At 70.6% G+C, this 113,524-nt stretch carries 104 protein-coding genes, 1 tRNA gene, 6 pseudogenes and 1 riboswitch (2 of these 112 cut by a window edge); of the genes and pseudogenes, 53 read left to right on the forward strand and 58 right to left on the reverse strand.

The window, feature by feature from the left end:
* Window positions 1-196 (forward strand): annotated as a pseudogene (locus P3T39_RS08305) (APC family permease); its annotated part reaches 519 nt to the left of the window's first position; the annotation flags it as partial.
* A gap of 258 nt (window positions 197-454) precedes the next feature.
* On the opposite strand, the gene P3T39_RS08310 reads toward P3T39_RS08305, so the two are convergent.
* On the reverse strand, window positions 455-1,087 hold the full coding sequence (locus tag P3T39_RS08310) for a TetR/AcrR family transcriptional regulator (RefSeq protein ID WP_280696712.1): 633 nt from the start codon (window positions 1,085-1,087) through the stop codon (window positions 455-457).
* A 148-nt stretch (window positions 1,088-1,235) separates the two neighbouring features.
* Here P3T39_RS08310 and P3T39_RS08315 point away from each other — a divergent pair, with 148 nt between their 5' ends.
* Complete coding sequence (locus P3T39_RS08315) at window positions 1,236-1,583, forward strand: hypothetical protein (RefSeq protein ID WP_280696713.1); 348 nt, start codon at window positions 1,236-1,238, stop codon at window positions 1,581-1,583.
* A 121-nt stretch (window positions 1,584-1,704) separates the two neighbouring features.
* Here the strand turns inward: P3T39_RS08315 and P3T39_RS08320 are convergent, their stop codons facing one another.
* From P3T39_RS08320 to P3T39_RS08330, 3 genes are all read right to left on the reverse strand, one after another.
* On the reverse strand, window positions 1,705-1,860 hold the full coding sequence (locus P3T39_RS08320; RefSeq protein WP_280696714.1) for a DUF6131 family protein: 156 nt from the start codon (window positions 1,858-1,860) through the stop codon (window positions 1,705-1,707).
* 258 nt (window positions 1,861-2,118) lie between these two features.
* Window positions 2,119-2,283, reverse strand: a complete 165-nt coding sequence (locus P3T39_RS08325; protein WP_280696715.1) for a hypothetical protein — start codon at window positions 2,281-2,283, stop codon at window positions 2,119-2,121.
* A gap of 2 nt (window positions 2,284-2,285) precedes the next feature.
* On the reverse strand, window positions 2,286-2,537 hold the full coding sequence (locus tag P3T39_RS08330) for a hypothetical protein (RefSeq protein ID WP_280696716.1): 252 nt from the start codon (window positions 2,535-2,537) through the stop codon (window positions 2,286-2,288).
* Between the two features lie 118 nt (window positions 2,538-2,655).
* Between P3T39_RS08330 and P3T39_RS08335 the strand changes: the two genes are divergently transcribed.
* On the forward strand, window positions 2,656-2,802 hold the full coding sequence (locus tag P3T39_RS08335) for a hypothetical protein (protein WP_280696717.1): 147 nt from the start codon (window positions 2,656-2,658) through the stop codon (window positions 2,800-2,802).
* Window positions 2,803-2,863: 61 nt separating this feature from the next.
* Here the strand turns inward: P3T39_RS08335 and P3T39_RS08340 are convergent, their stop codons facing one another.
* The gene (locus P3T39_RS08340; RefSeq protein ID WP_280696718.1) at window positions 2,864-3,292 is read right to left on the reverse strand and encodes a CBS domain-containing protein; all 429 of its coding nucleotides are present in this window, start codon (window positions 3,290-3,292) and stop codon (window positions 2,864-2,866) included.
* 81 nt (window positions 3,293-3,373) lie between these two features.
* Window positions 3,374-4,399, reverse strand: coding sequence for a slipin family protein (locus tag P3T39_RS08345; RefSeq protein WP_280696719.1), 1,026 nt, complete (start codon window positions 4,397-4,399; stop codon window positions 3,374-3,376).
* A 98-nt stretch (window positions 4,400-4,497) separates the two neighbouring features.
* Here P3T39_RS08345 and P3T39_RS08350 point away from each other — a divergent pair, with 98 nt between their 5' ends.
* Window positions 4,498-5,292 carry a uracil-DNA glycosylase gene (locus P3T39_RS08350; RefSeq protein ID WP_280696720.1) on the forward strand — a complete coding sequence of 265 codons (795 nt, stop codon included), beginning with the start codon at window positions 4,498-4,500 and terminating at the stop codon, window positions 5,290-5,292.
* Here P3T39_RS08350 and P3T39_RS08355 read toward each other — a convergent pair.
* The 3 genes from P3T39_RS08355 to P3T39_RS08365 form a co-directional block, all read right to left on the reverse strand.
* Window positions 5,285-6,124: a CHAD domain-containing protein gene (locus P3T39_RS08355; RefSeq protein WP_280696721.1), complete on the reverse strand. Its 840-nt coding sequence runs from the start codon at window positions 6,122-6,124 to the stop codon at window positions 5,285-5,287. The two genes, P3T39_RS08350 and P3T39_RS08355, sit on opposite strands and share 8 nt — an antisense overlap.
* A gap of 137 nt (window positions 6,125-6,261) precedes the next feature.
* A complete protein-coding gene (locus tag P3T39_RS08360) occupies window positions 6,262-6,648 on the reverse strand; it encodes a hypothetical protein (protein WP_280696722.1) in 387 nt (128 codons plus the stop codon).
* Entirely contained in the window at window positions 6,645-6,806 is a 162-nt protein-coding gene (locus P3T39_RS08365) for a hypothetical protein (protein ID WP_280696723.1), read from the reverse strand. The genes P3T39_RS08360 and P3T39_RS08365 overlap by 4 nt, the downstream gene beginning before the upstream one ends.
* Before the next feature lie 61 nt (window positions 6,807-6,867).
* Here P3T39_RS08365 and P3T39_RS08370 point away from each other — a divergent pair, with 61 nt between their 5' ends.
* From P3T39_RS08370 to P3T39_RS08385, 4 genes are all read left to right on the forward strand, one after another.
* Window positions 6,868-7,059, forward strand: coding sequence for a hypothetical protein (locus tag P3T39_RS08370; RefSeq protein WP_280696724.1), 192 nt, complete (start codon window positions 6,868-6,870; stop codon window positions 7,057-7,059).
* A 581-nt stretch (window positions 7,060-7,640) separates the two neighbouring features.
* Window positions 7,641-8,276, forward strand: a complete 636-nt coding sequence (locus P3T39_RS08375) for a hypothetical protein (RefSeq protein ID WP_280696725.1) — start codon at window positions 7,641-7,643, stop codon at window positions 8,274-8,276.
* Between the two features lie 153 nt (window positions 8,277-8,429).
* Window positions 8,430-9,251, forward strand: a complete 822-nt coding sequence (locus P3T39_RS08380; RefSeq protein ID WP_280696726.1) for a thioredoxin domain-containing protein — start codon at window positions 8,430-8,432, stop codon at window positions 9,249-9,251.
* A 4-nt stretch (window positions 9,252-9,255) separates the two neighbouring features.
* On the forward strand, window positions 9,256-9,825 hold the full coding sequence (locus P3T39_RS08385; protein ID WP_280696727.1) for a vitamin K epoxide reductase family protein: 570 nt from the start codon (window positions 9,256-9,258) through the stop codon (window positions 9,823-9,825).
* Window positions 9,826-9,911: 86 nt separating this feature from the next.
* On the opposite strand, the gene P3T39_RS08390 is transcribed toward P3T39_RS08385, so the two are convergent.
* Together P3T39_RS08390 and P3T39_RS08395 are read right to left on the reverse strand one after the other, a co-directional pair.
* Entirely contained in the window at window positions 9,912-10,397 is a 486-nt protein-coding gene (locus P3T39_RS08390; protein ID WP_280696728.1) for a GNAT family N-acetyltransferase, read from the reverse strand.
* A gap of 60 nt (window positions 10,398-10,457) precedes the next feature.
* Window positions 10,458-10,880, reverse strand: coding sequence for an ankyrin repeat domain-containing protein (locus tag P3T39_RS08395; protein WP_280696729.1), 423 nt, complete (start codon window positions 10,878-10,880; stop codon window positions 10,458-10,460).
* A gap of 310 nt (window positions 10,881-11,190) precedes the next feature.
* On the opposite strand from P3T39_RS08395, the gene P3T39_RS08400 reads away from it, so the two are divergent.
* The 3 genes from P3T39_RS08400 to P3T39_RS08410 all read left to right on the forward strand — a co-directional run bounded on the left by P3T39_RS08400 (window position 11,191) and on the right by P3T39_RS08410 (window position 13,703).
* Window positions 11,191-11,385, forward strand: coding sequence for a hypothetical protein (locus P3T39_RS08400; RefSeq protein WP_280696730.1), 195 nt, complete (start codon window positions 11,191-11,193; stop codon window positions 11,383-11,385).
* A gap of 94 nt (window positions 11,386-11,479) precedes the next feature.
* The gene (locus P3T39_RS08405) at window positions 11,480-13,081 is read left to right on the forward strand and encodes a hypothetical protein (protein ID WP_280696731.1); all 1,602 of its coding nucleotides are present in this window, start codon (window positions 11,480-11,482) and stop codon (window positions 13,079-13,081) included.
* A 247-nt stretch (window positions 13,082-13,328) separates the two neighbouring features.
* Window positions 13,329-13,703, forward strand: a complete 375-nt coding sequence (locus P3T39_RS08410; protein ID WP_045300891.1) for an RNA polymerase-binding protein RbpA — start codon at window positions 13,329-13,331, stop codon at window positions 13,701-13,703.
* 119 nt (window positions 13,704-13,822) lie between these two features.
* On the opposite strand, the gene fxsA is transcribed toward P3T39_RS08410, so the two are convergent.
* The 4 genes from fxsA to P3T39_RS08430 form a co-directional block, all read right to left on the reverse strand.
* Complete coding sequence (gene fxsA, locus P3T39_RS08415) at window positions 13,823-14,407, reverse strand: FxsA family membrane protein (protein ID WP_280696732.1); 585 nt, start codon at window positions 14,405-14,407, stop codon at window positions 13,823-13,825.
* 38 nt (window positions 14,408-14,445) lie between these two features.
* Window positions 14,446-16,056, reverse strand: coding sequence for an apolipoprotein N-acyltransferase (gene lnt / locus P3T39_RS08420; protein ID WP_280696849.1), 1,611 nt, complete (start codon window positions 16,054-16,056; stop codon window positions 14,446-14,448).
* 311 nt (window positions 16,057-16,367) lie between these two features.
* Complete coding sequence (locus P3T39_RS08425) at window positions 16,368-17,984, reverse strand: amidohydrolase (protein ID WP_280696733.1); 1,617 nt, start codon at window positions 17,982-17,984, stop codon at window positions 16,368-16,370.
* A gap of 30 nt (window positions 17,985-18,014) precedes the next feature.
* Window positions 18,015-18,455: an Lrp/AsnC family transcriptional regulator gene (locus P3T39_RS08430; RefSeq protein WP_280696734.1), complete on the reverse strand. Its 441-nt coding sequence runs from the start codon at window positions 18,453-18,455 to the stop codon at window positions 18,015-18,017.
* A 328-nt stretch (window positions 18,456-18,783) separates the two neighbouring features.
* Between P3T39_RS08430 and P3T39_RS08435 the strand changes: the two genes are divergently transcribed.
* The gene (locus P3T39_RS08435; protein ID WP_280696735.1) at window positions 18,784-19,236 is read left to right on the forward strand and encodes a hypothetical protein; all 453 of its coding nucleotides are present in this window, start codon (window positions 18,784-18,786) and stop codon (window positions 19,234-19,236) included.
* Window positions 19,237-19,395: 159 nt separating this feature from the next.
* Here the strand turns inward: P3T39_RS08435 and P3T39_RS08440 are convergent, their stop codons facing one another.
* Entirely contained in the window at window positions 19,396-20,559 is a 1,164-nt protein-coding gene (locus P3T39_RS08440; RefSeq protein WP_280696736.1) for an acyl-CoA dehydrogenase family protein, read from the reverse strand.
* Between the two features lie 341 nt (window positions 20,560-20,900).
* On the opposite strand from P3T39_RS08440, the gene P3T39_RS08445 reads away from it, so the two are divergent.
* Both P3T39_RS08445 and P3T39_RS08450 read left to right on the forward strand, forming a co-directional pair.
* A complete protein-coding gene (locus tag P3T39_RS08445) occupies window positions 20,901-21,479 on the forward strand; it encodes a hypothetical protein (RefSeq protein WP_280696850.1) in 579 nt (192 codons plus the stop codon).
* 423 nt (window positions 21,480-21,902) lie between these two features.
* A complete protein-coding gene (locus tag P3T39_RS08450) occupies window positions 21,903-23,921 on the forward strand; it encodes an AAA family ATPase (protein WP_280696851.1) in 2,019 nt (672 codons plus the stop codon).
* A gap of 75 nt (window positions 23,922-23,996) precedes the next feature.
* Here the strand turns inward: P3T39_RS08450 and P3T39_RS08455 are convergent.
* From P3T39_RS08455 to P3T39_RS08505, 11 genes and pseudogenes are all read right to left on the reverse strand, one after another.
* Window positions 23,997-24,329, reverse strand: a pseudogene (locus tag P3T39_RS08455) (alpha/beta hydrolase); the annotation flags it as partial.
* A gap of 60 nt (window positions 24,330-24,389) precedes the next feature.
* A complete protein-coding gene (locus P3T39_RS08460; RefSeq protein ID WP_280696737.1) occupies window positions 24,390-25,433 on the reverse strand; it encodes a hemolysin family protein in 1,044 nt (347 codons plus the stop codon).
* Window positions 25,430-26,761, reverse strand: coding sequence for a hemolysin family protein (locus P3T39_RS08465; RefSeq protein WP_280696738.1), 1,332 nt, complete (start codon window positions 26,759-26,761; stop codon window positions 25,430-25,432). Before P3T39_RS08465 ends, P3T39_RS08460 begins: the two co-directional genes overlap by 4 nt.
* Window positions 26,762-26,960: 199 nt before the next feature.
* On the reverse strand, window positions 26,961-27,437 hold the full coding sequence (locus tag P3T39_RS08470) for a PH domain-containing protein (protein WP_280696739.1): 477 nt from the start codon (window positions 27,435-27,437) through the stop codon (window positions 26,961-26,963).
* Between the two features lie 71 nt (window positions 27,438-27,508).
* Window positions 27,509-28,357 (reverse strand): ATP phosphoribosyltransferase, encoded by an 849-nt coding sequence (gene hisG / locus P3T39_RS08475; protein ID WP_280696740.1) that lies wholly within the window; start codon window positions 28,355-28,357, stop codon window positions 27,509-27,511.
* Between the two features lie 78 nt (window positions 28,358-28,435).
* Window positions 28,436-28,708: a phosphoribosyl-ATP diphosphatase gene (locus P3T39_RS08480; RefSeq protein ID WP_280696741.1), complete on the reverse strand. Its 273-nt coding sequence runs from the start codon at window positions 28,706-28,708 to the stop codon at window positions 28,436-28,438.
* Between the two features lie 157 nt (window positions 28,709-28,865).
* Window positions 28,866-29,339, reverse strand: a complete 474-nt coding sequence (ribH, locus tag P3T39_RS08485; protein WP_280696742.1) for a 6,7-dimethyl-8-ribityllumazine synthase — start codon at window positions 29,337-29,339, stop codon at window positions 28,866-28,868.
* A gap of 96 nt (window positions 29,340-29,435) precedes the next feature.
* Complete coding sequence (locus tag P3T39_RS08490; RefSeq protein ID WP_280696743.1) at window positions 29,436-30,731, reverse strand: bifunctional 3,4-dihydroxy-2-butanone-4-phosphate synthase/GTP cyclohydrolase II; 1,296 nt, start codon at window positions 30,729-30,731, stop codon at window positions 29,436-29,438.
* Complete coding sequence (locus tag P3T39_RS08495; RefSeq protein ID WP_280696852.1) at window positions 30,728-31,315, reverse strand: nicotinamide mononucleotide transporter family protein; 588 nt, start codon at window positions 31,313-31,315, stop codon at window positions 30,728-30,730. Before P3T39_RS08495 ends, P3T39_RS08490 begins: the two co-directional genes overlap by 4 nt.
* Window positions 31,316-31,371: 56 nt before the next feature.
* Window positions 31,372-32,082, reverse strand: a complete 711-nt coding sequence (locus P3T39_RS08500; RefSeq protein WP_280696744.1) for a riboflavin synthase — start codon at window positions 32,080-32,082, stop codon at window positions 31,372-31,374.
* A 181-nt stretch (window positions 32,083-32,263) separates the two neighbouring features.
* A riboswitch (FMN riboswitch) is annotated at window positions 32,264-32,391 on the reverse strand.
* Window positions 32,392-32,652: 261 nt separating this feature from the next.
* Window positions 32,653-32,892 carry a hypothetical protein gene (locus P3T39_RS08505; protein ID WP_280696745.1) on the reverse strand — a complete coding sequence of 80 codons (240 nt, stop codon included), beginning with the start codon at window positions 32,890-32,892 and terminating at the stop codon, window positions 32,653-32,655.
* Window positions 32,893-33,053: 161 nt separating this feature from the next.
* Between P3T39_RS08505 and P3T39_RS08510 the strand changes: the two genes are divergently transcribed.
* From P3T39_RS08510 to P3T39_RS08545, 8 genes are all read left to right on the forward strand, one after another.
* Window positions 33,054-33,302: an SCO4226 family nickel-binding protein gene (locus P3T39_RS08510; RefSeq protein ID WP_280696746.1), complete on the forward strand. Its 249-nt coding sequence runs from the start codon at window positions 33,054-33,056 to the stop codon at window positions 33,300-33,302.
* A gap of 111 nt (window positions 33,303-33,413) precedes the next feature.
* Window positions 33,414-34,037, forward strand: coding sequence for an MSMEG_1061 family FMN-dependent PPOX-type flavoprotein (locus tag P3T39_RS08515; protein ID WP_280696853.1), 624 nt, complete (start codon window positions 33,414-33,416; stop codon window positions 34,035-34,037).
* 696 nt (window positions 34,038-34,733) lie between these two features.
* Window positions 34,734-35,039 carry an urease subunit gamma gene (locus tag P3T39_RS08520; RefSeq protein WP_280696747.1) on the forward strand — a complete coding sequence of 102 codons (306 nt, stop codon included), beginning with the start codon at window positions 34,734-34,736 and terminating at the stop codon, window positions 35,037-35,039.
* Between the two features lie 59 nt (window positions 35,040-35,098).
* Window positions 35,099-35,500 (forward strand): urease subunit beta, encoded by a 402-nt coding sequence (locus P3T39_RS08525; RefSeq protein ID WP_280696748.1) that lies wholly within the window; start codon window positions 35,099-35,101, stop codon window positions 35,498-35,500.
* Window positions 35,500-37,224: an urease subunit alpha gene (gene ureC, locus P3T39_RS08530; protein ID WP_280696749.1), complete on the forward strand. Its 1,725-nt coding sequence runs from the start codon at window positions 35,500-35,502 to the stop codon at window positions 37,222-37,224. Before P3T39_RS08525 ends, ureC begins: the two co-directional genes overlap by 1 nt.
* A gap of 71 nt (window positions 37,225-37,295) precedes the next feature.
* Complete coding sequence (locus P3T39_RS08535; protein ID WP_280696854.1) at window positions 37,296-37,982, forward strand: urease accessory UreF family protein; 687 nt, start codon at window positions 37,296-37,298, stop codon at window positions 37,980-37,982.
* Window positions 37,983-38,026: 44 nt separating this feature from the next.
* A complete protein-coding gene (ureG, locus tag P3T39_RS08540) occupies window positions 38,027-38,782 on the forward strand; it encodes an urease accessory protein UreG (protein WP_280696750.1) in 756 nt (251 codons plus the stop codon).
* Between the two features lie 59 nt (window positions 38,783-38,841).
* Complete coding sequence (locus tag P3T39_RS08545) at window positions 38,842-39,735, forward strand: urease accessory protein UreD (RefSeq protein ID WP_280696855.1); 894 nt, start codon at window positions 38,842-38,844, stop codon at window positions 39,733-39,735.
* Between the two features lie 24 nt (window positions 39,736-39,759).
* On the opposite strand, the gene P3T39_RS08550 is transcribed toward P3T39_RS08545, so the two are convergent.
* The 4 genes from P3T39_RS08550 to P3T39_RS08565 all read right to left on the reverse strand — a co-directional run bounded on the left by P3T39_RS08550 (window position 39,760) and on the right by P3T39_RS08565 (window position 43,336).
* Complete coding sequence (locus P3T39_RS08550; RefSeq protein ID WP_280696751.1) at window positions 39,760-41,136, reverse strand: serine hydrolase domain-containing protein; 1,377 nt, start codon at window positions 41,134-41,136, stop codon at window positions 39,760-39,762.
* Between the two features lie 826 nt (window positions 41,137-41,962).
* Window positions 41,963-42,184, reverse strand: a complete 222-nt coding sequence (locus P3T39_RS08555; protein WP_280696752.1) for a DUF397 domain-containing protein — start codon at window positions 42,182-42,184, stop codon at window positions 41,963-41,965.
* A 140-nt stretch (window positions 42,185-42,324) separates the two neighbouring features.
* The gene (locus P3T39_RS08560; RefSeq protein ID WP_280696753.1) at window positions 42,325-42,546 is read right to left on the reverse strand and encodes a DUF397 domain-containing protein; all 222 of its coding nucleotides are present in this window, start codon (window positions 42,544-42,546) and stop codon (window positions 42,325-42,327) included.
* The gene (locus P3T39_RS08565) at window positions 42,530-43,336 is read right to left on the reverse strand and encodes a helix-turn-helix transcriptional regulator (protein ID WP_280696754.1); all 807 of its coding nucleotides are present in this window, start codon (window positions 43,334-43,336) and stop codon (window positions 42,530-42,532) included. Before P3T39_RS08565 ends, P3T39_RS08560 begins: the two co-directional genes overlap by 17 nt.
* Window positions 43,337-43,478: 142 nt before the next feature.
* Between P3T39_RS08565 and P3T39_RS08570 the strand changes: the two genes are divergently transcribed.
* Together P3T39_RS08570 and P3T39_RS08575 are read left to right on the forward strand one after the other, a co-directional pair.
* A complete protein-coding gene (locus P3T39_RS08570; protein WP_280696755.1) occupies window positions 43,479-43,805 on the forward strand; it encodes a hypothetical protein in 327 nt (108 codons plus the stop codon).
* A gap of 621 nt (window positions 43,806-44,426) precedes the next feature.
* On the forward strand, window positions 44,427-44,786 hold the full coding sequence (locus P3T39_RS08575) for a hypothetical protein (RefSeq protein WP_280696756.1): 360 nt from the start codon (window positions 44,427-44,429) through the stop codon (window positions 44,784-44,786).
* A 29-nt stretch (window positions 44,787-44,815) separates the two neighbouring features.
* Here the strand turns inward: P3T39_RS08575 and P3T39_RS08580 are convergent, their stop codons facing one another.
* Both P3T39_RS08580 and hemC read right to left on the reverse strand, forming a co-directional pair.
* Entirely contained in the window at window positions 44,816-46,204 is a 1,389-nt protein-coding gene (locus tag P3T39_RS08580) for a solute carrier family 23 protein (RefSeq protein WP_280696757.1), read from the reverse strand.
* Window positions 46,205-46,390: 186 nt separating this feature from the next.
* A complete protein-coding gene (hemC, locus tag P3T39_RS08585) occupies window positions 46,391-47,314 on the reverse strand; it encodes a hydroxymethylbilane synthase (protein ID WP_280696758.1) in 924 nt (307 codons plus the stop codon).
* An 859-nt stretch (window positions 47,315-48,173) separates the two neighbouring features.
* Between hemC and P3T39_RS08590 the strand changes: the two genes are divergently transcribed.
* Window positions 48,174-50,543, forward strand: coding sequence for an ATP-binding domain-containing protein (locus P3T39_RS08590; RefSeq protein WP_280696759.1), 2,370 nt, complete (start codon window positions 48,174-48,176; stop codon window positions 50,541-50,543).
* Between the two features lie 106 nt (window positions 50,544-50,649).
* On the opposite strand, the gene P3T39_RS08595 is transcribed toward P3T39_RS08590, so the two are convergent.
* The 3 genes and pseudogenes from P3T39_RS08595 to P3T39_RS08605 all read right to left on the reverse strand — a co-directional run.
* Window positions 50,650-52,302 carry an FAD-dependent monooxygenase gene (locus tag P3T39_RS08595; protein WP_280696760.1) on the reverse strand — a complete coding sequence of 551 codons (1,653 nt, stop codon included), beginning with the start codon at window positions 52,300-52,302 and terminating at the stop codon, window positions 50,650-50,652.
* A complete protein-coding gene (locus P3T39_RS08600; protein WP_280696761.1) occupies window positions 52,295-52,879 on the reverse strand; it encodes a PadR family transcriptional regulator in 585 nt (194 codons plus the stop codon). Before P3T39_RS08600 ends, P3T39_RS08595 begins: the two co-directional genes overlap by 8 nt.
* A 365-nt stretch (window positions 52,880-53,244) precedes the next feature.
* Window positions 53,245-53,349 (reverse strand): annotated as a pseudogene (locus P3T39_RS08605) (lipase); the annotation flags it as partial.
* A gap of 276 nt (window positions 53,350-53,625) precedes the next feature.
* On the opposite strand from P3T39_RS08605, the gene P3T39_RS08610 reads away from it, so the two are divergent.
* Window positions 53,626-54,315 (forward strand): DUF5995 family protein, encoded by a 690-nt coding sequence (locus tag P3T39_RS08610; protein WP_280696762.1) that lies wholly within the window; start codon window positions 53,626-53,628, stop codon window positions 54,313-54,315.
* A gap of 100 nt (window positions 54,316-54,415) precedes the next feature.
* Here P3T39_RS08610 and P3T39_RS08615 read toward each other — a convergent pair whose 3' ends face one another.
* Complete coding sequence (locus P3T39_RS08615) at window positions 54,416-55,855, reverse strand: GuaB1 family IMP dehydrogenase-related protein (RefSeq protein WP_280696763.1); 1,440 nt, start codon at window positions 55,853-55,855, stop codon at window positions 54,416-54,418.
* Between the two features lie 350 nt (window positions 55,856-56,205).
* Between P3T39_RS08615 and P3T39_RS08620 the strand changes: the two are divergent.
* Window positions 56,206-56,721 (forward strand): annotated as a pseudogene (locus tag P3T39_RS08620) (tyrosine-type recombinase/integrase); the annotation flags it as partial.
* A 161-nt stretch (window positions 56,722-56,882) separates the two neighbouring features.
* On the opposite strand, the gene P3T39_RS08625 reads toward P3T39_RS08620, so the two are convergent.
* Entirely contained in the window at window positions 56,883-57,533 is a 651-nt protein-coding gene (locus P3T39_RS08625; RefSeq protein ID WP_280696764.1) for a transposase, read from the reverse strand.
* Window positions 57,534-57,793: 260 nt separating this feature from the next.
* Here P3T39_RS08625 and P3T39_RS08630 point away from each other — a divergent pair, with 260 nt between their 5' ends.
* The gene (locus P3T39_RS08630; protein WP_280696765.1) at window positions 57,794-59,056 is read left to right on the forward strand and encodes an IS110 family transposase; all 1,263 of its coding nucleotides are present in this window, start codon (window positions 57,794-57,796) and stop codon (window positions 59,054-59,056) included.
* Window positions 59,057-59,376: 320 nt separating this feature from the next.
* Here P3T39_RS08630 and P3T39_RS08635 read toward each other — a convergent pair whose 3' ends face one another.
* From P3T39_RS08635 to P3T39_RS08645, 3 genes are all read right to left on the reverse strand, one after another.
* Window positions 59,377-59,766 carry a hypothetical protein gene (locus P3T39_RS08635; RefSeq protein ID WP_280696766.1) on the reverse strand — a complete coding sequence of 130 codons (390 nt, stop codon included), beginning with the start codon at window positions 59,764-59,766 and terminating at the stop codon, window positions 59,377-59,379.
* A gap of 61 nt (window positions 59,767-59,827) precedes the next feature.
* Entirely contained in the window at window positions 59,828-66,661 is a 6,834-nt protein-coding gene (locus tag P3T39_RS08640; protein WP_280696767.1) for an RHS repeat-associated core domain-containing protein, read from the reverse strand.
* Between the two features lie 310 nt (window positions 66,662-66,971).
* Window positions 66,972-71,144 carry a LamG domain-containing protein gene (locus P3T39_RS08645; RefSeq protein ID WP_280696768.1) on the reverse strand — a complete coding sequence of 1,391 codons (4,173 nt, stop codon included), beginning with the start codon at window positions 71,142-71,144 and terminating at the stop codon, window positions 66,972-66,974.
* Window positions 71,145-72,034: 890 nt separating this feature from the next.
* On the opposite strand from P3T39_RS08645, the gene P3T39_RS08650 reads away from it, so the two are divergent.
* Window positions 72,035-72,271 (forward strand): DDE-type integrase/transposase/recombinase, encoded by a 237-nt coding sequence (locus tag P3T39_RS08650; RefSeq protein ID WP_280696856.1) that lies wholly within the window; start codon window positions 72,035-72,037, stop codon window positions 72,269-72,271.
* Window positions 72,272-72,285: 14 nt separating this feature from the next.
* Here the strand turns inward: P3T39_RS08650 and P3T39_RS08655 are convergent.
* From P3T39_RS08655 to P3T39_RS08675, 5 genes and pseudogenes are all read right to left on the reverse strand, one after another.
* Window positions 72,286-72,681: pseudogene (locus P3T39_RS08655) on the reverse strand (IS30 family transposase); the annotation flags it as partial.
* Between the two features lie 42 nt (window positions 72,682-72,723).
* Window positions 72,724-73,353, reverse strand: a complete 630-nt coding sequence (locus tag P3T39_RS08660; RefSeq protein WP_280696769.1) for a hypothetical protein — start codon at window positions 73,351-73,353, stop codon at window positions 72,724-72,726.
* Between the two features lie 116 nt (window positions 73,354-73,469).
* A complete protein-coding gene (locus tag P3T39_RS08665; protein ID WP_280696770.1) occupies window positions 73,470-75,536 on the reverse strand; it encodes an RICIN domain-containing protein in 2,067 nt (688 codons plus the stop codon).
* Window positions 75,537-75,727: 191 nt separating this feature from the next.
* Window positions 75,728-76,603, reverse strand: a complete 876-nt coding sequence (locus P3T39_RS08670; protein ID WP_348534318.1) for a phosphatidylinositol-specific phospholipase C — start codon at window positions 76,601-76,603, stop codon at window positions 75,728-75,730.
* Between the two features lie 141 nt (window positions 76,604-76,744).
* A complete protein-coding gene (locus tag P3T39_RS08675) occupies window positions 76,745-77,506 on the reverse strand; it encodes a class I SAM-dependent methyltransferase (protein ID WP_280696772.1) in 762 nt (253 codons plus the stop codon).
* 364 nt (window positions 77,507-77,870) lie between these two features.
* On the opposite strand from P3T39_RS08675, the gene P3T39_RS08680 reads away from it, so the two are divergent.
* Window positions 77,871-79,316, forward strand: coding sequence for an SDR family oxidoreductase (locus tag P3T39_RS08680; RefSeq protein ID WP_280696857.1), 1,446 nt, complete (start codon window positions 77,871-77,873; stop codon window positions 79,314-79,316).
* A gap of 63 nt (window positions 79,317-79,379) precedes the next feature.
* The gene (locus tag P3T39_RS08685) at window positions 79,380-79,856 is read left to right on the forward strand and encodes an NUDIX domain-containing protein (protein WP_280696773.1); all 477 of its coding nucleotides are present in this window, start codon (window positions 79,380-79,382) and stop codon (window positions 79,854-79,856) included.
* Window positions 79,857-79,885: 29 nt separating this feature from the next.
* Here P3T39_RS08685 and P3T39_RS08690 read toward each other — a convergent pair whose 3' ends face one another.
* Window positions 79,886-80,038 carry a hypothetical protein gene (locus P3T39_RS08690; protein WP_280696774.1) on the reverse strand — a complete coding sequence of 51 codons (153 nt, stop codon included), beginning with the start codon at window positions 80,036-80,038 and terminating at the stop codon, window positions 79,886-79,888.
* A gap of 687 nt (window positions 80,039-80,725) precedes the next feature.
* Between P3T39_RS08690 and P3T39_RS08695 the strand changes: the two genes are divergently transcribed.
* The 4 genes from P3T39_RS08695 (at window position 80,726) to P3T39_RS08710 (ending at window position 85,946) form a co-directional block, all read left to right on the forward strand.
* Window positions 80,726-82,003: a helix-turn-helix transcriptional regulator gene (locus P3T39_RS08695; RefSeq protein WP_280696775.1), complete on the forward strand. Its 1,278-nt coding sequence runs from the start codon at window positions 80,726-80,728 to the stop codon at window positions 82,001-82,003.
* 184 nt (window positions 82,004-82,187) lie between these two features.
* Complete coding sequence (locus P3T39_RS08700; RefSeq protein ID WP_280696776.1) at window positions 82,188-83,171, forward strand: CHAP domain-containing protein; 984 nt, start codon at window positions 82,188-82,190, stop codon at window positions 83,169-83,171.
* Window positions 83,172-83,460: 289 nt separating this feature from the next.
* Window positions 83,461-85,323: an AfsR/SARP family transcriptional regulator gene (locus P3T39_RS08705; RefSeq protein WP_280696777.1), complete on the forward strand. Its 1,863-nt coding sequence runs from the start codon at window positions 83,461-83,463 to the stop codon at window positions 85,321-85,323.
* An 80-nt stretch (window positions 85,324-85,403) separates the two neighbouring features.
* Window positions 85,404-85,946 (forward strand): hypothetical protein, encoded by a 543-nt coding sequence (locus P3T39_RS08710; protein ID WP_280696778.1) that lies wholly within the window; start codon window positions 85,404-85,406, stop codon window positions 85,944-85,946.
* 81 nt (window positions 85,947-86,027) lie between these two features.
* On the opposite strand, the gene P3T39_RS08715 is transcribed toward P3T39_RS08710, so the two are convergent.
* From P3T39_RS08715 to P3T39_RS08725, 3 genes are all read right to left on the reverse strand, one after another.
* Window positions 86,028-86,594, reverse strand: coding sequence for an isochorismatase family cysteine hydrolase (locus P3T39_RS08715; RefSeq protein ID WP_280696779.1), 567 nt, complete (start codon window positions 86,592-86,594; stop codon window positions 86,028-86,030).
* A gap of 124 nt (window positions 86,595-86,718) precedes the next feature.
* Window positions 86,719-87,924, reverse strand: a complete 1,206-nt coding sequence (locus P3T39_RS08720) for a GDSL-type esterase/lipase family protein (RefSeq protein ID WP_280696780.1) — start codon at window positions 87,922-87,924, stop codon at window positions 86,719-86,721.
* Window positions 87,925-88,030: 106 nt separating this feature from the next.
* Window positions 88,031-88,600, reverse strand: coding sequence for a TetR/AcrR family transcriptional regulator (locus P3T39_RS08725; RefSeq protein WP_280696781.1), 570 nt, complete (start codon window positions 88,598-88,600; stop codon window positions 88,031-88,033).
* Window positions 88,601-88,671: 71 nt separating this feature from the next.
* Here P3T39_RS08725 and P3T39_RS08730 point away from each other — a divergent pair, with 71 nt between their 5' ends.
* A complete protein-coding gene (locus tag P3T39_RS08730; protein WP_280696782.1) occupies window positions 88,672-89,163 on the forward strand; it encodes an FBP domain-containing protein in 492 nt (163 codons plus the stop codon).
* A 495-nt stretch (window positions 89,164-89,658) separates the two neighbouring features.
* Here the strand turns inward: P3T39_RS08730 and P3T39_RS08735 are convergent, their stop codons facing one another.
* A complete protein-coding gene (locus tag P3T39_RS08735; RefSeq protein WP_280696783.1) occupies window positions 89,659-90,255 on the reverse strand; it encodes a YbhB/YbcL family Raf kinase inhibitor-like protein in 597 nt (198 codons plus the stop codon).
* Window positions 90,256-90,592: 337 nt separating this feature from the next.
* Between P3T39_RS08735 and P3T39_RS08740 the strand changes: the two genes are divergently transcribed.
* The 4 genes from P3T39_RS08740 (at window position 90,593) to P3T39_RS08750 (ending at window position 93,447) form a co-directional block, all read left to right on the forward strand.
* Window positions 90,593-91,594, forward strand: a complete 1,002-nt coding sequence (locus P3T39_RS08740) for a site-specific integrase (protein WP_348534321.1) — start codon at window positions 90,593-90,595, stop codon at window positions 91,592-91,594.
* On the forward strand, window positions 91,591-91,776 hold the full coding sequence (locus P3T39_RS37525) for a tyrosine-type recombinase/integrase (RefSeq protein ID WP_348534320.1): 186 nt from the start codon (window positions 91,591-91,593) through the stop codon (window positions 91,774-91,776). Before P3T39_RS08740 ends, P3T39_RS37525 begins: the two co-directional genes overlap by 4 nt.
* 4 nt (window positions 91,777-91,780) lie before the next feature.
* Entirely contained in the window at window positions 91,781-92,113 is a 333-nt protein-coding gene (locus P3T39_RS08745) for a helix-turn-helix transcriptional regulator (protein WP_280696784.1), read from the forward strand.
* A gap of 371 nt (window positions 92,114-92,484) precedes the next feature.
* The gene (locus P3T39_RS08750; RefSeq protein WP_280696785.1) at window positions 92,485-93,447 is read left to right on the forward strand and encodes a hypothetical protein; all 963 of its coding nucleotides are present in this window, start codon (window positions 92,485-92,487) and stop codon (window positions 93,445-93,447) included.
* A gap of 29 nt (window positions 93,448-93,476) precedes the next feature.
* Here P3T39_RS08750 and P3T39_RS08755 read toward each other — a convergent pair.
* Together P3T39_RS08755 and P3T39_RS08760 are read right to left on the reverse strand one after the other, a co-directional pair.
* Window positions 93,477-93,692, reverse strand: a pseudogene (locus P3T39_RS08755) (uracil-DNA glycosylase); the annotation flags it as partial.
* Window positions 93,693-93,899: 207 nt separating this feature from the next.
* Entirely contained in the window at window positions 93,900-95,591 is a 1,692-nt protein-coding gene (locus P3T39_RS08760) for a helix-turn-helix domain-containing protein (RefSeq protein ID WP_280696786.1), read from the reverse strand.
* Window positions 95,592-95,863: 272 nt separating this feature from the next.
* On the opposite strand from P3T39_RS08760, the gene dnaK reads away from it, so the two are divergent.
* From dnaK to P3T39_RS08820, 12 genes are all read left to right on the forward strand, one after another.
* Window positions 95,864-97,768 carry a molecular chaperone DnaK gene (gene dnaK, locus P3T39_RS08765; RefSeq protein ID WP_280696787.1) on the forward strand — a complete coding sequence of 635 codons (1,905 nt, stop codon included), beginning with the start codon at window positions 95,864-95,866 and terminating at the stop codon, window positions 97,766-97,768.
* Between the two features lie 9 nt (window positions 97,769-97,777).
* Window positions 97,778-98,296 carry a nucleotide exchange factor GrpE gene (locus tag P3T39_RS08770; protein WP_280696788.1) on the forward strand — a complete coding sequence of 173 codons (519 nt, stop codon included), beginning with the start codon at window positions 97,778-97,780 and terminating at the stop codon, window positions 98,294-98,296.
* Between the two features lie 6 nt (window positions 98,297-98,302).
* Entirely contained in the window at window positions 98,303-99,265 is a 963-nt protein-coding gene (locus P3T39_RS08775; RefSeq protein WP_280696789.1) for a J domain-containing protein, read from the forward strand.
* Complete coding sequence (locus P3T39_RS08780; protein WP_280696790.1) at window positions 99,262-99,645, forward strand: chaperone modulator CbpM; 384 nt, start codon at window positions 99,262-99,264, stop codon at window positions 99,643-99,645. Before P3T39_RS08775 ends, P3T39_RS08780 begins: the two co-directional genes overlap by 4 nt.
* Window positions 99,636-102,257 (forward strand): ATP-dependent chaperone ClpB, encoded by a 2,622-nt coding sequence (gene clpB / locus P3T39_RS08785; protein ID WP_280696791.1) that lies wholly within the window; start codon window positions 99,636-99,638, stop codon window positions 102,255-102,257. Before P3T39_RS08780 ends, clpB begins: the two co-directional genes overlap by 10 nt.
* Before the next feature lie 2 nt (window positions 102,258-102,259).
* Window positions 102,260-102,706 (forward strand): thioredoxin, encoded by a 447-nt coding sequence (trxA, locus tag P3T39_RS08790; RefSeq protein WP_280696792.1) that lies wholly within the window; start codon window positions 102,260-102,262, stop codon window positions 102,704-102,706.
* 53 nt (window positions 102,707-102,759) lie between these two features.
* On the forward strand, window positions 102,760-103,023 hold the full coding sequence (locus P3T39_RS08795) for a UBP-type zinc finger domain-containing protein (RefSeq protein ID WP_280696793.1): 264 nt from the start codon (window positions 102,760-102,762) through the stop codon (window positions 103,021-103,023).
* 11 nt (window positions 103,024-103,034) lie between these two features.
* On the forward strand, window positions 103,035-103,904 hold the full coding sequence (locus P3T39_RS08800) for a cyclic nucleotide-binding domain-containing protein (protein WP_280696794.1): 870 nt from the start codon (window positions 103,035-103,037) through the stop codon (window positions 103,902-103,904).
* Window positions 103,905-103,939: 35 nt separating this feature from the next.
* Window positions 103,940-104,389: a DUF1931 family protein gene (locus P3T39_RS08805; RefSeq protein ID WP_280696795.1), complete on the forward strand. Its 450-nt coding sequence runs from the start codon at window positions 103,940-103,942 to the stop codon at window positions 104,387-104,389.
* Between the two features lie 240 nt (window positions 104,390-104,629).
* On the forward strand, window positions 104,630-105,124 hold the full coding sequence (locus tag P3T39_RS08810) for a hypothetical protein (protein WP_280696796.1): 495 nt from the start codon (window positions 104,630-104,632) through the stop codon (window positions 105,122-105,124).
* Window positions 105,125-105,270: 146 nt separating this feature from the next.
* Complete coding sequence (locus P3T39_RS08815) at window positions 105,271-108,123, forward strand: NACHT domain-containing protein (protein WP_280696797.1); 2,853 nt, start codon at window positions 105,271-105,273, stop codon at window positions 108,121-108,123.
* 21 nt (window positions 108,124-108,144) lie between these two features.
* On the forward strand, window positions 108,145-109,155 hold the full coding sequence (locus tag P3T39_RS08820; protein ID WP_348534319.1) for a DUF6801 domain-containing protein: 1,011 nt from the start codon (window positions 108,145-108,147) through the stop codon (window positions 109,153-109,155).
* Between the two features lie 97 nt (window positions 109,156-109,252).
* Here P3T39_RS08820 and P3T39_RS08825 read toward each other — a convergent pair whose 3' ends face one another.
* The 5 genes from P3T39_RS08825 to P3T39_RS08845 all read right to left on the reverse strand — a co-directional run bounded on the left by P3T39_RS08825 (window position 109,253) and on the right by P3T39_RS08845 (window position 111,926).
* Window positions 109,253-109,507 carry a hypothetical protein gene (locus P3T39_RS08825; protein WP_280696799.1) on the reverse strand — a complete coding sequence of 85 codons (255 nt, stop codon included), beginning with the start codon at window positions 109,505-109,507 and terminating at the stop codon, window positions 109,253-109,255.
* A gap of 585 nt (window positions 109,508-110,092) precedes the next feature.
* Window positions 110,093-110,839 carry a PE-PPE domain-containing protein gene (locus P3T39_RS08830; protein ID WP_280696800.1) on the reverse strand — a complete coding sequence of 249 codons (747 nt, stop codon included), beginning with the start codon at window positions 110,837-110,839 and terminating at the stop codon, window positions 110,093-110,095.
* A gap of 264 nt (window positions 110,840-111,103) precedes the next feature.
* The gene (locus P3T39_RS08835; RefSeq protein ID WP_280696801.1) at window positions 111,104-111,349 is read right to left on the reverse strand and encodes a hypothetical protein; all 246 of its coding nucleotides are present in this window, start codon (window positions 111,347-111,349) and stop codon (window positions 111,104-111,106) included.
* A gap of 38 nt (window positions 111,350-111,387) precedes the next feature.
* Window positions 111,388-111,573, reverse strand: a complete 186-nt coding sequence (locus tag P3T39_RS08840) for a hypothetical protein (RefSeq protein WP_280696802.1) — start codon at window positions 111,571-111,573, stop codon at window positions 111,388-111,390.
* A gap of 266 nt (window positions 111,574-111,839) precedes the next feature.
* Window positions 111,840-111,926: transfer RNA gene (locus P3T39_RS08845), tRNA-Leu, on the reverse strand.
* Window positions 111,927-112,318: 392 nt separating this feature from the next.
* Here P3T39_RS08845 and P3T39_RS08850 point away from each other — a divergent pair.
* Window positions 112,319-113,524, forward strand: the 5' portion of a protein-coding gene (locus P3T39_RS08850) for a serine/threonine-protein kinase (protein ID WP_280696803.1). It continues 399 nt past the right edge of the window; 1,206 of the gene's 1,605 nt are visible here — the first part of the coding sequence; the start codon lies at window positions 112,319-112,321; its stop codon lies beyond the right edge, outside the window.

Consider the following 113,524-nt stretch of genomic DNA (forward strand, 5'->3'; position numbering starts at 1 on the left):
CGCCGTCGCCAACGCCTCCGCCTGGACCCTCACCCCCGCCGAAGGCCGCCCGGCGAGGCTCGTGCCGGTCGTCGGTGCGGTCGGCTGCCTGGTCCTGGCCTTCGCCCTGCCGCCGGCCTCGGTGCTCTCCGGAGCGGCCGTGATCGTGCTGGGGGCCTTCGCGTACGGCCTGCGCAAGGTGCTCGCCCGGGGCTGAGCGGCCGTCCCGCCGGCCAGCACGGCGTCGCCGGTGCGGTGAACGTCGTCGCGCTGCTGGCCTCCCGGCGGGCGGACAACATCAACGGTTCCGAGTTCATCATCGACGGCGGTCTGCTCAAGGCCGTCTGATCCGGCTGTCACGGACAAGGAGTCAGACATGCCAGATCTGACCGGCAAGACCGCGCGCGGCTGACGCGGGGCCGTGGCGCGCGAGGGCCGACTTCAAGAGGCCGCTCGCGCGCCACGGCGTTCGGCGTCAGTCGGGGCCGGTGCCGGGCGTCCGCCGCCTACCGCCGCCGACCGGACTCGTGACGGGCTTCCCCGGCGTCTGTGCGAGCACGAGTTCGGCGATCGTACGGGCCCGGCGCGCCGGGCCGTCGGTGCCGAGCGCCTGCACCGTCGCATAGCTGCCCTCCAGCGCCAGGAAGAGCTGATCGGCGACCAGATCGGGATCGGCCACCGGCAGGGCCCGGCTCAGGTCGAGGAACCGCCCGTGCACCCACTGCTTGAGCTCGGCGGCCTGCCGGTGCGCTCCCCGGCTCGGTTCCGGGAACTCGCCCAGCGCCATCATGAAGGGGCAGCCGTGGCAGATCTCGGGCCGCAACTGTTCGGGCAGTGCGTCGAACACCGACAGCACCCGGTCCCGCGGGTCGTCGCCGCCGGCCGACACCGCCGCGTCGAACCACGTGCGGTAGCGCTGGGCGGCGCGCTCCACATAGGCCTCGACGAGGTCGTCCTTGGAGGCGAAGACCCGGTACAGGGTGGTGGGCGCCACCCCGGCCTCGGAGGCGATCCTGTCGACGCCGACCGAGCGGATTCCCTGCCAGTAGAACAGCTCGTGCGCGACGTCCAGCACGTGCTCGCGGGTTTGCGCTGCCGTCCGACGCACGGGATCTCCCTTTTCCGGGTGGAGTAGCAGATGTAAGGGAACGTTCCCGAACACAGCCTACGCCAGCCCGGCCCCACCGCCCCGTACCCCGGCGCCATGCGGCGCCCGGTGCACGACAGGCACTCACCAGGGCAGCGGGACCGCCCTGATGGCGGCCGGCAACGCCGCGATCTACCGCCGCCCCGGCATCCAGGCTGTGCCCGTCACCGGCATCGCCCCCAGCCGGCTCGCGGTCGCCACCGAGCCGGGGGCGAAGGGCGCGGTGATGCGCCGCGCCCTCGACTTCGCGGGCCGTAACGGCTGCACGATCGACACCGACGGCGCCGTCGAGGGCATCCACGCCACCCGGGCGAACGGTGACTGGGTCCATGTCCTGCCCGACCCGGTCGAGCCCAGCACCCACATCTGGGCCGAAGCCGCCGACCGGACGGCCGCCCAAACCCTGCTGACCACCTGGACCGGCCACCTCACCGACGCCCCCGGCGCCGCCGCCTGACCCGCGCGGTGCCCCGCACCGAGCCCGAGCCCGGCGCGGGGCACCTCCGCGGGCTCTGCCCCGCCACCCGGGCATCGCCCGGCTGTCTCCAGGCTGTGCGCCACCGGTGGTGGGGTGTGCGCTACCAGTAGTGGCGCCGCCCGCCGATCGCATGGCCCAGCGCCCCGAGGACCCACAGGATCAGTCCGATGACGACGAGGATCATGCCGATTGTCCAGAGAATGGCGATATGGGCGATGAATCCGATGACAAGGAGAACGATTCCGACGACGATCACGGTGACCTCCAGATGCAGGGTCCAGCCGAGGCGGCGAAGCCGACGGCAGGGGTTGGGAGGGGACCGTCCACGGCTGGTGCGGCCCCCGCCGCCACAGACTGCGTCTAACCCGTTTCGTCTCATTCAGGCCCCTGCGGCGGACCTTTCTGCAGGAGGCGCCCGTTCCCGGTACGGCGCCGGCCGAGCGCGTGCCCGGGATCGAGGAGAGCGGGCCTGACGCCGGCGGTGTGCGGCCCGGCTGTACGCAAAGAGCGCCTTCTACCTGTTCGGGGCCGGGCGGACGGACGGGGCGGCCACGTTGAGCCTCCCTTCGAGCACCGGCCAGCGGAACTCCTCCGCTGCGGCCCGGTGATCACCCGTCAGCCGCAGCAGCACGTCCCGCGCCGCGCGGTTCGGCGGCTGAGCCCGGCTCGTCCCGGCCACGCTCAGAACGGCCGCAGTTCGGGGCCCGTGTGGTCGACCGCGCCTATCGCGTCGGGGTGGGCGAGCAGGGTGTGCAGGCCACCGGGCAGGCCGTTGCGCAGGGTCTCGTTCCCGGCGACCGCGAAGAGGAAGAACATCGTCTCGAACTCCTCCGCGCTCAGTCCGCCCTCCCGCATCCGAGCCAGCACACTGCCGACGCTCGGCCGTTCGGCCAGTGCGTAGGCGTAGGCGTAGGCGTAGGCGTAGGCGAACATATCGGCCAGCGCGGCCCGCGAGCGCGGGTTGAGGGGCCGGCCGTCCGGGCCGGTCAGAGCGGCGGGGCGCTGGGCGAGGGCTGTCCGGCCGAGCTCGGTCAGGCCGTCCGGGTCGGCGGTGCTGGAGTGGGCGTACTCGGTGTGGGAGCATGCCGTGCTGTGCCTGCCATGGTCCGGCCAACTGGCCGGGGAGGACGGCGGGTTGTCCGGTCAGGTGCCGACGGCGGCAGCACAGGCGAGCGCGGTGGACGCCTTCCCCCGCTGAGCGCTCGCCAATGCGCGGCGGGCACCCGACCGCAAGGGCCCGGGTACCCGTCGCGCGCCGATCACACCTTCTCCGCGCAGATCGCCGAGACGAACTCGGCCACCCGCTCCTGCGGCAGCCCTCGGGCGATGTCGGCCTCACTGATCATGCCGACCAGCTTGTGGTCGGGGTGGTTGATCACGGGCAGGCGGCGGACCAGGTGCTGCTCCATCACCCGCAGCACCTGCTCGACGTCCTCGTCCGCCTCCACCACCAGGGGCCGTCCCTGGGCGAGTTGACCGGCGGTCGCCTTCGTCGGGTCCAAGCCCTCGGCGACGCACTTGAGGACGATGTCGCGGTCGGTGAGGATCCCCAGCAGCTTCTGGTTCTCTCCGCAGATCGGCAGTGCGCCGACGTCCCGCTCCTTCATGATCCGGGCCGCTTCGGCCAGGGTCTGGTGCTCCCGGACGCACTCGGCTCCGGGGTGCATGATCTGTCTCGCGGTGGTCATTGTCCGGCCTCCTGCCGTGCGTGCTCAGCCCCATTACTCCCATCGTGGTCCGGGCCACCCGGCAGCGCCACCGGGGTCCGCTCAGCCCTCCGGCCGACCGTCCGGCAGGCCATCGGCCTCCGCCTGCCCCTCACCCCGCGCCGGTGGGGCCCCGGTCGGGACGGAACCGCTCGCGGTGGAACCGTTCGCGACGGAGTCCGGCAGGGGGGAGACGGCGAGCACCTCGTCCAGCGAGGGCAGTTCCAGCTGCTCCACCGCGCGGGCCCGAGGCACCTCGCCGGCTTCGGGCGGCGACGCCGACAGCTCGGGCCCGGCGGCTGCCGCGTCGCCGCCCTTCTCCTCCCCGCCCGCGGATTTGGTCGCGTTGTCCAGGAACCGCAGCAGCTCCACCGGGAAGGGCAGGACGAGGGTGGAGTTCTTCTCCGCCGCCACCTCCACCACCGTCTGCAGCAGCCGCAGTTGGAGCGCCGCCGGCGCCCGGCTCATGATCGTGGCAGCCTCGGAGAGCCTGGCCGAAGCCTGGAACTCGCCGTCCGCCGTGATGATCCGCGCCCGCCGCTCCCGCTCGGCCTCCGCCTGGCGCGACATCGAGCGCTTCATCGACTCGGGCAGGGCGACATCCTTGATCTCCACCCGGTCGATCTGGATGCCCCAGCCCAGCGCGGGGCTGTCCAGCATCAGTTCAAGACCCTGGTTGAGGGGCTCACGATTGGCGAGCAGATCGTCCAGTTCGCTCTTGCCGATGATCGAACGCAGCGAGGTCTGAGCGACCTGGGAGATCGCGAACTGGTAGTCCTGCACATTGACGGACGCCCGCACCGGGTCGACGACCTTGAAGTAGACGACCGCATCCACCCGCACCGTCACGTTGTCCCGGGTGATGCCCTCCTGCGCCGGGATCGGCATGGTGACGATCTGCACGTTCACCCTGCGTATCCGGTCCGCCACCGGCATCAGCACGACCAGTCCCGGCTGCCGGATGTGCTCGCGCACCCGGCCGAACCGGAACACCACGCCGCGCTGCCACTGCTGCACGACCCGGATACTGAGCCCCGCCCACACGGAGACCAGACCGGCTGCACCCAGAATCGCGTCGACAATGAGCATAGCCGTCACCTCGGCAACCCGAATCCCCAACGGACCCGGTTCCACGCTACTCCGCCAAGGGCCCCGCGCGATCGGAGCGGCCGGCCTAGGATCGCCGCATGACCGGCGCACCACCACCGCCCCACGACCCCCCGCCGCACGGCCACCCCGCGGACACCGTGCACACCCTCGCCGAACTGGATGCGGCCGTCACCGGCTGCCGGGCCTGCCCGCGCCTGGTCGACTGGCGCGAGGAGGCCGCCCGCGTCAAGCGCCGGGCGTACCAGGACTGGGAGTACTGGGCACGTCCGATCCCCGGCTTCGGACCACGCGACGCCTCACTCGTCCTGGTCGGCCTGGCCCCCGCGGCGCACGGCGCCAACCGGACCGGCCGGATCTTCACCGGCGACCCCTCCGGCGACCTGCTCTACGCCGCCCTCTACGACCTCGGCCTCGCCTCCCGGCCGACCGCCGTCAGCCGCGACGACGGGCTCGAACTGTACGGCGTCCGGATCACCGACCCGGTCCGCTGCGCACCGCCCGACAACAAGCCCTCCGTGTCCGAGCGGGACACCTGCCGTCCTTGGCTGGCCAGGGAGTTGGCCTTCCTGCGGCCGACCGCACGGGCTGTGGTGGCGCTCGGCGGCTTCGCCTGGCAGGCGCTGCTCCCCCCGCTGGCCGCAGCCGGGTGGGAGCTCCCCCGGCCCCGCCCCGTGTTCGGACACGGCGCACGGGTGGTGCTGCCGGCCCTAGACGGGGGTCCGCCGCTGGAGCTGTTCGGCTGCTACCACGTCAGCCCGCGCAACACCAACACCGGCCGGCTGACCACCGCCATGCTGCGCGAACTCCTCGCCGACGCGGCCCACGCCGCCGGGCTTCCCACCCGGGAGGCGGCCGCGCGGTCGCTCAGCTGAACCCCGGCGGCTTGCGCGCCTTGCGCCAGACCTCCGGCAGCCGCTCCCGCGCACGCTCGGCAACCGCCAGCTGACCGCCGTACAGCACCCCGTAGCCGAACGCCCGCTGGCCGTCGGCGCCGCCGGCCAGCTCGCGAAGGGCCTCGCGGGCCACCACGCTGTCCTGGTGCGCGCCGAGCAGTTCCTGGAGCGCCTTCATCCGGGCGGTGAACCGCTCTCCCGGCGCTCCGGCCGTCTCGCCCGCGTAGCGGGCCCACTTGGCGGCCTTGCGCGCCTCGTGCAGCGCCCGGTCGCTCTCCTCGCCGGGAGCGGCCCGCCGGGCCTTCCTGAGCCGGGACGCCGTACGGCGCTGCTCGCGCCTCGCCAGCTCACCGATCCCGGGCAGGTCGGCCTCGGGTGGCGAGTCGGCCAACTCCCGCAGGGCGCCGAGCAGGGCCGGATACCTGGGGCTGTCCAGGGCCGCCGTCACCGCGGGCCAGGCCCGGACGTACCGATCGCGCGACCAGTCGGCGAGCGCGGCCGCCAGCGCCTGGGGCTCACAGTCGGGCGGCAGCTCACGGGCCTGTGCGATGAGCAGTTCGCCCAGGACCTCGCTGTCGCGGGCCTGTCCGAGTGCGGCGCCGAGCCAGCGCAGCTCCCGGCCGAGCCCGGCGAGCGGCGGGCCGTACGGGCGCAGCGCGGCCCGCAGCCGCCGGCAGGCCACCCGCATCCGGTGGACGGCGTCCGGCGCATCCGCCCGCACATCCGGTTCGAGCCCGGCGAGGACGGCGGTCTGCTCGGCGATCCGGGCGTGCAGCAGCGTCCCCGCTGTCGGAACCGCCCGGTGCGGCATGGCGCCCGCCTCTCGTGAACTTCCAGGCTATGCGGCCCTGCCCACACCGGTCGACCATGGACGACCTCAGGGGCGCTGGGCCGGTCGCGCGCGCAGTCGATCAAGCAGAGCCCCGCGCCCCTTGGGCAGTGCATGCCTCAGGGCCGTAGCTGGATCGCCAGGGCGAGGGTGTAACCGACGAGGGCGCCGAAGAAGCCCACGGCGGTGGCGTGCCGGGCGGTGAACGGGAGGGCGGCGAGCGACGGGTAGAGCAGGACCGCGATCGCCGCAGCGCCGTCGGCCACGTACAGACCCGTCGGCGGCACCACGTTGGTGGAGTGCGCGGCCCAACCGGTGGCCACCAGGAAACCGGTGAGCAGGACGAAGCCGGAGAGCAGCCCGGATCCGATGCTGGACAGGGCCGGGTGCGGGGAGTCGTCCGCCGCCTCGGGGGACGGTGCGGGGCGCAGCCGTTGGGCGGCGGCGAGGCTGCCGAGAGCGACGGTGACGGCTACGGCGGCGCCGATGAGCGGGGTGAGGTTCAACTGCGGCTCCGGATGGCGGGGAACGAGTGCGCGACGGCCGCCAGCGCGGCCGGGAGCAGGACGGTGAGGAGCAGGACGGTCGCCCAGACCACGGGGTCGAGGCTCGGTCCGGCGGTGGGCCCGGCCGCCGGCGGCGTGGGCGGAGGCGGTACGGCCACGGCCGAGGTCGCCGCCGGGGTCGGCGTGGGAACCGCCTCCTGCGCGGGAGTCGGGTGCGGCGTGGGCGAGCTGGATGGTTTCTGCGGGTGCGGCACGACCGCTGTCGCGGTCGGGCTGGGTGTGGGCGACGGGTGCGGCTGGACCGGGCTCGGCGGCGCGGGCGGCGCGGGCGGCACCGGCGGCTGTGGTGGTGACGAAGGATCAGGTGAGGGCGGCGTCGGCGGAATTGGCGGTGTCGGCACCGGCGGGTGAGGCGGATGCGGCGGTGGTGGTGGCGGCGGCGGTTCGGGGGGCGTCGGCGGGATCGGCAAGGGCGGCGTCGGGACGTCGGGCGGGCAGCCGGGATCATCGTCCATCGGCCGATTGTCCATCGCTCCGAAGCGGCACGGTGGGACGATCACCCACCCGCTTCCCGTGATCGCCCCACCGGGTGACCACCTCCGAACTGTCTTGCGATCCAACGTCTTTCACACAGCAGAAGCGTTCGACCCGACAGCCCTGCTGTGCCACGATCGTCCTCGCGCAGCCCGCCGCCACAGCCGCCGCAACCGAGGGGCCCCGAGCGAGCGAAGCGAACACCGCGTGGAACGGAGTGGACGTATGAGCCACCTGAACGGCTTCACCACGCTCGGCTCCGAACTGACCGAGACACCGCTGCCGGTGGAGTTCGACCCGCAGACCCTTCGCTCGCCGGGCGTGGTCGACACGCCGTGCCCTACGGCTTCCACGGCCTCTTCACCCGCTCCTGAGCCCCGACCGGGTCCGGGTCCCGGCCGGGCAGGCCCCATGCGCCCTCGTGCCCGCCGGTGGGCCCGTGTCATACTCCGAGCACCATGACTGACAGCCAGGCGACCAGGGCTCTGCGAGCAGCGGTGTTCACCGCGCTCGCCGTTCCGCTGTCCGCACTCGGCCAGGTCATGATCACTGGGCGTCAGCTGCCGCTCAGCCTGGTGTTCGTGGCGACGGCCGCCGTCTTCCTGGTCGCGCTCCCCGCCTCCGGCACCGAGCGGCGCCTGCTGCACATCTCGGCCGTCCTGGTACCGGTCGAACTGCTGCTGAACACCGCCTTCAACCTCGGCCAGGACGCCTGCGCCGCTCCCTCGCACGGTGTCGACCTCCTGGTCTGCGGCGGGGGTTCGGTCAAGGAGTCGTTCCTGACGACCAGCGCGCCGGGCACGGCCCAGGCCCTGGTGCTGATGGTGCATCTGCTGCTCGCCCTCGCCGCCGCGCTCTGGCTGCGCCTCGGTGACGCTGCGCTCTGCGGCCTTGCCGAGGCCTGCCGCGCGCTCGGCGAGCTGCTGGCCTCGCCGCTGCGGGCCGTCCTGCTGCTGGCGCCGCTGCCCGGCCGCCCCGACTCCCTGGCGCCCGCACCGGATGCCCAGGACGCTCTCCCCCGCCGCGCGGACGTGGTGCTCACCCCCGCACCCCGGCGCGGCCCGCCGGCCCCGGCGCTCGCCCTCGCCTGCTGACGGCGTCCGCCACCTCCGGGTCCTCGCACCCCGGCCCGGTCCGGCCCGACCGTCCGTCGGCCCACTTCTCCCCCTCCCACGGGCGGCCCCGCCCGGCCCGCGCCTCGCGCGGCCCTGCGGCCTGCCCCGACTCCCAGGAGTTGACGGACCACCATGACCTCTCAGCACCCTTCCAAGCCCAGCCCCCGCGAACGCCTCAGGGAGGCCCAGCTGCGCGAGGCTCGCGCCGCCGCAGTCCGCCGCCGGGTCGTGGTCGGCGCCTCGATCGTCGGTGTACTCGCGCTGGCCGGGGCCACCACCCTCGCCATCAGCACCGCCGACAACGGCAGCGGCACCGGCAGCAGCGACAGCGCCAAGACCCTCTCGGTCTCCACCGCCCTCGTCACACCCGCCAACACCGCGGGCCAGAACGGCACCGTGGTCGTCTACGGCAAGGCCGACGCCCCGCACACCCTCCAGGTCTACGAGGACTTCCGCTGCCCGATCTGCAAGCACTTCGAGGGCTCGGCCGGACCGGCCGTCCAGCAGCTGGCCGACAGCGGCACGTACAAGATCGAATACCACCTGGCGGCCTTCCTCGACGACAACCTCGGCGGGCAGGGCTCGAAGAACGCCCTGGCCGCCGTCGGCGCAGCGCTCGACGAGGGCGGCGTGGCGAAGTTCAAGCAGCTGCACGACGTGCTCTACGCCAACCAGCCGGACGAGCGCGTGGACGGCTTCGGCAACGTCAACCGCATCCTCGACCTGGCCTCCCAGGTGCCGGGCCTGAAGACCGACGCCTTCACCAAGGCCGTCACAGAGGGCACCTACCGGCCCTGGGCGAGCAAGGTCGCCACCGCCTTCAACAGCAGCGGTGTGACGGGCACCCCGACCGTCAAGCTCGACGGCAAGGCGCTCGAACTCTTCGACCCCAAGGGCACCCCGCTGACGGGCGAGCAGTTCACCGCTCTCGTCCAGCAGACCATCGGCGGCTGACGCCATGGCCACAGCGACCCCGATCGGCGCGAGCCGCGCCTACGCCGTCCTGCTGACGGTCTGCGGTGCACTGGGCCTGGCCGCCTCGGCCGAGCTCACCGTCGACAAGATCCGGCTGCTGCAGAACCCGGGCTACGTGCCCGGCTGCAACATCAACCCGATCATCAGCTGCGGCTCGGTCATGCGCACCCCGCAGGCCGAGGTCTTCGGTTTCCCCAACTCCCTGATCGGCCTGGTCGCCTTCGCGGCCGTGCTGGCCGCCGGAGTCGGACTGCTCGCGGGCGCCACCTACCGGCCCTGGTTCTGGTGGAGCCTCCAGGCCGGTACGGTCCTCGGCCTGGGCTTCGTGCTCTGGCTGATCAACCAGGCCCTGTACGAGATCGGGGCGCTGTGCCCGTACTGCATGGTGGTCTGGGCCGTGGTCCTGCCGCTCGGCTGGTACACCCTGCTCCACAACCGCCCGGCCTGGCGAACGGCGGCGCGCTACCACTGGACACTCCCGGCCCTGTGGTACGTGGGCATCGCCCTGCTGATCCTGAACCGCTTCTGGTACTACTGGCGCACCCTGCTGTGACCCCTGACCGTCCGGGCCCCGAGCATGGCGCGGGGCCCGGGCGGCTCATCGGAAAGCCCCGAAGACATACCGCAGTTGACGGTACGTCAGGATGCCGGGACCCCCAGCAGCTTGCCCATGCAGACGCTCTGCGGGTGCTCCTTGTAGACGCCGAACTTGGTGATCGGCCCATATCCCTCGGAGGCGTACAGCGCCAGCGCCTCCGGCTGCTCGGTGCCGGTCTCCAGCACCAGCCGGGTACGGCCGGCCTCGGCAGCGGTCCGCTCCAGGTGGCGCAGCACCGCACGGGCCAGACCCCGGCCGCGCGCCGACGGCGAGACGTACATCCGCTTGAGCTCCGCGTCACCGTCGCGCAGGCCGCCGCTGCCGGCCTCCTTGACCCGCCAGCCGCCGCAGGCCACCGGCCGCCCGTCGAGGTAGCCGACCACGAAGAGACCGGCCGGGGGATCGAAGTGGTCGGGGTGCATGACCGTGACGTCGACCTCGCCGTAGCGGCGGACGTACTCCTGCTGGACCTCGGCGGACAGCTGCTCGGCGTCGGGGTGGCCGTACCCGGTGGTGCGTATCTCCATGGTCGGCAAGCCTACGACCCGGCCGACGACGCACCGGAGACCTGACCCCCGGCCTTGCGGTCAGCGGCCCTCGAAGCGGGCCACCAGGTCCTCCTTGCCGAACATCCGGGCGGTGTCCAGAGCGGAGGGCGTACCGGCCTGCGGGTCGGCACCGGCGGCCAGCAGGGCGGCGATGACCTTCTCCTCGCCCTTGAACACGGCCCCGGCCAACGGCGTCTGACCCCGGTCGTTGAGCTGGTCCGCGTCGGCGCCGTGCGCCAGCAGGGCCGCTACGGTCTCGGCGTGGCCGTGGTAGGCGGCGAGCATGACCAGGGTGTCGCCGCGGTCGTTGGAGAGGTTCGCGGGGGCACCGGCATCGAGGTACGAGGCGAGCAGCGCCGTGTCGCCGGTGCGGGCCGCGTCGAAGAGCCTGCCCGCTAGCTCGATCACCTCGGGGTCGGGGGTCTGCGCGTCCTGCGGCTGCTGCTGGGCTGAGTCGGCCATGACGGCCCTTTCGGATCGGATGCAGTGTCGTACGGCACGGTAGCGGACGACGCCTTGGCCCGGTGGTAACGCATCCATCCGGGCGAACTTTCCTCGGCGAGTGCGCGCGCGACAGAGCGCCCAGGGGACTTGAGAGAGCGGAATTCCAGCTCGGGCAGCGGTCCGCGCGTACACGCCCAATGGTCACCGTCGCGACAGAAACACCCATTTGCCCCGTTCCATCATCTATTACTTTTTGTCACGATTAGGGCACTTTCGGTACTCCCTCTTCCACTCCGTCCCTGTCCCCCCTCAACGAGGAGCAGAGCACGTGATCCTCTCGATTTCCGGCATCGTCCTGTTCGGCACCATCGCCTTCCTCTTCTTCAGGCGCGACGGCCTCAAGCCCTCGCATGCGCTGGTCTGCGCCCTCTTCGGCTTCTACATCGCGGGCTCCTCCATCGCCCCGAGCATCAATGCGGGAGGCGCGAGCCTGGCCAGTCTGCTGAGCGGCATCAAGTTCTGAACCGGCTCCCCTCATCACGGCCCGGGTGCGGATCCCACCGCCCCGGGCCTTCTGCCACCGTCCCGCCCGTCCCATCCGCCCGGGGAGTCAGGAAATGTCCCTCACCCGCCATCTCAACCGAGGCCGCGATCTCGCCCGTACGGCGGGCGACCACGCCTCCGACATGTTCGCCCCGCTCACCGTCATCGGGCGAGGACTGCGCGCCCACACCGACTGGGCCAAGGGCCGCTGGGCGGCCACGCCGAAGGACCGCCGGGGGCCCACACTCTTCCTCTGCGCCGCGGTGCTGCTCGGCGTCTACCTGCTGCCGCACGGCGTGCTGTTCTCCCTGGTCGCCCTGATGGGCAGCGCCGCATGGGCCGGCCGAGCACCCCGGGCCGCCCCCGCGGCGCCCGAACCGGACATCGCCGACCTCAAGCTGGCCGCGCTCTACGCCGCGCTGACCCCCTACCTGGGCGGCCCCGAGGAGTTCTCGCCGCTCTACAGCCTGGACGGCAGCTACAAGTCGGCCTTCAGCTCCTGGGAGTTCGACGGCGAGGGCCGCCTGGCCGCCCTGGACATGGCCTATCCGGCGTACTTCACCGACACGGAGCCCGGCGCCCGGACCCGGATCGAGCAGGTCGTCCAGGGCAAGGCGGGCCGCTCCAGGGAGTACCGCTTCGACTGGGACGAGGAGTGCAACAGGCTGCGGATCACCGCCCTCGCCCCGCTGCCCACCGACATCGCCGCCCAGCTGTTCGTCACCACGCCCGGCGAGATCGTGCTGGGCTTCACCGACGAGCTGGGCAGCCGCCGGACCATCCCGGTCCACCAGGGCGGCACTACCGCCCAGCAGCCACCGGTGGTGTGGCGGACGGGCGCGCGCTCCGCCGAGCCCCACCTGCTGGCGCTCGGCACCGCAGGCCACGGGACCTCCACGCTGATCCGCTCGATCGCACTGCAGGCGCTCCCGTACGGCGACCTGGTGGTGATCGACGGCGCGGGCACCGGTGAGCACGCCTGCCTGGTGAACCGGCCCGGCGTGTACACCGTGGAGACCAGCCTGCACGGCGCACTGGCCGCACTGGAGTGGGTCGCCAGGGAGACCGAGCGCCGCCTGGCCGCCCTCAACGCCGCCCGCCAGCACGGCGTCGCCGCCCCCGAGGACGTCACCCGCCCGCTCTGGCTGCTGCTCGACCACCCCACCGAGCTGAGCGAGCTGGCCCACGCGGAGCGCCGCCCGGACCCGCAGGAGCTGCTGGAGATCCCGCTGCGGCAGGGCCGGGCGGCGCGCGTGACCGTGGTGCTCGCCGACGACCTGGAGGCCAGGGACCGGATCTCCCCCACCGTCCGGGCCACCACCCGGGCCCGCGTGGTGCTCGGCCCCGCCGGTGCCGAGGTGGCGCACCAGGCGCTGGGCGCCCCGCTGGACATCACCCCGGCCGCACAGATGCCCGCCGGACGCGGCTACGCCAGGATCGGCACCGCGCCCCCGGTGCGACTCCAGATCCCGGCCACCGTGGACCCGCTGGACGACGAGGCGCCGGCGCAGCTGCGGGACGCGGTGATCGCGCTGCTGCCGCACCGGGACACCAGGACCGAGGCGGCGGCCCAACCACCGGCCCAACCACCGGCACAGCCGCCGGCCCCGGCCGGGGCCTCTGCGGTCGGGCTGACGAAGGACGCCTCGCCGGTGCGCCCGCGTCCGGTCTCATGACTGGATCCCGATAAACTTGAGCAGCCGTCACTGGGCCGATTTGCTAGCTGTGTGCACAATCAGTGGCACTCTGGGTGATATTTAAGCTCAGATGTGACAAATCGGGCGACGATGGGTACAAACAGGGGCGGCACGACAGGCGACGCATGTCCCGGGACGGGAATCTTCGTCGACGGCCGAGCGTTGACCGAACGACGATGACAGCGACCACTAGTCCTGTGGGCCATAAGCCCGGGAGGCACGATTCATGAGCGAGCGAGCTCTCCGCGGCACGCGACTCGGGGCCACTAGCTACGAGACCGACCGTGGAATCGATCTGGCTCCCCGCCAGACCGTCGAGTACGCATGTCAGAACGGACACCGATTCGAGGTTCCTTTCTCCGTTGAGGCGGAGATTCCCTCGATCTGGGAATGCCGTTTCTGCGGCCAGGAGGCCGTCCTGCTCGACGGCGACGAGCCGGAGGAGAAGAAGACCAAGCCGACACGTACCCATTGGGACATGCTGATGGAGCGTCGGACGCGGGAGGAGCTGGAGGAGGTGCTGGCCGAGCGGCTGGCGGTCCTTCGCTCCGGTGGGATGAACCTCGCCGTTCACCCGCGCGACACCCGCAAGAGCGCGTGATCACCCCCTCCGCCTCGGCGGAGGGTACCGAAGGGGCCCCGGGCAGCTGCCCGGGGCCCCTTCGGCGTTCCGTCCCGCAGCCAGAGCAGGAGCACGCAACGCCCAGGGGGTCGCGAGGCTCAGCCGGTGATCGGCGGGCGGTAGTCGGTGTTCGGCCCGGTGGGACCGGCCGGGGGATCGACCACCTCGCCGTGGATCACCTTGCCGTCGGGCCGGTGGATGCGCAGCTGCTCCTGGAGCCGCATGGCGTCCGAGAACGCGTCGGCCCCGGCCGGGGCGGTGGAACGCAGCACTGTGCGGGCGAAACGGCGCCCAGCAGCCCGCCAGAGCGCCCTGGTCGGCGGCAGCAGCAGGGTCAGTCCGAGCAGGTCGGACAGGAAGCCCGGCAGGATCAGCAGCAGGCCCGCCAGCACGGTCAGGCTGGCGCCGGTCTGCGGCTGCGGGGACTGCGGCTGCCGCGCCCCAGGGCGGCGGCTCTGCTCGACTGCCGCCGAGAGTGCCTTCAGCCCGGCCCGCTTGATCAGTGAGCCGCCGAGGAAGACCCCCGCCACCAGCAGGATCAGCACCGTGAACCAGCCGACCGCAGTGGCGACGACGGTCAGCAGCCAGATCTCCAGCACCAGCCAGGCGGTGATCAGCAGTGGCAACAGCCGCCGCAGACGGCTGCGCGGGACGGGACGGACCGGGGTAGCTTGCTGGGTCACGGTACGAATCCACTCCATCGCGGTGCTCTCCGCGCCGGTCAGCGGACTCCGACGGCGACTGCGGCACCTGTCTCGCTCAACGGTTCGCCGTCCGCCGGTGTTCCGGCCGGGCCGCCACCGCTGCGACGGCGCCGGACGCCGCCGGCGGCGACCGCTCCGCAGGCCAGCAGGCCCGCGATGGACAGCGCCCACTCGGGTGCGGCCCCAACCCGGTCGGCCACCGTCCTGGCGTCGCGCAGCGGCACCACGGCATTGAGCTCGGCCGGGGTGAGCTCCTGGGTGCGGCTGACCACCGAACCGTCCGGGGCGATGATCGCGCTGATCCCGCTGGTCGCGGCGATGAGTACGGCCCGGCCGTGCTCCACCGCCCGCAGCCGGGACATCGCCAGCTGCTGGTCGGGTTGGCCGCTCTCGGCATAGGTGGCGTTGTTGGTCTGCACGACCAGCACCCGGCCGCCGTCGTTGACGGTGTCGCGGACGATCTCGTCGTAGGCGACCTCGAAGCAGATCACGTCGCCGATCCGGGCCGGGCCGAGTTGCAGCACACCGTCGTGGGTGCCCGGGTAGAAGTCGCGGGCGACCCGCTGCAGGCGGGTGATGACCTTGGAGAGCTCGGCGCGGAACGGCACGTACTCGCCGAACGGCACCGGGTGCTGCTTGGTGTAGAAGTCGCCGGGGCCGGTCTTCGGGTCCCAGACGATGCCCTCGTTCTGCACATGCTGGTCGTCCGGGCCGTCCACCAGGGTGCCGACCAGGGTGGGCACCCCGATCGCCTTCACGGCCTGGTCGATCCGCTGGTACGCCTCCGGGACGGCGAACGGGTTGAGGTCCGAGGAGTTCTCCGGCCAGATCACCACGTCCGGGCGATCGGCCTTGCCCGCGGCCACATCGGCGGCCAGGCGTTCGGTGGCGGAGGCGTGGTTGTCGAGGACCATGAACGGGCGGCCGAGGAAGTCCATGCCGGGGTGCGGCACGTTCCCCTGGACGACGGCCACCTTGACGGTGCCGGCGGCCCCGGTCGGCACCGGGACGGCGTACCCGGCGAGAAGCGCCGTCACGGCCCCGGCGCCGGCCAGCGCGGCGGCCCTGGGGCCGGGACGGGTCCCGCCCCGGCGCAGCCGGAGGACGGCGTACCCGAGCAGGGCGCCCGACAGGGCGACGGCGAAGGTCACCAGCGGGGCGCCGCCGAGCGCGGCCAGCGGCGTGAACGGGCTCGCCGTGTTGGCGAAGGCCAGCCGCCCCCACGGGAAACCGCCCAGCGGCAGCCGGTCGCGGGCCCACTCCTGCGCGACCCAGAGGCAGGCCGCCCAGAGCGGCCAGGCGCGCAGCCGGGAGGTCGCCGCGAGCGCCGCGCCGAGCACCACGACGAACAGCGACTCCAGCAGGGCGAGCCCGACCAGCGCGTCCGGGCCGATCACCCGGATCCAGTCGAGCAGCAGGAGGAAGAACGGGAAGCCGAACGCGAAGCCCGTCCACATGCCCTGGCGGGCCGTGCGGCCCCTGGTCAGCAGGGAGAGTGCGGTCACCGCCAGGACGGACAGGGGCCACAGGCCGTACGGCGGGAAGGACAGCCCCAGCAGCAGACCGGCGGCAACGGCCAGCCCCGTCCTGGGAAGTCCGGCGCGGACCTTGGCCAGACGGCGCTTCAGCCGTCCCGGTCCCGGTTCGGCGACGGCCCCGACCGTCTCCGGCTCCGCTGCCGGCTGCTCCTGCTGTCCAGGCAGTGCCACCTGCGCACCACCTTCCTGGCTGTGCATACCGCTCGCTCCGCGAGTGCCGTCCGATAGACCGGGCCGCTCGTCACCGAGAGCCGTTCGGAAGAAGGTACCCCGGACCGGTACCACCTGACCCCAAGGGTGCCTGATCTCACGGGCCAGGGCTCTCAGGGGCAAGGGTGAGCACTTCAGGGGCGCGGGGCCCTGTTCGGTCACCCCTTGCCGCTGAGAGGAAGGCCTGCTCCTCAGAGCCGGTGGACGGTGCGGCCTCGGACGACCGTGCGCAGGCAGGTCGGGAGGGGGACGCCCGGGGTGAGGTCGGGCAGTCCCGGGGTGCCGGAGCGGGGGTCGGTGGACCAGCCGGCGACGCGGTCGTCGGGGGCCTGGACGACGAGTTCGTCCACCTCCCAGATCGCATAGCTGGCGACCGCGCCCGGGACCAGAACGCCGTCCTGGTCCCGGCCGAGCGCGCGCCAGCCGCCCCGGGTGTGCGCGGTGAACGCCGCGCGGACGGAGATCCGGTGCTCGGGCGTGCGGTGGAAGGCCGCCGCCCGTACGGTGCCCCAGGGGTCGAGGGCGGTGACCGGTGCGTCCGAGCCGAAGGCGAGCGGCACCCCGGCGCGCAGCAGCGCGGCGAACGGGTTGAGCCCCGCCGCCCGCTCGGCACCGAGCCGCTGGACGTACATGCCGTCGGGGCCTCCCCAGGCGGCGTCGAAGGCGGGTTGCACGGAGGCGGTCAGGCCGAACTCGGTGAACGCGGCGATCGCCTTGTCGTCCAGTGCCTCGGCGTGTTCGACCCGGTGCCGCAGCGCCCTGACCCGGGCGACCCCGACCCGTTCCGCGGCGGCCCGGACGCCGTCCAGGACGGCGGTCAGCGCGGCGTCCCCGATCGCGTGGAAACCGGCCTGGAGCCCGGCCTCGGTGCACGCGGCGACATGGTCGGCGACCTGCTCGGCCGTCAGGTAGGCGTTGCCGGTGTGCTCGGCGTCGGCGTACGGGGCGTGCAGGCATGCGGTGTGCGAGCCCAGCGCGCCGTCCACGAACAGGTCGCCGCCCGCGCCCACCGCGCCCAGTCGGCGCGCGGTCTCGATGCCGCCCAGTTCGCCCCAGTAGCCGAAGACCTCGGGGCCGTCGCCCTCCGCCGCGAGGGCGAGCAGCGCGGTCAGGTCCTCCTCGGAGGAGATCGCGGGTCCGCCGCACTCGTGGACGGCGCCGATGCCCAGCTCGGCGGCCCGCCGCAGGGTGGCCTGCTGGGCGGTACGGCGCTGAGCGGGCGTCAGGTGGGCCAGGGCGGTCTGCCGTACGGCATGGTGGGCGTCGCGGGTGAGCGGGGCCGTGGGGTGGTGGCCGGGCAGCTCGGTGAGGCCCTCGGTCAGCTCGCGCAGGGCGGTGGTGGCGAGGGCGGAGTGCACGTCGGTGCGGGAGAGGTAGACGGCCGCACCCCTGGCGGCGGCGTCCAGCTCGGCCAGCGTCGGGGGACGGCCCTCGGGCCAGCCGCTCTCGTCCCAGCCGTGACCGATCAGCACACCGCCGCCGGCGGGCCCGGCGAGCGCGGGCTCGGTGAAGGCGGAGATCCGCTCCAGGGCCTCGGCGAGCGAGGGGCAGCCGGTGAGGTCGAGGCCGGTCAGTGCGAGGCCCGCCGAGGTGGCGTGCACATGGGCGTCCACGAAGGCGGGGGTGACCAGCGCACCGGCCAGGTCCACCACCTCGTCGGCGGTCGAGGCGTACGCCTCGGCGGCGCCGTCGCTGCCGACCCAGGCGATGTGTTCGCCCTCGACCAGCATCGCGGTGGCGAACGGGTCGGCGGGGCTGTAGACGGCGCCGCCGCGCAGGAGCACGGTCCGGTTGGTGCGTTCGGTCATGGGCCTAAGTCTGCACCCGCACGGACCCGCTCAGATCTTCGGGGGGCGCGCCTCGTACGGCGTGGAGAGCACCACCGTGGTGCGGGTGGAGACACCGGCGGCGCTGCGGATGCGGGTCAGCAGGTCCTCCAGGTCGCCGGGGGCGGCGACCCGCACCTTGAGGATGTAGTTCTCGTCACCGGCCACGCTGTGGCATGCCTCGATCTCGGGCAGCGCGGCCAGCCGCTCGGGGGTGTCGTCGGGCGAGCTCGGGTCGAACGGTTTCACCGAGATGAAGGCGGTCAGCGCCAGGTCGACCAAGTCCGGGTCGATGATCGCCGTATAGCCCCGGATGACGCCGCGCTGTTCGAGGCGGCGCACCCGCTGGTGCACCGCCGAGGTGGACAGGCCGGTGGCCTTGCCCAGGTCCGTGTAGCTCATCCGGCCGTCCTGCAGAAGCAACTGGACGATGTGCTGATCGAGATCCTCCACAAGGCGCAAACCTACTGCCCCGCACCCCCGCTTGCCGACCGGTGCAGGCAATTTCGCTCCGGCCCGCTTCCGGGCTGTCGCCGGCACCGCGGTGGCCGTCCCGGACGCACGCGTCCCCACCGCCGGTTCGTACCACCCCTGATGGGACCGGAGCGCGAGCCCCAGCAGATCCGGCGCATGAACGGGGCATGTGCCAAAGGAATGTGGCGAACGACACACTTCGTGCATCACAGTGCACCGCAGTGCAGGGTTATGACACTCCGTCGGAGGGAAGTGCTGGTTGTGGCCAGGGCCGACGCGAGCCCGGTCCGATCCGAGGGGGATCACCATGCCTGCTACTGACCAGCGTTCCCGCGCCGCGGAGGACGACGAACGCCTCGACCGCGCCGCCGACTTCGATCTCACCGGGTTCCCGGGGGTGGACCCGGGCGAGATGGACACCTGGGAGATCGCCCGCGTGCACTGCCCGGAGTGCGACCGCTCGATCGCCCTCGTCGGCGACGAGGAGCGGCTCCCGCAGCACGCCGTACTGCCGACCGCCTGGCACCCCTTCTCCCCCGCGCTCTGCCCCGGCTCCGGTGCGCCCACCGACGACCTGGCCGAGTGCGACGACTTCCTCACCGACTTCGCCGCCCCCGGCGCGGAGGCCCTGCTGGCCCTTCCCGCCGAGCTGGACTGGCGCACCCAGCCGTTCTCGCACGTGGGCGGTCCCGGCGCGGTGCCGGTGACCCGCGCGAACGTCCCGGCGCAGCGCGCCCGGGGCGGCCTGGTGCGGCGCTGACGCGTCTCCGCGGCCGCGGGACCCGATCAGCCACGTACCACCCGGGGCGCGGGGCTCTGCGCGACCAGGCCTCTACGGAGGTGCATGGTTGTTCGCGCAGTTCCTCGCGCCCCTTGGGCACGGCATGGTCGACGCCCGGCCGAACAGGCCCCGGCGGGGTTACTTGCCGCTCAGGTGCCGCCCGATCACCAGGCGCTGGATCTGGTTGGTGCCCTCCACGATCTGCAGCACCTTGGCCTCGCGCATGTACCGCTCGGCCGGGTAGTCCTGGGTGTACCCGTACCCGCCGAGCACCTGCACCGCGTCCGTGGTGACCCGCATCGCGGCGTCCGTGCAGAAGAGCTTGGCCATCGCCGCCTCCTTGGAGAAGGCCAGTCCGCTGTCGCGGCGGCGGGCGGCGGACAGGTAGAGCGCGCGACCGGCCTCGATCTGGGTGGCCATGTCGGCGAGCATGAAGGACAGGCCCTGGAAGTCCGCGATCGGCCGGCCGAACTGCTGCCGGGTGCCCGCGTAGTCCACGGCCAGGTCGAGCGCGGCCTGGGCCACGCCGATCGCACAGGCCGCGATGCCGAGCCGACCGGAGTCCAGCGCGGACAGGGCGATCTGGAAGCCCTGGCCCTCCTCGCCGATCAGCCGCTCCCGGTTCACCCGGACCCCGTCGAAGTGCAGCTGGGCGGTCGGCGAGCTCGTCATGCCCATCTTGTGCTCCGGCGGCGCAGCCGACAGGCCCGCACCCCCGGCCGGGACGAGCAGGCAGCTGATGCCCCGCGCGCCCTCCTCCCCGGTCCGCACCATCGCGCTGTAGAAGTCGGCGTACCCGCCGTGCGTGATCCACGCCTTCGTCCCGCTCACCACGTACTCGTCGCCGTCCAGCTCGGCGCGGGTGCGCAGCGCGGCGGCGTCGGAGCCGGACTGCGGCTCGGAGAGGCAGTACGCGCCGAGCTGCTCGCCGCCCAGCATCCCCGGCAGCCAGCGGTCGCGCTGCTCCTGGGTGCCGAAGGTGGCCAGCGCGTGGCAGGAGAGGGTGTGCACGCTGACGCCGAGGCCGACCGCCAGCCAGCCGGCCGCGAGCTCCTCCAGGACCTGGAGGTAGACCTCGTACGGCTGCTCGCCGCCGCCGTAGCTCTCGCTGTACGGGAGGGAGAGCAGCCCGACCTCGCCGAGGGTGCGGAAGACCTCGCGCGGGAAGCGGCCGGCCGCCTCGTCCTCGGCGGCGCGCGGCTGGAGTTCGCGCTGGACCAGGTCACGGGTGAGGCTCAGCAGTTCGCGGGCCTCGTCACTGGGCAGCTGGCGGTCGACAGGCTTGGCAGGGGCGGGGCTCATGACGGAACGGGCCTCCTCGATCGGGCGCCGGGCCCCGGGGTCACAGGGCGCGGCACGGCAGGTGTGTCGGACCGGCACCGGGTTGCGGTGAACGGCCGTTCACTGGCGTGGCGAAGCGAGTATGCCCGATACCGAGCAGTCCGTCACGACCTGCGGCGGAGCACCGCCCGTAGAGTGGGTTCGTGGTTGATCCGGACAGCTTTGCAAAGCTCGGCGACGACTCTGCGGAGGTCGGAGCCGCTGTCGGCGCTGCACAGCCGCAGCCGGACCCGGCCCGGAGGCCTGGCGCCACGGCCGCAGCCGGTGTGCGGTCCTGCGGCAGCGCGGACGAGGCGAGCGCTCTGCCGGCGCTCGCGCGTCGGCTGCTCGCCCTTCCCCCGTCCTGCGGGCCGGTCCGGGTGGTGGCCGTGGACGGGCACGCCGGCGCCGGGAAGACCACCTTCGCGGCCCGGCTGGCCACCGCGCTCGGCGGGGCGCCGGTGCTGCACCTGGACGATCTGGCCACTCACGCCGAGCCGTTCGGCTGGGTCGGGCGCCTGCGGGAACAGGTCCTCGACCCGCTGGCGGCCGGTCGCGACGCCGAACACCGGGTCTACGACTGGACGTTGCGCCGCTTCGCCGGACGGCGGCAGGTCCCGCTCGCCCCGGTGGTGCTGATCGAAGGTGTCGGCTCCGGCCGGCGCGAGCTGCGGCCCCGGCTGGCACAGCTGATCTGGATGGAGCTGGACGCGGCCGCCGCCCGCGCTCGCGGAGAGCTGCGCGACGGACCGGAGTTGGCCGAATTCTGGGCCGGCTGGGCCGCTGCCGAGCAGGCGCACTTCGCGGCCGACCCCAGCCGTCCGTATGCGGACCTCCGGGTGGACGGACTCACCGGCCGGATCCGTTTCACCACCTTTGATGATTCCTTGTCCGGCCCTTGACCTGGGGCGTCGTCAGCACGTAAGTTCTCCCCGTCGCGAGCCGGTTGATCTCGCAACAGCGAACGCGGCACCTCCGACTCGTTCCCCCGTGGGCCGGAGGTGTCGCGCTCCTTCACCTACCGCACCGCTCAGTTCACCTGCCGCGATCGACCGCAGCCAACGCGTTCCGGTCGAAGTCCAACGACCCGGCGGGCACTCCGATTTGACAGCGTGCGACACCCTTCCGGATCAGCCCTGCGCCGGTACGATTCCTGACAGGCACGGATGCGTGCACGGGGGCGTCGGCACGGGCGGGCACCACCCTGCCACCCCCAGGCCCTGGCCGCCGGGCCTCGATGCACAGAGCGGGGGGCGTGAGTGACGGTGGAAAGTTCCAGCACGAGCGGGCCGGACCGGCTCGCCGACCGCGCCTGGCTGCGCGCCATGGACGCCTATGCCGCAGGGGCGTACGCCAGGGCGGAGGAGGAGTTCCGCGCGGCCGTGCGGCTCGACCCCGGTATGGCCGACGCCTGGCTCGGCCTGCACGCGCTGCGCTGCGACACCTCGGGCGCACTGCTGGCGATGTACCGCAACCAGGGCCGCTTCGGCGAGCAGCGAATCCGCCACCGGCGGCCGCTCAGTTCCTGGTACTGGCTGGGCTGGTGGGTGCAGCCCGCCCTGGAGGACGCCCGGGACCTGACCCTGGCCCACGCCTCGCACTGGCTCGACGGCCGCCACCTGACGGAGCTCGACCGGGCGCTCGCCGCCTGCCCGCCGCCCCTCCAGGACCCCTCGGTCCGCTTTCTGCACGCCTGCCGCTCCTACCTGCTCAAGGACTGGGAGCAACTCATCCGCGACACCGACCAGTTGCTGGACGATCCGCTGCTCGGCATCGAGGCCGGGCTGTTCGCCGGAATGGCCCGGGTCCGTCTCGACATGTGCGCCCAGGCCCAGCGGCCGCTCGCCGCCTCGCTGGCCCGCTGCCGCTCGGAGCAGCCGCAGCGCAAGGAGCTGCGCTACTGGCTGGCCCGCGCGTACGAGGGCGCCGGGCGCAGCGCGGCCGCTCTGCCGCTGTACCGGGCGGTGCACCGGGCGGACCCGGCCTTCATGGACACCGCGGCCAGGCTGGCGGCGATCACCGCCGAGGACGGCGTGATCGAGGGGCTGCTCGGCGAGGATCCGGGGGACGATCGGTCGCCGGGTGAACTCGCGCTCGCAGAGGCCGACTTCGAGGCTGCGAGCGCGGACGGCGCCGAGCCGGTCGGTGAGTACGGTCCGGACGTCGACTACCAGTCCGGGTCCGACGCCGAGGGCGGGTACGGGACGGACGGCGAGGGCGGGTACGGGACCGAGCAGAGGTACGGGACCGACGGAGGGTACGGCCCGGGCAGCGAGTACGCCAACGACGGCGAGTTCGGCGCGGAGACGGACTACCGGATCGGCGAGACGTACGCCGGTCCGACCGCCACGGGCGCACCGAAGCCCCGGACCGCCGCCGAGCGGTCCGGCGGGGTCGCCGATCCCGGCGCGGGGCCACCCTCCAGAGGCGACGGCGGCGAGCGCGCCGCGCCGCCCGGCGGGCCCGCCCGCAGGAGTGGGCTGCGCGGCCAGCAGGGGCTGGACGCGGCACTCGCCGCCCTGGAGCAGATGGTCGGCCTCGACCCGGTCAAACGCCAGGTCCGAGCACTGTCGGCGCAGTTGCGGATGTCGAGACTGCGGGCCGAGCAGGGCCTGCCGGTGCAGCCGCCGAAACGTCACTTCGTCTTCTCGGGCCCCTCGGGCACCGGGAAGACCACCGTCGCCCGTATCCTCGGGCAGGTCTTCCACGCCCTCGGCCTGCTCTCCGGCGATCACCTGGTGGAGGCCCAACGAGCCGACCTGGTGGGCGAGTTCCTCGGTCAGACGGCCGTCAAGGCCAATGAGCTGATCGACTCGGCGCTGGACGGCGTGCTCTTCATCGACGAGGCGTACAGCCTCTCCAACTCCGGTTACAGCAAGGGCGACGCGTACGGCGACGAGGCCCTCCAGGTCCTGCTCAAGCGGGCCGAGGACAACCGCGACCGCCTGGTCGTCATCCTGGCCGGCTACCCCGAGGGCATGAACCGCCTGCTGGCCACCAACCCCGGGCTCAACTCCCGCTTCACCACCCGGGTCGACTTCCCCAGCTACCGCCCCACCGAACTCACCGCCATCGGCCGCACACTCGCAGCCTCCGGCGGCGACGGCTGGGACGAGGACGCGGCCGAGGAGCTCGCCAGCATCTGCACCCATGTGGTCCACGAAGGCTGGATCGACGAGCTCGGCAACGGCCGCTTCATCCGCACCCTCTACGAAAAGTCCTGCGCCTACCGGGATTTACGCCTCTCCGCCCTACCCGGCCTGCCCACCCGCGACGACCTGGCAACCCTGCGCCTGCCCGACCTCCTCCAGGCCTACGGCGAACTGATCGACGGCCGCCGCTAGCCCGTCGGCGACCGCGTTGCCCGGCCATGCACTTCCCAGAGGCGCGAGGCACTGCGCGAGGAACCCTGCACCGCGTCAGCCGAGGAAGGCCGCCACCGTGCGTGCGAAGCGGTCCGCGTCGTCCAGCCACGGGAAGTGCCCGCCTCCCGGCTGGACAGCGGTCTCGCCCTTCGGGAAGAACGCTGCGGTTTCCTCGGCGACTGCGGGCAGTGGGCCGCCGTCCAACTCGCCCGCCAGGAGCAGAACCGGTGCAGCGAGGCGAGCCAGCGCCTCCTTCGTGGCGAGCGGGTCGAACGCTTCCTCGCCGAAATGACGCTCGGCGGCCTCGAAGTTGCTCTGCCCGGCGCCGGATGCGGCGCGTGCCTGTGCGGCGGCGTCCCAGCGACCGTAGAAGAACGGCTCGACCGCCTCCCAGTCCTCGTCCGTCTCGGAACCGGCGCGGGTTTCCTCGGGCTGCCGAGGGGGTGGTCAGGCTCTGGCGACCTGGCGGTGGTCGGGGTCGTGCATCTCGCCGACCAGCTCCTCCAGGACGTCCTCCAGGGCGACCAGGCCGAGCTTGCGGCCGTCCGCGTCGACCACGGCGGCCAGGTGGGCGGCCGCCCTGCGCATCGCGCCGAGCGCGTCGTCCAGCAGCATGGTGCCGACCAGGACGGTGACCGGGCGCCAGAGGCGGGAGGGCACCGGAGCGGCCGGCTCCTCGACGTCCAGGATGTCCTTGACGTGCAGGTAGCCGCGCAGCGTGCCGTCCTCGTCGAGCACCGGGAAGCGGGAAAAGCCGGTGCGTACGGCCAGCTCCTCGATCTCCTGGGCGGTCACCGAGGGACCGACGGTGACCAGTTGGTCGGCGTGCAGCAGCACGTCGGTGACCGGGCGCCGTCCGAGCTCCAGCGCGTCCTCCAGGCGTTCCTGGCGGCTTTCGTCCAGCAGGCCGGCCGCGCCGGAGTCGGCCAGCAGGTGCAGCAGCTGCTCGTCGGTGAAGACGGACTCGACCTCGTCCTTGGGCTCGACCTTGGCCAGCCGCAGCACGCCGCTGGCGAGGGCGTTCATCAGCCGGATGACCGGGTCGAACCAGCGGGCGAGGCGGTCCAGCGGCGGGCCGAGCCAGAGCGCGGCCCTCTCGGGACCGGCGAGCGAGATGTTCTTCGGGACCATCTCGCCGATCACCATGTGCAGGAAGACCACCAGCGCGAGCGCCAGCGCGTAGCCGACCGGGTGGACCAGCGACTCCGGCATGCCGACGGCGTGGAAGGGGCCTTCGAGAAGGTGGGCGATGGTGGGCTCGGCGAGCGCGCCGAGCAGCAGCGAGCAGACGGTGATGCCCAGTTGGGCGGCGGCCAGCATCGCGGAGACGTTGGACAGCGCGTGCAGTACGGTGCGGGCACGCTTGTTGCCGGCCTCGGCGAGAGGTTCGATCTGGCTGCGGCGGACCGAGATCACCGCGAACTCGGCGCCGACGAAGAAGGCGTTGCCGAGCAGCAGCAGGATCGAGGCGGCCAGTTGCAGGGCGCTCATCGGTCCGTCTCCTCATCGTCGTCGGCGGGCAGGCGTTCGATCAGCACCCGGCTGGTGCGGTGCCGCTCCACGCCGAGCACGGTGAACCGCCAACGGGGCAGTCCCGCCTGTTCGCCGGGGGCGGGCAGCTTGCCGAGCAGGTCTGCGAGCAGGCCGCCGAGCGTCTCGTACGGTCCGTCGGGGGCAAGGAGGCCGATGGTCTCCAGCTGGTCGAGCCGGGCGCGGCCGTCGGCCTCCCAGACCGGGTGGCCGTCGACGGACGGCAGTTGGCGCAGTTCGGGGGTGTCCTCGGGGTCGTGCTCGTCCTGCACCTCGCCGACGATCTCCTCGACGATGTCCTCGATGGTCACCACGCCGGCCGTGCCGCCGTACTCGTCGACCACGATGGCCATCGGCTGCTGGCGGCGCAGCTGGTCGAGCAGGCGCTCGGCGGGCAGGCTCTCGGGGACGAGCAGGGGCGGCGAGGCCAGTTCGGTGACCCGGGTCGTGGCGCGCAGCTCGGCGGGGACGCCGAGGGCGTCCTTGAGGGTGACGGTGCCGGTGACCTCGTCCACGCTGTGGCCGTAGACCGGGAAGCGGGAGAGGCCGGTGGCCCGGGTGAGGTTGAGGACGTCGGCGGCGGTGGCGTCGCTCTGCAGGGCGACGACGTCGACACGCGGGGTCATCACGCTTTCGGCGGTCAGTTCGCCGAGGCCCAGAGTCCGGACGAAGAGCCGCGCCGACTGCTCGTCTATCGCCCCCGCCTTGGCGGAGTGCCGGGCGAGCGAGACGAGTTCGGCGGGGGTGCGGGCGTGGCCGAGCTCCTCCAGGGGCTCAAGGCCCATTGCCCGGACGATGCGGTCGGCGGAGCCGTTCAGGAATCCGATCAGCGGGCGGCAGACGGCCGAGAAGGCGCGCTGCGGGCCGATCACGGCGTAGGCGACCTGAACCGGCCGGGAGATCGCCCAGTTCTTGGGGACCAGCTCGCCGATCACCATCTGCACCACGGTGGCCAGCAGCATGCCGACGATCACGGCGGCACCGGCGGCGGCGGACTCGGGCAGTCCGATGCCGGTGAGCACCGGGGTGAGCAGCGTGGAGAGCGCGGGCGCGGCGAGCATGCCGACCACCAGGGAGGTGACGGTGATGCCGAGCTGGGCGCCGGAGAGCTGGAAGGAGAGCTGGCGCAGGGCCTTGGCGACCCCGGCCGCCTTGCGGTCGCCGGACTGGGCGGCGCGTTCGACGCTGCCTCGCTCGACGGTGACCATGGCGAACTCGGCGGCCACGAAGAGGCCGTTGGCGAGGATGAGCAGCAGAGCCGCGAGCAACAGCAGCCAGGCGGTGATCACAGTGCCGCCTGCCGTCCGTGGGTCGGAAGTGAGGCGGCGCGGGTACTACCGGACGGATCGTCCATCGAGGGGAGGTGTCACTCCTCAGGTCGGGGCTTCACGGGCAGGGTGCTTTGCCCTGGCTTTACCAGCGTAGACGATACCCGTGCGAGTGTAAGGACCTTGATCCAGGAGGTCGTGGCAGCACGCCCGGACGCTCTCAGCGGGACGTCCCGCGCTCCTCGACCAGGTCGCGCAGCGTGCGGGCGGCACGGATGGCCTGCTCGCGCCCACCGCCGGGCTGGATGCCGACGGCGGCCAGTGCGGTGCCGTCGGCGAGGTCGAGGTTGACCCACGGGTCACCCTGGCGCAGGTTGACCCGGACGATCTCCGGCCAGGCCAGACGGCGGCTGCGGACGAAGTTGACCACCGTGACGCCCTCGGCGTCGGCGCGCACCCTGGGCCGGGCCAGCATCAGGCCGACCCCGGCGAACAGCAGACCGCTGAAGACCATCGCCACCCGGTCGTTGAGCTGCCAGCTGTCCGGCAGCGCGAAGGCGATCGTGCTGAACAGCACCACGATCACGGCGCAGAGCGGGAGCAGCACGGCCCGGTTGCGGCGCGGCGCCCAGGTGACCGGGAGCTCGACGCACGGGGCGGGCGCGGTGGACTGGACAGGCTGGGCGGGGGTGGACACGGTGGTTCTCCCGAAGCCGGGCGGGGGCGTCGGCGGGCCCCCGCCCGATGGATCGTCGGTACCGGGGCAGGTCAGATGCGGCAGGCGTGGATGTTGGTGACCAGGATGGCGCGGGCGCCGATCCTCCAGAGGTCGTCCATGATCCGCTGGGCCTCCTTGCGGAGCACCATGGAGCGGACGGCCACCCAGCCCTCGGTGTGCAGCGGGGAGACGGTCGGCGACTCCAGGCCCGGGGTGAGCGCGACGGCGGCGGTGACCTTCTCGGCGCGGATGTCGTAGTCCATCAGCACGTAGCGGCGGGCCACCAGCACGCCCTGGAGGCGGCGCAGGAACTGCTCGACCGCCGGGTCCTCGCCCGCGCCCTTGGGGCGCACGACCACCGCGTCGGAGATCAGGATCGGCTCGCCGAAGATCTCAAGACCGGCGTTGCGCAGGCTGGTTCCGGTCTCCACCACGTCCGCGATCACGTCGGCGACGCCGAGCTGGACGGCGGTCTCGACCGCGCCGTCCAGCTTGGTGACCGTCGCCTTGACGCCCTGCTCGACCAGGTGCTGCTCGACCAGACCGGTGTAGGAGGTGGCGATCCGCAGGCCCTCCAGGCCCTGGACGTCCTTGATCTCGACGCCGATCGGCTTGGCGAAGCGGAAGGTCGAGCCGGCGAATCCGAGCGCGAGCACCTCCTCGGCGTCCGAGGCGGAGTCCAGCAGCAGGTCGCGACCGGTGATACCGATGTCCAGGCGGCCGGAACCGACGTAGAGGGCGATGTCGCGCGGGCGCAGGAAGAAGAACTCGACCTGGTTCTCCGGGTCGACCAGCACCAGTTCCTTGGGGTCCTTGCGCTGGCGGTATCCGGCCTCATGGAGCATCTCCGCCGCAGGACCCGAGAGCGAACCCTTGTTGGGGACGGCGATGCGCAGCATGAGAGAGGAGTCCTTCGCTGTGGAGGGGTTGGTGCGGTGCTCTTGCGTTGGCGGGTGGCGGATGCCGGCGATCAGAGGTCAGAGGTGGGAGTAGACGTCGTCGAGCGTCAGCCCACGGGCGACCATCATCACCTGAAGGTGGTAGAGGAGCTGGGAGATCTCCTCGGCGGTGCGCTCTTCGGTCTCGTACTCGGCGGCCATCCAGACCTCGGCGGCCTCCTCGACGACCTTCTTGCCGATCGCATGCACGCCCTGCTGGACGAGCTGCGCGGTACGGGAGGACGAGGGGTCGCCGGTGGCGGCCTTCTGCTGGAGCTCGGTGAAGAGCTCCTCGAATGTCTTGGAAGCCATGATGAGCTCACCTTACGGCTTGCGGGCTGACCGACGGTAAACGGTCCCGGACCGTGGACAACCGAATGGACGCGACCGGGCACCGGCTGGGCGCGCGGGGCTCTGTCCGATCACGCACGAAGCCGACCGGGCAGAGCCCCGCACCCCTGCACAGTGCCTAGGAGAGCGCGCGCAGCGTCGCCGCGGTGGCCACCGCGGCGGTGACGGCCTCGTGGCCCTTGTCCTCGGCGGAGCCCTCCAGGCCCGCCCGGTCCACCGCCTGCTGCTCGTTGTCGCAGGTCAGCACGCCGAAGCCGATCGGCACGCCGGTCGTGACGCTGACCTGGGTGAGGCCGAGGGTGGCCGCCTCGCAGACGTACTCGAAGTGCGGGGTGCCGCCGCGGATGACCACGCCGAGCGCGATCACCGCATCGTAGCCGCGCTCGGCCAACCGCTTGGCGGCGACCGGGAGTTCGAAGGTGCCGGGGACGCGGACGACCGTCGGCTCCTCGATGCCCAGCTCCTTGAGGGCGCGGTGGGCGCCGTCCAGCAGGCCGTTCATCACCTGCTCGTGCCACTGGGCGGCGACGACGGCGACCCGCAGGTCGGCGGCGTTCTTGATGGTCAGCTCGGGGGCTCCGTGGCCGCTCACGTTCTCGGCTTTCCTCTCGGTCGGTACGACGGGTTTCGGTCGGTGGGGCGGAAGGCCGGGGGTCCGTCCGTCCGCGGAAGGATTCAGCCGGACGGCCTAGTCGTCGGAGTCGAGCCAGGGCAGCTCGTGGCCCATCCGGTCGCGCTTGGTGCGCAGGTAGGCGGCGTTGTGCTCGCCGGGCTCGACGGCGACGGGCCGGCGGCCGTTGACGGTGAGGCCGTACTCGGTCAGCGCGGCGATCTTGTCGGGGTTGTTGGTGAGCAGGGTCAGCGAGCGGACGCCGAGGTCGCTCAGCATCTGGGCGCCGATGCTGTAGTCACGGGCGTCGGCGGGCAGGCCGAGTTCGAGGTTGGCGTCCACGGTGTCCCGGCCCTGCTCCTGGAGCTCGTAGGCTCGCAGCTTGTGGGCCAGGCCGATGCCCCGGCCCTCGTGGCCACGCAGGTAGAGCAGCACGCCCCGGCCCGCCTCGGAGATCTCGCGCAGCGAGGACTGGAGCTGGGGGCCGCAGTCGCAGCGCAGCGATCCGAAGACGTCGCCGGTGAGGCACTCGGAGTGGACCCGCACCAGCAGGTCCTCGGGGTCGACGACCTTGCCGTCGGCGCCGAGGCCGCCGGCCACCAGGGCGAGGTGCTCGACGCCGTCCAGGGTGCCCCGGTAGCCGACGGCGGTGAAGTCGCCGTGCTCGGTGGGCAGGGTGGTGACGGCGGCGCGGTCCACGTGCAGTTCGGTGCGGCGGCGGTAGGCGATCAGGTCCTCGATGGAGATGATCGACAGGCCGTGCAGGCGGGCGAAGGCGACCAGTTCGGGCAGCCGGGCCATGGTGCCGTCGTCGTTGACCACCTCGGCGATCGCACCGGCCGGCGGGAGCCCGGCCAGGCGGGCCAGGTCGACGGCGGCCTCGGTGTGACCGGGTCGGACCAGCACACCGCCTTCGACGGCGCGCAGCGGGAAGACGTGGCCCGGGCGGGTGAGGTCGCCCGGCTCGGTGGCCTCGGTGGCGAGCAGCTTGACGGTACGGGCGCGGTCGGCGGCGGAGATGCCGGTGTCCACACCCTCGCGGGCGTCCACCGAGACCGCGTACGCGGTGCCCTTGCGGTCCTCGTTGACCTGCGTCATCGGGGGCAGCTTGAGCCGGTCGAGCTCGGCGCCGGTCATCGGCACGCAGATCACGCCGGAGCTGTAGCGGATGGTGAAGGCCATCAGCTCGGGGGTCGCGGCGGAGGCCGCGAAGATGATGTCGCCCTCGTTCTCGCGGTCCTCGTCGTCGACCACGATCACCGGGCGGCCGAGCGCGATGTCGGTGATGGCGTGCTCGACCGGGTCGAGGGCCAGGGTGTCGTCCAGCAGCTTGCGGACGTCGGGGTGGGGCTCGTGGACGGGCTGGGTGGTCATGCCGTGGCTCCCTGGAGGACGGCCGTGCTCGCGGCACGGGGAGTGCGGGTGCGCAGCCACCAGGCACGCAGCCCGAGCAGCACCAGGACGAAGTAGATGACGTAGGTCAGGCCGGAGAAGGTGTAGCCGCTGCTGAAGGCGAGCGGTACGCCGACGACGTCGACGGCGATCCAGGCGAACCAGAACTCGATCCAGCCCCGGGCCTGGGCGAACATCGCGGCCAGCGTGCCGACGAATATGTACGCGTCCGCCCACGGGCTCCAGGACAGACCGGGGAAGGCCAGGAAGAGTTCGGCGACTCCGACGGTGGCGAGCGCGGTGGCACCGACCAGCAGGGCGCGCTCGCGCCAGGTGGCGAAGCGGACCTCGATGTCACCGGTGCTGCGGCGGCCGCGCTGCCACTGGTACCAGCCCCACACGGCGGCGACGATGACGATGCCCTGCTTGCCGACCAGCCCGGCCAGGTGGCCGGAGAGGTAGGCGGCGATCAGCACGACGGCGGAGAGCAGTTGGGCCGGCCAGGTCCACATCGAGCGGCGCCAGCCGAGGGCGAGGGCCGCGAGGCCGAGCAGGTTGCCGGCCATGTCCGTCCACCTGACCGGCTGGCCGAGGACCGAGAAGGCGGTGTCGTTGAGCCAGTTCACGAGGCGTCCTTGGCCGAGGTGGCGGAAGTGGCGGCGGGGGCGGCGGAACTCGAAGGAGTGGCAAGGGCGGTGGGCAGGGTGCGGGTGTCGAGCAGCCGCTCCACGTACTTCGCGAGGACGTCCACCTCAAGGTTGACCGGGTCACCGACACCCTTGGTCCCGAGGGTGGTGAGGGCGAGGGTGGCCGGGATGAGGCTGACGGTGAAGCTGTCGAGGGCGGCTTCCACCACGGTGAGGCTGACGCCGTCCACGGTGATCGAGCCCTTCTCGACCAGGTAGCGGGTGATGCTCTGCGGCAGCGAGAAGCGCAGCACCTCCCAGCGCAGCCTCCCCTCGGCGTCGAGTTCGCCCGGCTCGCGACCGAGCAGGGTGCCGGTGGCGTCGACATGGCCCTGGACGAGGTGTCCGCCGAGCCGGTCGCCGAGTGCCATGGCCCGCTCCAGGTTGACCCTGGAGCCGGGGCGCAGCGCGCCGAGGCTGGAGCGGTGCAGCGTCTCGGCCATCACATCGGCACTGAACTCTCCGCTGTCGGAGGCCAGTTGATCGGGGGTGTCGACCACGGTGAGGCAGACGCCGTTGACCGCGATGGAGTCGCCGTGCCGGGCACCGGAACAGACCACCGGGCCGCGCAGACGGATACGCGAGGAGTCGCCGAACTCCTCGATGGAGACGACCTCGCCGAGCTCTTCGATGATGCCGGTGAACACCCGGGTTCTCCTCGCGCTTGGGGCGCGGACTCCGGGGGCGGCATGGGAGATGACACGGACAGCAAGGTTCAGGGGCACTCGGAGGAGGGACCTCCGGCGTCGGCTTTCGACCGGCCGTACGGAGCTCTCCCGGTACACCTTCCACGGCTCTTCGGGAAAGCCGTGGCACTGCTTGTCCGCCCGCGCACGCCTCCCATCCGGACTTTAACCGTCGGTCCAGGAATTTCACCTGGTCAACCGGCCGCTGGCTGCGGACGGGTCGCGGACTGTAACCGCCGGTTCGGATTTTCACCGACCCCGGAGTGCGCTGAACGTCACTGCTACTGCCGTCATTCTGCCATGCCCTCCGGCGAACGAGGAGGGGGCGTTGCTGTGGCCTGATTCACTCTGTCACGTCGGCCGCCACGGGAATACCGCGAGGGTCGGCGGCAGAGCGGGCCCCGAGACCCGCACGGCGCGCAACTGGCCCACGCGGGCGGAGAACTGACCGCCGGCTGCGGGACGGTGGGCGGCGCCGATGCAGCAGGTGCGCCCCGGACCGGGCCGTCGCCGGTCAAGCGCACCCGATCGTCAACCGGCCTGACCCCCACGAGAGTTGACGTACGAAGCCGCCGACCCGGACAGGAAGGCGACCGCCTCGGCGACCTCTTCGGGATTGCACAGCCCGTGGAGCGGGTAGACGAGCAGGTTGCGAGCCCGGCCGGCCTCGCCCTGCCGGCGATGCGCAGGGCGGTCGACGGCCACGGAGCCGGGCTCGACCAGCACCGGCCGGCCCGGAGCCGCCGGAAGGGCTCCCCCGCCGACGAGCACACTTTATTTCTTGCGGAAACTATCGGGGCACAGCAGCGAGACGCCTCCCGCCCCTGCCCGAAGATGCCTCTGGCGTCGGACCGCGCGCGGGCGCACTCTGGTGGTATTCACAGCCCCGGACGGCCTGCCCGGAGCCACCGACCAGCGGAGGTGTGAGGGTGATGGCCACCTTCATCGACATCCACCACGGCATGACCGGCATCACGGCCGATCAGCTCGCGGCCGCGCACCGGGCCGACCTCGCGATCGAGGCCGAGGAGCACGTGCACTTCAAGCAGGCCTGGGCCGACCCCGAGTCCGGAACGGTGTACTGCCTCTCCGAAGCCCCCTCGAAGGAAGCCGTCCAGCGCATCCACGAGCGCGCCGGGCACCTTGCCGACGAGATCCACCACGTGCCGATCACGGTCTGACCCGGCCGCCCGGGACCGCGACGGAAACATCCTGTCCACGGAGTGGGCACTCGGCTAGATTGCCCCTACGTGACCACAACACCGCTGGCTTCCGGCCGGCTCTTCGACGCCATGAACGCCACCGCCCTGCGCGACACGGCGGCGCTGCGCGAGGTCTACGAGCAGCCGGGCGAGCACGCGCGCCGCAAACAGGTGGACCATCTCCACGAGAGCGCCCAGCAGGTGATCGGCTGCTCCCCCCTGGTGTTCATGGCCAGCGCCGGAGCGGACGCCCGGGCCGATGTGACACCCAGGGGCGGCCCGCCCGGCTTCGTCTCGGTCCTGGACGCGCACACCCTCGCCGTCCCGGACGCGACCGGCAACAAGCGGCTGGACAGCCTGCACAACATCATCGAGACCGGGCAGGTCGGCCTGCTCTTCGTCATACCGGGACGCGACACCACCCTTCGGGTCAACGGACGCGCCTGCGTCACCACCGATCCGCAACTGCTGGAGCAGCTGACCGCCGTCGGCAAGCCGCCGCGCAGTGCCGTCGTGGTCGGGGTCGAGGAGGTCTACGGACACTGCCCGAAGGCGTTCCTGCGCGGTGGCGCCTGGAAGCCCGAGAGGTGGCCGGCCGCCGACGCCGCCCCGAGCTCCGCCCAGGTCACCCTCTCCCATCTGCGCGACCCCTCGCTGACCGTCGAGATGATCGAGCAGTCCGAGCGCGAGGCCCTGCTCTACCGCTACGAGTGACCCGGGTGACGGCCCGGGCCCTGCGATGCCCGCGAGGTCCGGGCCGTCGCCGATGCCGGATGCATCGTCATGCACCACCCCCCGCTGCGGCGTTCGGGCATCGGCCCAGTCGTGACGCCCCGGAGCATCAGCAGGTCACAGGAGTGCCGAACGGCTTCCCACAGGCCGGTCTCCTTGGCCGATCCCGAGACGTGAGCCGGTCAACATTCTGTTAACTCTTCCTCTCCGCAGGCCTCGCACCCCCGCGAAAACCCAGCTGCACACACACTCTGACCTGGGATGATTACACCCCGTCCCTGGGGAACCGCATTCGGTACCGGAAATCGACCGCTTGCCTCCGGCTCGGTCAGGCGTACTGTTCCGATCCGGGAGCAGCGCACGAACCAATACCGCCCGAACCAGGCGGTATTGGCGCGCGGGACGACGTTCTCGGGGGTACGGATGCAGGCTGCGGAGCAGGTGTCGGAAAGGGCGCCCTCAGGGCAAGCCCGTGGGCCACAGACCACGACGCCGCGCGGCCGCCGACGCCCGCGCCCCGCCGCGACGGCCTCGACCAGGTCCGCCTCCCCCACAAGCGGCGTACCGACCTGATCCAGCGTGCCGACCCCGCTCGTCCCGACAGCCGATCCAGCCTTCTCCGCAGCCGATCCAGCGCCGGACCGGCCCGGCCCTCCACCGAGAAAGCGAAGTGACGCCATGAACCTCTCACCCCGGGAGATCGACAAGCTGCACGTCTACGTGGTCGCCGACCTGGCCCGACGCCGTCGGGACCGGGGCACCAAGCTCAACTACAGCGAGGCCGCCGCGCTCATCACCGAGGCCGTGCTGGAAGCCGCCCGCGACGGCCACACCGTGGCCGAGTGCATGGAGCTCGGCCGCAAGGTCGTCACCTCCGACGAGGTCATGCCGGGTGTGCGGGAGATGCTCTCGGTGCTCCAGGTCGAGACCGCCTTCGTCGACGGGACGAAGCTGGTCACCTGTCACGACCCGATCCACGTCTGACCCCGGCCTCGGCCGCCGACCCGAACTGCCGCGCCTGCAACACCGAGGAGTCAAGCAAGATGTCTGGGGGAGCAAAGTACCTCTACGGCGACGATCCCATCGAGATCAACGCCGGCCGGGCCAGGACGACGCTCACCGTGGCCAACACCGGTGACCGGGCCGTCCAGATCGGCTCGCACTACCACTTCTTCGAGGCCAACCGCGCCCTGCGCTTCGACCGCGAGGCCGCGTACGGCATGCACCTGGACATCCCCTCCGGTACCGCCGTGCGCTTCGAACCCGGTGACACCCGCGAGGTCGGCCTGTGCGCCTTCGGCGGCACCCGCCGTCTGGTCGGCTTCGCCGGACTCGTCGACGGCGGGCTGAGCGCCCCCGACACCCGGCGCGCGGCGCTGCGCCGCGCCGACGAGCTGGGCTTCGAGAACGAGCCGCACACCGAGAACAAGGGGGCCGACGCCTGATGGCGCTCCTGCCGCGCAAGCAGTACACCGACCTGTTCGGCCCCACCGTCGGCGACCGGTTCCACCTCGCCGACACCAACCTGATCGTCGAGGTCGAGCACGACCACAACGCCGGCTCCTACGGCGACGAGGCCGTCTACGGCGGTGGCAAGGCCATCCGCGACGGCATGGCCCAGGACCCCGCCGCGCTCAGCCGCGAGGGCGCGCTCGACCTGGTCGTCACCAACGTCGTGGTGATGGACCCGATCCTCGGCATCGTCAAGGGCGACATCGGCGTCAAGGGCGGCCTGATCGTGGGCGTGGGCAAGGCCGGGAACCCGCACCTGCAGAACGGTGTCGACCCCGGGCTGGTGATCGGCCCCGGCACCGAGGTGATCTCCGGCGAGCACCTGATCGCCACCGCGGGCGGTGTGGACACCCATATCCACTTCATCTCGCCGCAGCAGGCCCAGGAGGGCCTCTCCAACGGGATCACCACCTTCTTCGGCGGTGGCACCGGACCGACCGACGGCACCAACGGCACCACCTGCACCCCCGGACCGTGGAACATCCACCGGATGCTGGAGGCCGTCGAGGACCTGCCGGTCAACGTCGGTCTGCTCGGCAAGGGCAACGGCAGCCTGCCCGAGGCACTGCGCGAGCAGGTCGAAGCGGGCGTCGCCGGGCTGAAGGTGCACGAGGACTGGGGATCCACCCCCGCCGTGATCGACAACGCGCTGCGGGTCGCCGACGAGTACGACGTCCAACTCGCCATCCACACCGACACCTTGAACGAGGGCGGCTTCTTCGAGGACACCCTCTCGGCGATCGACGGCCGCACCATCCACACCTTCCACACCGAGGGTGCGGGCGGCGGCCACGCCCCCGACATCATGAGGGTCGCGGGCGAGGCCAACGTACTGCCCTCCTCGACCAACCCGACCCTGCCCTACACCATCAACTCGGTGGACGAGCTGCTCGACATGGTGATGGTCTGCCACCACCTCTCCCGGGACATCCCCGAGGACGTCTCCTTCGCCGACAGCCGGGTGCGCGCCGAGACCATCGCGGCCGAGACGGTGCTGCACGACCTCGGTGTGATCAGCATCTTCTCCTCCGACTCCCAGGCCATGGGCCGGGTCGGCGAGACCTTCGCCCGTGCCTTCCAGACGGCGCACCACTGCAAGGAGATGCGCGGCGCACTCGCCGAGGACAGCTCGCGCAACGACAACGCGCGGGTACTCCGCTACCTGGCGAAGCTCACCATCAACCCGGCCATCGCGGTCGGCGCCGCCGATGTGATCGGCTCGCTGGAGCCCGGCAAGCTCGCCGACATCGTGCTGTGGCCGATCCACTCCTTCGGCGCCAAACCCAAGCTGATCATCAAGGGCGGCATGGTCAACTGGGCGCTGATGGGCGACCCCAACGCCTCCCTGCCCACCCCGCAGCCGGTGTACTACCGTCCGATGTTCGGCTCGTTCGGCCGGGCCCGGCAGCGGACCTCGGTCACCTTCATGTCGCAGGCGTCCATCGCGGCGGGCGTCCCCGGCGAGCTGGGGCTCCAGCGGCGGATCGAGCCGGTGCAGCGCTGCCGGACGGTCGGCAAGCAGCACATGGTCCGCAACGACGCGCTGCCGCGCATCGAGGTGGACCCGGAGACGTACAAGGTCACCCTGGACGGCGAGCCCGCCACCATCGAACCGGCCGAGCGCCTGCCGCTCAACCAGCTCTTCTACATCGTCTGACGCCCTGTTCCCCGTCCGACGCCCTGTTCGACCCACCGCCAACCGTCAGGACCTCCGGCGTGAACGACCCGATGCCGATCCCGGCGCTGCTGACCGGGCTCCAACTCACCGACTCGGCCTTCCCCAGCGGCTACTACACCCTCTCCCACGGTCTGGAGGGCTTCCAACAGGCGCGCGCGGTCACCTGGCGCACCCTGCCCACCCTCCTGCACGACCTGCTGCGCCACAGCGCCGGCCCCGCCGACGCGACCGCCCTCGTCCTCGCTCACCGCGCGGTGAGCGCGGGCGACTGGGCCCGGGTGGTTGCCGTGGAGCGGCGGCTGTACGCCGGCAAGCTGGGCCGCGAGGCCCGGCAGGCCGCCGTCCGCACCGGGCGGCAACTGCTCGACCTGGCCGACGAGGTCTACGGCACGCCGGAGATCGGGCGCTACCGGGAGCTGTACCAGGACAGGCGGGTCCACGGCTGCCAGCCGGTGGTCGCCGCCGCCGTCCACGCCGGCAACGGTGTGACGGCGCGGCAGGCGGTCACCTGCGAGCTGTTCGCCTTCGCGGCCAGCTTCGTGGGGGCCGCCCTCCGGCTGCGGCTGACCGACCACCGCCGCGCACAGGTCGTCCTGCACGGAGCCGCCCCGGTGATCGAGGAGACCGTCGAGGCCGCGCTGCGGCGCGAGTTGGCCGACCTGGGCGGCTGCACACCGATGGCGGACGTCATGGCGGGCCGCCACGAGCGCGCCGAGGCCCGCCTGTTCGCCAGCTGAACACCTTCATCGGCCGAACAACCCCCACTCCCCCGAGGATTGCCATGCACGACCCCACGCAGGTCCGCGGTTCCCGCCACCACCACGACCACGACGACGAGTTCTCCCGTCGCCCCGAGGACGGCGTACTGCGAGTGGGCATCGCAGGTCCGGTCGGCTCCGGGAAGACCGCGCTGATCGAGGCGCTCGTCCCGGTCCTGATCGGACGCGGCCGCACGCCCGCCGTCATCACCAACGACATCTACACCTCCGAGGACGCCGCCCACGTCCGGCGCACCCTCGACGGCGTCCTGGCCCCGGACCGGATCGTCGGCGTGGAGACCGGCGCCTGCCCGCACACCGCCGTACGCGACGACCCGACCATGAACCAGGCCGCCGCCGACGAACTGCTGGAGCGCTTCCCCGGCATCGACACCCTGCTCTTCGAGAGCGGCGGCGACAACCTCACCCTCACCTTCAGCCCGGCCCTGGTCGACCTCTTCCTGTTCGTCCTGGACACCGCCGAGGGCGACAAGATGCCGCGCAAGCGGGGCCCCGGCATCACCGAGTGCGAACTGCTCGTCATCAACAAGATCGACATCGCCCAGTACGTCCGCTGCGACCTCGGCGTGATGGAGTCGGACGCCCGCACGGTCCGCGAGGGACGCCCGGTCGTACTGACCAACTCCCTTACCGGGCAGGGCCTCGACACCATCGCCGACTTCCTGCTCGCCCACGAGGCCGCCTCCCCGGCCGCCCTGACCGCTCCGGCTGCCCCGGCTGCCCCGGCTGCCCCGACCCCTTCGGTGGCCACCGTATGACCACGGCGCCCGCGCGGCTGGACCCCGCGCACTACGAACCCCCACGGGTACCGGGCCGGATGCTCGAACTCACCGGCAACGCCGACACCCTGGCCGCCGGGCGCCCCGGCAAGGTCGGCCTGCTCGAACTGCGCTACGCCCGCATCGGCGAGCGCACCGAGCTGGTCGACCGCTACCAGAAGTCCCCACTGCAGATCATGCGGCCGCTCTACATCGACCCGCTGCGGCCCGACCTGCCGGTGACGTACCTGATGTCCACCGGCGGCGGCATCGTCCAGGCCGACCGCAACCGGATCGACATCGACTGCGGCCCCGACACCGCCGTGCACCTGACCACCCAGGCCGCCACCAAGGTGCACCGGATGGAGTTCGACCACGCCACCCAGCTCGTCAACCTCAGGGCCGGACCAAGAAGTTACGTCGAGTACCTGCCCGACCCGCTGATCCCCTACCGCGACTCGCGCCTGTACCAACGCACCCAGGCCACCGTCGACCCGAGCGCCACCGTCCTCCTCGGCGAGACCATCTCCGCCGGGCGGCTGGCCATGGGCGAGCGCAACGCCTACCGGATGCTCTACAGCGACCTGGAGATCCAGCGCCCCGACGGCGAGCTCCTCGCCGTGGACACCGTCCGCCTCGAACCCGCCTCCGCCGAACCGGGCAGCACCCACTCCGTCACCGGCCCCGCCGTCCTCGGCGGACACGACCTGGTGTCCACCCTCTTCGCCGTCACCCCCCTCGCCCCGGCCGCCCAAGTCGCCGACACCCTGTACGAGGCACTCCGCCCCACGGGCCTGATCTTCGGCGTCAGCACCCTCCCCGAGGACTGCGGAGCCTGGGTCCGCGTCATGTCCGACGACTCCCCCGCCCTCACCCGCGCCATGCGCACCGCATGGGACGCCCTGCGCCGCCTCCTGATCGGCACCCCGGCCCCGGACCTGCGCAAGAGCTGACGGGTCCGGCGGCACAAGGGCCCGTCAACTCGTCTGCCAGCCTCGGGGGTCGACGCCGCCGGGGATCGGAGCGCTCGGGTCGTAGGGTGCACGCGTCAGCACGAAACTGCCGATGTCGAGGTGGCTCACCGTGCCGTCCGCCGCTCGGACCACTCGGAGCGTCTCGCCCGCGTAGTAGCCGTCCAGACCGGTCCAGGTTCCGTCCGCCTCGGCCCGGAAGCGGGCACCTCGGCCCGCTCCGCCGATCGGTCCGAGTTCCAGCGCGCGGTCGGCGCGCAGGCGCAGGACGTGCGCCGATGGCCCCCAGTACCAGGGGCCGGTCAGCGCAAGAAGCTCCGGATCAGCTTCGGGCAGCGGGCGCCAGGGCTCCGGGAATCGCGGTTCGTGCTCGGCGACGATCCTGATCAGGTCCGCGGCGATCGTGGCGGTCGGTGTCCCGGAGGTCGCATTGGCCAGCACGACGGCGGCTACGTCGTCCGCCTCGCTCACCCAGAGCGCGGCCAGGAAGCCCGGCATCGAGCCGGTGTGGCCGTACAGTACGCGGCCGTCCTGCCGCCGCAGTTGCAGGCCGAGCCCGTACGCGGCGGTCCACTCCGCACCATCGGGCTCCGACGCAGGCCTACGCATCTCGGCGATGCTGCCGGGGCCCAGTACCTTCTCGTCACCGGCGGCCAGGAACGCGGCCCAGCGGGACAGGTCCGCGGCCGTCGACCAGAGCTGGCCGGCCGGCGCCATCACCCCCGTGTCCTCCAGCGGCTCCGGCAGCATGACATCGGCCCACGGGTGCACCGCGAACCCTCCGGCGTGCGGCGCCCGGGGCAACAGCGTGGTCCGGGTCAGGCCGAGCGGCTCCAGCACCTCCCGGCGCAGCACATCTCCCCACGGCTCCCCGCGCAGCCGCTCGACCAGCGCGCCCAGCAGCGCGAACCCAGGGTTGGAGTAGTGGAACCGGCTCCCCGCCGGGTGGCGTACCGGCTGCTCGCCGAGCACATCCGCGAGCTCGGGCCGCAGAGCTCCCGTGGTCCGCTCCCACCAGGGCCCCGGCGTCTCGGAGGCGAGCCCCGAGGTGTGGGCGAGGAGCTGAGCGATCGTCAGCCGCCCGGCCGGGGTGCCGGGCACGTGCTGTTCCAGCGGGTCGGTCAGCTCCAGCGCCCCCTCGTCCCGCAGGCGCATGACCAGCACCGCGACGAAGCTCTTGGTGAGCGAGCCGATCCGGTACTGCACATCGTCGTCCGGGCGGTGATCGTCGATCATGCTCCGGCCGTCGGTCCAGACCATGTGCCCGCCCCGGACCACCGCGCCCACCAGCGACGGCGTCCGCCCGTCCGCCTGCCCCACAGCCAGCCTGTGCAGCAGAGCGCGGCGAGTGCCGGTGAGCAACTCCTCAGGCGGAAAGGCCATCTGACTCCTCGATCCTGTTCGCGTCCGACCCGGACCGCCAGACCCTACCCCGGCCTTCGTCGGGCTCGCTCCCCTTTTAGCCGGGGCCCCCCGGCGTCGAGGGCCACGGGTCTGGCATGCCCACGATTTGGGTGATATTGCCCGCAGTCGCCCTCCGGATCCCCGATCCCGCTCGGGAATCCCCTCGGGAGGATGACCACGACGGCCCGAACCCGGCTGGTGCACGGCGGAGCCGTCGCCACGCCGAACCGCCGCCCAGCCCGTCGCCGAACAGCCGCAACCAGCACAACGACCGGCCCCGGCCGACCGATCGGCTACCCGTATGTGGGGGGGCGCTGCGGCCAGCCGGGAGGGGAGTCCTCCCAGTCTTCCTGCCGGCCGTACGGGGTGAGGTCGAGGATGCTGTTGACGAAGACGAGCCGGTCCACGCCACGGGAGACGGTGTTGTACGTCCGGCGGAAGGGCAGTCACCCCGCCGGCCGGCCTCGCGCAGCGAAGCGGCGCGGCACCGCCGGATCGGCCGCAGGCCGATGGGCGAGCAAGGCCGGATGAGTGAACACCCGTCCCGGCGGAGGGTGCTGGTGATCTGCACGGGCAATCACTGCCGGTCCCCGATCGCCGCGCTGATCATCGCCGAGCGCTCCGGCGGCACGCTCGACGCGCGCCCGGCAGGCACCAGAGACCGGCACCCTGTTCCGCTCGCGGAATCCGCTCCGCTGAACGGGCTTCAGGCTCCTCCTCACGCGTGGGAGGTGAAGCACGGCGCCACACCTCCCGGAGCTGACGCCTTGCGAGGATCGCTGGAACCCGAACGTGAGGTCGCCGGTCAGACCGTGCCGAACTCGCCGTTCGCGGTGGCAGCGGCGAAGGTCGCCCACGCCTCGGTGGAGAAGTGGAGTTGCGGGCCCTCGGGGTCCTTCGAGTCACGGACGGGCACGACGCCGTGGGTCGCGGCGAACGCGGGGGCGAACTCGATGCACGCGCCACCGTTGTTGCTGTAGGAGCTCTTGTGCCAAATGGTGCTGGTCAGATCAACGGCTTGATTCATGCTCAAGTCCTTCCCTGCCAAACAGATTGACTCCCAAGGGCGTTGCTGTGGCCGATGGTAGCCCCGGCGCTCCGCTGCGTCGAGAAGACCCCGCTGCGCCAAGAGAGGCGGAGCGGGGCCGTGGTATGGAACAGCGAGGGTCAGACCGCGCCGAACTCGCCGTTCGCGGTCGCGGCGGCGAAGGCTGCCCACGCCTCCGTGGAGAAGTGGAGCTGCGGGCCCTCGGGGTCCTTCGAGTCACGGACGGGCACAACGCCGTGGGTCGCGGCGAACGCGGGGGCGAACTCGATGCACTGCCCACCTCCGCTGCTGTAGGAGCTTTTGTGCCAATCGACACCGGTCAGATCAACGGCTTGGGTCATGTTCAACATCCTTCCGTACCGCGCGGATCAGCTCCAGAGACGTCGCCCCTGAGCAGGCTTCAACCTGCAGCCGATCGTAGTCCCTGCTCCACCGCGTCACCGTCTCGCCATCCCTGTCCAGATAGCCGCGTTGCAAGGTCTCCGTGTACCCGAGCACGGTCCGATCGGAAAGGGTCAGCAACGTGACCGGCATGGTGAATGGGATGCGCTCGCCCATGTCGAACGGTGCGACCTGAATGACGACGTTCGGCCGTTGGGCCAGGTCTTCAAGGTGAGCGAGCTGAGCCGCCATGGTGGCCGAGCCTCCATGTATACGGCGTAGGACACTTTCGTCCAGGACTGCGAAGAGAAGCGGTGCGGGGCTGCGCGCCAGGAGTTGCTGTCGTGCCTGGCGGAACGCTAGCCGTTCGTCGGCCTGAGCCTGCGTAATGGTCCCGCGCCTGACGGCAGCTGTCTCCAGCGCGGTTGCGTAGTCCACGGTTTGGAGCAGGCCCGGCACAACGCCAAGTTCAAAGAGCCTTATCTCTACCGCTTTAGCCTCGTGCCCAGCAAACTCAGGGAAGCCTTCGATGAGCGCGCTGTGCCCAAGGTGCCACCACATGAGAGACAGCGTGCCACCGGTCTCCAGAGCGGCGTCAGCGGCCTCGGCGAACTTGCGTGTTGGGGGGCGCTCGGCTCGCTCCACGTAGGACACGTAGGAATCCGAGTAGTTGATCAGCTTCCCAAGCATGCCCTGGGTGATCCCCTTCGCCTTGCGTGACCTGCGCAGCTGCGTGCCGAACGCGGCCATGGGTGATGACGCTGGGTCAAGATCCTTTTGGTACACGGCGGTTCCCTAGAATCCACAAATCTCACTGTCAAGTTGAAATCCTTCCGATCGTAGGCGCTCGTGCCGATGCTTGTAGCAGAAAGCGACGGAAAGGAGCCGTACGGTGACGACGCAACGCGCACGCCACTACGGGAAGTCGGTCCGAGGTCCAGCCGCAGGCAGGCCGGAGCGCCGGCGTTCGCTGATGCAGCGCCTGTTGTCCGCGAGGCTGGCGAACGCTGTGGCTGCGGAGGCGGACCTGGCGAACGCCCTCGCGCTCGCGGGGATTTCACTGCCCGGCCTGGCGGCGGATCGCCAACGCGGCTGGCTGACGGGCACGTTCCTGGTGGATCTCGGTGCGGCTCACCCCGATGCGGTGTCACGCCTTGCCGAGGTCGTGCGACGCGGGGCCGAGGTTGAGTCGGCGGAGCGACGGGCGGCGCCCAGATGAACGGGAACACGCCCCCGGTCTGCCCCCGTACCGAATGCGGTCGGGCGATCGAGTGGGGAAGCGAACGGGCCGGGGACGGGGTGCGCGACTGGCGCTGTCCCTCGTGCGGCTCGTTCGGCTACACGCTCCCCTTCGCGTATGCGGCACGGCATCCGGCCGAGCCCGTCCTTCAACCGGTCGGCCGGCGAGCGAAGGTGGGGCGGTGAGCGCCGAGCCCGGGCCGGCAGGCCCGGGCGAGCAGCCGCCGGTCCCGACACCCTGCACGGCGCCCGTCGGCGGCTGGGACGACGGCGACCAGGCGGGTTTGCAGTACCTCGCGCCGGGTGAGCTGATGCGGCGCCCGGCGCTCACCCCGGAGGAGTGGACCGACCGGGAGCTGGACCCGCAGGAGTACGAGCGGCGTGCGGACCTCCTCCGACGGGTTCACGACGCCAACAGATCGACACAGCAATCGACTCAGCAAGGGACATATCCAGCATGACGGCACCAGCGCGGGGCCGCCCCCTGCCCGCCGAACGGCTTCCGGACGGCGATACCGACCACTGGCGGGACCGTGCCCGACGGAGCGTGGACGACCCCGAGGGCACCACGGGGAACGTGACAACAGAAGGATCACTTCACATGGCACAACTCACGGGCGACGAGCCCCGATCGGCCGATGCGGCGGTGGCCGTCCGGGAGCTGGGAACCGGTGGCCGGCCCTTGTCCGCGGAGTGCCGGCGGATCGCCGAGGCGATGGGGGCGGCCATGGGAGGAGGGGCGTGGGTCTTCCCGAAGAGCTCGGGCTGGCGGATCTACTGCCGGTACCGGGGGCCGGGTCCGGACAGGCAGCAGATGGCCGAGCTGAACGCGGCACTGGACGGCGCGTCCCGCTGGGGTTCGCGCTGCTCGTGGAACGAACACACCGTCCGGGCCACCGTCTGGGCCGAGGTCCCCGCCCCGGCCCGGACAGTGACCCCTGCGCGGACGCAACGGAGTTGACGGTGTGGCCGACCGGTCCGTGACGTGACTCAGCGACCCGAGGAATCCGTGTCGTCGTACTCGCTGGTGCCCGCGTCCAGCAGTGGGGTCTGCTGCTGCTTCATATGGGCCGGAGCCATCAGCCGCAGCACGTGGTAGCCGAGCAGGACGACCAGGGTGCCGAGGGCGATGCCGCTGAGCGAGAAGTTGTCGGTGAACTTCAGGGACACGTTCCCGATACCGATGATCACACCGGCCGCCACCGGGACGAGGTGCAGCGGGTTGGTCAGGTCCACTCGGTTGTGCACCCAGATCTGGGCGCCGAGCAGGCCGATCATGCCGTACAGGACGACGGTGATGCCGCCGAGCACCCCGCCGGGGATCGCGGCGACCACCGCGCCGAACTTCGGGCAGAGGCCGAAGAGGATCGCGAATCCGGCCGCGCACCAGTAGGCGGCGGTGGAGTAGACGCGGGTCGCGGCCATCACGCCGATGTTCTCGGCATAGGTGGTGGTGGCCGGGCCGCCGACGCTGGTGGAGATCATGGTCGCGGCGCCGTCCGCCATGATCGCCGTGCCCATTCGGTCGTCCAGCGGGTCGCCCGTCATCTCGCCGACCGCCTTGACGTGTCCGGCGTTCTCGGCGATCAGCGCGACCACCACGGGCAGGGCCACCAGCACCGCCGAGCCGGAGAAGCTGGGCGTGTGCAGGGTCGGCAGACCGATCCAGTCGGCATTTCCGACCGCGGAGAGGTCGAGCCGCCAGTGGTCCGTCACCACACCGGCCGCGTCGACGGCGTGGATCTTCCCGAGGATCCGGTCGAAGATCCAGGAGATCGCGTACCCGAAGATCAGGCCGAGGAAGGTGGCGATCCGCGACCAGAAGCCGCGCAGCACCACCAGGGCGAGACCGGTGAACAGCATGGTGAGCAGCGCGGTCCACTGGTCCTGCGGCCAGTACGTCCCGGCGGTGACTGGTGCGAGGTTGAATCCGATGAGCATAACTACCGCGCCCGTGACCACCGGTGGCAGCACGGCGTGGATCACCCGCGCACCGGCCGCCTGGATCACCGCGCCGCAGAGCGCCAGCACCGCGCCGACCACCAGCATGGCGCCCGTCAGGGTCGCGGCGTCGCCGCCCTGGGCCTTGATCACCGCGGCCACCCCGACGAAGGAGAGGCTGCTGCCGAGGTAGCTGGGAATCCGGCCGCCGGTGACCAGCAGGAAGAAGATCGTCGCGACCCCGGAGACCATCACGGCCAGGTTGGGGTCCAGACCCATGAGCACGGGTGCGACGAACGTCGCCCCGAACATGGCCACGACGTGCTGCGCGCCGAGCCCGACGGTACGTCCCCAGCTCAGCCGCTCGTCCGGCTTCACGACCGCACCGGGCGCGGGACTCCTTCCGTCGCCGTGCAGCTTCCAGCCGAAGCCCGCCATGGGTCACTCTCCTTGTCGGCAATGCCCATGCGGGCAGATGGGACTGTCAGCCGATCACACGACACCCGCCGATGCAAAGACTCCGCCGCCGTCCGAGCGAGCGCATCGCCACCGGCACCGGCACCGGCACCGGCACCGGCGGCAGCCGAGTTCTTGTGAATCGTCAACTTCCTTGCAGGAGAACGATTATCGGCGGATCTCTGCGAGGATGTCCGCCGCACCCTGGTCCAGGAGCTCGCCGGCCAGCGTCGTGCCCAGCTTCTCCGGCTCCTCGGACTGGCCGGAGAGCGTCCCGGAGACCCGGCGGCGGCCGTCCAGTGAGGTGACCTGGGCGTGCAGCGTCAGCATGCCGTCCGTCCCGGCGACCGCGTGGGCGCCCACCGGGACGCTGCACCCGCCGTGCAGTTCCGCCAGCAGCGCGCGCTCGGCCCGTACCGCAGCGTGCACGGCCATGTCCCCCACGCCCGCGAGAAGCTCCCGGATCGCCGCGTTGTCCTCGCGCACCTGGATGCCCAGCGCGCCCTGCCCCGGAGACGGCGGGAACAGGTCGAGCGGCAGTTCCTCGGCGATCTGGTCGTCCAGGCCCAGCCGCCGGACCCCGGCCGCCGCCAGGACCACGGCATGCAGGTTCATGGTCCTGATCTTCTGCAGCCGTGGCGGCACATTGCCCCGGATCGGGACGATCTCCAAGTCCGGCCGGACGTACTTCAGTTGAGCGATCCGCCGGGGCGCCCCCGTGCCCACCCTGGCGCCGTCGGGGAGGTCCGCGAGGGTGGAGCCGCAGAGGGCGTCCCTGACGTCGGCCCGCCCCGGCGGCGGCAGGAGGAGCAGTCCGGGCGGGCTGGCGGTCGGCAGGTCCTTCAGCGAGTGGACCACCACATCCACCTCGCCCCGGACCAGGGCCGCCTCCTGTTCACTGGAGAACGCGCTCCCGCCGCCGGCGGCGGATACCTCCGCCAGCGCCGCCGTGCGGTCGCGGTCGCCGCCCTCCAGGATCACCCGGTGCCTGAACTCGACATCCGGGAAAGCGGCCCGGACCGGCGCGAGGTACTCCCGCACCTGGGCCTTGGCCAGATGGCTCCCACGCGAGCCGACAACGAACCGGATCATGGCGACCAGCTCCCCGAATGACGATGCGTCAGATCTGTCGGCGGAATGCTACCCGCCCCACCACCTGCGCTTTCCCGACAAGCGGTCGGCACTCGGGCGGCGGAGCGGCCGAGTTGGTCGAGTCCCGAGACCGTGGCTGCGCGTTTCCGGCAGTCAGCCGGCTTGCTGCTCGCCGGGCGGGGCGGCGACGGCACAGGCTGACCTCGCGCCGGCGCATCGCAGACCCGGCCTTCGGCGCGTCACCGAAGCCCGACGAAGCGTCGTGATCACGATCCACGGCCGACTCCGCCAGTGCCCGGGCTCCGGCTCATACGTCGGGGAATCAGCACCCGCTCCGAACCGCACCAGGCACTGGGCGAGCCGCGTCGAGAGCGCCGCCATTCTCATGGAGTCCGTCGCCGCGCCGCCAACAGAGGACGTTCGAGCCGGCGTTGCCGAAGACGGTGGAGAACTTCTCGTCCTGCGGCCGCATCCGTAGGCCCATGGGAGACTCTCCCGGGCCGACGGTATCGCCGTACGCGGCGCGCCGCCGCTTCGCGAAGGGCTTGTCCGTCCAGAGCGGACGATAGAAGGAAAGGAGAGTACCCACTCCTTTCCACTCTCAACTTATAGCGCTCCGGGGGGCTTGCGGCAAGGCCCCGGTCGTGCCGCAGAATCGTCGGCCGAGGCCAGAATCTGCGGAGATGGGAGTCGTGTCCGCGTGATCCACGCGGGATCGTCGAGCCGGGGAAAGTGCCCGGCACCGGGCTGCACCGCCAACTCGGCATGCTCGAAGAGACGTGCACTGTGAATAGCGGTCATTCCGCCACCGCCCCCGATTGCTCGATCAATTGAGAGTCCTGAGTCAATGGAGCTAGCCTTGGTCCCTGCGTCATCGTCCTCGTCCGAACTCAATTCAGTTGTCAATGCCGGAGCCGGAAACGGGACGAACCCGGGCGACGACGGCGCTCGGCCCTCCGACGGCCGGCGGGCCAGAGAGCTGCGAGCGGAGAACGAGTACGTCAGCAAGCTGTACGACCGCCTCGAGACCCAGCGCAAACTCGCAACGACCCGGCTGCGCGAGATCCATCTCCAGGACAAGGGCGGAACGCTCCAGTCCCGCATGGAGCGCGACACGATGGAGATCCACCACACCCGCCGGCTGTCGGAACTGCACGCCGCCGAGTACGGGCTCTGCTTCGGCCGGATCGAAAGCGCCGACGGCGAGCGGCAGTACATCGGCCGGATCGCCCTGGCGGACGACGACCACGAGCCGGTCCTCACCGACTGGCGGGCGTCGGCCGCGGAGCCGTTCTACCGGGCGACGCCCGCCGTGCCCGGCGGTGTGGCGGGGCGACGGCACCTGCGGAGCAAGGGCCGGACCATCGTCGACTTCGACGACGACGCCTTCGGCGTGAGTGCCCTGGAGGGCCGGGACAGCTCCGAGCTCAGCGGGGAGACCGCCCTGCTCGCCTCACTGACGGCGGCCCGGACCGGGCGGATGGGCGACATCGTCTCCACCATCCAGGCCGAGCAGGACCGGGTCATCCGCTCCGAGCTCGGCGGCGTGCTGGTCGTGCAGGGCGGTCCGGGGACCGGCAAGACCGTGGTCGCCCTGCACCGCGCCGCGTACCTGCTCTACACCCACCGCGACCGGCTGGCCAAGCGCGGTGTGCTGGTCATCGGGCCGAACACGACGTTCCTTCGCTACATCGACCAGGTACTCCCCGCGCTCGGCGAGAGCGAGGTCGTGCTGAGCAGCATCGGCGCGCTCTACCCGGGCATGACTGCGACCGACACGGAGACGCCCGAGGCGGCCGCCGTCAAGGGCGACGCACGGATGGCGCGGGTACTCGCCGCCGCGCTGGACGGCCTCCGCCAACTGCCGGAGGAGTCATGGACCATCACCGTGGGCAGAAGGTCGCCCCGCCAGGAGGAGCTCCGGGTCGGCCGGGCCCTCTGCGAGCGGGCCCACGCCGCCGCGCACAAGACCGGCGAACCCCACAACCCGGCCCGAGCCGCCCTGGTCGAGCGGCTCTCCGCGGAGCTGGCCCTGCGGATCGCCAGGGACCGGGGCGGGGACATGGACCTGGACGACGTGGCGAACCTCGCCGACGCGCTCGTCGACGAGCCCGAGTTCCAGGCCCTGGCCGAGAAGCTGTGGCCGCTGCTGAGCCCGGAGCAGTTGCTCACGGCCCTGTTCGGCTCCCCGGAGCTGCTGGCGAGGGCCATGCCGGACTTCCCCGAGGCCGAACGCGCCGCTCTGCTGCGCGAACACCCGGGCCCGGATCAGGAGGCCACCCCCTGGACCACCGACGACGTTCCGCTGCTCGACGAGGCCGCCGAGCTGCTCGGCCCGCTTCCCGGCAGCACAGCATCCCGCCGGACCGAAGCCGCCGCCACGGCTGAGGAACTGGAGTTCGCGAAGGTCGTCCTCGAAGACTTCGGCGCGGGGCTGGTCGAGATCGACGCGGAGCTGCTGGCGAGCCAGTACCGCGGCGAGGTGGCGTTCCGACCCCTGGCCGAGCGCGCGGCCGAGGACCGGACCTGGGCCTTCGGGCACGTGATCGTGGACGAGGCGCAGGAACTGTCCCCCATGGCCTGGCGGCTTCTGACCCGCCGTTGCCCCGGCCGTTCCATGACGATCGTGGGCGACCTGGCGCAGACCGGCGCGCCGGCCGGGCTGAGCTCCTGGAGTGAGGCGCTCGACGAGTACACGGCGGGACGCTGGCGTACGGTGGAACTCACCGTCAACTACCGGACCCCGGCCGAGATCATGCGGATCACCGAGGGCGTCCTGCGGGCGGTCGACCCTGCGCTCACCGCCCCCATCGCGGTGCGCAGCGGCGGGATCCGTCCGTGGAGCCTCCGGATCCCCGAGGGCGACCGGGGACCGGCGCTGCGCGCCGCCGTCGAGAAGGAGATCACGGCACTGGACGGCGGCAGGATGGCGGTCATCCACGCCCCGGCGTGGCCGGTCGAACTGATCGACCGGCTGGCCGAGTTGGACGGTGTCACCATCATTGACGACCCATCAGCACTGGACTCGCCCGTCGTTCTGATGACGGCCGCTCAGGCCAAGGGACTTGAGTTCGACGCGGTCCTCGTCGTGGAGCCCACGGAGATCATCGCGGCGCACACCCACGGCATGAACGACCTCTATGTCGCACTCACGCGCGCAACGAAGAGCCTCGGGGTCATCCACAGCCGGGAGCTGCCGGAGATGCTGGAGGGCCTGGACCCCCGCTGACCGGAGGGTGGGTGCGGGTCGGGAACAGACACGTCCCGCACCCTGAGGGATTTCAGGACCCTCGCGTGCAGCCTGTGCGTGCCGACGGTCGAGGCCGTGCCGCCGATCAGGGGCAAGCGCGGACGCCCGCGCCGGCACCCCGAGTTTGCGGCCCCGTCACTCCCGTCGGGGGCCCGAACCAGTGGTGCAGGGCTCCGCGCAACTGCTGGGCGGTGGTGCGGTGGGGTGCCGAGGGTGTTCCTGCCCAGGCGGCGTGTCCGTCCGGGCGGACGAGTATCGCGGATGCACCTGGCAGGCCGTCAGGCCGCGCCGACACCACTGTCACCCGGTCCGCCCACGGCTCGGCCGCCTCGCGCAGCGAGTCCGCCCCCGTGCTCTCGTCCACCAGCAGCGCTCCGCCGGCCGTGCGGGCCAGCAGCGGCAGCAGCCCGTCGCGTTTCAGCGGGATGTCCGGCACCATCCTTCCCTCCCAGGGATGGCCGGAGCCGTGGTGAACCGGATAGCGGGTGCCGACGCCGGTGATCGCCTCGGCCAGGTAACCGGCCGTCTCCTCGGCCTGCGCCAGCTCGGCGAGGATTTCGCGCACAGGTGCCAGCCGCTCGCCCTCCGCGGCGATCAGCATCTGCGCCCGGGTGTTGCGCAGCAGCCTGGCACCGGCCGCATGCCGCTCGGTGTGGTAGGTGTCCAGGAGGCTGTCGGGAGCCTGTCCGCGCGCCACCAGACCGAGCTTCCAGCCGAGATTCATCGCGTCGTCGATGGCCGCGTTGACGCCGATGGCACCGGCGGGGGGATGGATGTGAGCGGCGTCGCCCGCCAGCAGTACCCGGCCGTGTCGCAGCTTCTCGGCCAGCCGGGCTGCGTCCCCGAACCGGGTCAGCCAGTGGGCTTCGGCTATCTCCACATGCCGCCCCAGCGCCCGGTCCAGCACGTGCTGGAAGCGGGGCAGCGTCAGCGGCTCGTCCCGGTCGTCCGGCGGCTGAGGGTCGTCGGTGATCAGCCGCACGTAGCCGGGCCGCGGGATGGCGAACACCGTGCCGTTCGCGCCGGCCGTCACCCCGAACGGGATGGCCTGCGGGTCTGCCAGGACCACGTCCCCGAGCAGGGTGAAGCGGCGTGCGGGCGTGCCGGGGAAACCGATTCGGGCCAGCTTGCGCACCGTGCTGCGGCCGCCGTCGCAGCCGGCCAGCCAGCCTGCGCGCAGCAGCAGCCGCCCGTTCGGGGAGTCGACCTCGGCGCACACCCCACTGTCGTCCTGGCGCAGTCCGGTCAGGCGGTGACCGCGCAGGATGCGCACGCCCAGTTCCACGGCTCGTTCGGCGAGGATCTCCTCCACTCTGGTCTGCGCGATCCCGAGCACGTAGGGGTGTTCGGTGCGCATGGCGGCCAGGTTGAGCTGGGCCGCTCCGGCGAACGCGGTGGTCGGCACGGTGGGGCCTTCGGCGAGGAAGCGATTCGCCAGGCCGCGGCGGTCCAGCAGTTCCAGGCTGCGGGCGTTGAGGTTGAAGCCACGGCAGAAGCCGGGCGGGGCGGGGTGCCGCTCAAGCAGTACGGTGCGCACCTCGGCCAGCCCCAGCTCGCAGGCCAGCATCAGCCCGGCGGGCCCGGCTCCCACCACCAGGACGTCCGCGTCGCCGTACGGTGGGTCTGCCTGCGGCTCCGGTGCCGTGGACCACGAGGTGGTCGGTGGGCCGCCGGGTATCGGCGCGTCGGGCGAGGGCTGCTCAGCCCATGCTGTCGCGTGCGCAGGTGAGTCAGGCATCGGGGGCCTCCGGCCATTCCAGGGTGCCCTGCTCGATCTCATCGGCGGTGCGCAGTACCCACTGCAACTCCGCTTGCAGCATCGCCTGGGCGTACTCTGCTTCGATCACAAACAGCCGGGGCGCCTTGTGCTCCTCCCTGGCGGTCCGATAGGCCTGCTCGCCCTCGGCGATCCGCGCCTTCAAGGCCGCCGCCCGTTCGTGCAGCGCCTGCGCCGCCCGCTGCCGTCCCAGTACGCCCAGGTAGCTGACGGCGGACAGGAACTTCGGGTACTCCCGGGACGGTTCGCGGACAAGTTCGTCCAGCCACTCGGTGAAGCACCGCTGCCCCTCGCGGGTGTGCCGGTAGACGGTGCGCGTCGGACGGCCGCCCACCTGCTCGGTGTCGGCCGCCTCGATCCAGCCGTCTCGGGCCAGGGCCCGAACCGTGTCGTACAGCGACCCCGTGGTCAGTTTGAAAGCCACGTCCATCTGCCGCTCCCGGAGTGCGGTCGCCACGGCGTGGGGGTGCATGGGCTGCTCCAGCAGCAAGCCCAACACTGCTAGGGCCAAGGGGTTGGCCGGTCGTTTGGCAGTCATGTCACTCCACACTCGGGCTCGGGATCGAAAGCAGGCACTCGGATCCTACTACTCGGATCCGAGTATCGCTCCTACCCCCGTACGGCGCCCGCCTCATCCTCGTTGGAACAGGCTCCCTCCGGCCAGGTCCCGAGCGGATCGGCCGTCAGCCCCTGGGCCGACTGCGCCGTTGGCCCTGAGCCCCGTCCGTCCGGCCCCTTCGCCTCCGGCCCGCCCCTGATTCACCCCGTCCCCTCCGGACAGCTCCGGCAACGGCCGGGGTGAATCCGCCCGGCGCGGGTGCGCCGGCACGGCGCTCCCAACCGGTACGACCGTGGACCGGGCGCGTCACGACCCCTGTACGTGGCGCGCCGCGGCCCGGCTGACCCGTCGGCCGGGATCGGCGCGAAGAAGCTGCCGTCCATGTTCACCCCGGCCCGCACCCGGTCGTCGGTGGCCATGGTCGCGGCGGCGGCGTCGCCACCGATGGAGGCGGACAGGACGTCACCTCATGGGGTGACATGCCGTCATCTCACAGGAGTACAGGGGACATCAGGGGACACGGGGACCTCCGTCGCCCGGACGAGCGATCAGGCAGCTGCCGATCACCCGTCCGACCGACCGCTCCGCGCGGAAGGACAGGGCCGGTCGGCGGATAGCCCGCTCGGCGGATTCCGCGCGCCGCGGCCGGCTGGCAGGGTGATCACGGACGCGGGCGGACCGGGGAAGCACGCGCGGGGGCAGCGGACGGAGGTCGGACGGGCACGATGACAACCACCGAGATCCTGACGGTCGACCAGGTGGTCGACCGGATGCGCACACTGGCCGCGACGCTCCCCGCCGGGGACGGTGTCGAGATCTTCAACGCCATGTACCTGGAGGTCACCGAGCTGGTCCGGGCCAGGCTGGCGTCCGCCTACTTCGACGACCCGGTGGGCATGGCCAGGCTGGACACCGTCTTCGCCGCCCGCTACCTCGCGGCGGTCGACACCGCCGAGTCGGGCGGACAGCCCGCGGCCTGCTGGCGCCCGCTGTTCGAACTGCGCGGGAACCGAGGCGTCCACCCGCTCCAGTCCGCCCTGGCGGGAATGAACGCCCACATCGAGAACGACCTGCCGCTCTCCGTCCTGGACTGCTGCGACGCCCTCGGCAAGGAGCCCGGAGAGATCGAGGCCGACTACCACCGCATCAACGACCTGCTCGCCCAGGTCGAGTCCCAGGTGCGCGAGGAACTCCTGCCAGGTCCCGAGGCGCTGCGGATCGCCGACCCGCTGATGCATGTGATCGGGGTCTGGAGCATCGACCGCGCCCGGGACGCCGCCTGGGCCACCGTCCTCGGCCTCTGGGAGCTGCGGCGCACCCCGCTCGCCTACGACGCGGTCACGGCGGCGCTGTCCAGCTCGGTCGGCATGGTGAGCCGGGCGCTGCTCACCCCGCTGAACGGCGCCGGGTACTGAGCCTGCCACCGTCCTGACGCGGCAACGGCCGGCCCCCCGCTCACCACGGGAGACCGGCCGTTGCCGTACGACGCCTCGGCTGCCGGGGACCGGCCCGCCGTTACGCCCAGCTGGAGTGCAGCGGCTTGCCCTCGGCGTAGCCTGCCGCGCTCTGGATGCCCACGATCGCCTTCTCGTGGAACTCCTCCAGGCTGTTGGCACCCGCGTAGGTGCAGGAGCTGCGCACGCCCGCGACGATCGAGTCGATCAGGTCCTCGACGCCCGGACGGGCCGGGTCGATGAACATCCGCGAGTGCGAGATGCCCTCCTCGAAGAGCGCCTTGCGGGCCCGGTCGTAGCCGGACTCGCGCGCGGTCCTGTTGGTGACGGCGCGCGCGGAGGCCATACCGAAGCTCTCCTTGTACTGGCGGCCGTCGGCGGTGGTCTGCAGGTCGCCCGGGGACTCCAGGGTGCCGGCGAACCAGGAGCCGATCATCACGTTGGACGCACCGGCGGCGAGCGCCATGGCGACGTCGCGCGGGTGGCGGACGCCACCGTCGGCCCAGACGTGCTTGCCGAGCTCACGGGCGGCGGCGGCGCACTCCAGGACGGCCGAGAACTGCGGGCGGCCGACGCCGGTCATCATGCGGGTGGTGCACATCGCGCCCGGGCCGACACCGACCTTGAGGATGTCCGCACCGGCCTCGACCAGGTCGCGGACGCCGGCGGCGGAGACCACGTTGCCCGCCACGATCGGGACCTGCGGGTCGAGCCCGCGCACCGCGCGCAGCGCGTTGATCATCGTCTCCTGGTGGCCGTGCGCGGTGTCCACCACGAGCACGTCCGCACCGGCCTCGATCAGCGCCTTGGCCTTGCCGGCCACATCGCCGTTGATGCCGACGGTGGCGGCGATCCGCAGCTTCCCGTTGGCGTCGACGGCCGGGGTGTAGAGGGTGGCGCGCAGCGCGTTCTTACGGGTCAGGATGCCGACCAGCTCGCCCTCGGCGTCGACGACCGGCGCCAGCTTGCGGTGCCCCTCGTTCAGCTTCTCGAAGGCCGCGCGCGGGTCGATGCCCTCCTCCAGCAGCAGCAGGTCGCGGGACATCACCTCGGAGAGGCTGGTGAACCGGTCCACGCCCTGGCAGTCGCTCTCGGTGACGACGCCGACCGGCTTGCCGTCCTCGACCACGACCAGTGCGTTGTGCGCACGCTTGGGGAGCAGCGACAGCGCGTCCGCGACGGTGTCACCGGGGGCCAGGGTGAGGGCGGTGTCGTGCACCAGGTGGCGCTGCTTCACCCAGCCGATCACGTCGGCGATGACCTCGGTCGGGATGTCCTGCGGGATGGCCACCAGGCCACCGCGGCGCGCGACCGTCTCGGCCATCCGGCGGCCCGCGATGGCGGTCATGTTGGCGACGACCAGCGGGATGGTGGTCCCCGTCCCGTCGTTCGAGGAGAGGTCGACGCCCTGCCGGGAGCCCACGGCGGAGCGGCTGGGGACCATGAAGACGTCGTCGTACGTGAGGTCGTACGCGGGCTTGAGGTCGTTCAGGAAGCGCATGAATGGGGCTCTCTGGCTGGGAGAAGTTACACCTCGGGTGCGATTGCGGATGTCCCGCAAGGGCGCACTCGGGCGCCCCGCACCCAACCATCAATCCTTGCGGATACCCAGTCCGAAAGCCAGTTCATACGTGAGCATTGAAGATCCACACAACAGTGATCAACCGAATGACCGCCTGGACTGTAGGAAGCTCCAAATAAGCCCCCACCCGCCCACCAGGTTTTCGAGATCCTGCACGGACGCGCAGCGTTGGCGGCAGCTCCGCGCGGTACGGAATCAGACCGAGGCGGCGCTGCCTGACGGTTGCTGTACTTAAAACGTGGGCCCGCGTGGTGGACCCGGCATGTGAGCACCGCGACCAGCAGCACCGGGAACGCGAAGCCGCTGGCGCGGACTGGCAGAACAGCGGCTACGTATTCACCCGACCCAACGGTGCCCCGATCGAAGGGGCCACGCTCACCCGACACTTCACTGCCCTGCTCCGCCGCACTAAGCTCCGCCGCATCCGCTTCCACGACCTCCGCCACTCGGCGGCGACCCTCCTCCTCGAACAAGGCATCGAACTCGCCGTGAACAAGGAGATCCTCGGCCACGCCCACATCGGCGCCACCGCCGCCGTGTATGGCCACGTCCGACTCCGCCTCCGGCACCAAGCCATCGGCACTCTCAGCAACGCCCTCCGCGACCCTGCGGACGACACAGCCGCGCCCGACGGCGATGACGATCCGCCGCTTTGTGCGCAGCCGTCCGCTGACGTGCCGTCAACCGTCGCCGTCAAGACACCCAGAAGCCCCGCTGATGATCCTTCAGCGGGGCTTCTGCCATTGGCGATCTACTTTGGACCGAACTTACAGCTCGAAGCCTGAGCCTGGATCCGCAGACCCGCATTCGATGAGTGCGGGTCTGCGACTTTGCCTGCCAATTTGGGTGGCATTTCTGCGGGTGGGCAGGGGTGATCGCCGGGAGGCCGTCCGGTGCGGGGGTTCCGAGGCCCTTCGGGTCGTGGGCGGTCAGGTCGGCCGGGCGGTCAGGTCCGCAGCCGGTGGCCGACGGCTGTCCACAGGTTGCTGAACGCGTCCTGCCAGCGCCAGCGTTTGGGCAGATGGAAGGTCAGTGTGCGGGCCCTGTCCGCCAACCTGGCTGGTATGGCGATGAGTTGGCGTCTTATCGTGCCCGTTCGAGCCTTCGCGTGGAACACGGAAGCCAGCGTCCCGACGGCCCGGGTGAGATTGTGGGCGAGGGCGGCGAGAGTCAGCCAGGCCGCGTTCGCGGTGAACTTACCCGACGGCAGGTGCCCCAGCGCCGAATCTTCGAGATCCGCGAAGACCTGCTCGATGATGGCGTGGCGGCGGTGGTCGGCTTCGGCCTCGACCAGCGGCAGGTGCGAGTCGGTGAACACCGCATGGAAGCGCCAGACGGCGAACAACTCGCCCTGCCCCTTGGGGACATGGGCATCAGTCAGGCGCTTGACGCGGCGGACCAGCAGCCGGGCGGTGGCGTGGTACCGCTTCGCCTTCCCGGTGAACGCGGTGTACTCGATCTCGGCGACCTCGGCGTCGGAGATCCAGCGCCGCTCGTCCTCGTCCCAGATCGCCTTGGAGTACTGGACCGCATGGGCAAGCAGATTCGGATCATCGAACGCTGCGAAGGTCGCCGCGGCGGTGTGGGAAGATTTCACTTACGAGGAACGCAAATCGGCTGCGCCGATCACCTCGGGGACGAGAAAATCCGGCGGGGCGGGTGTCCCGGTCAGCCGATGGCTCTGCGATGCCAGTGAGCTCGTTTACGAGGATGGCGATGGGGCTCAGTTAGGGGACTACGGTTTGTTGCCACGGCAGCGACTGCTGCCCGGAGCACGCGTGTCAGATTCCGCGTCTTCCCTTGATCCCTCCAGGACTCCCGCGCCGCTTGTCCGCGCGTTGCAGACGGGAGTGGGCCATGGTGCGGCAGGACGTGAAGGACGAGGTCATCCATCTGCGATCCGCGGGAGTGGACCTGGGCAAGCGGTTCCTGCTGGCCTGCGCGCGCACTCCCAGCTCGAAGCGGTCGGGGACGTGGAGCCTGGAGACCGAGCGGTTCGGGACCACGCGGGCCGAAGTCCGGCGACTGCTGGCCTGGCTGGTCGAACGCCAGGTCGAGGTGGTGGTCATGGAGGCCACGGCAGACTACTGGCGTGGCGTCTACTACATGCTGCAGCCCCACCTGAACCTGATGCTGGTCAACCCGGCGCACCTCAAAGGGATCAGGGGACGCAAGACCGACCCGAACGACGCCGCCTTCCTGGCCCGGGCCGGGGCGTCCGGGTTGGTGATGGCCTCTTTCGTCCCGGACCGGGCGATCCGCGAACTGCGTGACCTGACCCGCCGTCGGACCGAGATCGTCCGGGCGGCCGGAAGCGAGGCCCAACGGCTGGAGAAGGAACTCGAAGACACCGGCATGAAGCTCACTTCAGTCCTGTCGGACGTGGTGGGTGTTACAGGGCGGGCCATCCTTGAGGCGCTGATCGCTGGGGAACGCAACCGGGAGCGCCTGGCCGACCTCGCGGTCCGCCGGGCCCGCGCCAAGATCCCGGAGCTGATCGAGGCATTGGACGGCGACTTCACCGACCATCACGCGTTCATGGTCCGTCACTACCTTGACGAGATCGACCGCCTCAAGACCACCATCGGCGCGTTCGACACAAGAATCGCCGAACTGCTCGACGCCCGTGACAGGGAACTGGACCTCCTGGACACCATCCCGGGGGTCGGCCGGCTCGCGGCCGAGGTCATCATCGCCGAGACCGGCGGCGACATGGCCCAGTTCGCCACCGCCCAGCACCTCGCCTCGTGGATCGGTGTCTGCCCCGGCCAGAACGAATCCGCCGGGGTCAGCAAGTCCGGGCGGGCCCGGGACGGCAACAGCAACCTCAAACGCCTGCTCGGGGTGGCTGCCATGGCCGCGATCCGGGACAAGAACTCCTACCTCGCGGTCTTCTTCCGCCGCATCGCCGCCCGCCGCGGAGGCAAACGGGCCCTGGTCGCCGTCATGCACAAACTCGCCATCGCCATCTGGCACGTCCTGCACGACCAGACGCCATACCGCGAACTGGGCGCCGACTACTTCGCCAAACGGGACCCCGAACGCGCCATGCGACGCATGATCAAGGAGGCCAACAGCCTCGGCCTCACCATCCGCTTCGAACCGATCACAGGCATCTGACCTGGGCGAGGACACTATATTTTCGTGTCAGGTGCCTTGCTGGTCGGGCCTGATGGAAGCGTAGGAACTCCCATCATCCCAGGTCAGCAGGCACCTCTTACTCGTTCATCCCCTGCACTCCGACCGCCGACCGGTGGATCCAGGGTACGGCGATCCGCCACTTTGTGCAGCACCCGTCCGCTGACGTTGCCGTCAACCGTTGCCGTCAAGACGCCCAGAAGCCCCGCCAGAATTCGTTCTGGCGGGGCTTCTGTACAGGCTTGGCTAATACCTTGACCGAATTGTCTAACGGCTTCCGAGCTGCCGCACAAGTCGCCGTATCAACGTACCGTCAGCGAGAGATTGCCCGCCCACGATTCGGCAGCGACCGCGAATCCTGAGAATTTAATCTCCACGCCAACGAGCCAGCCAATCTCATTGAACCGCTCTTGCACCGAATAAACCTCTACGCCATCTTTCGGAATTTCTCGATCGATCGCAGTCTGAACCTGCTCTTCTGTTGGCCAGAGGTATTCCGGAATTTCCGAATCGCTTCTACGCTCGACGCGCATCGACCAATCGGTCCACACGGTAATTACGAGCGATGAGCCATCCATGAAGACGACTTGAAGCGCCTCCACTTCACCGTCGGCGTCAGCAATCTCGAAGGCATGTCTAACGCGTAGGCCCTTGATCTTCAGGGCCTCGGCATCTTCACGAAAGGGTTCCATCCAGCCACTCCTCACGTCGGCCGCACTCGGCCCTCAAGGACTCTTCATCGGACCTCGGCGACTAACAACCACAATTGACCGGAGCGGCGCCGTCCCAGTATGCATTCCCCCTCGGCTCCAAGGGGAACATGGTAACGAAGGATCCATCACCCTTGGTTAGCACCAGGTCGTTCTCCTTGCGGTAGAACCAATAATCAGTCCCACCTCCACCATCGGGGTTGTACGGCCCGTGACGCACCTCGTCATGGGAAGCGCGCACTTCACGGACCCTATTCTCATACCACTCGCGCGCGGCGGGATCTCCGGGATTCAGGCCATAATCCTTCGAGTGCTTTCCCCACTTCTTCCCGACATTGACACCGGTTATCTCCGGCCCACAATTACTGTTGTGCACGAGGACCGGCGTGGTCCCCGCCAGCACATAGTACGTGTGGAGGCCGTCGATCGTCAGGTCGTACGTCACTACCACTGCCGGATAGAGCCGGACTCCTGCGACTGCGGCCGTTCGACCATCAGTGGTTTGCAGCCTGTCACCGGGACGGATCGATCCGGCGTCAGTCCATGCTGTGGCCGTGACGTTGTAGATTGGATGATTGTCCGTAGCTGTGATGACCTGTGGGCCGCTTGCGGTTTCCACAGTGATATCGACGAACTTCTTGTCGTCGATTGTTATATAGCTGGCATCAACTCGGTGTTTTTCGCCCTTGCCGACCCCAGGCTCCGCGTTAGATATTTCGTCGCCAACCTCGATGTCCTGGATCTTCTTGGCCGAGCCGTCGGCCATGAGGACGAGAGTATCGGCGGCAAAACTGTGACGCGCACAAGCTTTTGCAGCTGCGCTGCCGATATCCTCAGCCAGGACACCGAGGTCCCTTTCGGCAATCCCAACATCTAGCGAGGAGAGGCCAATTCCGACCGTGTCGCAGTCATCGTTGTTCTTTCCGCCGGCACCGCCACCGGCCGTACATTTGATGGAGGGTATGATAAGAGTGAGGTCGCTGAGGAATTTCGCGATATTATTGCCGAACTTTTCGGCTTCGTCCCACTGTCGCTGAGTGCGGCAGACGGAATTTCCTCTTCCCTTGCAGATGATCCTGGTGTTGTATTCCTTCCACCTGTCCTTGAGGTCTTCGACCTGCTTCTCCACCTCCTGTGCCTTCTTCTTGCTGACGGGGTGGATGTAGCCGTCGCCATCGTCGAAGTCCTGCCCGCCACCGTCGTCATAAGCTGGCCCGCCACCACGACCGTCGTTCGGACCAGTGCGAATGGGGTCCCCGGGGCCACGGCAGGTATCCAGGCACATCTTGGCGAGGCCGGTCGGGTCGCTAAAGGTGAGCGGGTTGTTGCCGCTGTAGGCGTAGCCGGTCAGGGACTGTGGGTCGGCAGGGTTGAGTAGCGGATCAACGCTGATGAAGCGAGCGGTTTTGGGGTCGTAGTCGCGAGCCCCGAGGTGGGTCAGACCGGTCGGTTCGTTGTTGCCGCCGAGGAAACCACGGCCACCGGCCCAACTCGACGGATTTGAGCCGCGGGCATCACCGAAAGGCGTCGTACGGCGCTGGTTGACCGCGCCGGTGGTGGCGTCGATGTTGAGTTCGGCGGTCCCGTGGTGGTCGGCGACCTGGAACGACACCTTGTTGTCGTCGGTCCGCACCGCGGTGGCGGCGCCGAGGGGATAGTAGCGGGTCGCAGCGGCCTTGCCCGCGCCCTTCAGAAGCTTGACCTCGGTGTTTCCGAGGTAGAGCGTCCAGTTCTCCGACGACGGGTCGGCGGTGTCGAGGGTGTGGGTGGTGAGTCGGCTGCCCTCGGCGTCGTAGAGGTAGTCGGTGCTCTTCGTAGTGGTTGTGGTGGTGCCGCCGGTAATGTTCTTGACGGTGTCGGTGACCTTGGCCAGACGACCTTCACTGTCCCAGGTAAGGGCCTGGTCACTGGACCGATTCGCAGCGGGATTGAGGTGACGGGCCGTCGTGTTGCCGCCGGTGTCGTAGGTGTAGGACTCGACGACTGGTGTGCCGAGCGCGCCGGTGACCTGGCTGGTGCTGGTCAGAGAGTGCGGGCGGACGGCGGTGGCTGCGGGATAGGTGTAGGTGGTCTTGCCGTCTTGGCCGATGTTGCCGGTCGGGTCGTGCTGGGTTTCGCTGGCCCGGGTGCCGTTGGTGTTATAGGTGTAGCTGGTCCAGTACGGGGCCGGCCCGCCCAGGGTGGTGGCGTCAGGCGTGGCGGGGCAGCTGGTTCCCGCAGGGGTAAACGCCTCGGTGAGGCGAGCGAGGTAGTCGTACTGGAAGCACTGCCGGTCGGTCTCTGACCGGGACGTGTCGGTCACCGAGGTGACGTTGCCGGCCTGGTCGTAGGTGTAGACCGCGGCACGGGCCGGGGTCGAGACGCCGTACTGGTCGGTCCTGCTCGACGCGAGCCGCTGCGTACCCCACTCGTAGGTGTTGGTGACGTAGATGTCCTTGCCGGCAGTGCCGTTGGACATGGTTGCCTGCAGGGGCTTGCCGGTGAGGCTGTATTTCTGGTCGGTCAGGTACGTGGCCTGACCACTGGCGGTAACGGCGGTGGGTCGGTGGAGGTTGTCGTAGGTGAATGCCACGACCTCGTTGGCCAGACTTCCGGCTGCCGGGTATCCGATCGTCCGGGGTTGGCCGTCGTACCGGTAGCTGGTCCCGCTGATGTAGTCCCCTGCCAGAGCCTCCTGCCCTGGAATGGAAGGCACCGTGGTGGTAATGCGCTCCGGCCGGCCCAGGTCATCGAAGAAGGAATACGCGGTCTTGTACTGGTAGGTGGCGCCGAAGACGCTCACATAGCGCGTGCTCGAGGAGAGTGCGCCCTTGTCGCCGGTTGGATCCCAGGTACGGGATGTCAGCAGTGTGCCAGTGGGTGAGGTGTCCCGCGTTTCGATGGCACGTGACAGGTTGTCGTAGACGGTGGCGATGGTTTTACCACGTCCGTCGGTCGTGCTGGTGAGTTCACCGCGGTCGTTGTAGGTCTTGCTCGTCGTTCCCGAATCAGGGTCAACGGACTTGGTCTCGCGGCCGCGCTGGTCGTACTGCCAGCTCCACTGGGTGCCCGCCGGGTCGGTCAGCTTGGTGAGGTGCCCGGCCGCGTCGTAGCCGTAGGTGGTGCTGTCGTAGCCGCTGAGCGCCTTGTCCTTGTACTGGCGCAATTCGGTGGTGCGGCCAGCCGCGTCGGTGATCGTGGTGGTGGGTGTTGCGCCGTCTGGTGGGATGACCGTGGTCCGGTCGCCCCCATAAGTGATGGCTGTTATCGCCAGCGGGGTACCGGCACCATTGCCGGAAAGCTGGGTACTCTTGATCACCCGGTTGAGGCCGTCGTAGGTGCTGGCGGTCTGGGTTTCGACACCGGCGGCGTCCTCGACCTTCAGCAGGGTCGTGGACGGAGCGCCGGTGGAGTAGTACGGGGCGTATGCGAGAACGGACTGCCCGCGCTCGTCGTAGAACGTGTCGGCGAGGATCCGGCCGCCGTTGTCGCCGGGGGCCTGGGTCTGCCGTACCCGGCCGAGACCGTCATACAGGGTGTACGAGGTGTCCTGGGATCCGTCCTCGTTCAGTGCCTTGGCTGCGACCGCCGCGATCCTGCCGTCAGCAAGGAAGTACTGGTACTCGTTGTTGGGGGTATCCCCGTTGTCCTTGGAGCGGTTGGGAAGCCAGACCTTGAGGGTGCGTCCCAGGCTGTCGTACAGAACATCGGTGCGTCGTCCGTTCGCGTCAACGGTGGCTGTAGGAAGACCCCGTACCAGATCGAACTCGGTCGTGACAGTCTGTACTGTGCTGGCATCACCAACAGTCGCAGGAGGTCCGGTAACGGTCGACTTCGTGGGCCGACCGATCGCAGGCGCGAAGGACGCGGTGGTGACACGAGGATTGGCGACCGCGGTGGTCACCGGCGCAGTGGCGTCGGTGGTGTCGAAAACTGTCGTGGCCGCCAGGTCGGTCGTGGTGGTGGGGCGCCCGTACTTGTCGTAGACAGTGGTGCTGTCCAGGTAGGTGGCGCTGGTACCTGCCCGTGACTTGAGGATGTGGGTGACCGACGCGTCGCCCTTGGTCGGGGCCACGCCGTATGCCTGGCTGTCGAATTGGATACGCACATCGGACAAGACGGCAGACGTGCCGTCAGACTGGGTGTCACGGTTGACGGTGGCACCGCACTTCGCTGCAACGGTCTCGGTATGGATTGCGCCCTTGAGGATCCAGGCAGCGGCATTGTCGGCGTAAGTGGTGGTGGTGCAGGTGTCGTCGGTGTCGATCGTGACGTCGCCCAGGCTTTCGGCCTGGGTGGGGCGGCCGTAGCCGTCGAAAGTGGTGTTGGCTCGGGTCTCACGCCACTTGGCGCCTGCACCGTTGTCAAGGGATGTGAACGAACGAGCTGTGCTGGTGCCGGTCAGATTGGCGGTCGCGGTACCCCAATCCATAACTCGCTTGGCGGTCTCCTTCTTCCACGGCGTGTTCACGGCCTTGACGAGGACCTTGCCGTTCGGCTTGTCGAACTGCTCGGTGCGGTACTCGTAGCCGGCCCAGGCCGGGTCGTCGGTGAGGATGCCGCCTTCACCGTCACTGATGCTGTTGACGACACGCTTCTTCGTCTTGTCGGCAGGATCCGTCCGGTCGCCGTCCAGGCCACGCAAGAAGAAGTGATCGGCCTGGGTCGACAATCCACCGGTTCCACCGGCCTGCACCCGGGTCTGGGTGTAACCACGCCACTGGGACCAGGTCTTGAGATTCTCCTTGGTCAGGCCGTTGTCGTCGTCGTAGTGCCAGGCCGCGTCACCGACATAGGTGTAGCGGGTGACCATGTCCGGTGCGCCACCGGTGCGGTCAGTGGCAGTAACCGCGTTAACGACGTATTTGTTGAACCACTCGGTCGTCACCGGATCCTTTGAGGACGCCTGGTACATCTGCGGAAAACAGCGAGTGGTGTTGGTCTGCGGAGTGGGCAGGTTGCTCCAGTCGCACGCCGGTGCGCTGTAGTTGACGTCGATCTGGCCGCCGAGCTGGTCGGTGACGGTACTGAGACGCTGCTTGATGAACGCCGCACGTCCGTCGCCGACCTTGTCGAGGCGGTTGACGAGCTGGGTGTAAGCAAAAGTGGTCTTGGGAAGAGCGACGGCCTCAGTGCCGGTGCCGCCGACGTGCTCGACTGAGTCGAGCAGGAGCTGGTAGTCGAAGTCAGCGGTACCCCACTTGTGGGTGAGGTTCCACGTATCGGTGGTCCGATAGGTCCCGTCGGCCTGGAGTGTGCCGACGGCAACGCCGGCCAGGCGGGTGCGGGTGAAGAACGCCGGAGAGTAGACGGTGTCGCAGTCGGCGTTGTCCTTGCAGTTCTGGTCCCACGGGGTGTCATACCAGTACTGGCGGTTGACATCGATCTTCAAGGGGTCGCAGCGGCCTGCGGTCGCCTCCAGGCACCGCTCGGCGGTCGTGAAGACGACCTGGGCCATCGGCTTGACGGTGGCCGAGTAGATGTCCGACTGCTGCTGACCGTACTCAATGCGCTCCAGATAGCCGTCGCGCACGTAGCCGGTGTGGTCCTTGGGGTTGAGGTTACGACCGTAGTTGTTGGTCTCGGGGTGGTACCAATAGGTGATGTCGTTGCCGTTGGCGTCGATCACCAGGTCGAGGTTCCACCGCCAGCCCTGCTGGCACCAGGAGGAGGCGAAGTCCGCCTTGTTGCACGGCTCGCCCGCGTTGTTGCCGTAGACCGGGACCGTGTAGACGGACTTGGTCTCCGGCTTCCCCGCGCTCCAGTTGGGCAGACGGTTGTACCCGAAGTAGTAGCGGGTGCCGTCCGGGGTGACCGCGCGGAAGTACTCGCCATCGTCGTCGCCGTTGCCCCGGTTCGGGTCGTGACCGCGGGTGACCTTGGTGTTGTCGTCGCCTTTGATACGCCATTCGTTCGGGCCGACCGGGATCAGCTCACCCGAGTGCCCGGCGAAGCTGATCGTCTCGTTGTCGTACGCCCAGCACAAGTCGCCTGGGTCGAGCCCGTTGGTCTTGACTCCATCGTCGGCGCAAGGCTTGTAGGAGCGCTCGACGAAGCCGGGGCTGAGGTCGAAGCCGTCGCCGGCCCACGATGCCTGGTTGTTACTGTTCGCGGTCCGCCCGTCGACACTTCCCGAGTCGTAGGACAGGCTGAGCTTGGGGGACAATCCTCCTGGCATCGCCGGAACGGGCATGTCGTAGGACCAGTTGAGGGAACCGCTGTTCAGCGAGGTCGACCAGGTGGAAGCAGCTGAGAGCGGGCTTGCTTTGTAGTCGCCGGACGGTCCGGCCGAGGAGGCGGTGGCCGCAAGCAGCGTGACACTCGATCCTGCGCCGATCTCCTTGGGCGAAAGTGCTTGCAGAGAGGCCGTAGTAGGGACCTGAACGGCGACAGCATCAGCGGTGACCGTCTGTTTCTCGGCGTCGTTGCTCCCTGCCAGCGGTGTCTGCGTGCGGCATTCGGGCTTGTGGGGAGTCGTCAGCGCACAGGCCGGGAGTTGGACCAAGTGAAGCCGTGAGCCGAATCCGCCGCCGCCTGCCTGCGCGAAGCTGCTGTAGTCCAGCGTGACCTTGGCCTGCCCAGCAGCTGTAGTACCAGTCAAGGTGAACAACAAGCCGGTCACCCCGGCATTTCGCGCCGCGTTCTGGTCGAGGACCGAGACCTCCGCCTCGTGCATGGACCCGGAGGCCACCTGGGCACCGGCAGCAGTGCGGGCCTTGGGAGTTGAGGGCGCGGATAGTCCGATGGGCAGGTTCTTGGCCATGGTGGCCTGAGTGCCGGCGGACCCGAGGGTGACGATCGCGCTGCCCGGCTGCAGCCACGCCGTGCGCGCCGTTGCCGGATCACTGACCGTGCTGTCGGTCTTGCGCTGCTTGGTCTTCGCCGCCGAGCCCTTCACCGGCTTCTCCTGTGAGGCGAGGGCCGGTTTGCGGTACGGGGCCGCCACTGCGTCCGCCGCGACGGAGATAGTCGGAAGGAGCGAGCCAACCAGAGTCGCCGCGACTATGGCGGCGACTCTGGTCCTTGGCCGTCGTTCCCCTGTGATGGGTGTACTCAATGTGATTCCTTCGGGTTCCGTCCCCTGGCAGGGGCGGGGTTTGTGCGGCGCCGGGGACCGGCTGCCGTGAGAAACGAAGCTCGAAAGACGGTCTGGGATGACCGATCACCGCGTGGGCCGACCAGAACACGGCCGGCCCACGCGACGCCCGTCAGACGCCGGGCTGGGTGGGCATTTCCCCGTCCTTGCTGGCGAGGATCGCGATCTGAGTTCCATTCAGAACGCCTTGGTAGGCCCAGATGTCGTCGAGCTCACCGGAGAAGAAATCCCCCCAGGCTCCTGCGGCCACGCGACGACCGAACTGCAGACCGGAGTACGTGTGCGGCGTGGCGGTGTACGACTCGAAGGGCCGAACAGTGGATGCCGTGGCCACCCGGCTGGTGCACGTGGAATCGCCCTCGGCACAGACGAAGTTCTCGACCCGGCCGTTGACGTACAGGGTCACCCGGGAGGCGAACGCGTCGTAGACGACCGCAAGATGGGTCCAGCCCCGCGCCGGCGTGCTGGTCACGCTCGACCTCGCGGCGGTGCCGCTGTCGCTGTCGGCAAGTTCCACCTGCCAGCGGCCCTTCGCGGCGTTCCAGCGCACCACGACCGCGCTGTTGCCGTTGGCCCCGGCGAGGGAGAGCACGGTCATGTCCCGAGTCGGGGTGGCCGCCGGTAGTACCCAGCCGGCGAGGGTGAAGCTCTCACCGGTACGAAGGGGCACCTGCTTCGCCTCGGCGTAGCCGCTGACACCGTCGAGGTTCAGGGCGCCGCCGAAGACGCCGCCGACCGCGTTGATCGTCGCGGTGCCTCCGAGGGTGGCGCCTGCGGCGAAGGGGCTCTCGTCCGGCGTGACCTTGGCGGTGGCGGTGTTCAGCTTCCAGCGGCCCACGAGTTGGGGGCGCTGGCGGACCATGTCCCTGGCCTCGGTGGAGGTGAGGACGCGGTCGAAGATGCGGACGTCGTCGATGTCGCCGCCGAAGTACTCACCGTTGGCGCCTTCGCGGTTGACAGCGCCCAGTTGTAGCGGTCCGGGCTTGGCCCACGGGGCGTTCTGGGTGTAGTCGGACTCACCGACCAGGTAGCCGTTGATGTAGAGGCGCAGCTTCCTGGCGGTGGTGTCGGAGACGGCGGCGAGGTGGGTCCACTGATTGTCGGTGGGGCCCATGCAGGGGACGCCGTTGATGAGGCTGCCCGGAGTGCAGTCGGGCTGCATGGTGCGCACCAGGGTGTCTGCGGAGGTGTCCTCCTTGTAGCGGCTGAAGAGCCAGCGCTTGTAGTAGGCAGAGTAGTAGAGGGAGAACTCGCTGTTGTGCTCGCCGATCTGGCTGAGGGCGATGTGGGCGGAGGTGTCTCCGTCGGCGAGTTTGGGGAGCTTGACCCAGGCGGAGACGGAGAAGCTCCTGCTGCCGTCGATCTGGGGGCGGTCGGTGCGGGCATAGCCGGTGCCGCCGTCGAGGTGGAGGGCTTGGCCGGTGACGCCGGTGGTGCTGTTGGTGGCGCCGCCGGTGAGGGTGAGGGGGGAGGTCTCGGGTTTGCCGGTGACGGTGTTGCCGGTCTCGTCGAGTTCCCAGACGGCCTTCGCGCCGGTGCTGGTGGTGGGCAGGGTGCCGCCGGCGAGGGCGGTTGCCTCGGTGGGGGTCAGGGCGCGGTCCCAGAGTTTGACCTCGTCGATCTGTCCCTTCCAGGGATCGGTGTAGGTGCCGCGGTAGAAGAGGCGGCCGAGGTCGAAGGCGTTGCGTGCGGACCAGGCCGCAGGGGCCGGGACCGGTGCGGTGGGAGCGCCGTTGACGTACAGGGTGATCGTCTTGGCCTTGGCGTCGTAGACGCCGGCCAGGTGGGTCCACTGGTTGAGCGTGACAGGGGCGGTGGAGGCCGCGACCTGCCAGTCGTAGCCGCTGTCGTCCCGGGTGGTGGTCTGCAGGGCCCACTGGCCGCTGCGGACGCCGAGGCTGAACGCGCCGATGTACTGGCCGCCCTGGCTGACGGCGGAGCGGTTGCGGCTGGCGTCGGCGAGGTTGACCCAGGCCGAGACCGTGTAGCTGCCGGCGGTCTCCAGCACCCCGCCCTGGGCCTGCGCGTAACCGTCGGCGGTGCCGTCGAACTGCAGCGCGTTGCCCTTGTGACCGGTGACACCGCTCTTGGCACCGGTACCGAGCGTGGCGTCGAAACCGCCACCACTACCTACCAGAGCGGTGGATCCGGGCCGGTCGTCCATGGCCCAGCCCGCCCGCTGGGGCTGGCCGGTGCGGACGGCGATGTAGTACGTCTCATCCTGGGAGGAGCCGTTGCCCGCTGCGTCGATCGAGCGCAGGGAGATCCAGTGCACACCGGGCTTGTCGGGCAGGACGTTGATGGTGCGCGCCGCGCCGCCGGAGGTGGCGATCTCGTTGGCGGCGGAGGGGCTGCTGTCCAGTCCCCACTGGTACTTGACGGTGTCCTTGGACGCCGAGCTGATGGTGAGAGCACCGTACTTCCCGACGCCGTCGGACCAGGACAGCGCGCCGGACGGGTCCTTGGTGACGGGGTAGTCGGAGGCATTGACCGTGGGTCCGTCGGGGGCGGTGGTGTCGACGAGGAAGTAGCAGCCGCTGTTGCTGTCGCCGGAGGAGGAGGTCGGTCCCCACTGGGCGCCGTCCCATGCCCGCATGTCCCAGGCGATCCTGGTGTTCAGCGGAAGGGAGGACGGCAGGGTGTAGCTGAAGATCGAGCCCGAGGCCTTGAAATCGGTGGGGGTTTCGCTGCTGTTGTTGTTGGTGGACCACCAGCGACGCTTCCAGCCAGCTCCGTCACCGCTGTCCCAGGCCGCGCTGAACTGGACCGCGACCGGATCACCGTCCGGGTCCGACGCCAGCGCCGTCACCTGCGGCATCTTGTTGACCCGCACGGTCGCGTTCTGGCACACCGAACCGGGTTGCATCGACAGATCACTCATCGAGGTCTGACGCGGCGGCAGGTTGTACTTGACCTGCAGGTAGGCATTGGCACTGAACTTCTGCCACCCGTACAGGTCGGACTCGTCCGCGGCCCGCAGAGCCAGGTTCAGGTAGTCCCAGCCGTTGTCTGCGACGGTCTGGACGAGGCTTCGTACACCGCTGGCCCCGAACTCGACGTTGCCGTCACCGCAGCCGCTGCCCTTCATCGGGTTGACGGTCTGCAGGTGCTGGTGCCAGAAGCCGGAGTCCTGGGTGGAGTCCCAGGTTGTCTGCTGGTCGAAACCGCCCGTCCACCACAGCTGCACCGGGTGGTTCGGGTCATCGCAGTTCGCGTAGGAGTGCACCTCTTCGGCCGCGAACATGGCCGAGAGGATGTGCTTGCCCGCGAATTGGCCCGTCGGCATCCGATAGAGGATCCGCTGGACATCCTGCGGTGCGCACCGCGACGTGTCCCCGCAGTAGCCAACACCGAACTGCCCGACGTAGTCACTGCTGTAGGAGAAATGCCAGTACGGCTGGGACGAGTAGTACTGCGACACGCCCGCCCACTCCGCGGCGTGCGGACTGTCCCAGGACGGATCAATCATCACCGGATAGACCGTCGCAGGGTCTTTCAGGAGTGTCTGGTTCGGCGTCAGAACTATGGCGTCCTGGGATGGCGTGACCGCCACTCCAACCTGCGCACTGCGCCCAGCGGTACCGGACTGAGCGGAGCCGTCAGCAGCGGTCCGGGCAGCGGAGCGCACGGCGGGCCGGGACGCAGCGCCGGAAGCCGTAGTCGCCTTGGAGGAATCCCACATCAGCGGCTTTGGGGCCTGGAAGACCGTCCCTCCGGCGCCCTTGTCGACCGCCAACAGCGAACCGTTCGCCTCGGTCCTGATCGTCAGCCCGTCTCCCTGGAGGCCGAGGCGGAGCTGATCGAGCTCCGGGTTCTTCGCAGCCTCCGCTGTGCGGACCACCACGACCTGGCTGAAGCCGGTGGCGGTCGCCGTCAGCTTCAGATCCACGTCCGGCAGGATCGACCGGTACTCGGCGGTGGCCCCGTCTAGCACTGGCTTGGGCAGTGCCTTGGGCCACGAGAGCTTCAACTCCCGGCCCGCCCGGGCCATCCGCACCAGCGGCTGCCCGCTCCCACCACCCGAGAACTCGACCTCCGACGTCACGGCGCCCGGCGCCACCGCCCCGCTCGGCAACGTGCTCAGTGTCGGGTCGATGTCCACCCAGGAACCGTTCCTGCGGGTGCGCTGCGGTTGCAGGTACTCCGTGGCGACCAGCTTCCCGTCCGGCTGCGCGACCACGTCGCCCGTCTCGGTCCGCATCGCCTCGACCGCGACCGGCTTGCCCGTCTGCTTCGCCTCCGCGACCGCTGCGCTCTCCGGTGAATCCCCCGCCGGCTCGGACATGGCGCCGCTACCGCCTGTCGCCGCATCGGCCCTCGGGGTCTGCGCCGTACTCGGCACAACTCCCGCCCCGGCCAACGTTCCGGCAGCGAGGACCACCGCAAGCCATCTGCGTGCGGACCACCCCCGCCCCGATCTCACATTGATCACTGCACACCTAAGCCTTATGAAGATTTTATGGTTGCAGATGCGCAGCTTGGTGAAGGATTGACGGTTAGTCAACGTCCTACAAGATCGAAGCAGGGCAGGATCGGACACGGAACGCACTCCACACCGTGACCATGCGTAATAAAATCAGACAATCCTCAGCCGCTATTGTGGTCGGAATCACACCTGGCATGAGTGGCGCCTCGTCAACCCGAAAAGCCTTGCTGTCCTCCCGACAGCGAAAGAACACCAGGCTCGGCTCTCACTCGACCGGCGCACTACGGCTTCCGTTGGGCGGCCCGAGGGGCTGCGGGGCTGTGTCGAAGAGGACAAGACCGACCGGGACCAGGGGCCGTCCGGTGAGTTGACCACCGCCGAGCGCGAGGAGTTGCGCCGGCTGCGGCGCGGGAACACTGAACTGCAAGCCTCCACGGAGACCTTGAAAGATTTCGGTGTCCAGCGGCTGTGCGAGGCTCTGGGCGTTGCCCGATCCGGGTACTACACCTGGCAGGTCGGGCCCCGGGCCCGCGCCGACCGGGCGTCGGCCGAAGCCGTGCTGGTGAGCGAGGTCCACGACCAGACGCGGGGCGCCTACGGAGTGCCGCGGGTGCATGCTGAACTGCGAGCCCAGGGCAGGATGGTCAACCGCAAGCGGATAGCCCGGCTGATGCCATCACCGGCCGCCACCTGCGCAAAACGCTGCCGCACCACCGTCCAGGATAGGAGCGCGGCGCGCGCCGGACCTGATCGGACGCGACTTCACCGCGAGCGGGCCCGATGTCCGATGGGTCGGCGACATCACGTATCTGCCGGTCGCGGGCTCCTGGATGTACCTGGCGACCGTCATCGACCTGCGCTCACCGCGCCTGGTGGGCTGGTCGCTGGCCGATCACATGCGCACTGGGCTGGTCGCCGATGCGCTGGAGGCCGCGGTGGCCGCCCGCGGTGGCCGGGTCGACGGGTGGTCTTCCACTCGGACATAGTTCTCAGCCCAGGTTCAACCAGTCGTTGCAACACCGCCCTTTTGGACCAGCAGTAGCTGCTCGTTGAAGACTTCGGCGGGTGTCCTCCATCCTGAAATCTTGCGAGGGCGACTGTTGAGCGCTGTGGCGACAGCATCCAGGTCGCTATGGCTGTACCTGCTGAGGTCGGTGCCCTTGGGGAAGTACTGCCGCAGCAGGCCGTTGGTGTTCTCGTTGGTGCCACGCTGCCAGGGGCTGTGCGGGTCGGCGAAGTAGATCTGCAGCCCGGTGTCGATGCGCAGTTGGGCGTGTTGGGCCATCTCCGCGCCTTGGTCCCAGGTCAACGACCTGCGCAGGTGCTCAGGGAGATTCGCGATCGTGACAGCGATGGCGTCGCGTACGGCTTCGGCACCGTGCCCGGCGATTGCCGGCTCCGAGAGACTGCACTTCCGGAAGGAACGAGGCACCGCTTCTCAGCGCCGTTCCGACCGTCGGCGCAGCCTGGCGAGACGGCGGCGCAGCCGCACCGCGAGGACCAGTGCCGCGATGGCGAGTACGGCGACAGCGATCGACGCCACGGTGGTCCATCCGCCCGGACCGCCGTGAGGGGCCGAGGCGCCGGTGGGGCCCGCAGACGACGGGGGCGAGGAGGCCGGCGGCGGCTGGACGAGTGCCCCGTCGGCACCGGCCGAAGGTGTGCGGCTCGCGCCGGCCGTCGGATCTGCGACGACCGCGACGGACAGGGAGGCCTCGGCCCGGCCGAGAGCCGGGAAGCCGGACTCGACCGTGACCTTCCAGGACCCTGCGGGCAGCGCCTCACCGGTGGTGTAGGTGGCCTCGGCACCTGGGACGGCCACCAGACGCCAGGGCCCGACCGATCGGCCGTCCGCCGCCAGGGCGCTGAGTGTCCCGGCGACGGGCTCGGTGACCGGGTCGCCGTCGTTCTCCCAGCTCGCCACCACCACCGGGTGGCCGTCCGCCCTGCCGGTGACCTGGAGGCGGATGGAGTCCCCGTGTGCGGCGGCCGGCCGGGCCCCGCCCAGCAGCAGGGCTCCGCAGAGCAGCAGCACGGCCGTCAGGGCGGCGGCGGGCCTGAGGGTCATCGGCAAGGTTCCTCCTGGGTGTGGGAGAGAAGGGGGGTTCGCAACGGCGGGGGCAGGGCGGAACTCGCCCTGCCCCCGCCGCCTGCCGCAGGGGCGTTTCAGGTAGTGCGGATGGTTCAGGAAGCGGGCTGGACGGTCCAGTTCTGGTACGACTGGCCGTCGGACTGCTGGAGCTCCAGCAGCCAGCCGCCGTAGTACCAGCGCTTGCTGAGGCCGAGCACGAGGTCCGACCCCTTCGGCGCGAGGACGTAGCCACTGCCCTTCTTCGTCAACTGCCACTGCTGCGACTGAACTTCGCTGCACGGCTGCTGCGCGACATACTGACCCGCGACCAGATCGCCGCCCACCTGGAGGCACTTGTCCGTCTCCACCGAGCGGATCCGCACCGAGCCGTCGCCGGCGGTGTCGAACAGCCACTGCTGGTTGGCGTAACCGGTGGGCTGGTAGCCGATGAGCACGGTGCCGTCGTTGTGCGAGCCGCCCCAAAGGTCGGCGGCCTGGCCGGTCAGGCTGTTGATCATCAGGTACGGCTTGCCGGCGGGTATCGTGCCGCCGCCGGCCGCGAGGGTGTGGAAGGCTGTCGCCCTGCCGGGCTTGCCGGTGCGGCCGCCCTGGTCGCGGACAGCGATGGCGATCTTGTAGTCGGTGTCCGGGCGAAGGTTGGCCAGACGGGCGACCGTCCCACGGACGGTGCCGAGCGCGCGACCGTTCAGCCAGAGCTCGTACCCCGACGCCGAGGCGATCGGCTGCCAGCTCAACGACACGGAGTTCTGGGTGATCTGGCCGACCGTCACCGTCGCTCCGGTCGGGCCGGGGGTGCGGGTCGGTCCCGGGGTGGGCCCACCGGTCGGCGTGGCGGTCGGGCTCGGGGTGGGGCTGGGGCTGGGGTTGGGGTTGGGTCCGGTGCCGCCGCCCGCGATGAGGAACTGGTTGTTCGCGACGTTCCAGTGCGTGGTGAGGTAACTACCGGGCGCCGGATTGGTGTTGAAGTAGTCGTCGTGGTTGCAGTCGAGCCGCTCGTCGTGGTCGCGGTTCGGGCAGTGGATCTCCATCTGGGGGTAGTACGGCGCGTCCGAGTAGCACATCAGGTCCCACTCGTCGGTGCAGTGACCGGCCTTGCTGCTGTGCGGGGCGCTGTTGTTGACCGCTCCGAGGTTGTGCCCGAGCTCGTGGGCCGCCGTCGCACCGCTCCAGCAACCGGAGTCCGTCCGGCCGTACGAGGGGCCGAAGTTGCTGGTGTTGTCCTGGCCCGGCCGCTCGTCACCGTTGAAGGTGCCGATGCCGCAGTACACGTTCGCATCTGCGAAGAGCATGTACTTGCGGTCGCGGCGGTTGAATCCCTGGGCAGCCAGTGCGTCGTTGGTCGCGCCGAACTCCTGAAGAGCACCCCCGGACAGTTCGACGTCCAGCACCGACACCGTGCAGTCCGGCTCGGTCACGTACCGGACGTGGCGCTCGCCTCCGGTCTCGGCGGCGCTGGCGTTGTAGATGACATCGGTGTCCGCCGCCCACTTCTTGAACGACGCCTGGTACTCGCCGAAGCGGTCCTGGCCCGGCGCGTGGACGTACAGCACCTGCACGCGGTTGCCCGTGCTCCCGTCGCCGTCGCAGACCACCGAACCAGCGGCGGGCGCGGCGGCCGGGGCGGCGGAGGGCGAACCTCCGAGGGCGGTACCGGTCTGGGCGTCCAGGACCGGCATCCCCTTCAGCAGGTCGGTCGAGGAGGGCGCCGCGCTGCCGGCCCCGCTCTTCGGGTCGGGGGCGGGCGAGGCCGCCACGACAGGCGGCACCACCTTGTGGACGTCGATCCCCTTGGGCGGCACGTCCGGGCCATGGGTGCACAGCGCCGCCGCGGACACCTTGTAGACCCCCGCGCAGCGGTCGCTCTGGGCCGCAGGGGTCAGCCCCGCGTACACCATGCCACGGTCCGGATCGCTCTTGGGCGTCGAGCGGATCGGAGTGGGAGCCTCGTTGTGCAACGGCGTCGAGGCGGGGGTCGGTGCGGGCGCCTGGACCGCAACGGCCTGCCCGAGAGCCTCGTCCGAGCTCGTCGGCTGCAGCCCGCCGTCGCCGACGGCACCGAAGGCGACGGCGCTGACGACGAGTCCGGCCGTCACCGATGCTGCGCTGATCAGCAGCGTGCGGTGCTTCGGGCGCCGGTGCGCCGCTCCTCTACGTCCCATGTCTGTCTCCTCGTCGGCACTCGGTCGGGTAGTGCTGCCGACACATGGGAGACCTGCGGGCATGGCCCGGATAACAGAAATCTCCGAACGGAAATCTCCGGCCGAACCTCAACTCGTCCCACCGCACCCGTCAGAGGGCCGGCAGGCCGGCGGGCGCAAGGGCGCAAGGGCGCAAGGGCGCAAGGGCGCAGCTACGCGTTCCAGTTGAGAAGGGTCGAGGTCAGGGCCGGGGCGTGGCGCTCGGGGAAGTCCATGACGATGACGCCGAGGGGCGGTCTTCCGTGGCTCGTGGCGTAGTCGCTCAGGTAGGACTGCACGCGCGGGTTGACGTAGGACGCACAGTCGGTCGGGAAGCAGCCGGCGCTGGAACCGCTCAGGAAGTCGACGAAGAGCGGGCCGCCGCTCCCGGGGGCGGCGGCTGCGCGGTCGATCTGCCTGACGACGTCCTGGTACTTGCGCGGGCGGTCGAAGAGTGTCGGCACGGTCCAGTTGTCCTGGATGTCGAGCTCGGGGCTCCACCAGCCCACCGCCGGGAGGCTCGGGACGTCGGAGATCAGCACCACCCGCCCACGGGCCGCACCGAGCGTGGGCAGGGTGGCGCCCAGGTGGAAGAGGCCGCGCCAGCCCCGGTTGTCGAGGTAGTCGTCGAAGACCGCGAGGAAGTCAGCGTCGCTCACCTGCGAGTACTCCTGCCTCACCCGCATGAGGACGGTCTCCCTCGGGTGGGCCGCCAGGAACGACGCACAGGAGACGAGGACGTCGCCGAACATCAGCTGCTGGTACACCGGGCCGTGGTGGATCGCGAAGGAGCCGCCGACCGATCGGCAACGGATGTCGAGGAAGCGGATGCCGGACTCCAGCTGCTGCCCGATGGACAGGGTCTGGCACTCGGTCAGCGCTCCCCCGTAGCGGGCGCAGCTGTCGTGGGTGCCGGGGACGGTCAGCCGAGCCGACGGCGTGGCATCGCCGAGCCCGGACATCCAGTCGCCCGGCGCGAGCCCCACGGCCGGGACGGGTGCGGCGGCCGCCCGGGCCGTCGCACCCACCGCGGCCGAGACGCTTGCCACGACCGACGCCCTCAGGAAGCTCCTGCGGTCAACACCCATGCGCCCTCCGCCCGTTGCAGCCCATGGCAGTTGTACCGGACATCGGGAGCCACGCCCAGACCGGACGCACGACCGGTACAGCGGCGTGCAGGGCGCAGCCCCTCAGCGGATGGCCGCCACCAGCGCGTCGCTGACGGAGCGCCAGACCACGCCGGCCTCCGTGAAGCCGGACTCCCGCAGCCGCGCGAGGTGCCACTGGGCCGAGCGGCTCTCCTCCTCCACCCGGGAGCCGTAGATCGCGTTGCGGGCGACGACGTGTTCGGCGAGCAGGGGGTCGGCCGCGGCGGCCGCCCACCAGCTGGGCCAGTCGAGTACGCCCTCCGCCCGTTCGCGCTCCTGGCGGCGGCGCTGGAACGCCTCGTCGGCGGCGTTGAGCAGCGGGGTGTCGGGGCTCGGGGCATGGTCGGCGTTGAGGAGCACGCCGCCGGGGCGGAGCAGGCCGAAGAGGTCGCGGTAGAGGCGGGCCAGGTCGTCGGCCGGCAGCCAGTGCAGGGCGGTGGCGGTGACCACGGCGTCGAAGGGGTCGGGCGGGAGCAGGGCGGCCCAGTCGGGGCTCCTGAGGTCGGCGGTGACCAGGGTGATCCGGGGCTCGGCTGCGAAGTGTCCGGCCGCGATCGCCAGCAGCGCGGGGTCGAGGTCCACACCGACGCTGACCGCGCCGGGCAGGCGGGCGAGGAGGCGTTCGCTGATGCTGCCGGTGCCGCAGGCGAGGTCGAGGACCCGCGGCGCGGGACCGGCGACGGCCTCGACCACGTCGAGCATCACCCGGAAGCGCTCCTCGCGGTCGGGCAGGTACCACTGCTGCTGGCGGTCCCAGCTTCGCTGCCAGGCGTTCCAGTGCTGCACATCGACGCTCACGGTCATGTCCCCGCTCCTCAGCAGTCGGCATCCGGCTCCGGCTCCGGCTCCGGCTCCGGTAATAAGCTTTGGCCCAGCTGGCCCATTACCAATCTAGCCGCCCGATAGTAATAGGCACAATACCTATAAGCCTGTTACATCTCATCCGACTTTCGCCCCGACACCGGGCTCTCACGTAGAGTTCGCCGGTACGGCTGGTACGGGCGAGACGAGCGGGAAGCAGTAGGCAGGTATGACGGCGGGCGTGGCCAACCAGGTAGACGAGCAGGCAGAGCAGCAGGCGGACGAGCAGGAAACCGGGCAGCGAAACGGCCAGGTGCCCAACCAGGCCCAGGGCCGGGCCCAGGCGGCCGAGCAGCCCGACGAGGAGATCGACTTCGGCCCCGGCCTCGACCCCGAGCGGCTGGAGCTCTGCCTGAGCGTGCTCGCCGAGCTCGACGAGCTGCACGTCGACCACCCGGACGCGATCACCGTCCGCAAGGCCGTCGGCGGCATCTTCCGTACCCTCAAGCAGCGCCGCCGCCAGGAGACCCGGGCCCGCAAGACCGCCAACGACCGGGCCGTGACCGCCCGTACCGCGACCGGCGCACCCGGCCGGATCGACGACGAGACGCTGGGCATCGCGCTGACCACCGTCACCACCACCGAGATCGCCGGGATCCTGGAGCGGCCGCGCAGCTGCTACACCTGCAAGGGCCGGTACGTCGAGGTGGACGCCTTCTACCACCAGCTCTGCCCGCCGTGCGCCGCCAAGAACCGTGCCCACCGCGACGCCCGCGCCGACCTCACCGGACGCCGCGCGCTGCTCACCGGCGGCCGCGCGAAGATCGGTATGTACATCGCGCTGCGCCTGCTCCGCGACGGCGCGCACACCACCATCACCACCCGCTTCCCCAATGACGCGATCCGCCGCTTCAAGGCCATGCCCGACAGCGCGGAGTGGCTGCACCGGCTGAAGATCGTCGGGATCGACCTGCGCGACCCGGCCCAGGTGGTGGCGCTGACCGACTCGGTCGCCGCCGAGGGGCCGCTGGACATCCTGATCAACAACGCCGCGCAGACCGTCCGCCGCTCGCCGGACTCCTACCGCGAGCTGGTCGCCGGGGAGTCCGCCCCGCTTCCCGCCGGCGAGCTGCCGCAGTCCTCCGTGATCGGGCGCTTCGGCAGCGGCAGCATCGACCGTCCCGCGCTGCCCGGCCGGTCGGAACCGCGCGAGGTGCTCAGCGCGGACGACGTCGCCGCGCTCGCCCTCGTCAGCGGCTCGGCCTCGCCGGCCCGGATCGAGGCCGGTACGGCGATCGACGCGGGCGGCCTCGTCCCGGATCTGTGCGACACCAACAGCTGGGTGCAGACCGTCAGCGAGGTGGACCCGGTCGAGCTGCTGGAGGTCCAACTCTGCAACGTCACCGCGCCGTTCATACTCGTCAGCAGGCTGCGCCCGGCGATGGCCGCCTCCACGGCGCGCCGCAAGTACGTGGTGAACGTCTCCGCGATGGAGGGCCAGTTCAGCAGGGGCTACAAGGGCGCGGGCCACCCGCACACCAACATGGCCAAGGCCGCGCTCAACATGCTCACCCGCACCAGCGCCGAGGAGATGCTGCAGACCGACGGCATCCTGATGACGGCCGTCGACACCGGCTGGATCACCGACGAGCGCCCGCACCCGGACAAGATGCGCCTCGCCGAGGAGGGCTTCCACGCCCCGCTCGACCTGGTGGACGGCGCGGCCCGGGTCTACGACCCGATCGTCCGCGGCGAGCAGGGTGTCGACCTGTACGGCTGCTTCCTCAAGGACTACGCACCGTCCCCCTGGTAAGTCCTACCGGGTCCCGGCGCATCGGGACCGAGTACGCCGGTCAGCCCGCAAGGAGACAGCGCCATGGCAGCCGCAGCCACCACCGCGCCCGTGCTCGGGGCCGGCGTGATCGTGCCCACCACCGACGGGCGGGTACTCCTGGGCCGGCGCATCACCGCTGGTGAGACGCCGACCTGGAGCCTGCCCGGCGGCAAGGTGGACCAGCCCGGCGAGTCCTTCGAACAGGCCGCAGCCAGGGAACTCGCGGAGGAGACCGGGATCGTCCTGCCGCCGCAGGAGATGCGGGTGCTGGCCGTCCTGCTGGACCACCGGCTCGGCCGGCCCCGGCTGACCGCCGCCGTCCTCGCCCCGCCCACCGACGCCCCGGCCCTGGTGACCGAGCCGCACTCCTGCGCGGGCTGGGAGCGCTTCGACGTGGACGCGCTGCCCGGCCCGATGTTCTACCCGTCGGGACTGGTGCTCGGCTCCTGGCTGCCCGGTTTCGCCGCACCGGACGGGGCCTTCGGCTACGACGTCACCGCCCGGCGCCCCGGGAACTGACCCGCAGGCAGCTCGGGGTGCCCGGTCCCTCAGCCGGCCAGCGCCTGCTTCGCCGCCCGCACCTGCTTCGCCGCCCGCGCCTGGGCCTCGATGCCGGCCCTGGCCGCGTCCGTGACCGCCGCATTGTCGCTGATCGCCTGCTCCTGGTAGGCGAAGTGGACCGCGTACCGGACACCCACCACGTCGTACTTCTTGCGGCACGCCGCGTCCGCGCGTCCTCCTGAGAGCTCCTCAGGGTCCCGGACTTGATGCCGTCGGCGATCTGCGCGTCGCCCACCCGGCCGTTCACCGCACCGGTCAGCTGCTCCGTCCCTTCGCCGACGCAGCCGTGCTCCGGCACTTTCAGGCCGTTGACGACCTGCCCACCAGGGCCGCGTGGTTCTTCACCTCGACGCCGGAGCCGCTGCTGCCGTTCGCGCCTCCACTGAAGTACTTGCCCGCGCGGTTCGAGACGTCGCCGGTCTGGATGTAGACGGCGCCGGCGCATCCGGCGTCCGCTACGGGGAGGGATCCACCCCCTCGGGTGGTGCGGTGAACGCAACCCCGCAAGGTCCCGGGGCCGTTCGGATGCCCGTACTTGCCAAGGCCGTATCGCCCTGGTATCGGCTCCGTAGCATGATGAGACGTCAGGTAGGGTGGCCCGGCGAGGCGGCACCGGTGGCCGAAACCCAACTGCCCCGGGATTGTCAGGAACTCCACAGCCGTGCTCGTAGTTTCCCCGGACGACCTGCTGATCATCAGCCGGCGGAACGAGCCCTTGCCCGAAGGCTGCAGAGGAACGGGGCAGGCGCAGGGCCGTTGCGCCGGCTGAACCCGTGGCCCGGTCCTCTCGTGTCGGGCGGGTGGGCCGGGGAGAACAAGGAGGCCCATTGGCCCGCAAACCGAGGCCCGTCGATCCGGCCGACGGACCCATACCGGCGTTCGCGTACGACCTCCGCAAGGTACGCGAGGAGGCCGGCAATCCCACCTACCGCGCACTCGCCACATCGGCCGGGTTCAGCGCGACCACACTGAGCGACGCCGCCGGCGGTGTCCGGCAGCCGAGTCTGGAGGTGACCCTGGCGTACGTCGGCGCGTGCGGCGGCGACGTACGCGGCTGGGAACGGCGCTGGTACGAACTCGACCGCGAACTGGCGCGCGAGCGCACCGGCTCCGCCACCGGCGCGGCCACCGCCGAGGAGGCGGCCGAGGAGACCGGAAAGGAGACACCCGCGAGCACCCCGGTGTCCCCCGAGACCCCGGCCTCCTCCGAGGGTCCCGAACTCCCGCCGCCGACGGACGGTGTCTCGGCCGGCCCCGGCAGGCTGCCGCCCTGGGCTCCCTGGTCCATCGCGGCGACAGCCGTCGCCGTCGTGGTGGTGCTCGGCCTGCTCGCGGTACGGGCGGCCGCCCCTGACCGGACGTCGCAGCCGACCGCGGCAACCGTGACCAGCCCCGCCTGCCCACCGGCCGGGCCGCCCGGATCGTTCTCCGGTACGACCTACAACGCCAACACCCTGGTCAGGGCCGGGGCAAGTCTGGGCACGCCGGTGGTGTTCCAGGCACCGTCCGGGTGCTCGCTGCAGTTCACCGGCTACTGTCTCGGCGACGTGGTGATCGACATCACCTCCGGTTCCCCGGACATGCGCTGGTTCAGGGTCAGCCAGGGCGGGGTGGTCTCCTCTGCGGTCATCCACGGCAACCCGCCGAGCACCATGCAGCCCTCCGAGTGCCCCGACTCCGTCCCGGCGCCGGCGGCGGTGTCACTCACCGTGGTCCGACAACCCGACGAATCGGACACCGTCGAACTGCGGTCGGCCGGCCGGTATGTGGCGATCGTCGGCTACGCCGCGTACTTCGCCCCGCCCGGCAGCTCGGCGCAGAGCCCGAAGTGGCAGCAGATCGGACTCACCGACACGGCGGCAGCAGGTTTCGCGGTGGCCTGGCGGCTCGGACCGCTGCGGGTCGGGGTCCCCGCCGACGCGACCGTCCCGGTGGTGGCGGTCGCCTGCCTCGGCGGGGGCGGGCCGACCACGGTCACCGACGCGCGGCGCATCCCGCTCGCGGCCGGTGACGGTCAGCCGGCTGCGCTCGACCGGGCCGCCCTGACCGATGCCGACCTGGTCAAGGCCGAGCAGGCCGCCTGCAAGTTCCCGCAGCGCGGCTGACCCCGGGCCGACTCCTCCGTGGACCACGCAGGCATCCCCACCCTGCGTGGTCCACGGCGCGACCGGGACGATACGGCCGCCCCGGAGACTGGCGACGGCAACGGCCGCTCACCGTCGGGACCCTGTCGGGCCGTCAACACGAGCGCCGTCGCACTGTCCTGTACCCAGCTCGGAGAGGCGACCCTTGAAACTCACCCGACTCCTGCGCCGGATATCCGGTGCGGCGACCGCCGCGGCCCTTGGCCTGGGCCTGCTGACCCTCACGACCTCGCCCGCCGCCGCGGCCACCGGCGGCGGCGCGGCAGCGCTGGCCGCCGCCAACGTGGCCATGACCGCCGGCACCTGTGCCAACACCCCCACCCACAACAGTCTGGGCGGCGACCAGTTCGAGCACAGCTGCGCGGGTGGCGGCTCGGGCGGCCCCGAGTACTGGTGCGCGGACTTCGCCCAGTGGGTCTGGAGCAACTCCGGCTTCTACACCGGCGGACTCGACGCCGCAGCGGCCAGCTTCTACACCTACGGCGAGACCAACGGCACCCTGCACACCTCGGCCTCGTACAACCCGCAGCCCGGCGACGCCGTCGTGTACGGCAGCACCCAGGACTCCGTGATCCACCATGTCGGCATCGTCACCGCGGTGAACGCGGACGGATCCGTCACCACCGCCAACGGCGACTGGAACGGCAAGGCGAACGCCACCTCTATGGCCGACTACGCGGTCAGCTCCAAGGTCGTCTCGATCACCATCCCGGCCGGCCAGAAGGCCGTCGGCAGCGTGCCCTCCACCGTGGACCCGGCCGACGGCTACATCATCAAGGGCTACACCACGCCGACCGCGACCGCCCCCGCCAACCCGTACAGCCCGAGCGCGGTCTGCGGCAGCGGCTACAGCGTGGTCGACACGCACGACCTCGGCGGCGCCGCCGTCTACCTGCTCTACAGCGGCTCCACCGGCCGCAACTGCGTGGTCACCCTCGCCGCCAAGCCGAGCGGCGCCGTCCCGATGAACGCCACGCTGAGCGTCCAGGGCGGCACCTCCACCAGCAACCCCGGAAGCTTCACGTACTACGCAGGGCCGGTCTCCGCGTACGCCGCCGGCTCGTGCGTGCAGTGGGGCGGCGCGTACCAGGGCGCCTCGTGGACCAGCGACTGGAGCCACTGCGGCTGAGAGCGTCCGCCAGTAGGCAACCCGTCAGGACGGGGGATGGTGCAACCGGCTCCGGTGAGTGCCCACTGGCCGAGCCTCCAGGACCCGCACGTCCGTGACCTGCGGTGCAGGACTCGCACCCGCGTTGTACGGAATTGATTGTCCGGCGCCACGGATCCTCGCCGGACAACCCGGAACGAGGTTGGATCGGTACCGACGGCCGGCGGCAGCGAGCAGCAACGGGGGCAAGCCGCACGGGGGCGCCGCCGGCCGTCGGTACCAGTTGTCCGATCCACCGAGCGGGGGGCAGATGGAATTCGGGATCCTGGGACCACTGCAGATCCGGGACGACGCGGAACTCCGCGTCGTTCCGGCTGCCAAGCAGCGCGTGCTGCTGGCGGCACTGCTGATCCGGCGAGGACAGGTGGTACCGGCGGGGCAGCTGGCGGACACCGTCTGGGACACCCGCCCACCGCGCAGCGCCTCCACCACCCTGCGCAACTACGTGATGCGGCTGCGCAAGGGCCTTGGCCCGGCCGGCGAGCGGATCGAGACCCGGGCAGGCGGCTACCTGATCAACGTCGACCCGGACGAGTTCGACGCCCACCGGTTCACCGTCCTGCAGGAGCTCGGCGGCGAAGCGCTGAGGCACGGGGTACCGGCACGCGCCGCCGCACTGTTCGACGAGGCGCTCGGGCTCTGGCGCGGTCCGGCCCTGGTGGACGTGGACTCGGACGCGCTGCACCGGGCGGAGGCCGAGCGGCTCGCCGAGGCCCGGCTCGACGTCCTGGAGTCCAAGCTGGAGGCCGAACTCCAGCTCGGCCACCACGCCGCGCTCTTCGGCGAGCTGCGCCTGCTCACCGCCGCCCACCCGGAACGGGAGCGCTTCTGGGTGCAGCTGATGACCGCGCTGTACCGCAGCGGCCGGCAGTCCGAGGCGCTCGCCGTCTACCGGCAGGTCCGCCGGTTCCTCGGCGAGGAGATCGGCGTCGAGCCCGGCACCGAGTTACGCGCCATCCACCAGCGGATCCTGTGCGCCGACCCCGACCTGGACGAGCTGGCGCCCAGACAGGGGGCCGCGGAGCGCGGCACCCTCCACCTCGCCACCGTGACGCCCTTCCAGCTGCCGCCCGACCTCCCGGACTTCACCGGCCGCGCGGCTGAGACGGCCGACCTGACGGCACGGCTCACCGCCGGCGGGCGGCGCGTGCCGCTGGTCGCGGTGGTCTCCGGCGGGCCGGGCAGCGGCAAGAGCGCCCTCGCGGTCCACGTCGCCCACGCCGTCCGGGCCGGTCATCCGGACGGCATCCTCTACGCCGACCTGCGCGGCACCCACCGCGAACCCACCGCACCGTGCACCGTGCTGCACGGCTTCCTGCTGGCGCTCGGTGTGCCGGCCTGCGCGATCCCGGGCGGCACCGCCGAACGCACGGCGCTGTACCGCTCGATGCTGGCCGGCCGGCGGCTGCTGGTCGTCCTCGACGACGCGCGGGACGCTGCCCAGGTCCGACCGCTGCTGCCCGCCGACCCGGCCAACACCGCCCTGGTCACCGGCCGGGGCCGGCTCACCGATCTCGCCGGGGCGCACCTCGTCCAGCCGGCGGCGATGTCCGACCGGGAGGCCCGTATCTTCCTGGCCCGAGCCTCGGGCCAGACCCGGACGACCGGCGACCCGCATGCGGCCGCCGCCCTGGTCCGGGTCTGCGGGGGCCTGCCGCTTGCCCTGCGGATCTGCGCGGCCCGGCTCGCCGCCCGGCCGTCCTGGACCGCCCGCGAGCTGGCCGACCGGCTCACCGCCGACGGCCGGCTCCTCGACGAGCTCCGCGCCGGCGACCTGGACGTCCGGGCCGCCTTCGACGGCACCCACGACGCCCTGGACCCGGCCGCCGCCCGTGCCTTCCGGCTGCTCGCCCTCGGTGGCGCCCCGAGTCTGCGGGTCGAGGCGGCCGCCCGCATCCTCGGCGAACCGGTCCCCCTCACCGAGCGGCTCCTCGAACGTCTGGTCGCCGCCCACCTGCTGAGCACCCCCGAGGCCGGCGAGTACCGCTACGACGACCTGCTGCTCGTCTACGCCCGCGAGCAGAGCCTGCGCCTCGACAGCGAGCTGGACCGCCGCCGGGCGCAGGAGCAGGCCGCGCAGCGCACCGGGCCCCTGGTGGCCATGGCCTGCTGAGGGGTCGGCCTCCAGGGCCGGACGACGTAGGCGGTCATCGTCCTGGCCATGCTGGCCGTCGGCACCGGCTTCCGGTCACCATGGGTACCCGGACTGCCCAGGCCCGCGACCTCCACGGCCGCCTCGCCCTCGCTCGGCCACGCCGGAGCCAACGGGCCCCGGCGAACGTGTACGACGTCGCGCCGGACTGCGTCAGCGCGGTGCCGGGCAGCGGGCGCAGCACCTGCACGGTGCAGAAGACGACCGCCGGCAGCACGACCAGCGGGGTCCAGATCTTCACCCGGCGCAGCACGGTACGCCACAGCGTCGGCCGCGGCGGAGGCGTGTTCGTCAGCTCGGCGAGCACCTTCAGCGGCTCCTCCGGCGGCACCGGCTGCTCCCTGGTCCGCTCCCGCTCGGCAAGCCCGCCGGTCCCAACGGCCATGGCGACCGTCGCCGCCCCAGCGGGCTCTTCGGGCGTGGACGGCTCCTCGGGGGTGCGCCATGAACGACGCCCCGTCACCGATATTCAAGCCGACGGCCCGGGCCGACCTGTGACCTGTCGCCACACCCGTCGGCAGGCGCTCCGCCGCACCGCCCAACCCGCAGACGAGGGCGGCACACCCACCGGTTCCCGGATATAGCGATCATCCGGCAATAGGCGTTCGGACAACGGCGTGGACCGTGCGGCCTCACCTACCGGTCCCGCTGCGGTCGTGATTCGCTCAGTCCGGGGCAGGGGTGGGGAGTTGGGCGAGCAGTTGGCCGGTGGTGATGAGCTGGCCTGATCCGATGAAGCGGGTGGCGATGCGCAGGGCGGCATCGTGCACGGCGGAACCGGCGTCGCTGGCGGTGGCATCGGTGAGCAGCCAAGGGGTGTAACCGAGTTCGAAGGCGTCGGCCACGGACTTGAGGACGCAGCTGTCGGTGGCGATACCGCAGAAGACGATGTGGTGCCAGCCTTCCCGTTCAGCCAGGGCGGTGCCTTCGGGGGTGAAGCAGGTATAGGCGGGCTTGTCGATGACGGCGAGCGCCCGGCGGGCGTGCTCGGCGAGTTCGGGGGCGAGGTCCGTCTCGGGCGAGGTCTGGAGGCGGGTCCAGTGCAGCAGTCGTTCGAACGGGCTGCCGGGGCTGTTGAGATAGCGGGTGAAGACCACCGGGCGGTGGGCCTGCTGCCAGCGGTCGACCAGGCCGGTGATGGTGGGCAGGAGGTGACGGGTGTGCTGGTTGAGGAAGCCGTTCTGCATGTCGATGACGACCAGTGCGGCGCCGGCCGCCTCGGTGGTGTTCATGGTGTGCTCAACTCCTGTCCGTCAGGCCACAGCGTCGCGCAGGGCTCCCCGGCGCTCTACTCAAGCCCGATTGGTGACTTACTGTGAGCGTGTCACCAACCGGGCTTGACGACCTCATTGGGAATCAGTAGCGGGGCGCGCTGGCGAACGTGGCCAAAGACCCCGCGAAGGGGCCGCCGTCGCCGAAGGCCAGCGCCGCGAAGTTCCCGCCGATGCGGCGGTGGCCGGCGGCGTCGGGGTGGACCTCGTCGGGCAGCGGCAGCTCGGCGTAGTCGGCCTCGCCGTAAAGCGAACGGCCGTCCAGGTAGTGCAGGTTCGGGTCGTCGGCCGCCCGCTGCTCGACGATGCGGGTGAGCTCGTCGCGGATGACGTTCAGCGTCAGGCGGCCCGCGGCGCGCTCGGCCGGGTCGCCGGTGGCTTTGAACCGCACCGTCCCGCCGTCGAAGTCCGGCGCGAGGGGGCCGGGGGTGTCCTCCTGGACGGGGCACAGGACGGGAGAGACGACCAGCAGCGGGGTGTCCGGGTGGCCATCGCGGATCGTGTCGAGGAAGCCGTGCACCGCAGGGCCGAAGGCACGCAGCCGCATCACGTCGGCGTTGACGATGTTGATGCCGATCTTGACGCTGATCAGGTCCGCCGGGGTGTCGCGCATCGCGCGTGCGGTGAACGGGTCGAGCAGCGCGCTGCCGCCGAACCCCAGGTTGACCAGCTCCACACCGCCCTGGGCGGCGGCCAGCGCCGGCCAAGTGGTGGTCGGGGTGGCGGCGTTGGAGCCGTGGCTGATCGAACTGCCGTGGTGCAGCCACACGCGACGGCCGCGCTCCGGTGCGGGCTCGACCGGGGCGTCGGTGCGCAGGGCGATCAGCTCGGTGATCTCCGTGTGGGGCAGCCAGATCTCGATGTCCTTGTCGCCCGTGGCCAGGTCGGCGAACCGGGCCGTGCCGGGCGGGCCCTCGTGCAGCTCGACCTCCTGGGTGGCCATGTCGAGGGTACGCACGTTGCCGCCGGCCACGGTGGCCCGGGCCGCGAGCCGACCGTCGACGAGCAGGTCGTACACGCCGTCCGCCGGAGCCGGGGCCGGGACGCCTCGGTAGGCCCTCTTCGTGGGAAGCGTGTCCAGTTCGATGGTGGTGGCTCGGGTGCGGAAGGCCAGGCGTACGCCGGAAGGCTGGGCTTCGGCCATGGCCAGCTGGCCGTCGGGGATCTGCCGCCGGGCCCACAGGGGCAGCCGGTGCGGCAGCAGGCCGTGCGCGGTGCGTTCCACGTCGAGGGCGCCGCGCAGCAGTTCCGGGGCGATGGGGGTGGTGATCCAGTTGTCCTGAGCGTTCATTGTCCCAGCTTGTTGATCGGCGCGTCCGAGTCGTCCGGACACGCCGATACGTCAAAGTCGAGCGGTCAGTGGCCGGTGGCCGGTGGCCGGTGCCGTGGGGGCGCGGTCAGGACCTGGGCCAGTTGCGCAGCTGGGCGTCGAGGGAATCCAGGATCCATGACCAGGTTTCCTGCGAGTCGGGGGCGCTGTGGCTGAAGCCGCCGGCCATCTCCAGGCTGACGTAGCCGTGGAAGATGCTGCCCAGCATCCGGACCGCGTGTGTCCGGTCCGGCTCCGTCAGGTCGTAGCCGCGCAGAATCGCCCGCGTCATCTGCGCGTGCCTGCCGCCGGCGCTGGCCGCCGCCGTCTCCGGGTCGAGTCGCAGCTGCGCCGCGGCGTAGCGGCCGGGGTGCTCCCGGGCGTAGTCGCGATAGGCGTTGGCGAAGGCGGTCAGGGCGTCCTTGCCGGCGCGCCCGGCCAGGGCGGCGGCGACCCGGTCCGCCAGTTCCTCCAGGGCGAGTAGGGCGATCTTCGCCTTGAGGTCCTGGGAGCTCTTGATGTGCGAGTACAGGCTCGCGGTCGTGACGTCGAACCGCCTGGCGAGTGCCGGGACGGTCACCTTGTCGAAGCCGACCTCGTCGGCCAGTTCCGCCCCAGCCTGGGCGAGACGCTCCGTGGTCAGTCCTGCTCGTGCCATGACCACCCTCCCTTCCGGCAGAGTCGATTAAGATTTTGCCTAATCGATTTAGGAAACTTAGCCTACCACTCATGAAGCCACTGACTGAGCAAGAGATCCGTGCCGGGTTCGTGAACTGCGGCAAGGGCGCGGCGAAGCGTCTGTTCGTCCCGCGCGACCTGGCCGACCGGCCATGGGACGACCTGGACTTCCTCGGCTGGCGAGACCCCCAGTCCCCTGATCGCGCCTGTCTCGTGGCCGAGCTGGACGGCCGCCCGGTTGGCGTCGTGCTGCGCAGTTCCGGCCCCAGTTCCCGGCAGGCCCGGCGCAGCATGTGCTCGGTGTGCGTGACCACCCACACCGGCGGCGTCTCCCTGATGGTCGCGCCGCGGGCCGGGAAGGGCGGGCAGCAGGGCAACTCGGTGGGCGCCTACCTGTGCAGCGACCTCGCCTGCTCGCTCTACGTACGCGGCCAGAAGGACTCGGGCGTCGGCGCCCGGCTCCACGAGTCGATCACTCTGGAAGAGAAGATCCAGCGGACTGCGTCCAATATCGCCGCGTTCATCGCCAAGGTGACCGCATGACCCGTCGGGCGGGGCCGGAGGCGGCGGTGAACACGGTGCCGTCCTGGCGGGTGGCCAGATAGTGAAGGGGCGTCTTCTTCAAGGGGTGCCGCCTTCCCGGTGCGGTCGGTGTCCGGCCGGGCGGCCGCGCCGCGCACCAGTGCACCCCCGCCCGGACCGGGTGCCGAACGGGGGCATGCTGCTGGAGGAGGCCCTCTGCGGCCGCGGTCCGAGCGCCGGCCCGGCAGATCGTCGAATCCCCCGGCTTTCGCGGCCCCGCCTTCAGCACGGGCGAGCAGTGGCTCCACGACTGCGCCCACGGCTCGGGAAGCAAGGGTTCCGGCGATGCCGGCACCTGGATCCGCTTCGGCCGGATCCAGCACATGACCTTCGCCGTCCAGAAGCTTTCGGATACGGCCACTTGACCGCCCCTCCACTCAGTGACGCCGCCCGGTCGACCGTACCGACCCCTCAGGCTCCACGGATTGCGGAACCCGAGTGGGGTCGGATCATCCGTCAGTGGCGTGTGTAAGGGGCGACCAGCGCGGCCGAGGCGAGTGCTCGACGTTGAATCTCCCCGAGAGTCTGGGCAGGTGGTGTACTGCCGTCGAAGGACGTCGGCATCGGCTCGCGCAGCGCGTACAGCGTCAGCTGGTATCTGTGAGTGCTGCCATGGGGTGGGCAGGGCCCGGTGTAGGTGGCCTCTCCGAAGTCGTTGAGGGCCTCACGGGCGCCCGGAATGAGCTGGTGGGCGGTGAGCCCGTGAGCGCCGGCCGGGATCCCGAGCTGCAGCCAGTGAATCTTGTTCACGTCCAAGTCGACCATGACGAGCGCGAGTTCCGCCGTCCCGGTCGGCACGTCGGCGAAGTTCAGGCCCGGCGAGTAGTCCTGCGGGTCGTCGCAGGTCATGAGCGAGGTGAATGCGCCGGACTGGTCGAAGCCCTGCCCCCGGGTCAGGGCCAGCGGGCCGGTGGGAGCAGAGGCCGTGCGCGCGGTCGCTGCGGCGGATGCCTGCGCGTCAGGACCGGGCTCGGAGGTGCTGGAGGCGCAGGCAGCGCACGCCAGCAGTACTGCCGCGGCCACCACAGGCGCCTGGATTCGGGATCCTCGCATATCACCACTGTAGGTGTCCGATCCTGCACGATTGGTTATCGACGCTTGCCTTGACCGGCGGACAGGACTCCCTGGTCACGGAACCGGACACCATTCAACTGCCGTCCCAGCAGCAGCAGACAGCTACCGGCCGGTACGGAGCCGTATCCATCGCACGGGCGGGGCGGTACAACGAACAGGAGGAAAGTGGAGAGCCGACGGGTTCCCCTGCTGGCATCTTGAGCTAACTACGCCTGTTCATGCAGGTCACGGCCACGTGATAGGGCTTCACTCAATCGCGTGAGAATCTGACGGTAACTCGCAGATTCCAGGAGTCCCACTCGTAATCTGCGTGTTTGTGGCAGATTCCGGGAGTCGCCGCTTCACCGTCCTCGATGGCGGAGGCGGCCTTGCTCCGCACGGTGACTCTGGCGAGACCCCGGTGGTCGAGCCAGGGCTTGCCGATGTCCTGACGCTGCAGCGCCCTGCCGTCGAGCTGTCCGAGCTTGAGGCGGAACGGGCGCTGTTTCAGGATTCGCTGGCTGAGTACTGTTGGGCCCGGGACGTCGCCGGTCTTGCCCCAAAGACTCTGGATGCTCTTGTACAGCCGGTCCTTGAGGTCTGCGCGTTCTACGACGTCGTTCCCTGGCGGCTGAACTCGCGGGAGCTGGACCGCTACTTCGCCGGCCCGGGCAAGCCCAATCGCCACACGACGATGCGCTCGAAGATCAACCGGATCGACGGGTACTTCGCCTTCCTGGAGCAGCGCTACGCGGGGGAGATCCTGCGTCGCTTCGGTGCCGCGGTCGAGTCGCCGGTCGACGCGTTCAACCGTCCCCGGCACCGTGGCGACTTCGGGCTGCGCATCCCTCCGTCGGCGAGGGAGACGCAGGACTTCTTCAGGTCCTGGCGTGCCGCTCTTCCCACCGCGCGGAAGTACCCCGTGGCGGTGCGCAACTACGTAATATCGAAGCTGACCTACATCTCGGGCGTGCGCGCAGCCGAGCTGTGCCGGGGGCGGATCGGCGACGTGCACTGGGAGAACGGGCAGTGGGGCCGCTTCCTTGTGCAGGGTAAGGGCGCGCGGGGCTCTGGGCCCAGGGAGCGGGAGGCGTGCCTGTTCCGGGAGGGGCGTGAGCTGCTGTGGTGGTTCGTCGAGGAGGTGCGGGGGGAGTTCGGCGACGACCCGACCGACCCGCACGCGCCGCTGTTCCCCTCCGAGCGGCTGCCCAGGTCGGTCGCCGACCTGAACCTGCCGATCTCGCTGGCGGTGGTTCCCGACACGTTCCGCCGCGCGCTGAAGGCGGCGTCCCGCGAGTACCTCAAGGGCTCGGTCACCGAGTTGTTCCCCATCTGCTGAGGCATGCCTGCGCGACCCACAACTATGAGGCCGGGATGCCGTTGTGGGATGTGCAGGTCTTGTTGGGCCATACCTGGGCCTCGACCACGGTCGGGTACCTGGCGACCGCCAAGGGCGACCCGGAGCGGATGTGTCTGGAATCTTCCCGGCGAGCGGTTCGCCGGCTGAGCGTGGAGGCGTGATCCGATGAAGTGGAACCTGCGCTGGGTGGCTGCCCGGCGGGACATCTGGCGGCCGGCCCAGCTCCTGGGGGCCTTCCAGGAGGTGGGCTTCAACCCTTCGCTGAGCAAGGTCGCCGCCCTGTGGTCCAACAAGCCGGTCACGGTCCGGTTGGAGGACCTCGACCTGATCTGTGCGGCGCTCCAGTGTTCGGTAGCGGACCTGATGGAGGCCGAGACCGTCGCCGCGGCCCAGGACCGGAAGAGCGAGGCGCCGCGGGCGGTCGGGCAGACGGGTGCGGTGCGTCCCGTGCCGAGGCCCTCAAGTGGCGGTCGGCGCCGCGCGCTTCCGCCGAACTAACCGGGGCGGCGCGAATGGGGCGGGGACGGACCCGGCGGGCCGGGTCGTGCGAGGAGTGCCTGGACTGGGGCCTGATGCCGACGGGCGGGTAGCGCCCGGAGTGCGCGCGTGCCCACGCCAGGGGTGGGAACGGTTGGCAGCCAGGAGGCTGCCGTCGGTGCGGCTGGACACAGGCACTCGCCAAGGACGGGTGCTGCCGGGGCTGCCTACTCGCCGTACGGCTCGGGCAGGACGATCCGTGGCTCTGGGCAGAACTACGTCACGAGAGCCTTCCGGCCAGCCGCGGCCGCCAGCTCGCGCTGCGCCTGGAGAGGATCGGCTTGCCGGACGCGCGGCCTCTGCGAGGGGAGGGACCCCGCTCCCACCGCGATGTGCCGGCCTGGGTACGGGCACGGTTCCCGGAGCCCGTCCGTGACGATCCGGCGCTGTGCCCGCCCGAAGTGCCGGGCCAACTCGGCCTCTTCCCCACGCCCCGGCGGCTGTTCACCATCACGGACGGAGCCCGCATCCACGGCCGCTCCCTCCCCGACCTGGAGCTGGTCTGCGCCGAGCTCGGGCGGATGGCGAGCGAGCGCGGGGTCGGCCCGTCGTGGGTGATCCCCCTCAGCACCTGGCACTCCACCGGCATCAGCACCCCTCGTCAGGTCACCGCCGAGCACATCGAAGCAGCCCTCGAATCCCTGGCGGGCCATCACGCCCGCTCCGTCCACGGTGCGCTGCGATCCCTGTTCCGGGCCCTGCGGCGTGAGCGCCTGATCTTCCGCGATCCCGCCCGCACCGTCAGCCTGACCTCCGCCCGACCCCTGCCGACCACCCTGCCCTCAGACCGCCTGACCGGCATCCTCGACCAGCTCCCCGACAGCCGAAGCCGGCTCATCGTCGCCCTGGTCGCCGTCCACGCCCTGGCCCCCCAGCAAGTCGCCAGCCTGCGCCTCGCCGACCTCGACCGCTCCAAGGCCCGTCAGCGAGTACGGCGCCCCCAGCGCCTGGACCACGTCTTCTACCTCGACGGCTTCCTCATGAACCTGGTCTACGCGTGGATCCGGGACCGCCACCAACGGTGGCCGGACAGCACCAACCCCTACCTCATCGTCAGCCGACAGACCGCCATCGACAGCACGGGGCCTGCGGTCTGCGCCGGGGTCATCAAGAAGCCGTTCCGACACAGCGGCTTCACCGCTCAGGCACTGCGCACCGACCGCATCCTTGACGAAGCCCGAGACAGCGCCGATCCCGTTCGTCTCATGCGCCAGTTCGGCATCGCCAACGTGACCGCGGTCAAGTACGTCTTCACGGCCCACCCCGACAAGCGGCCGCACCCCATTGGCCCGTGAGTGGCCCCGGGGATCAGTCGAACCGATGGAGTGGGGTATGGGTCCTGACCCACGAGCAGGACCCATACCTCGTTGAAGGGCTGCTGGAACGCCCGGAGAATGTTCGCGCCAGCAGGAAGGTACGTCCGCCCCGCGGCAACCTCCGCACGCAGGAAGTCCCCCATCGCGGTGATCCGATCCGCCATCGGTTCGAGCGCCTTCGCCCAGCCCGGATCGACGAGTTCGTACAACGGCCTCGCAATCACCGTGCGCCCCCCGCGTGCCGCAGGGCAGTCGTGACTACTCCTCTTCCTTCTCCTCGTCGCCGAGACGATCCAGAAGCTCCCGCAGTGCGGGGACGGTGGGTCACGCTCGACCCAGCGCTCCACCCACTCGGCCATGGTCATCATCGTCGGTCAGCCTCCGCTCCGAAACCAGTGTTCTCGGAACTCGGGCGTGCGCAGCCCCGGGCGTCAACGGGGTTCGTAGAACACGTTGCGGATGCGGGTGGCGACATGGAGGTTGAGCCGGGCCTCGACGTCGCTGAGGTCGTGGCCGGTGATCTCGCGGATGCGCTGGAGGCGATAGCGCACGGTACTCCGATGGATGAGCAGGATCTCAGAGGTCGCGTCGTAGCTTCCGCCGCTCTCGAGGTAGCGCGAGAGCGTGGTGACGAGGTCGGTGTGGTGGCGCGCGTCGTAGTCCAGCAGGGCGCCGAGCCATTCGTGGACGAAGCGGTCGGCTTCCCGTTCGCCGTCGCCGGTGCCCATCATGCGGTAGAGGCCGAGCTCCTCGAAGTTGGTGCTGCCGTGCGGGTCGTGGGATCTGCGCCGCACGGTGAGGGCTCGGGCGGCCTCGTCGTAGGAGTGCGGGAGGTCTGCGGGGCTGTCGCAGCGGCCGCCGACTCCGATGGCCCCGGCCCGGGTGTTGAGGTCGTCGGAGACGGCCCGGTACAGCGCGTCCCCGGAGTCGAGCCCCACTGCCAGCACGACCGTGGTCTCCCGGCGGGCGCCGATGAGCACGTCCAGGCGCAGGCGAGCGGCCGCGCGGGCGACCGCGTCGCCGAGCGCCGCCTGGTCGGCGGGCCCGGGCCACTGCAGTACGGCGACCCGGTGCGGCCGGTGCAGATCGTGGCCGAAGGTGGCCGCACAGGCGAACATGTCCTCGGTCGCCCGGCCCGAGATCAGCCTGTCGACGAGATCACGACGCAGTTGTGGTTCCAACAGGGCGAGCCTGCGCGCGTGGAAGAGCTCCGGGGCCAGGACCAGGCCGGCCTGGTCGAGGGCGGAGGTGTCCGGCTTCCCGGCTCGCCGGTCCGGGTCGACCAGGGCTACCAGGCCGAGCAGGTCGCCGGCCATGGCGATGGGGGCGATCAGCCGGTCCCGGTCACGGACGGCGCCCGGCTGGTGCCGTGCGCGCTGCAGCAGCTCTTCTCGGGGTCCGAGGTCAGGTCCGCGAGGGGGCGGGGGCTGACCGGGGCCTGCCCAGACCCGCAGGTTACCGAAGAGGTCCTCGGTCAGCGCCGGGAGCCCGGTGAGTTCGTGGAGAGCCCGGACTATGCCCTCCTCGCCCCGGCCGGAGGCCGCCGCGCGGGCAAGCGCTTCGTGGCCGGCGGCGGTGCGCTCCAGGACCGCGACGGTCGCGCTGGGGTCGGCGTCGCGCCGGACCTCCGCAGTCCTCAGCCGGTCGTGGTCCGCGGCGGTGGCGCGTTCCAGCCGGCGCCGCGCCATCCATGCGAGGGCGATGCGGGCCTGCCGGACGAGCAGGTCGGCGAGGGCGGTCTCGTCGGCCGAGGGTGCGGTGCGGGCTCGGACGACGAGGTAGCCGAGACAGCGGTCGCCGTCACGTAGGGCGTAGACCCGCATCCAGCAGCCGCCGGCGCCGTCCGGGTGGCCGGTGGCTGTGGCTGCGGTGTGCGGCCGCGCGCCGGATACGGCGGGAGTGAACGGTGCGCAGCGCACCGGCAGGCCGTTGTGCAGCAGGTGGGCCGCGTCGAACGGGCCGAGCGCCGCCATCGCGGCCCTGGCAGCCCCCAGTACCGCGAACTCGTCGACTCCCTCGAACATCGCCGTGGTGTGGCGTAGCAGGGTGTGCGCGACCCCAGCCGTTGGCGGGACCGCGTGCGGTGGTGAGGCCGTCATCGCGAGAGGGACAGCGTCATCCATGACAGGCCCCCTTCGGGGCTCGGGACATCAGCCGCTGCTACCACGCTACGCCGCCCGAGGCGGGCCCTCAGCGGCAGGCCGCGGGCTTGCTGCCCGTCCTGGCGGACGAGAGGGCCGTTGCGGGTTCGTCCTGCCAGGGCGAGGAATCCCGAGGACTGTCGCGCGAGGCTGGCCGCTGGCGTGGGCGCGAACTCGCGCGGCTGTCGTCGGCGGTCTCGCCGGGGCCCGCGTCACGGTCACGACCGGTCCGTGTCACGACGGAGGAGATTCCCATGGCGAAGGCAGTCGGCATCGATCTCGGTACGACCAACTCGGTCATCGCGGTCTGGGAGGGCGGTGAGCCCACCGTGATACCGAACGCCGAGGGATCCAGGACGACACCCTCGGTGGTGGCTTTCTCCGACACCGGCGAGCGGCTGGTGGGGCTGCTGGCCCGGCGGCAGGCGATCCTCAACCCGAAGGGCACCGTCACGTCCGCGAAGCGGTTCATCGGCCGTCGCTACGACGAGGTCGTGGAGGAGGCCAAGGCGGTCTCCTTCGACGTGGTGGAGGGACCGGGCGGGGTGGCCCGATTCGAGGTGAACGGCAAGCAGTACGCGCCTGAGGAGATCAGCGCGCAGGTGCTGCGCAAGCTCGCCGACGACGGCGGGAAGTCGCTCGGCGAGCGGGTGACCGAGGCGGTCATCACGGTGCCCGCCTACTTCAACGACGCCCAGCGGCAGGCCACCAAGGACGCCGGGAAGATCGCCGGCCTCGAGGTCCTGCGGATCATCAACGAGCCGACCGCGGCGGCGCTGGCCTACGGGCTGGACAAGAAGGGTCACGAGACCGTCCTGGTCTTCGACCTCGGCGGCGGCACCTTCGACGTCAGCATCCTGGACGTCGGCGACGGCGTGGTGGAGGTCCGCGCCACCGCAGGTGACTCCCACCTGGGCGGCGACGACTTCGACCGCCGGGTGGTGGACTACCTGGCGGACGACTTCCAGAAGACCGAGGGCATCGACCTGCGCAAGGACCCGCAAGCCCTGCAGCGGCTGTTCGAGGCCGCCGAGAAGGCCAAGACCGAGCTGAGTTCGGTCACCCAGACCCAGGTGAGCCTGCCGTTCGTCACCGCGGACGCCTCCGGGCCGAAGCACCTGACCGAGACCGTCCGCCGCTCCACCTTCGAGCAGATCACCGCGGACCTGGTCGAGCGCTGCCTGGGCCCGGTGAAGCAGGCGATGGCCGACGCGAAGGTCACCGACAACGACATCGACGAGGTCATCCTGGTCGGTGGTTCGACCCGCATCCCGGCGGTGCAGGCGCTGGTGCGGCGCCTGACCGGTGGCAAGGACCCCAACATGACCGTCAACCCGGACGAGGTGGTGGCGCTGGGCGCCGCCGTCCAGGCCGGAGTGCTCAAGGGTGAGGTCAAGGATGTGCTGCTGCTCGACGTCACCCCGCTCTCGCTGGGCGTGGAGACAGCGGGCGGCGTGATGACCAAGATCATCGAACGGAACACCACCATCCCCGCCCGCCGGTCCGAGATCTTCTCGACCGCCGAGGACAACCAGCCGGCCGTGGACATCGTGGTGCTCCAGGGCGAGCGTGAGATGGCCGCCGACAACCGGGTGCTGGGCCGCTTCCGGCTGGAGAACATCAAGCCCGCGCCGCGCGGGCAGACCCAGATCGAGGTCACCTTCGACATCGACGCCAACGGCATCCTCAAGGTCAGCGCCAAGGACAAGGACACCGGCGCCGAACAGTCGATCACCATCAGCGAGGGCTCTAACCTCGACCAGGCCGAGGTCGAGCGGATGATCGCCGAGGCCGAGCAGAATCGCTCCGCCGACAGAGCGCTGCGCGAGGCAGTCGACGCCCGCAACGAGCTGGACGCGGTCGCCTACCAGGTCGAACGCCGCCTGAGCGAGCTCGGCGACGCCGCGCCGCAGCACGAGCGGGCCCGCGCCGAGCTGCTGATCGATCAGGCACGCGCGGCCATCAAGGAGGAGGCACCCGCGGACCGCGCCCGCAGCCTCACCTCCGAGCTCCAGCAGGTCTACGCCGGACTGGCCGCCCGCTCGGCCGGGCCCTCAGGCGCGTCCGGCCAGGCCGCCGGTGGCGGACCCTCGGGCGGCGCCTCGGGTGGTGGCGCGGGCGACGACGACGTCATCGACGCCGACTTCGACCGGAGCTGAGGCGGCGTCATGTCGGAACAGGACCAGGACCGTCCTTCGGAGGAGGCGCCGGAGCTCTCGCAAGAGGCGGCTCCGGCACGGGAGATGTCCGAGATCGAGGAGTTGGAGGACCGGTGGCGGCGGGCGCTCGCCGATCTGGACAACCTCCGCAAGCGGCACGCCCGTGAGCGGCCCCACGAACTGGAGGCCGAACGGGCCAGGGTCGCCGCTGCCTGGCTCCCGGTGCTCGACAACCTCGAACTGGCCCTCGCCCACGCGGCTGCCGACCCCGGGTCGATCGTCCAGGGCGTCCGGGCCGTCCGCGACCAGGCCGTCGAGGTGCTGAGAAGCCTCGGCTACCCGCGCCACGACGAGACCGGCGTCCCCTTCGACCCCGCGCTGCACGACGTGGTCACCGTGGTCGACGCCCCGGATACCGCCCCGGATACCGCTCCGGGCACCGTCGTCCAGGTGCTGCGCCCCGGGTACGGTGAGCCCGGGCGGCAGCTGCGGCCGGCGGCGGTGGCGGTCAGCCGCAAGCCGGAGTAAGACGCCATGGCCCGCGACTACTACGAGGTGCTGGGCGTCCCGAAGACCGCCGACGCGGCCCAGATCCAGCAGGCGTTCCGTACCCTGGCCCGCCGCTACCACCCGGACGTGAACAAGGACCCGGCCGCCGAGGACCGCTTCAAGGAGCTCAACGAGGCATACAGCGTGCTCTCCGACCCCGACACCCGGGCCCGGTACGACCGCTTCGGCCCCGACTTCCGGCAGATCCCCGAGGACTACGACGAACGGGCGGCCGCCGCCCAGGGCTTCGGGGGAAGGGGCGGGTACGCCGGGGCGGGTGGCCGAGGGGGCGCGCGGGTCTGGACGACGGGAGGGCAGTACGACGCGTCCGATGTCGACTTCGAGGAGCTCTTCGGCGGTATCTTCGGTGGCCGAGCGGGCCCGGCCGGCCGGGCGCGTGCCGGGCCGGTCCCCGGCGCCGACCAGGAGGCCGAACTCACGCTCACCGTGGAAGAGGCCTACCGGGGCGGCAGACGGAAGATCACCCTCGGCGGGCCGGGCGGCGGGCGCACCTATGACGTGACCGTCCCGGCCGGCGTGGTCGACGGACAGCGGATCCGGCTCGCGGGGGAGGGCGGCCGGGGCCGCGGCCAGGGCGCCGCCGGGGACCTCTACCTGGTGGTGCGGATCGCCCCGCACGCGCGCTACCGCCTCTCGGGTCGCGACATCCATGTCGACCTGCCCGTCACCCCGTGGGAGGCCGCGCTCGGGGCGACCATCCCGGTCAGCGGGCCGGGCGGCACCGCAAAGGTCCACGTCCCACCGGGCACCTCCACCGGCCGCCGGCTACGACTGCGAGGCGAGGGGATGCCCAACCCCAAGGGTTCCCCCGGTGACCTCTACGCCGAGATCCGGGTGATGGTGCCGCCCTCGCTGAGCCCGCGCGAGCGCGAGTTGTTGGAGGAACTGGCCGCCGTATCGACGTTTGACCCGAGGAAGCAGACATGAGAGCCCAGCAGCGTCCTCCCGCCGAAGGCATCGGACCGGACAACACCGGTGGTCGCTACCCGCTCGTGCGGATCTACCGCCCCGACCCGTACCGGCTGTCCTTGGACAGCGTCGCCCACCACAGTGGCCTGTCACCCGACCTGGTCCGACGTTTCGTCGCCCTGGGGCTGGTGGACGCCGAGCGGGACCGCCTCGGCCGGTTGTGGTTCCGCACCAGCGCCCCGGCGACCATCGCCCGGACCCAGCGACTGCGGACCGGACTGTCCCTCAACTACGCCGCCATCGGGCTCGTCCTCGACCTGCTCGACCGCATCGACGAGTTGGAGAGCGCGCTGCGCCACCGCGAGCGGGCCGCCAAGGAGCGAATCCCATGGACATGAACCGCCTCACCCAGAAGTCCCAGGAAGCCCTCCAGGAAGCGCAGAGCGTCGCGGTGCGTCTGGGCCAGAACCAGGTCGACGGCGAACACCTGCTGCTGGCCCTGCTCGACCAGCAGGACGGCCTGACGCCCCGGCTGTTCGAGCAGGCCGGCGCCGACCCGGCCGTGTTGCGCGCCGCCGTCCGGGCCGACCTTGCCAAACGCCCGCGCACCACCGGTCCCGGCGCCACACCCGGCCAGGTGACGGTCACCCAGCGCCTCGCCCGGCTCCTCGACACGGCCGAACAGGAGGCCAAACGGCTCAAGGACGAGTACGTCTCGACCGAGCACCTGGTGCTCGCCCTGGTGGACGAGGGCTCGGCCACCGGCGCCGGGCGCCGACTGGCGGAGCACGGGATCACCAGGGACACCTTCCTGAGCGCCCTCACCCGGGTGCGCGGCAACCAGCGGGTCACCTCCGCCAACCCGGAGGCCGCCTACGAGGCGCTGGAGAAGTACGGCCGCGACCTCGTGGCCGAAGCCCGCACCGGCCGCCTCGACCCGGTGATCGGCCGCGACGCCGAGATCCGCCGGGTGATCCAGATCCTCAGCCGCAAGACCAAGAACAACCCGGTGCTGATCGGCGAACCCGGCGTCGGCAAGACCGCCATCGTAGAGGGCCTGGCCCAGCGGATCGTGCGCGGCGACGTCCCCGAAGGGCTGCGCGACAAGACCGTGTTCGCCCTGGACATGGGATCGCTGGTCGCCGGCGCCAAGTACCGCGGTGAGTTCGAGGAACGGCTCAAGGCCGTACTGGCCGAGGTCAAGGGAGCCGAGGGACGCATCCTGCTCTTCGTGGACGAGCTGCACACCGTCGTCGGCGCGGGCGCCGCCGAGGGCGCGATGGACGCCGGCAACATGCTCAAGCCGATGCTGGCCCGCGGCGAGTTGCACATGATCGGCGCCACCACCCTGGACGAGTACCGCAAACACATCGAGTCCGACGCCGCCCTCGAACGCCGGTTCCAGATCGTCCTGGTCGACGAGCCGAGCGTGGAGGACACGATCTCCATCCTGCGTGGCATCCGCGAGCGCCTGGAGGTCTTCCACGGCGTCAAGATCCAGGACGGCGCGCTGGTCGCCGCCGCGACCCTCAGTCACCGCTACATCAGCGACCGCTTCCTCCCCGACAAGGCCATCGACCTGGTGGACGAGGCCTGCGCAAGGTTGCGCACCGAGATCGACTCGATGCCCGCCGAGCTCGACGAACTCACCCGCCGGGCAACCCGGTTGGAGATCGAGGAGGCGGCGCTCGCCCAGGAGACCGACCCGGCCAGCCGCGCCCGCCTGGCGGACCTGCGGCGCGAACTCGCCGACTTGCGAGGCGAGTTGGACTCCAAGCACGCCCAGTGGGAGGCCGAACGCCAGGCCATCCGCCGCGTCCAGGAACTGCGCCAGGAGCTGGAACGCGCCCGGCAGGAGGCCGAGGAGGCCGAACGCGCCTACGACCTCAACCGCGCCGCCCAGCTGCGCTACGGCACCATCAGCGAACTGGAGCGCCGCCTGGACGCCGAGGAGGAGCAACTCGCCGCCAAGCAGGGCGAGAACCGACTGCTGCGCGAGGTGGTCACGGCCGACGAGATCGCCGAGATCGTCTCCGCCTGGACCGGCATCCCGGTCAGCCGGTTGCAGGAAGGCGAACGGCAGAAGCTGCTCCGCCTGGACGAGATCCTGCGCCAGCGGGTGATCGGACAGGACGAGGCCGTCCAACTGGTCGCCGACGCGGTGATCCGGGCCCGCTCGGGCGTGCGCGACCCGCGCCGGCCGATCGGCTCCTTCATCTTCCTCGGCCCCACCGGCGTCGGGAAGACCGAACTCGCCAAGACCCTCGCCGCCGCGCTGTTCGACAGCGAGAACAACATGGTCCGCCTCGACATGAGCGAGTACCAGGAGCGGCACACCGTCAGCCGTCTCGTCGGTGCACCCCCCGGATACGTCGGGTACGAGGAGGGTGGCCAGCTCACCGAGGCCGTACGTCGCAAGCCCTACTCCGTCGTCCTCTTCGACGAGATCGAAAAGGCCCACGCCGATGTCTTCAACACCCTGCTCCAGGTGTTGGACGACGGTCGGATCACCGACTCCCAGGGCCGCACAGTCGACTTCCGCAACACCGTCGTCATCATGACCTCCAACATCGGGTCGCAGTACCTGATCCAGGACGCCACCGCCGGCGGCGAGATCAAACCCGAGGTGCGGGATCTCGTGATGGGTGAACTCAGCCGGCACTTCCGCCCCGAGTTCCTCAACCGCGTCGACGACATCGTGCTCTTCCACCCGCTCGGCCTCGCCGAGATCGAGCGCATCGTCGACCTGCTGCTGGAAGACCTGCGCAAGCGCCTCGGCGAGCAGCGGATCTCCCTCGTCCTCACCGAGGAGGCCCGCCACCTGATCGCCGCAGAGGGCTACGACCCGGTCTACGGCGCCCGGCCGCTGCGCCGCTTCATCTCGCACGAGGTCGAGACGAAGATCGGACGGGCACTGCTCGCCGGCGACGTCCACGAGGGCGTGACCATCGTCGTCGACGCCCGGGACGGCGAACTGGTCGTCAGCTTCCAGGACGAACCGCAGGAGTAGCCATGAGTGCCACGACCACCGTCCGCTGCACCAACTGCGGAAAGGCCAACCGCCTCCCCGCCGCCGCACAGGGCCGCCCCAGGTGCGGCAACTGCCAGACCCCGCTGCCCTGGATCACCGAAGCCGGCGACAACGACTTCGCCGCCGTCGTCGAGCAGGCCGGACTGCCCGTCCTGGTGGACCTCTGGGCGACCTGGTGCGGCCCCTGCCGGATGGTCAGCCCCGCCCTGGAACAGGTCGCGACCGAACTGGCCGGGCGGATCAAACTCGTCAAGGTCGACATCGACAGGTCGCTCGCCCTGGCCCAGCGCTTCGAGGTCCAGGCCGTGCCCACCCTGCTGGTCCTCGACCACGGCCGGCCCGTCGCCCGCCAGGCCGGAGCCGCCCCCGCCCCGGCGCTGCGCCAGTGGGTGGAGAAGGCCCTGGCGGACAGCGCCCAAGCCGCCTGACAGTGAGGATGTGACGTGGTGATGTTGCCGGACCGTTCGCGCCGGAGGCTGCGATGAACGTCCTGCCCGACCCCCATCTCTCGCTGGTACGCCCCGTCACCCCCAGGACCCCGCAGGGCTGCGAGGGCTGCCTGCGCCTGGGGGCGACCTGGCTCCATCTGCGGCTCTGCCTCACCTGCGGGCACGTCGGATGCTGCGACTCATCCCCGATGCGGCATACCCGCGGCCATGCCGCGACCGTCGGTCACCCCATCGTGCAGTCTTTCGAGCCGGGTGAGGACTGGCGCTGGTGCTACGTCCACGAGGCCATGGCCTGAAGGAGTCACGCGTGACCACCGACCAACCCACACCCGCGCCGACACCGGACCCCTACGGCGCCTTCCCGCGATTGACTGACGATCAGATCGCTGTCCTGAGCGCCAGCGGGCAGCGGCGGCAGGTCCGCGAAGGTGATCTGCTCTACCGGGAGGGCGAGCCCAGCCGGGAGTTCTTCGTGGTCTTGAGTGGCACGGTCGCCGTGGTCGAAGGTCACGGCGAGCAGGAGAAAACGCTCCAACTGCACGGCCCCGGGTCCTTCCTCGGCGAGCTCGGCCTGGCCGCCACGCTCTGGGAGGCCAGGGCCTGCCGCCTGGACCCGGTGGCCGTCGTCGGCGGCGGCAACTCCGCCGGCCAGGCCGCGCTCTTCCTGGCAGCCCAGTCGCCCACCGTCCACCTGTTGGTCCGCGGCGGCGACCTCGCTGCCGGCATGTCCCGCTACCTGGTCGACCGGATCACCCAGCACCCCAGGATCGAGGTCATGCTGCACACCGAGGTCCAGGAAGTCACCGGCACCGATCGGGTCGAGTCGGTTGTGGTCCGGGACAAGCGCTCCGGCGGACAGCGCGCGCTGGAGGTGCACGCCCTGTTCGTCTTCATCGGCGCGCCCCCGCACCTCCTGGCTCGTCGGCACCATCCGCCTCGACCCGCACGGCTCGATCCCCACCGGACAGGCCTGGCCGGCGCTGCCCCCGCAGAACTCTGGCACCACCTCGCTCGCACCCCGTTCGCCCTGGAGACCGACCGCCCCGGAATCCTCGCCGCCGACGACGTCCGCAGCGGCTCGGTCAAGCGGGTGGCCTCGGCGGTCGGCGAAGGCTCGATGGCCGTCCGCCTGGTCCACGAGCACCTCAGAGAGGTGGGATCACCCGGAATCCGCTGACACCCACTCACCCACCGTAAGAGAAGGTGAATCGCATGCCCGTCATGGGAATTGCCAAGTTCGAACACTTCTTCAGAGCCGCAGCCGGCCTCGACGTCAGCAAGAACGACCTCAAGCGCTACAACGACTTCGTGGACGCCAAACTCTACGACCTCTTCGTCATCGGCACGGCCAACGCCAAGGCCAACGACCAGGACATCATCCAGCCTCAGGACCTCCCCATCACCAAGGGCCTGCAGGAGAGCATCCACACCTTCAAGAAACTGGACGAGGAGATCGAGCTGCGCCCCCTGCTCGACCAGATCGCCGCCCGCCCCGCCCTCGGGATGGACGCCTCCGAGGAGACCGAAGCCCGGCTGCCACTGCTCGCCGGCGGACTCAGCGTCGCCCTCGGCCGCGCCCTCAAGACGATCGCCCCGGAAACCCGCCGTCCCGCCACCGAGCAGTGGGACCAAGCCTTCGAACTCTTCGACCTCCTGATCTGAACGCCGGAAAATGCATGGACGGAGCAATGCCGGTGAGGTAGCTAGGACCGAGGTCTTGGAGCCCTGGTCGACCAGGGCCTTGCGGAGGTGGCCGCGCCGCACCGCGGGCCCCGGCCGTACGGCCAGGACTGATCCGCGGTCAGGTGGCTCGGCGGTCGGCCCGGAGCCTGTGAGCTGCGGGTTGGGTCGCTCTGCCGCAGTGAGGGTACAGTCACAGTCAGTGCTGATCCTGGGGGTGCGGTGACAGGGCTAGAGATCGCGGTGGGGTATCTGTTCGCGTGGGCGGTGCGCAAGTCCAAGCGGGTGGCCGACCGGGCGGACGCGGAGGTCGACCGGGGGCTGGATGCGGGGATGGACAAGCTCCACGACCTGGTCAGCCACAAGCTGGGGCAGGACCCGGCGCTGCACAAACTGACCGAGGAAGCCGAAGCGGGCCAGGCGCAGCCCAGTGACCGCACCCGGCAGCGCGTGCAGCTCGCGCTGGAAGACGCAGCAGAGCAGGACCCCGGCTTCGCCGAAGCCCTGGAGCGGGCAGTGAAGCACCTGCAGGCCCAGACCCCCACCGCCGGTGGGGTGTCGGCGGGAGACGGCGGTCAGGCCGTGGGCGGGAACGTGGACATCAGCGCCGATCACGGTGCAGTTGCCGCGTGGACCATTACGGGCAACGTCACCCTCGGTGGCCCGGCGCAGCCGGGGGCGGGAAACCCTCCCGAGCCGGGTCCGCCCCAGGGCTGAGCGTACCCGGCACCCCGCAGAGCCCTTCCGAACCTGGTCGAAGCACCAGCATCACCGCCGACCACGGCAGCATCGCCGCCGATACCGCGTGGATCAACATCTACCCCCCGCCTCCGACTGGCGACAGGCACGGGAAGGTGGTGAGCGTGCCGCTTGGTGAGGTCACGGATGCGTATGCGGTTGAGCACCTCGGAGTGCGGCAAAGCACCGCCACAGCCAGCGACAACACCGGCGTGCTGCCGCCCTACATCCGCCGGAACCACGACGAGGCACTGGAAAGTGCCGTACAGGAGGCGCAGACCCGCAGGGTCATGCGCGTACTGGTCGGCGGCCCCGGCTGCGGCAAGACGCGAGCGCTCTTGATGTCGCTGCGCTCCCTGCAATCGGAGCCGAAGTGGCGGCTGTGGCACCCCCGCTCTGCCGAGCAACTCCGCGACACGCTCGCGCAGGACCAGGTGGCGCCGTACACCGTGATCTGGCTGAACGAGTCCGACCGCTACCTCCTCGCAGAACCGGGCGAGAAGGCCGGCGAAGAACTGCGCCGCCTCCTCGCCGAGGGCCCCAGGCCGGTACTTGTACTCGGGACCCTGCGGACCGACTACCACCACCAGCTGACCGCCCGCCCCACTCCCGCAGCCCCTGACCTCCATGCCCAGGCCCGCGAACTACTGGCCGGCCGGTGCATCACCGTCCGGGACGAATTCAGCGATGACGACCTGCAACGGGCAGCAAGGCATGCCACCGCTGACGGAAGGCTGGCCGAGGCACTGCGGCACGGTGGGCGGCGGATCACCCAGTACCTGGCCGGTGGCCCCACCGAAGCCTTGAACGAGCCCCCGCCGGAGCCGCCATCGGACAGCGCGCCATGGCTGCAGGAAGCGGCCAAAGGACTTGCCGTAAAGGTGTATCAGCAGTGGAACACCGAGTGGGAGCGGCGACGTCTGCACCTTTCTTCTTCCTCGCTTGCCGTGCGCTTCCACAACGCCGCCACAGGTCGCTTCGACCACTGGGCCAAGATCCGCAAGGCCCCGCCCGGGATGGACCCACCGCCCCTCAAGCTGGCCGACCAGTTCGAGAAGATCGTGGATGTGTACAAGTCCGTCCCGTCCGGTCGGCTGGTGGTGCTCGGTGAGGCAGGGGCGGGCAAGACGGTCCTGGCCCTTCGCTTCGTCCTCGGCTTGCTGCACCCCCCGAACCCCGACCGCGGCGACCACGTACCAGTGATCTTCAGCTTCGGTTCGTGGGACCCGACCGCCACCTCGCTGCGCGACTGGATGTGCAGCCAACTGGTGCGCGACTACCCCGACCTGGCAGCTCCAGCCGCGGATGGAAGGAGCCTGGCCCGCGCCCTGGTCGACGCGGACCGGATCCTGCCCGTACTCGACGGGTTCGACGAGATCGCAAGCGACCTACGGGATGAGGCGCTCCAAGTACTCAGCGACACCAGCATGCCACTGCTGCTCACCAGCCGCCCCAAGGAGTACGGCCAGGCACGGAATGTGCTCAGCGCCGCCGCCGGCATTCAACTGGACGACCTCGCCCCGCGCGACTTCGCCGACTACCTGCGCCGCGCCAGCCAACCGGCCGCAGGCGGAGACCTGCACAGCACCGTATGGGAACCGGTCCTCGCCCGGCTGAGGGAACAGCCGCGCAGCCCGGGCGCGGAGAACGTCGCCGTGGCGCTGGCCACTCCGCTGATGGTCACCCTGGCCCGCACCGTCTACAGCGACACTCCCGGACGCAAACCGCAGGACCCGCAGGACCCGCAGGACCTGCTGGACACCGGCCGGTTCCCGACCCCCGAAGACGTGCAGAGCCATCTACTGGCCGCATTCGTCCCCGCCGCCTACCGCCGCCCCCTGCCGGCCCGCTCAGGGGGCCGGCGCCGCCGCCGGCGGCGGAGCTGGCCCCCTGAGCGGGCCGAGCACTGGCTCGGCTACCTGGCCCGGCACCTCGTCCAGCGCGAGAAGCACGACCTCGCCTGGTGGGAACTGGGCACCACCATGAGCCTGCCGTCGCGCACGCTCCTCATCGGGTTCCTCGCGGCACTGGCCTTCGGGGTCACGACCGCGATCGGGAACCTACCCGTGGACCTGGTCGCGACCTCGCACGGGCTCGGGTTCGCGCTCGTGCGGGCACTCGTGGTCGGGCTCCTGCACGGCCTGGCGGCCGGAACGGTCTGCGGGCTCGTGTACTGGTTCGCGTCCAGACACGAGGACCTCAAGCCGTCGCCGGTACGCCTGCGGATCCGCGGCGGGACCGGCAAGGCTCCGGGCAGGGTCCTGCGCGGGTTCGTGATCGGTCTGGGGGCCGGGCTCACGGCGGCGCTCGGACTGGTACTCATCGACCGGGTCGTGGTCGCCGCGCTCGGCCTCGACGACGGTCTCGGGGACGGGATCTGGGGCGCGCTCCTGTTCGTTCCCGGTCTCGGTATCGGGGCCGGGCTCGTGCTCGGGCTCACCGCCCTGCTGGAAGCTCCCATAGCGCCCGAATCCGCCGTCCGGCCCACCGACGTGCTGGACACGAACCGCAGGAACGTGGTTGGCCGTCTGCTTGTGTGGGCGCTCGTGTTCGGCCCCGTGCCCGGGTTCATCGACGGACTCACGCACGGGCCGGTGCGCGGAATCGAGTTCGGGCTCGTGTTCGGGCTCGAGGGCGCGTTCGCCGGCGGGCTCGGGTACGGGCTCGTCCTGACCGCCTGGGGCCAGTGGGCGGCCCTGTGCCGCATCTGGCTGCCGCTGACCGGGCGGCTGCCGTGGGCACTGGTCGCCTTCCTGGACGACGCCCACGAACGAGGGGTGCTGCGCCAGGCCGGCGCGGTGTATCAGTTCCGCCACGCTCGGGTCGAGGACCGCCTGAGCCGCGTCTTCCAGGAACGTGACGAACCTCGCCGACCGAGTTCGCCAGACACGGCCAGTGCGGCACCTGGCCCGCGACCAGGGGACCGTCTCACTCCCGGGGATACGCGACAGTCGCCTACCACTGCGAATCACGACTGAAAAGCCGATGGAAGGTGGATCATGATTTCCAGGCGCAGCACGGGAAGGGCAAGGGCGAAGATCGCCCTCGGGGTCGCGACGACCGTCGGGGCCGCAGGCGGAATCGTGGGAGTCTTCGGAGCCGGAACCGCGGCTGCTCAAACGATTTCCCCCACACTGTCGTACACATGCACGTTTCCGTACATCGGCGCCCAGCATCTCCGGGTGAGGATGGACGCGGACGTCCCGAACTCGGTCGCCGTCGGTGAGCCCAGTCAGAAATTCGGCATCTCAGCCGTGACGACGGCGCCCAACGGCCTCGCGCAGGGGCTCGGCTTCTTCGGCGTGAGGATCATCGAGGGCACGGGCCAGGCCAGCATCACCGTGACCGCGCCGCAGGGCGACATCCCCGTCAGCGTGCCGGCCATCATCGCGAAGACCGCCCTCCCGCAATCCGGTCCGTTCGACCTCGCGGGATCCGGCACCGCGCCATCACTCACGTTCAGCCAGCCGGGCAACGGGAAGATCACCGTCGGCGGCATCTCCCTGCACCTCATCACCGAGGATGCGAGCGGCAACCCGACCTTCGTGGGCAGCATCGATGTGTCGTGCACGCTGGACGGCGGGCAGAACAACATCGCGGCGTCGTTCGCCATCACGCAGCCCCCTCCGACGCCCGCCCCGCCCCCTCCGACGCCCGGCCCGCCCGACCCGACGCCCGGCCCGCGCACCCCGACGCCCGGCCCGCCCGACCCGGGGCCGGTGCCATCGTCGCCCGCCCCGACGCAGAGCACCGCAGGGTCCTTGACGCCGACGCCCCCCGGGCCCACGACGGCCAGCCCGTCCAGCTCGACCATGTCCGGTCCCCCGACTGGTCCGACCTCCACCGATCCCGTGCCGGGTCCGACCGGATCCACGATCCGCCCTACGGCCGGTGGCCTGGGCACGACGGCCATCGCCCTGCTGGCTGCTGGCGTTCTTGTCGCGGGCGCCGTCGCCTTCCGCTTCGGCTCGCGACTGAGGAACCGCCGCCGCACCGGCGACAGCGGCTGAGGCGGCAGATGGCACTCGGTGCCGTTCGCCGGACAGGCGACCGGGCACCCTGAATGGGACACCGTCCGCGCAGGTCGGTCCCCCCGACCGAGCGAGATCACAGGTGTTCATCGGGGGCGACACCGTTGCGTTTAGCGACGGGGCGTGGAGCGATCCCGGTTTCGAAGATCACGAGGTCGGGGTGGAAGGTATGGGTCTGTGCGGTGGCCGGGTGCTTGCCGGCGTTCGGGTCGTACTTGCCGGTCGGGTTCTTGCGGCTGCGGGCCTTGACGCGGAGCCTGCGCCGGGCGGGCAGGGGGTCACGAAGGACGCCCGACTTCGACAGTCGGTGGGCACACGGGGTTCGGCACACGGCTGACCCGCGGCAATGTAGTTGACGTCGCATGCCCACACGAAGGTGGCGGTGGGGGTTTGCTGACAATGACTCATCGGGCACCGCGTGACGATCCATCACTATTCTGGACAAACCGTCACGCCTCGTCGATCCGGCCCGGGCAACCCGCGACGTAATCTGTGCCCAACCTTTCAGGTCACGGCCCCGGCCGCGGTTTGTAGGCACACGCCCGGCAGGCAAATCTCAGCAGGTCACGCGGCTGTCTGACCCTCGTGTGGCCGCCAACTGTCGAACTCGGGGGGACGGAGCGCCCGATCGGGCCGACCAGTGCAGCGGTCTCGGGGTCGCCTGGCCGAGCCCGACAGGCCGTCAGGCGCGGAAGCGGCACACCGCCGGCCGGACCGGCGGATCCGCCTACAGCAGGCCGCGCCGGTCCGGAGCTGCACTGCGGATCTCCAGCCGGCGGGTCAACCCGCCGTGGTGGCAATCGACGACCCGACCGTCTCCGACGGCCCGCTGCGGCGGAACGTGCTGTACCGGATCAGCGCGCCGAAGCGCTGACGTCGTCGACATCGTCACGGGGCCGGCGAAGGCGGGTCCAACTCACTTCCAGATGATCCCGTTGCCGCCGTCCTGGGCGAGGCTCTGGGGGATGACGTTGGCCGGGTAGGTCGGGTGTAGTTGGAAGTAGCCGACGATGCCCATTGGCGAGGTTGCGTCGCACACGCCGTCGGTGTGGATACAGAACCGCTCGACCGGGATGCTGCCGAAGTTGACGGGGCCGGCGCCGGGAGAGGTGAACCCGAGCGCACTCAAGCCCTTGGGGATCTCGGCCCAGATGCCCGTGTCACGCTGCATCGGGTCGGCGTAGAGCATGCCGTCGACCTGCGAGCTGGGGATGTCGGTGCCGTTGGCGATCGTCTGGAGCACCTCGTCCGCGACCTGTCCGCCCTGCGAGTAGCCGGTGATCGTCAGGCGCGCGTTCGGGTGGGCGTGGTAGGTGTCCTCCGCCACCTTCAACGCGTTCTGGTAGCCCTGCTGCACGCTGGAGTCGAAGCTCGGTGCGGTGATGCTGTCGAGGTGCAGGCCGCCGGTGCCGATGAACGGGCCGGCGGTGGCCGGGTAGCACACCGGAACGTAGCTGCCAGCCGGGAGTTGGCTGTTCACAGCGTCGTAGGAGGAGGTGCACCGGGGTGCGGGCAGTGTAGCGCCGGTCCCGCCGATCTCGATGTAGTAGTGCTGCGCGCCGGCCGCGTGCGCGGCGGTGGGCGCCAGGACGGTGGTGAGCGTCATCGCCGCCGCCGACGCGGCGACGGCCGTGACGCGGCGGATGAGGCTGGTTGCCTTCACGTGATCTGATTCTCCATTCAGCTGTGATGGAAACGGGTCGGGTTCGCCAGATCGCTCGCCAAGTATGGCCAGTCAGATGGCAGTTGAGGGAGCACTTGCTAGAAAAGGAGTTCTGCTTCTGGCCTCGATTCGTCAACCGCCGGTGCTCGGTAATCGTCTCGGCGGCTCGCCCGTAACGTCCCCGATGCCTTCGGGGCGGGCCGTCGCATGACGTTGCGGTGACGCCGGGTTCCACGGGCCCGGGGCTGCTCTCCTTCCTGCTCGTCAAGGTGATGGCCGGCGGTCAGGTGACGGCCGGGAGAGCGGTGAGCCCTGCCGTGCGAGAACGAACGCGGTGGCCCAGGGCCAGGTGCGTTCGATCCGCAGCCAGCGGCGGCGGGTGTGGTGCGAGAGGCGGGCGGGCAGGTAGTAGAGCCGGTAGCGCATGGTGTCCGGCTCGGCCCGCTCCAGGTCATGCAGGGTGAAGCAACGATCGGCCCCTGCTGGCCGGCTGGCCTGGGCGTCCCTCACTCACGTGAACGACACCGTCCACGAGGTGAACGCCCGGGTCACAGCTCTACCCGCGCGCCGAGCTCAAGATGAACAACGAACACTTCAACGGCTACGCCAAGGACCACGAAGCCATCGAACCGTAGCCGCACCCGCCGCATCCGCGGCATCGCGGCCCAGTCCTTCCTCCTCTCCTTCCAGATCGCCCACGCCAACCAGCGCAAGCTCGCCAGCTGGCTCGACACCCTCCACCTTGCCGACCAGCCCGCCCGACGCCGTCCCTCCAACCGCAACAAGCCCAAGAACGCCCGCCACTGGACTCCGAAGGGCTACCTGCCCGACACCCCGCACGGCAGCTGATCCACCCCACCCCCGGAATCCACTCTGACCAGCACAAACAGATCTGGCCCCCCGCGAAGCAGCAAGGGGCCAGAACACGTTCTGCAAAGCAATGGGGCTGGTCAACCCGACATTCCGTCGGGTTGACCAGCCCCATCTGGTCGGTTGACCCTGGTGCGCGAGGGGGGAGTTGAACCCCCACGCCCTTGCGGGCACTGGAACCTGAATCCAGCGCGTCTGCCTATTCCGCCACCCGCGCATCGGTGCTGTCGTAAATGTTAGCCGATCTTCCGGCCCACTCCGAACCGTCCCAGCACTTGGCCGGTTGACGGCCTGCCTGCGCACCGGACAACCCGCCATGCGCGGGGCCGGAGCGGATGTCGCGTCAGCACCGCCGGGGCATCAGGGCGGACAGTACACCGATCCGACTCCTTGCCCTTCGGAGCCGGGGTTGTAGGTCTACGCACCGACTCGATCGGCTCAGAGCCGTGGAGCAGCGCCGAGACCTGGTGCAGGGCCCTGCTGTCGGCCGCCCTAGACTGCATGGGGTCATGAGCGGTTGGTCACATCATGTGACTTACTCTTCGGGGCCTCCTGAGGAGCTGGTCAGCGCCGCCGTGCGATGTTCCGGCCCGCTGAGAGAGCACCCATATGTCCGCACCCCAACCCCAGACGTTCCAGGCGCTGTCCGCAGACGACCCGTGCGAGGTGGGTGGCTACCGCCTGATCGCCAGGCTGGGTACGGGAGGCATGGGCCGGGTCTACCTGTCCCACACTCCGGGCGGACGGCCCATAGCGCTCAAGGTCGTGCGCCCCGAACTCGCGGAGGACGCGGAGTTCCGCCGCCGGTTCGCCCAGGAGGTCGCCAACGCCCAGCGCATCCACGGGCTCTACACCGCCCAGGTCGTCGACTCCGGTGCCGATGCGGCCACCCCGTGGCTGGCCACCGCCTACGTGTCCGGCCCCTCGCTGCAGCAGGTGGTGCACCAGCACGGCCCCCTCCCGGAGCGGACGGTGCTTCTGCTGATGGCCGGCATCGCCGAGGCGCTCCAGGTGATCCACAGCGCCGGAGTGGTGCACCGCGACCTGAAACCCGCCAACGTCCTGATCGCCGCCGACGGCCCGCGCGTCATCGACTTCGGCATCGCCCGCGCCGCCGACGCCAGCGCGCTCACGGGCACCGGACTGCAGATCGGATCGCCCGGCTTCATGGCCCCCGAGCAGGCCATGGGAACAACCGCGACCCCGGCCACCGACATCTTCGCCCTGGGCGCGCTGGCCGTCTACATCTCCGGCGGCACACCGCCGTTCGGCAACGGTCCGGCCTCAACCTCCCTGTACCGGGCGGTGCACGAGGAGCCCGATCTCACCCGGGTGCCGACCTCCCTGCACGCACTGCTCCGGCACTGCCTGGCAAAGCAGCCCGAGCACCGGCCGTCCACCGCCCAGGTGATCGAGGCGGCGCGCAACCACCCCGCGGTCGCGGGACAGTTCCTCTTCACCGAGGACTGGCTGCCGCAACAGGTCAGTACGGAGATCGCCCGCCGCTCGGAGCTGCCCACGTCCCCGGCCGCGCCGCCCACCGTCCTGGACGACATGCCGGCGGTAGCCGACGCGCGAACGGTCCTGGCATCCCACCCGGCACCGGCCGGAACGCCGGAGGCGACCCCCGACCGGCGGAACGGATCCAGGCGCAAGAGCCTCCGCAGGACGGCACTGACGGCCGCGGCGGCCCTGCTGATCGGTGCCGGAGGAGCGTTCGCCCTGCTCGACCCGGGCGGCACCGGGAAACCCGCCGCCACCGACTCCACCGACGCTCCGGCCGACCCCGCCCCCGCGGACTCCGCCACGGCCTCG

This window comes from Kitasatospora sp. GP82, assembly GCF_029892105.1.
Classification (GTDB): Bacteria; Actinomycetota; Actinomycetes; order Streptomycetales; family Streptomycetaceae; genus Kitasatospora.

Coding starts and splice junctions, on each gene's coding strand:
- P3T39_RS08315 (WP_280696713.1), top strand. CDS start 1,236: ATGGCGGCCGGCAACGCCGCGATCTACCGCCGCCCCGGCATCCAGGCT.
- P3T39_RS08330 (WP_280696716.1), bottom strand. CDS start 2,537: ATGTTCGCCTACGCCTACGCCTACGCCTACGCCTACGCACTGGCCGAA.
- P3T39_RS08340 (WP_280696718.1), bottom strand. CDS start 3,292: ATGACCACCGCGAGACAGATCATGCACCCCGGAGCCGAGTGCGTCCGG.
- P3T39_RS08345 (WP_280696719.1), bottom strand. CDS start 4,399: ATGCTCATTGTCGACGCGATTCTGGGTGCAGCCGGTCTGGTCTCCGTG.
- P3T39_RS08350 (WP_280696720.1), top strand. CDS start 4,498: ATGACCGGCGCACCACCACCGCCCCACGACCCCCCGCCGCACGGCCAC.
- P3T39_RS08355 (WP_280696721.1), bottom strand. CDS start 6,124: ATGCCGCACCGGGCGGTTCCGACAGCGGGGACGCTGCTGCACGCCCGG.
- P3T39_RS08375 (WP_280696725.1), top strand. CDS start 7,641: ATGACTGACAGCCAGGCGACCAGGGCTCTGCGAGCAGCGGTGTTCACC.
- P3T39_RS08380 (WP_280696726.1), top strand. CDS start 8,430: ATGACCTCTCAGCACCCTTCCAAGCCCAGCCCCCGCGAACGCCTCAGG.
- P3T39_RS08385 (WP_280696727.1), top strand. CDS start 9,256: ATGGCCACAGCGACCCCGATCGGCGCGAGCCGCGCCTACGCCGTCCTG.
- P3T39_RS08390 (WP_280696728.1), bottom strand. CDS start 10,397: ATGGAGATACGCACCACCGGGTACGGCCACCCCGACGCCGAGCAGCTG.
- P3T39_RS08395 (WP_280696729.1), bottom strand. CDS start 10,880: ATGGCCGACTCAGCCCAGCAGCAGCCGCAGGACGCGCAGACCCCCGAC.
- P3T39_RS08405 (WP_280696731.1), top strand. CDS start 11,480: ATGTCCCTCACCCGCCATCTCAACCGAGGCCGCGATCTCGCCCGTACG.
- P3T39_RS08410 (WP_045300891.1), top strand. CDS start 13,329: ATGAGCGAGCGAGCTCTCCGCGGCACGCGACTCGGGGCCACTAGCTAC.
- P3T39_RS08425 (WP_280696733.1), bottom strand. CDS start 17,984: ATGACCGAACGCACCAACCGGACCGTGCTCCTGCGCGGCGGCGCCGTC.
- P3T39_RS08435 (WP_280696735.1), top strand. CDS start 18,784: ATGCCTGCTACTGACCAGCGTTCCCGCGCCGCGGAGGACGACGAACGC.
- P3T39_RS08440 (WP_280696736.1), bottom strand. CDS start 20,559: ATGAGCCCCGCCCCTGCCAAGCCTGTCGACCGCCAGCTGCCCAGTGAC.
- P3T39_RS08450 (WP_280696851.1), top strand. CDS start 21,903: ATGGACGCCTATGCCGCAGGGGCGTACGCCAGGGCGGAGGAGGAGTTC.
- P3T39_RS08460 (WP_280696737.1), bottom strand. CDS start 25,433: ATGAGCGCCCTGCAACTGGCCGCCTCGATCCTGCTGCTGCTCGGCAAC.
- hisG (WP_280696740.1), bottom strand. CDS start 28,357: ATGCTGCGCATCGCCGTCCCCAACAAGGGTTCGCTCTCGGGTCCTGCG.
- P3T39_RS08480 (WP_280696741.1), bottom strand. CDS start 28,708: ATGGCTTCCAAGACATTCGAGGAGCTCTTCACCGAGCTCCAGCAGAAG.
- P3T39_RS08490 (WP_280696743.1), bottom strand. CDS start 30,731: ATGACCACCCAGCCCGTCCACGAGCCCCACCCCGACGTCCGCAAGCTG.
- P3T39_RS08495 (WP_280696852.1), bottom strand. CDS start 31,315: ATGGCCGGCAACCTGCTCGGCCTCGCGGCCCTCGCCCTCGGCTGGCGC.
- P3T39_RS08510 (WP_280696746.1), top strand. CDS start 33,054: ATGGCCACCTTCATCGACATCCACCACGGCATGACCGGCATCACGGCC.
- P3T39_RS08515 (WP_280696853.1), top strand. CDS start 33,414: ATGAACGCCACCGCCCTGCGCGACACGGCGGCGCTGCGCGAGGTCTAC.
- P3T39_RS08520 (WP_280696747.1), top strand. CDS start 34,734: ATGAACCTCTCACCCCGGGAGATCGACAAGCTGCACGTCTACGTGGTC.
- P3T39_RS08525 (WP_280696748.1), top strand. CDS start 35,099: ATGTCTGGGGGAGCAAAGTACCTCTACGGCGACGATCCCATCGAGATC.
- ureC (WP_280696749.1), top strand. CDS start 35,500: ATGGCGCTCCTGCCGCGCAAGCAGTACACCGACCTGTTCGGCCCCACC.
- P3T39_RS08535 (WP_280696854.1), top strand. CDS start 37,296: ATGCCGATCCCGGCGCTGCTGACCGGGCTCCAACTCACCGACTCGGCC.
- ureG (WP_280696750.1), top strand. CDS start 38,027: ATGCACGACCCCACGCAGGTCCGCGGTTCCCGCCACCACCACGACCAC.
- P3T39_RS08545 (WP_280696855.1), top strand. CDS start 38,842: ATGCTCGAACTCACCGGCAACGCCGACACCCTGGCCGCCGGGCGCCCC.
- P3T39_RS08550 (WP_280696751.1), bottom strand. CDS start 41,136: ATGGCCTTTCCGCCTGAGGAGTTGCTCACCGGCACTCGCCGCGCTCTG.
- P3T39_RS08555 (WP_280696752.1), bottom strand. CDS start 42,184: ATGAATCAAGCCGTTGATCTGACCAGCACCATTTGGCACAAGAGCTCC.
- P3T39_RS08560 (WP_280696753.1), bottom strand. CDS start 42,546: ATGACCCAAGCCGTTGATCTGACCGGTGTCGATTGGCACAAAAGCTCC.
- P3T39_RS08565 (WP_280696754.1), bottom strand. CDS start 43,336: ATGGCCGCGTTCGGCACGCAGCTGCGCAGGTCACGCAAGGCGAAGGGG.
- P3T39_RS08575 (WP_280696756.1), top strand. CDS start 44,427: ATGGCACAACTCACGGGCGACGAGCCCCGATCGGCCGATGCGGCGGTG.
- P3T39_RS08580 (WP_280696757.1), bottom strand. CDS start 46,204: ATGGCGGGCTTCGGCTGGAAGCTGCACGGCGACGGAAGGAGTCCCGCG.
- hemC (WP_280696758.1), bottom strand. CDS start 47,314: ATGATCCGGTTCGTTGTCGGCTCGCGTGGGAGCCATCTGGCCAAGGCC.
- P3T39_RS08595 (WP_280696760.1), bottom strand. CDS start 52,302: ATGCCTGACTCACCTGCGCACGCGACAGCATGGGCTGAGCAGCCCTCG.
- P3T39_RS08600 (WP_280696761.1), bottom strand. CDS start 52,879: ATGACTGCCAAACGACCGGCCAACCCCTTGGCCCTAGCAGTGTTGGGC.
- P3T39_RS08610 (WP_280696762.1), top strand. CDS start 53,626: ATGACAACCACCGAGATCCTGACGGTCGACCAGGTGGTCGACCGGATG.
- P3T39_RS08615 (WP_280696763.1), bottom strand. CDS start 55,855: ATGCGCTTCCTGAACGACCTCAAGCCCGCGTACGACCTCACGTACGAC.
- P3T39_RS08630 (WP_280696765.1), top strand. CDS start 57,794: ATGGTGCGGCAGGACGTGAAGGACGAGGTCATCCATCTGCGATCCGCG.
- P3T39_RS08635 (WP_280696766.1), bottom strand. CDS start 59,766: ATGGAACCCTTTCGTGAAGATGCCGAGGCCCTGAAGATCAAGGGCCTA.
- P3T39_RS08645 (WP_280696768.1), bottom strand. CDS start 71,144: ATGTCCGAGCCGGCGGGGGATTCACCGGAGAGCGCAGCGGTCGCGGAG.
- P3T39_RS08660 (WP_280696769.1), bottom strand. CDS start 73,353: ATGACCCTCAGGCCCGCCGCCGCCCTGACGGCCGTGCTGCTGCTCTGC.
- P3T39_RS08665 (WP_280696770.1), bottom strand. CDS start 75,536: ATGGGACGTAGAGGAGCGGCGCACCGGCGCCCGAAGCACCGCACGCTG.
- P3T39_RS08675 (WP_280696772.1), bottom strand. CDS start 77,506: ATGACCGTGAGCGTCGATGTGCAGCACTGGAACGCCTGGCAGCGAAGC.
- P3T39_RS08685 (WP_280696773.1), top strand. CDS start 79,380: ATGGCAGCCGCAGCCACCACCGCGCCCGTGCTCGGGGCCGGCGTGATC.
- P3T39_RS08705 (WP_280696777.1), top strand. CDS start 83,461: ATGGAATTCGGGATCCTGGGACCACTGCAGATCCGGGACGACGCGGAA.
- P3T39_RS08710 (WP_280696778.1), top strand. CDS start 85,404: ATGGGTACCCGGACTGCCCAGGCCCGCGACCTCCACGGCCGCCTCGCC.
- P3T39_RS08715 (WP_280696779.1), bottom strand. CDS start 86,594: ATGAACACCACCGAGGCGGCCGGCGCCGCACTGGTCGTCATCGACATG.
- P3T39_RS08720 (WP_280696780.1), bottom strand. CDS start 87,924: ATGAACGCTCAGGACAACTGGATCACCACCCCCATCGCCCCGGAACTG.
- P3T39_RS08725 (WP_280696781.1), bottom strand. CDS start 88,600: ATGGCACGAGCAGGACTGACCACGGAGCGTCTCGCCCAGGCTGGGGCG.
- P3T39_RS08730 (WP_280696782.1), top strand. CDS start 88,672: ATGAAGCCACTGACTGAGCAAGAGATCCGTGCCGGGTTCGTGAACTGC.
- P3T39_RS08735 (WP_280696783.1), bottom strand. CDS start 90,255: ATGCGAGGATCCCGAATCCAGGCGCCTGTGGTGGCCGCGGCAGTACTG.
- P3T39_RS08745 (WP_280696784.1), top strand. CDS start 91,781: ATGAAGTGGAACCTGCGCTGGGTGGCTGCCCGGCGGGACATCTGGCGG.
- P3T39_RS08760 (WP_280696786.1), bottom strand. CDS start 95,591: ATGGATGACGCTGTCCCTCTCGCGATGACGGCCTCACCACCGCACGCG.
- dnaK (WP_280696787.1), top strand. CDS start 95,864: ATGGCGAAGGCAGTCGGCATCGATCTCGGTACGACCAACTCGGTCATC.
- P3T39_RS08770 (WP_280696788.1), top strand. CDS start 97,778: ATGTCGGAACAGGACCAGGACCGTCCTTCGGAGGAGGCGCCGGAGCTC.
- P3T39_RS08775 (WP_280696789.1), top strand. CDS start 98,303: ATGGCCCGCGACTACTACGAGGTGCTGGGCGTCCCGAAGACCGCCGAC.
- P3T39_RS08780 (WP_280696790.1), top strand. CDS start 99,262: ATGAGAGCCCAGCAGCGTCCTCCCGCCGAAGGCATCGGACCGGACAAC.
- clpB (WP_280696791.1), top strand. CDS start 99,636: ATGGACATGAACCGCCTCACCCAGAAGTCCCAGGAAGCCCTCCAGGAA.
- trxA (WP_280696792.1), top strand. CDS start 102,260: ATGAGTGCCACGACCACCGTCCGCTGCACCAACTGCGGAAAGGCCAAC.
- P3T39_RS08795 (WP_280696793.1), top strand. CDS start 102,760: ATGAACGTCCTGCCCGACCCCCATCTCTCGCTGGTACGCCCCGTCACC.
- P3T39_RS08805 (WP_280696795.1), top strand. CDS start 103,940: ATGCCCGTCATGGGAATTGCCAAGTTCGAACACTTCTTCAGAGCCGCA.
- P3T39_RS08820 (WP_348534319.1), top strand. CDS start 108,145: ATGATTTCCAGGCGCAGCACGGGAAGGGCAAGGGCGAAGATCGCCCTC.